Origin of the sequence: Wolbachia endosymbiont of Spodoptera picta, assembly GCF_018141665.1 — a bacterium.
GTDB lineage: Bacteria > Pseudomonadota > Alphaproteobacteria > Rickettsiales > Anaplasmataceae > Wolbachia.
The window spans coordinates 288,358-403,700 of sequence record NZ_CP067976.1 but is presented as its reverse complement, the minus strand read 5'-3'; the positions used below and the strand labels follow the sequence as shown (position 1 = coordinate 403,700).

At 33.5% G+C, this 115,343-nt stretch carries 85 protein-coding genes, 2 tRNA genes and 10 pseudogenes (1 of these 97 running past the window's edge); 40 read left to right on the top strand and 57 right to left on the bottom strand.

All coding sequences use genetic code 11. The annotated features are described in order from the left end of the window. Nucleotides 1–109: 109 nt before the first annotated feature. Nucleotides 110–1,126 carry a coiled-coil domain-containing protein gene (locus JKF54_RS06295; RefSeq protein ID WP_246433225.1) on the bottom strand — a complete coding sequence of 339 codons (1,017 nt, stop codon included), beginning with the start codon at nt 1,124–1,126 and terminating at the stop codon, nt 110–112. 684 nt (nt 1,127–1,810) lie between these two features. Between JKF54_RS06295 and JKF54_RS01650 the strand changes: the two genes are divergently transcribed. Both JKF54_RS01650 and JKF54_RS01645 read left to right on the top strand, forming a co-directional pair. After that, entirely contained in the window at nt 1,811–3,910 is a 2,100-nt protein-coding gene (locus JKF54_RS01650) for a TomO hydrophobic C-terminal domain-containing protein (protein WP_211908386.1), read from the top strand. 264 nt (nt 3,911–4,174) lie between these two features. Further along, nucleotides 4,175–9,325, top strand: a complete 5,151-nt coding sequence (locus tag JKF54_RS01645) for a hypothetical protein (RefSeq protein ID WP_211908384.1) — start codon at nt 4,175–4,177, stop codon at nt 9,323–9,325. Here JKF54_RS01645 and JKF54_RS01640 read toward each other — a convergent pair. Then, nucleotides 9,307–10,239 (bottom strand): Rpn family recombination-promoting nuclease/putative transposase, encoded by a 933-nt coding sequence (locus tag JKF54_RS01640; protein WP_211908382.1) that lies wholly within the window; start codon nt 10,237–10,239, stop codon nt 9,307–9,309. The genes JKF54_RS01645 and JKF54_RS01640 overlap by 19 nt on opposite strands. Nucleotides 10,240–10,359: 120 nt before the next feature. On the opposite strand from JKF54_RS01640, the pseudogene wmk (JKF54_RS01635) reads away from it, so the two are divergent. The 6 genes and pseudogenes from wmk (JKF54_RS01635) (at nt 10,360) to JKF54_RS01610 (ending at nt 15,938) form a co-directional block, all read left to right on the top strand. Beyond that, a pseudogene (gene wmk, locus JKF54_RS01635) lies at nt 10,360–11,254 on the top strand (WO male-killing family protein Wmk). 169 nt (nt 11,255–11,423) lie between these two features. Continuing rightward, entirely contained in the window at nt 11,424–12,080 is a 657-nt protein-coding gene (locus JKF54_RS01630; protein WP_211908248.1) for a JAB domain-containing protein, read from the top strand. 106 nt (nt 12,081–12,186) lie between these two features. Continuing rightward, a complete protein-coding gene (locus JKF54_RS01625) occupies nt 12,187–13,308 on the top strand; it encodes a hypothetical protein (RefSeq protein WP_019236553.1) in 1,122 nt (373 codons plus the stop codon). A gap of 79 nt (nt 13,309–13,387) precedes the next feature. Next, nucleotides 13,388–14,285 (top strand): annotated as a pseudogene (gene wmk, locus JKF54_RS01620) (WO male-killing family protein Wmk). A gap of 49 nt (nt 14,286–14,334) precedes the next feature. Next, nucleotides 14,335–15,207, top strand: coding sequence for a WO male-killing family protein Wmk (wmk, locus tag JKF54_RS01615; protein WP_211908380.1), 873 nt, complete (start codon nt 14,335–14,337; stop codon nt 15,205–15,207). Continuing rightward, nucleotides 15,129–15,938: an Rpn family recombination-promoting nuclease/putative transposase gene (locus tag JKF54_RS01610; RefSeq protein ID WP_246433258.1), complete on the top strand. Its 810-nt coding sequence runs from the start codon at nt 15,129–15,131 to the stop codon at nt 15,936–15,938. Before wmk (JKF54_RS01615) ends, JKF54_RS01610 begins: the two co-directional genes overlap by 79 nt. A gap of 338 nt (nt 15,939–16,276) precedes the next feature. On the opposite strand, the gene JKF54_RS01605 is transcribed toward JKF54_RS01610, so the two are convergent. Both JKF54_RS01605 and JKF54_RS01600 read right to left on the bottom strand, forming a co-directional pair. Then, the gene (locus tag JKF54_RS01605; RefSeq protein ID WP_211908378.1) at nt 16,277–28,111 is read right to left on the bottom strand and encodes an ankyrin repeat domain-containing protein; all 11,835 of its coding nucleotides are present in this window, start codon (nt 28,109–28,111) and stop codon (nt 16,277–16,279) included. Between the two features lie 202 nt (nt 28,112–28,313). Continuing rightward, the gene (locus tag JKF54_RS01600; RefSeq protein WP_211908376.1) at nt 28,314–29,561 is read right to left on the bottom strand and encodes a hypothetical protein; all 1,248 of its coding nucleotides are present in this window, start codon (nt 29,559–29,561) and stop codon (nt 28,314–28,316) included. Nucleotides 29,562–30,505: 944 nt separating this feature from the next. Here JKF54_RS01600 and JKF54_RS01595 point away from each other — a divergent pair. Continuing rightward, nucleotides 30,506–33,421 (top strand): ankyrin repeat domain-containing protein, encoded by a 2,916-nt coding sequence (locus JKF54_RS01595; protein WP_246433224.1) that lies wholly within the window; start codon nt 30,506–30,508, stop codon nt 33,419–33,421. Between the two features lie 471 nt (nt 33,422–33,892). Here the strand turns inward: JKF54_RS01595 and JKF54_RS01590 are convergent, their stop codons facing one another. The 9 genes and pseudogenes from JKF54_RS01590 to odhB all read right to left on the bottom strand — a co-directional run bounded on the left by JKF54_RS01590 (nt 33,893) and on the right by odhB (nt 42,154). Then, nucleotides 33,893–35,374, bottom strand: coding sequence for a recombinase family protein (locus JKF54_RS01590; RefSeq protein ID WP_211908374.1), 1,482 nt, complete (start codon nt 35,372–35,374; stop codon nt 33,893–33,895). A gap of 2 nt (nt 35,375–35,376) precedes the next feature. Continuing rightward, on the bottom strand, nt 35,377–35,808 hold the full coding sequence (locus JKF54_RS01585) for a DUF2924 domain-containing protein (RefSeq protein WP_211908372.1): 432 nt from the start codon (nt 35,806–35,808) through the stop codon (nt 35,377–35,379). A 4-nt stretch (nt 35,809–35,812) separates the two neighbouring features. Next, nucleotides 35,813–36,283: an ankyrin repeat domain-containing protein gene (locus JKF54_RS01580; RefSeq protein WP_211908370.1), complete on the bottom strand. Its 471-nt coding sequence runs from the start codon at nt 36,281–36,283 to the stop codon at nt 35,813–35,815. Between the two features lie 38 nt (nt 36,284–36,321). Next, the gene (locus tag JKF54_RS01575) at nt 36,322–37,023 is read right to left on the bottom strand and encodes an ankyrin repeat domain-containing protein (RefSeq protein WP_211908369.1); all 702 of its coding nucleotides are present in this window, start codon (nt 37,021–37,023) and stop codon (nt 36,322–36,324) included. A gap of 167 nt (nt 37,024–37,190) precedes the next feature. Continuing rightward, nucleotides 37,191–38,350, bottom strand: a pseudogene (locus JKF54_RS01570) (phage tail protein). Continuing rightward, nucleotides 38,350–38,436: pseudogene (locus JKF54_RS06290) on the bottom strand (baseplate assembly protein); the annotation flags it as partial. The pseudogenes JKF54_RS06290 and JKF54_RS01570, both read right to left, overlap by 1 nt. Before the next feature lie 108 nt (nt 38,437–38,544). Beyond that, nucleotides 38,545–39,858 (bottom strand): group II intron reverse transcriptase/maturase, encoded by a 1,314-nt coding sequence (gene ltrA / locus JKF54_RS01565; protein WP_211907771.1) that lies wholly within the window; start codon nt 39,856–39,858, stop codon nt 38,545–38,547. Nucleotides 39,859–40,743: 885 nt separating this feature from the next. Beyond that, on the bottom strand, nt 40,744–40,914 hold the full coding sequence (locus JKF54_RS01560; RefSeq protein WP_246433223.1) for a hypothetical protein: 171 nt from the start codon (nt 40,912–40,914) through the stop codon (nt 40,744–40,746). 67 nt (nt 40,915–40,981) lie between these two features. Beyond that, on the bottom strand, nt 40,982–42,154 hold the full coding sequence (odhB, locus tag JKF54_RS01555; protein WP_211908367.1) for a 2-oxoglutarate dehydrogenase complex dihydrolipoyllysine-residue succinyltransferase: 1,173 nt from the start codon (nt 42,152–42,154) through the stop codon (nt 40,982–40,984). A 151-nt stretch (nt 42,155–42,305) separates the two neighbouring features. Here odhB and JKF54_RS01550 point away from each other — a divergent pair, with 151 nt between their 5' ends. The 4 genes from JKF54_RS01550 (at nt 42,306) to JKF54_RS01535 (ending at nt 45,893) form a co-directional block, all read left to right on the top strand. Then, nucleotides 42,306–44,045, top strand: coding sequence for a hypothetical protein (locus tag JKF54_RS01550; protein WP_211908366.1), 1,740 nt, complete (start codon nt 42,306–42,308; stop codon nt 44,043–44,045). A 34-nt stretch (nt 44,046–44,079) separates the two neighbouring features. Beyond that, nucleotides 44,080–44,346, top strand: coding sequence for a hypothetical protein (locus JKF54_RS01545; protein ID WP_211908365.1), 267 nt, complete (start codon nt 44,080–44,082; stop codon nt 44,344–44,346). Nucleotides 44,347–44,581: 235 nt separating this feature from the next. Next, nucleotides 44,582–45,277, top strand: a complete 696-nt coding sequence (gene uppS / locus JKF54_RS01540) for a polyprenyl diphosphate synthase (protein ID WP_211908364.1) — start codon at nt 44,582–44,584, stop codon at nt 45,275–45,277. Continuing rightward, the gene (locus JKF54_RS01535) at nt 45,267–45,893 is read left to right on the top strand and encodes a phosphatidate cytidylyltransferase (protein ID WP_211908362.1); all 627 of its coding nucleotides are present in this window, start codon (nt 45,267–45,269) and stop codon (nt 45,891–45,893) included. Before uppS ends, JKF54_RS01535 begins: the two co-directional genes overlap by 11 nt. Before the next feature lie 14 nt (nt 45,894–45,907). Here the strand turns inward: JKF54_RS01535 and JKF54_RS01530 are convergent, their stop codons facing one another. After that, on the bottom strand, nt 45,908–46,117 hold the full coding sequence (locus tag JKF54_RS01530) for a zinc-finger domain-containing protein (protein WP_211908360.1): 210 nt from the start codon (nt 46,115–46,117) through the stop codon (nt 45,908–45,910). 71 nt (nt 46,118–46,188) lie between these two features. Further along, nucleotides 46,189–46,695 (bottom strand): pantetheine-phosphate adenylyltransferase, encoded by a 507-nt coding sequence (coaD, locus tag JKF54_RS01525; RefSeq protein WP_015587724.1) that lies wholly within the window; start codon nt 46,693–46,695, stop codon nt 46,189–46,191. Nucleotides 46,696–46,769: 74 nt separating this feature from the next. Here coaD and JKF54_RS01520 point away from each other — a divergent pair. The 3 genes and pseudogenes from JKF54_RS01520 to JKF54_RS06855 all read left to right on the top strand — a co-directional run bounded on the left by JKF54_RS01520 (nt 46,770) and on the right by JKF54_RS06855 (nt 48,953). Continuing rightward, nucleotides 46,770–46,842, top strand: a tRNA-Phe gene (locus JKF54_RS01520). Nucleotides 46,843–46,902: 60 nt separating this feature from the next. After that, on the top strand, nt 46,903–47,841 hold the full coding sequence (locus tag JKF54_RS01515) for a gamma-glutamyl-gamma-aminobutyrate hydrolase family protein (RefSeq protein WP_211908358.1): 939 nt from the start codon (nt 46,903–46,905) through the stop codon (nt 47,839–47,841). A gap of 163 nt (nt 47,842–48,004) precedes the next feature. Next, nucleotides 48,005–48,953, top strand: a pseudogene (locus JKF54_RS06855) (IS5 family transposase). A gap of 211 nt (nt 48,954–49,164) precedes the next feature. On the opposite strand, the gene ubiH reads toward JKF54_RS06855, so the two are convergent. Further along, complete coding sequence (gene ubiH, locus JKF54_RS01500) at nt 49,165–50,313, bottom strand: 2-octaprenyl-6-methoxyphenyl hydroxylase (RefSeq protein ID WP_211908356.1); 1,149 nt, start codon at nt 50,311–50,313, stop codon at nt 49,165–49,167. 161 nt (nt 50,314–50,474) lie between these two features. On the opposite strand from ubiH, the gene JKF54_RS01495 reads away from it, so the two are divergent. Then, on the top strand, nt 50,475–51,110 hold the full coding sequence (locus JKF54_RS01495; protein ID WP_211908354.1) for a hypothetical protein: 636 nt from the start codon (nt 50,475–50,477) through the stop codon (nt 51,108–51,110). A gap of 225 nt (nt 51,111–51,335) precedes the next feature. On the opposite strand, the gene JKF54_RS01490 is transcribed toward JKF54_RS01495, so the two are convergent. After that, nucleotides 51,336–52,004: a septal ring lytic transglycosylase RlpA family protein gene (locus JKF54_RS01490; protein WP_012481726.1), complete on the bottom strand. Its 669-nt coding sequence runs from the start codon at nt 52,002–52,004 to the stop codon at nt 51,336–51,338. 26 nt (nt 52,005–52,030) lie between these two features. Here JKF54_RS01490 and JKF54_RS01485 point away from each other — a divergent pair. Beyond that, a pseudogene (locus tag JKF54_RS01485) lies at nt 52,031–52,859 on the top strand (Mur ligase domain-containing protein); the annotation flags it as partial. 440 nt (nt 52,860–53,299) lie between these two features. Here the strand turns inward: JKF54_RS01485 and JKF54_RS01480 are convergent. Next, nucleotides 53,300–54,460, bottom strand: coding sequence for a multidrug effflux MFS transporter (locus JKF54_RS01480; protein ID WP_211908350.1), 1,161 nt, complete (start codon nt 54,458–54,460; stop codon nt 53,300–53,302). A gap of 16 nt (nt 54,461–54,476) precedes the next feature. On the opposite strand from JKF54_RS01480, the gene JKF54_RS01475 reads away from it, so the two are divergent. Continuing rightward, nucleotides 54,477–55,034, top strand: coding sequence for a GNAT family N-acetyltransferase (locus JKF54_RS01475; RefSeq protein ID WP_211908348.1), 558 nt, complete (start codon nt 54,477–54,479; stop codon nt 55,032–55,034). Nucleotides 55,035–55,287: 253 nt separating this feature from the next. Beyond that, nucleotides 55,288–56,217 (top strand): AEC family transporter, encoded by a 930-nt coding sequence (locus JKF54_RS01470; protein ID WP_211908347.1) that lies wholly within the window; start codon nt 55,288–55,290, stop codon nt 56,215–56,217. Nucleotides 56,218–56,580: 363 nt separating this feature from the next. Here the strand turns inward: JKF54_RS01470 and JKF54_RS06285 are convergent, their stop codons facing one another. The 3 genes from JKF54_RS06285 to prfA form a co-directional block, all read right to left on the bottom strand. Then, nucleotides 56,581–56,757 carry a hypothetical protein gene (locus tag JKF54_RS06285; RefSeq protein WP_246433220.1) on the bottom strand — a complete coding sequence of 59 codons (177 nt, stop codon included), beginning with the start codon at nt 56,755–56,757 and terminating at the stop codon, nt 56,581–56,583. Continuing rightward, nucleotides 56,750–57,025 (bottom strand): hypothetical protein, encoded by a 276-nt coding sequence (locus JKF54_RS06280; RefSeq protein WP_246433219.1) that lies wholly within the window; start codon nt 57,023–57,025, stop codon nt 56,750–56,752. Before JKF54_RS06280 ends, JKF54_RS06285 begins: the two co-directional genes overlap by 8 nt. A 118-nt stretch (nt 57,026–57,143) precedes the next feature. After that, complete coding sequence (prfA, locus tag JKF54_RS01460; RefSeq protein WP_211908346.1) at nt 57,144–58,235, bottom strand: peptide chain release factor 1; 1,092 nt, start codon at nt 58,233–58,235, stop codon at nt 57,144–57,146. A 110-nt stretch (nt 58,236–58,345) separates the two neighbouring features. Here prfA and yihA point away from each other — a divergent pair, with 110 nt between their 5' ends. Then, nucleotides 58,346–58,942, top strand: a complete 597-nt coding sequence (gene yihA / locus JKF54_RS01455) for a ribosome biogenesis GTP-binding protein YihA/YsxC (RefSeq protein ID WP_369800778.1) — start codon at nt 58,346–58,348, stop codon at nt 58,940–58,942. Continuing rightward, nucleotides 58,917–59,855, top strand: coding sequence for an acetylglutamate kinase (gene argB, locus JKF54_RS01450; protein ID WP_246433218.1), 939 nt, complete (start codon nt 58,917–58,919; stop codon nt 59,853–59,855). Before yihA ends, argB begins: the two co-directional genes overlap by 26 nt. Before the next feature lie 369 nt (nt 59,856–60,224). Here argB and JKF54_RS01445 read toward each other — a convergent pair whose 3' ends face one another. Next, nucleotides 60,225–61,748, bottom strand: a complete 1,524-nt coding sequence (locus JKF54_RS01445) for a hypothetical protein (RefSeq protein WP_211908345.1) — start codon at nt 61,746–61,748, stop codon at nt 60,225–60,227. A gap of 180 nt (nt 61,749–61,928) precedes the next feature. Here JKF54_RS01445 and JKF54_RS01440 point away from each other — a divergent pair, with 180 nt between their 5' ends. The 4 genes and pseudogenes from JKF54_RS01440 to JKF54_RS01425 all read left to right on the top strand — a co-directional run bounded on the left by JKF54_RS01440 (nt 61,929) and on the right by JKF54_RS01425 (nt 66,388). Continuing rightward, nucleotides 61,929–63,206, top strand: a complete 1,278-nt coding sequence (locus JKF54_RS01440; protein WP_211908344.1) for an adenylosuccinate synthase — start codon at nt 61,929–61,931, stop codon at nt 63,204–63,206. 218 nt (nt 63,207–63,424) lie between these two features. Further along, nucleotides 63,425–65,493: pseudogene (locus tag JKF54_RS06825) on the top strand (hypothetical protein). Between the two features lie 71 nt (nt 65,494–65,564). After that, nucleotides 65,565–65,801: a translation initiation factor IF-1 gene (infA, locus tag JKF54_RS01430; RefSeq protein ID WP_007302820.1), complete on the top strand. Its 237-nt coding sequence runs from the start codon at nt 65,565–65,567 to the stop codon at nt 65,799–65,801. Then, nucleotides 65,798–66,388: a Maf family nucleotide pyrophosphatase gene (locus JKF54_RS01425; RefSeq protein ID WP_211908342.1), complete on the top strand. Its 591-nt coding sequence runs from the start codon at nt 65,798–65,800 to the stop codon at nt 66,386–66,388. Before infA ends, JKF54_RS01425 begins: the two co-directional genes overlap by 4 nt. Here the strand turns inward: JKF54_RS01425 and JKF54_RS01420 are convergent. The 5 genes and pseudogenes from JKF54_RS01420 to JKF54_RS01400 form a co-directional block, all read right to left on the bottom strand. Continuing rightward, nucleotides 66,375–68,615, bottom strand: coding sequence for a hypothetical protein (locus JKF54_RS01420; RefSeq protein ID WP_211908340.1), 2,241 nt, complete (start codon nt 68,613–68,615; stop codon nt 66,375–66,377). The genes JKF54_RS01425 and JKF54_RS01420 overlap by 14 nt on opposite strands. A 392-nt stretch (nt 68,616–69,007) precedes the next feature. Beyond that, nucleotides 69,008–70,333: an alanine/glycine:cation symporter family protein gene (locus tag JKF54_RS01415; protein WP_211908705.1), complete on the bottom strand. Its 1,326-nt coding sequence runs from the start codon at nt 70,331–70,333 to the stop codon at nt 69,008–69,010. Between the two features lie 189 nt (nt 70,334–70,522). Beyond that, nucleotides 70,523–70,945, bottom strand: a pseudogene (locus JKF54_RS01410) (protein-disulfide reductase DsbD domain-containing protein); the annotation flags it as partial. A 286-nt stretch (nt 70,946–71,231) separates the two neighbouring features. After that, a complete protein-coding gene (gene groL, locus JKF54_RS01405; protein WP_007302814.1) occupies nt 71,232–72,890 on the bottom strand; it encodes a chaperonin GroEL in 1,659 nt (552 codons plus the stop codon). A gap of 89 nt (nt 72,891–72,979) precedes the next feature. Next, nucleotides 72,980–73,270, bottom strand: coding sequence for a co-chaperone GroES (locus JKF54_RS01400; protein ID WP_007302813.1), 291 nt, complete (start codon nt 73,268–73,270; stop codon nt 72,980–72,982). A gap of 112 nt (nt 73,271–73,382) precedes the next feature. Here JKF54_RS01400 and ygfZ point away from each other — a divergent pair, with 112 nt between their 5' ends. After that, a complete protein-coding gene (ygfZ, locus tag JKF54_RS01395) occupies nt 73,383–74,180 on the top strand; it encodes a CAF17-like 4Fe-4S cluster assembly/insertion protein YgfZ (protein ID WP_211908338.1) in 798 nt (265 codons plus the stop codon). A gap of 697 nt (nt 74,181–74,877) precedes the next feature. Here ygfZ and JKF54_RS01390 read toward each other — a convergent pair. After that, the gene (locus JKF54_RS01390) at nt 74,878–75,273 is read right to left on the bottom strand and encodes an ankyrin repeat domain-containing protein (protein WP_211908336.1); all 396 of its coding nucleotides are present in this window, start codon (nt 75,271–75,273) and stop codon (nt 74,878–74,880) included. A 131-nt stretch (nt 75,274–75,404) separates the two neighbouring features. After that, nucleotides 75,405–76,394 (bottom strand): ribonucleotide-diphosphate reductase subunit beta, encoded by a 990-nt coding sequence (locus tag JKF54_RS01385; RefSeq protein WP_211908334.1) that lies wholly within the window; start codon nt 76,392–76,394, stop codon nt 75,405–75,407. A 129-nt stretch (nt 76,395–76,523) separates the two neighbouring features. Between JKF54_RS01385 and JKF54_RS01380 the strand changes: the two genes are divergently transcribed. After that, nucleotides 76,524–76,862 (top strand): outer membrane protein assembly factor BamE, encoded by a 339-nt coding sequence (locus JKF54_RS01380; protein ID WP_211908332.1) that lies wholly within the window; start codon nt 76,524–76,526, stop codon nt 76,860–76,862. Nucleotides 76,863–76,918: 56 nt separating this feature from the next. Here JKF54_RS01380 and tnpA read toward each other — a convergent pair. Further along, nucleotides 76,919–77,363, bottom strand: a pseudogene (gene tnpA / locus JKF54_RS01375) (IS200/IS605 family transposase). A 410-nt stretch (nt 77,364–77,773) separates the two neighbouring features. Here tnpA and JKF54_RS06260 point away from each other — a divergent pair. The 4 genes from JKF54_RS06260 to JKF54_RS01360 all read left to right on the top strand — a co-directional run bounded on the left by JKF54_RS06260 (nt 77,774) and on the right by JKF54_RS01360 (nt 78,894). Further along, a complete protein-coding gene (locus JKF54_RS06260; RefSeq protein WP_246433214.1) occupies nt 77,774–77,989 on the top strand; it encodes a hypothetical protein in 216 nt (71 codons plus the stop codon). A 193-nt stretch (nt 77,990–78,182) separates the two neighbouring features. After that, nucleotides 78,183–78,380 carry a hypothetical protein gene (locus JKF54_RS01365; RefSeq protein WP_211908331.1) on the top strand — a complete coding sequence of 66 codons (198 nt, stop codon included), beginning with the start codon at nt 78,183–78,185 and terminating at the stop codon, nt 78,378–78,380. A gap of 1 nt (nt 78,381) precedes the next feature. Continuing rightward, entirely contained in the window at nt 78,382–78,570 is a 189-nt protein-coding gene (locus JKF54_RS06255; protein ID WP_246433213.1) for a hypothetical protein, read from the top strand. Nucleotides 78,571–78,660: 90 nt separating this feature from the next. Beyond that, a complete protein-coding gene (locus tag JKF54_RS01360; protein ID WP_246433212.1) occupies nt 78,661–78,894 on the top strand; it encodes a hypothetical protein in 234 nt (77 codons plus the stop codon). 117 nt (nt 78,895–79,011) lie between these two features. On the opposite strand, the gene metG is transcribed toward JKF54_RS01360, so the two are convergent. The 3 genes from metG to JKF54_RS01345 all read right to left on the bottom strand — a co-directional run bounded on the left by metG (nt 79,012) and on the right by JKF54_RS01345 (nt 83,058). Beyond that, on the bottom strand, nt 79,012–80,541 hold the full coding sequence (metG, locus tag JKF54_RS01355) for a methionine--tRNA ligase (RefSeq protein WP_211908330.1): 1,530 nt from the start codon (nt 80,539–80,541) through the stop codon (nt 79,012–79,014). Nucleotides 80,542–80,664: 123 nt separating this feature from the next. Continuing rightward, nucleotides 80,665–81,573 carry a hypothetical protein gene (locus tag JKF54_RS01350; RefSeq protein ID WP_211908329.1) on the bottom strand — a complete coding sequence of 303 codons (909 nt, stop codon included), beginning with the start codon at nt 81,571–81,573 and terminating at the stop codon, nt 80,665–80,667. A gap of 81 nt (nt 81,574–81,654) precedes the next feature. Beyond that, nucleotides 81,655–83,058, bottom strand: coding sequence for an NAD(P)H-dependent flavin oxidoreductase (locus JKF54_RS01345; protein ID WP_211908328.1), 1,404 nt, complete (start codon nt 83,056–83,058; stop codon nt 81,655–81,657). Between the two features lie 135 nt (nt 83,059–83,193). Between JKF54_RS01345 and coaE the strand changes: the two genes are divergently transcribed. After that, nucleotides 83,194–83,772 carry a dephospho-CoA kinase gene (coaE, locus tag JKF54_RS01340; protein WP_211908327.1) on the top strand — a complete coding sequence of 193 codons (579 nt, stop codon included), beginning with the start codon at nt 83,194–83,196 and terminating at the stop codon, nt 83,770–83,772. Here the strand turns inward: coaE and JKF54_RS01335 are convergent. From JKF54_RS01335 to JKF54_RS01315, 5 genes are all read right to left on the bottom strand, one after another. Then, nucleotides 83,762–84,946 carry a ribonuclease D gene (locus tag JKF54_RS01335; protein ID WP_211908325.1) on the bottom strand — a complete coding sequence of 395 codons (1,185 nt, stop codon included), beginning with the start codon at nt 84,944–84,946 and terminating at the stop codon, nt 83,762–83,764. The genes coaE and JKF54_RS01335 overlap by 11 nt on opposite strands. An 84-nt stretch (nt 84,947–85,030) precedes the next feature. Next, nucleotides 85,031–86,356 carry a dihydroorotase gene (locus JKF54_RS01330; RefSeq protein ID WP_211908323.1) on the bottom strand — a complete coding sequence of 442 codons (1,326 nt, stop codon included), beginning with the start codon at nt 86,354–86,356 and terminating at the stop codon, nt 85,031–85,033. 127 nt (nt 86,357–86,483) lie between these two features. After that, nucleotides 86,484–88,994, bottom strand: a complete 2,511-nt coding sequence (locus JKF54_RS01325; RefSeq protein WP_211908321.1) for a lipase family protein — start codon at nt 88,992–88,994, stop codon at nt 86,484–86,486. A 12-nt stretch (nt 88,995–89,006) separates the two neighbouring features. Beyond that, complete coding sequence (locus tag JKF54_RS01320) at nt 89,007–89,609, bottom strand: RDD family protein (protein ID WP_211908320.1); 603 nt, start codon at nt 89,607–89,609, stop codon at nt 89,007–89,009. A 23-nt stretch (nt 89,610–89,632) separates the two neighbouring features. Next, nucleotides 89,633–89,715 (bottom strand) — tRNA-Leu (locus JKF54_RS01315). A 102-nt stretch (nt 89,716–89,817) separates the two neighbouring features. Here JKF54_RS01315 and JKF54_RS01310 point away from each other — a divergent pair. Further along, nucleotides 89,818–91,260 carry a replicative DNA helicase gene (locus tag JKF54_RS01310; protein WP_211908318.1) on the top strand — a complete coding sequence of 481 codons (1,443 nt, stop codon included), beginning with the start codon at nt 89,818–89,820 and terminating at the stop codon, nt 91,258–91,260. 347 nt (nt 91,261–91,607) lie between these two features. Continuing rightward, the gene (locus JKF54_RS01305) at nt 91,608–93,095 is read left to right on the top strand and encodes a proton-conducting transporter transmembrane domain-containing protein (protein WP_211908316.1); all 1,488 of its coding nucleotides are present in this window, start codon (nt 91,608–91,610) and stop codon (nt 93,093–93,095) included. A 14-nt stretch (nt 93,096–93,109) separates the two neighbouring features. On the opposite strand, the gene JKF54_RS01300 is transcribed toward JKF54_RS01305, so the two are convergent. From JKF54_RS01300 to JKF54_RS01280, 5 genes are all read right to left on the bottom strand, one after another. After that, nucleotides 93,110–93,769: a VirB8/TrbF family protein gene (locus JKF54_RS01300; RefSeq protein ID WP_211908314.1), complete on the bottom strand. Its 660-nt coding sequence runs from the start codon at nt 93,767–93,769 to the stop codon at nt 93,110–93,112. A 44-nt stretch (nt 93,770–93,813) separates the two neighbouring features. After that, nucleotides 93,814–94,608 (bottom strand): hypothetical protein, encoded by a 795-nt coding sequence (locus tag JKF54_RS01295; RefSeq protein WP_010407430.1) that lies wholly within the window; start codon nt 94,606–94,608, stop codon nt 93,814–93,816. Nucleotides 94,609–94,644: 36 nt separating this feature from the next. Further along, complete coding sequence (locus JKF54_RS01290; RefSeq protein WP_211908312.1) at nt 94,645–95,496, bottom strand: DNA polymerase III subunit delta'; 852 nt, start codon at nt 95,494–95,496, stop codon at nt 94,645–94,647. Nucleotides 95,497–95,513: 17 nt separating this feature from the next. Next, on the bottom strand, nt 95,514–96,101 hold the full coding sequence (locus JKF54_RS01285) for an L-threonylcarbamoyladenylate synthase (RefSeq protein WP_006013379.1): 588 nt from the start codon (nt 96,099–96,101) through the stop codon (nt 95,514–95,516). A 147-nt stretch (nt 96,102–96,248) separates the two neighbouring features. Continuing rightward, complete coding sequence (locus tag JKF54_RS01280; RefSeq protein WP_211908310.1) at nt 96,249–96,719, bottom strand: hypothetical protein; 471 nt, start codon at nt 96,717–96,719, stop codon at nt 96,249–96,251. A gap of 75 nt (nt 96,720–96,794) precedes the next feature. On the opposite strand from JKF54_RS01280, the gene miaA reads away from it, so the two are divergent. After that, entirely contained in the window at nt 96,795–97,679 is an 885-nt protein-coding gene (gene miaA, locus JKF54_RS01275; protein ID WP_211908308.1) for a tRNA (adenosine(37)-N6)-dimethylallyltransferase MiaA, read from the top strand. Between the two features lie 367 nt (nt 97,680–98,046). Here miaA and JKF54_RS01270 read toward each other — a convergent pair whose 3' ends face one another. From JKF54_RS01270 to JKF54_RS01250, 5 genes are all read right to left on the bottom strand, one after another. After that, nucleotides 98,047–99,609, bottom strand: a complete 1,563-nt coding sequence (locus JKF54_RS01270) for a Mur ligase family protein (protein WP_211908702.1) — start codon at nt 99,607–99,609, stop codon at nt 98,047–98,049. After that, nucleotides 99,578–100,810 (bottom strand): cystathionine beta-lyase, encoded by a 1,233-nt coding sequence (metC, locus tag JKF54_RS01265; RefSeq protein WP_211908306.1) that lies wholly within the window; start codon nt 100,808–100,810, stop codon nt 99,578–99,580. The genes JKF54_RS01270 and metC overlap by 32 nt, the downstream gene beginning before the upstream one ends. 7 nt (nt 100,811–100,817) lie before the next feature. Further along, entirely contained in the window at nt 100,818–101,102 is a 285-nt protein-coding gene (locus JKF54_RS01260; RefSeq protein ID WP_064085813.1) for a BolA family protein, read from the bottom strand. Nucleotides 101,103–101,174: 72 nt separating this feature from the next. Next, nucleotides 101,175–103,088, bottom strand: a complete 1,914-nt coding sequence (gene dnaK, locus JKF54_RS01255) for a molecular chaperone DnaK (protein ID WP_211908304.1) — start codon at nt 103,086–103,088, stop codon at nt 101,175–101,177. 73 nt (nt 103,089–103,161) lie between these two features. Then, nucleotides 103,162–104,919 carry an Rne/Rng family ribonuclease gene (locus JKF54_RS01250; RefSeq protein WP_211908302.1) on the bottom strand — a complete coding sequence of 586 codons (1,758 nt, stop codon included), beginning with the start codon at nt 104,917–104,919 and terminating at the stop codon, nt 103,162–103,164. A gap of 148 nt (nt 104,920–105,067) precedes the next feature. Here JKF54_RS01250 and rpmG point away from each other — a divergent pair, with 148 nt between their 5' ends. After that, complete coding sequence (gene rpmG, locus JKF54_RS01245) at nt 105,068–105,268, top strand: 50S ribosomal protein L33 (RefSeq protein WP_012481745.1); 201 nt, start codon at nt 105,068–105,070, stop codon at nt 105,266–105,268. 957 nt (nt 105,269–106,225) lie between these two features. Continuing rightward, nucleotides 106,226–106,522, top strand: a complete 297-nt coding sequence (locus JKF54_RS01240) for a hypothetical protein (RefSeq protein ID WP_211908300.1) — start codon at nt 106,226–106,228, stop codon at nt 106,520–106,522. 367 nt (nt 106,523–106,889) lie between these two features. Here the strand turns inward: JKF54_RS01240 and JKF54_RS01235 are convergent, their stop codons facing one another. Further along, on the bottom strand, nt 106,890–107,765 hold the full coding sequence (locus JKF54_RS01235; protein ID WP_211908298.1) for a zinc ABC transporter substrate-binding protein: 876 nt from the start codon (nt 107,763–107,765) through the stop codon (nt 106,890–106,892). Here JKF54_RS01235 and JKF54_RS01230 point away from each other — a divergent pair. Beyond that, nucleotides 107,757–108,488, top strand: a complete 732-nt coding sequence (locus tag JKF54_RS01230; RefSeq protein WP_211908296.1) for a metal ABC transporter ATP-binding protein — start codon at nt 107,757–107,759, stop codon at nt 108,486–108,488. The genes JKF54_RS01235 and JKF54_RS01230 overlap by 9 nt on opposite strands. Then, nucleotides 108,485–109,906 carry a 2-polyprenylphenol 6-hydroxylase gene (gene ubiB, locus JKF54_RS01225; RefSeq protein WP_211908294.1) on the top strand — a complete coding sequence of 474 codons (1,422 nt, stop codon included), beginning with the start codon at nt 108,485–108,487 and terminating at the stop codon, nt 109,904–109,906. Before JKF54_RS01230 ends, ubiB begins: the two co-directional genes overlap by 4 nt. Nucleotides 109,907–110,048: 142 nt before the next feature. Here ubiB and JKF54_RS01220 read toward each other — a convergent pair whose 3' ends face one another. The 8 genes and pseudogenes from JKF54_RS01220 to JKF54_RS01195 form a co-directional block, all read right to left on the bottom strand. Continuing rightward, nucleotides 110,049–111,551 carry an ankyrin repeat domain-containing protein gene (locus JKF54_RS01220; RefSeq protein WP_211908292.1) on the bottom strand — a complete coding sequence of 501 codons (1,503 nt, stop codon included), beginning with the start codon at nt 111,549–111,551 and terminating at the stop codon, nt 110,049–110,051. A 90-nt stretch (nt 111,552–111,641) separates the two neighbouring features. Then, nucleotides 111,642–112,589 (bottom strand): thioredoxin-disulfide reductase, encoded by a 948-nt coding sequence (gene trxB, locus JKF54_RS01215; protein ID WP_211908290.1) that lies wholly within the window; start codon nt 112,587–112,589, stop codon nt 111,642–111,644. Then, nucleotides 112,576–113,175 (bottom strand): peroxiredoxin, encoded by a 600-nt coding sequence (locus JKF54_RS01210; protein WP_010401485.1) that lies wholly within the window; start codon nt 113,173–113,175, stop codon nt 112,576–112,578. Before JKF54_RS01210 ends, trxB begins: the two co-directional genes overlap by 14 nt. Before the next feature lie 157 nt (nt 113,176–113,332). Further along, complete coding sequence (locus JKF54_RS06250) at nt 113,333–113,713, bottom strand: hypothetical protein (protein ID WP_246433210.1); 381 nt, start codon at nt 113,711–113,713, stop codon at nt 113,333–113,335. 81 nt (nt 113,714–113,794) lie between these two features. After that, nucleotides 113,795–114,340, bottom strand: coding sequence for a hypothetical protein (locus JKF54_RS06245; protein ID WP_246433209.1), 546 nt, complete (start codon nt 114,338–114,340; stop codon nt 113,795–113,797). Between the two features lie 323 nt (nt 114,341–114,663). Then, on the bottom strand, nt 114,664–115,029 hold the full coding sequence (locus tag JKF54_RS01200) for a hypothetical protein (protein WP_246433208.1): 366 nt from the start codon (nt 115,027–115,029) through the stop codon (nt 114,664–114,666). A 57-nt stretch (nt 115,030–115,086) separates the two neighbouring features. Then, nucleotides 115,087–115,239, bottom strand: a pseudogene (locus JKF54_RS06725) (IS630-like element ISWpi11 family transposase); the annotation flags it as partial. Between the two features lie 63 nt (nt 115,240–115,302). Beyond that, nucleotides 115,303–115,343 carry the 3' end of a P-loop NTPase family protein gene (locus tag JKF54_RS01195; protein ID WP_211908288.1) on the bottom strand. Its footprint extends 652 nt past the window's final position, so the window shows 41 of its 693 coding nt (coding positions 653–693); the start codon falls outside the window, past its right edge; the stop codon is at nt 115,303–115,305.

Below are 115,343 nucleotides of genomic sequence, written 5' to 3'. Positions count from 1 at the left end.
CTTTCATCATAATCAGGGCAAGGGCTAACATTGTCTTCATCTTCACTATCCGTTCCATTCCATACTTCAATCGGGAAATCGGTATTTTCAAGGTTTTTATCTTCACTTGTTAGACAATTTTCTGTTTTTCCATATAGCCGAGTTGATTTATGATCATCGCTACTTTCATTATCAGCTTCATTCCATACTCCAATCTCGTAGTCAGTATCTTCAGAGTCTTTATCTTCACTTGTTTTATCATATTGATTATTTTCTCCTTCTCTACATAGCAGGTTGGTTCTTGATCATCATTATCTTTAATACACCTGGTTTCTACTTCAGGTATAGACTGAGTTCTCGCTATTTCTTTTCTTACGTTTTCTTTGTTTATTTCATCTGCAAGAGACACTTCATTACTAATATAGAAATTTTTCTGTTTTAAACTCTCGTTTTCCTTCTGCAGACTACTGAATTCTGCAAATAGCTCTTTATACTCTGATAAATAAATACACAATTGATCTCTTATATCATTAAGTTCCTTCTTTTTTTCTAGTATCTGATTTTCATAATTACCTTTCAAATCCTCTATACTGTTTATCAGCACTGTACTTTCTTTTCTTACTCTGTTTAACTCAGCTTCAGTCAAATCCAGTTTTTGCTGTAACTCTTCATTTATTTTGTCTGTTAACTGAATTTCATTCTTTGCCTCTTTTAATTGGTTATTTAAGTTCTTAATTACATCACTTTTGTTCTGAGTTTCTAATAATAATATTTCTACTTTCTGTTTTAGCTGTTCGATGTCTTGATCATTTTCAGTTAAACTTCTTGTACTTTTTTGTAATTTAACTTCAAGCTTTTTAATTTTCCCTTCTAGGGTTTGCATTTCTCTGGTAAGTTCACTTACTTCTTCGTAATACTCTTCTACTCTTTTCTTATAGTGTTTTTGTAACTCTACATTTTTTTTAAGATCAAAATTTTCCTGTTGTAGATTTTCTATTTTGCTTTCTAAACTATCTATTACTTGATTTTCTTCACTGCTAATCTCAAATACCTCTTCAGGAAAATGTGCAAATTTACAAGATGAAATGCCTTCAAGGACGTTACTACCAAATAAATTATATTGTACTACCTGCTTCGAACTAAACATACCTATACCCCCTACTAAAATAAACAAGTAATATATTGTATGCGCTATATATCATAAATACAATCGGTTTGAATATAATCTATTTACTAATTCGTATTGTGAATTTTTATAGAATAGATTTAGGTGTAAAATATTATGATACCATTAAAGTAGATGGATAAAGCACAGTCTTTTTGAGAGGATAAATTTAATGAAAAGACCATACTAATTAGTGTTATAAGGAATTGAATTATTTACTCTTTCCAAAAAACATAAAAAGATCGTATATTTGTGAGAACAATTTAAGCAAAAGCTGCGTTATGAAAATAGAAGCTTGAAATTTTTGCAACAAAGCCAAGTAAATTGGTTCGTATGTAAATATGGCTGAAGTAGGCTAATATAGCTGCTTTTATGATATAGCAGAATTACTATAAAGAAAAGTTCGTACGGTACATTTGGTAGACCAACGCATTCCAAAACGAACAGTTCTCATGCTAGCTGCTTTTTGTTGCTAGAAATGGTTGTATCAATTAAGTTTTTATTGAAAATTACTAGTAAATTAATAGTGATTTCGCAAAAAAGTTAAGGCAATTTTTATGATTAATTTTTTATAAAAAAATGTTGCTTTATAGAAATATTCAAGTAATTATATGTACAGTGGTATTTTATTAGCTTAAGCGATATGACAGTTTAGGAGGACTTACAATGCAATTTAATTCAGGGGGTATTGGTCAGGATTCTTTAACATATCAAAATGTTAAAAATCTTTCACTCAAAGAAAATAGTATACGTAATCCAAAAAAAACAGGTAAGGAAAATCGTGAATCAGCAGCAATTAGTGTTGCTAGAGTCGGTGCAAGTGTTGAAGAAAAAACTGCTGCAAGAAGTTGTCCTTACGCAAGGAAGACTAAAACTCGAATTGAAAATCTTCCACCCAAAAGAAATAGTATACGTAATCTAGATTTAAACAGAATAGGTAAGGAAAATAGTGAATCAGCAGCAATTAGTGTTGCTAGAATCGATGCAAATGCTGAAAAAAAAACTACTGCAAGAAATCATCTTTGCAGGAAGAGGGCTGGAACTCAAGTGGAAGAAGATCTTGTATTTCCTAAAAAAGTGAAGACCTTGTTATTTCGTGTAGAGGGTTCTAATTCAATAATAGGGAATCAAAATGAACTTAAAGTCCGTCAAGTAGAAGCTGAGTTAGATAAAGCAAGTAACTTACTTGAAGAGAAACAAAGTAGCTTTGACAGCCAAGCCGTTCAACCGGAAGAAAGTAAGACAAAAATAGAGGAAGCTCAGAAAGAGATTTCAGATGAACGAGATCAGCTAGAGCGAGAATTGGAGGGAAGTAGCAATGCTGCTATAGAGTTGAATAATAAAGTGAAAGAGTTGGAGGAAAAGAATGATCAAGTTAATGAGCTTAATGAAAAAGTTTTCTCAATCGAGACAGAAAGAAACACCTTGAAAGATCAGATCACAAAGATACAAAATGAGTTAGCAAGAAAGGAAAGTGAAATTGGTAGGCTTAATGATCAGCTCAGTAAAAGCTATCAGCACATTGAGCAGCTTAAACAAGATAAAAATAAAAAAGAGGAAGAGCTTTTAGATCAACAAAATAAAGTTAAGGAGTTGAATGATAAGGTTAATTCAATAACCAATGAAAGAAACTGTTTAAATGGTCAAATAGAAACTCAGTTGCTTGAGAAGAATAAGGAATTTGATGAGTTTAAAAAAGAAAGAGATACCCTAACTAATCAGGTTCAAGAAAAGAAAAATGAACTCAGTGCGAAAGAGGAAGCATTTTCAAAAGTACAAACAAATGCGCAAGATCTAACTTATGAGGTTAATCAGAAGGATCAGCAATTAGAGCAGGTAGTGAGAGAGAAGCAGAGATTAGAAGCAAAGTTTCGGGGTTTAAATGAAAAGTATTCAGAAGTAAAAAACAAAGATAGGGGGTATATTGAAAATTTAACTTGTAAACTAAGACAAGCTAAAAGTGAGTTTATCGATAATGAAAATAAGCTGAGTGACCAAATAGAAAAATTGAAGGAAGAAAAGGAAATTTTACTTGAACAGTTAAGGGCGAAAAGTACAGGTTCAGCATCGTTCAGAAAGCAACAATCAAAAATAGATAGCCTTAAACAACAGATTAAGCAAAAGGAAGAACCGAAGTCTGTCAGAAATCTAGAGCAGTTGCAGAACATATCAGGGCAGAATAAAATTGAAACTACAGTACCTGAAAATAGTGCAGAAAGTGAACTTAATTCTACTCGGTTGACAGAATTTGAAGGAAATAACATACATGTACAAGCTTCTGCTGCACCTGCTGCAACGGTAACTTCAATGAATGTAAAAAATATAGAAAAAGTTCCTGTTATGCTGGAAACTCCATCTGATAAAAGCGGAAGTCAAAAACTTGTTTCTGTTCAACAAGAAATGTCTTCGGTAGCTAACGAAAGCTCTGGACAAGTGAATGGTTCTCAAACCAATGGCATGCAGCCTAATAATTCAAGCAATGGAAGTATTATTGTAACACAAAGCGTACAAAAAAATAAGTGGCCTACCACAGCTACATGGAAATTAGCGATAGCTGGAGTGCTTGCAGGAATTGCTGCATCAGTTGCATATTTTACTTTCAGTGCTAGTTTGCTGGTAACAGGAGTAATAGCAGGTGTTGGAGCTTGTTGTCTGGTTGCTGCTGCAATTGTATATTATTGTAATAAACCTTCAAGTTCACTTGAAAAGAGTAGCATCGATAAAGTTGCAGTCAATGGATATACTGCAGCAGCAAGTTGTGAATAAATACAGTGGTCTATTATTGAATAATTTGCTATAATTATTCGATTATTAATAAATGAAAGCTTGGTAGTCCAATCTATCCCAAAACACAAAACTCTCACGGTAGTTGTTTTTAGTTAAACAAAAAGTAACTATACTATTAATTTAGTGATAAAAAGCATGAAAATACATACCGATTAAAATAATTTTATTAGTCACAAAAAAAAATAACTTTGCTTTGCTAACTTTTTCGACTATCATATATAATGAAAATGATAAGAGGCTTATATGTTAAGTAAAGAAACTTCTACATCGTTGCAAGATATTGAGAATTCCTCACACAAACAAAGTGGTCATTCAAGGAGTCCAGGTAAGGAAAGTCGTAAAACAAGTAGAAAACGTGGACGTTCTGTTACAGACAAAGATGGTACAGTATCAAAGAGGCTGCGCATGGATGTAAATGTTACTAGTAATGAAGATTCAGAGTTTCCTAGTGATTTACAGGATAAACCTGGACAGGATGAATTGGATAATACTTGTCAAACTAAGCAATACATTCCTCATCACTTGATTGGAATTATGTATCGATTAGACTTGTCGGTGCTTTGCTCACTTAGAGAGTCTATGTATAAAAATAAATATCCTTTATTATCATTAGCGTTTGGAGATTCCGAAATTGATAAATTTAATGATATTGTCCTTCGTTATGAAAAGAAGTCTATTCATATAAAAATTGAAAATGTAGACAAGTATTACGTAAATAATGGCATTAGTTATGCTAGATTATTTACTAAAGAAAAACGAAGTTTTTCTATCAATAATTACTTTGATAGTTTTGTTAAACATCTAATCTCTAAATCAGATAGTTTATCAAATAATATAGAATATCTTATTGTATATACTAATTCAGGCTTTGATCTTACAAAAGAAAAGAATTTAAGAGAAGGAAAATTCAAAAATTTTTATCCTTTTAAATTTGATAGCATAAAAATAGAAGAATTTGACCTTTTAAAGGACTTTTTGTTTATAAATGACAATACGCAAGAGAGTGGTTTTTATCGATTTTCGCGAGATAAAACAACAAAAGAAGAACTTTTAAGGCGGTTAGAGTTTTCGTCTGCTATGCAGAAAGTAATAAAAGAAAGAAAAATCTCTCAGGAACTTGAAAAAGAAATAAAAGAAGCATTTTTAGATAAATTAGTGTTTGCAGTTAATCAGCCTAATAGAGAAGAGCTGAACAGTATTATTAAAAATGAAATAGAAAAAAATAGCACAGTTGAAGATGATTATATAGCATTACAGGAAAGAGTGTTACGTGATTTAACAGCTCCAGAAAAGGATAAAAAACTCGAGAATCATGTGTCTAGAATTATATATGAATTCAATCTATTAATGCTCTTCTTGCATGACATGTTTTTGTATAAAAATATATTTTCCATAAATTATAAAGGAAAAACCCATGATATATCTAATAACATTGCCCTTGATTATAAAGATAAAATTACTTACGTAAAGGCTTACAATACAAATGGTAATATTGGTTATAGTCAGTTATTTCCCTATAGACAACAGAGTATGTTTTCTATTAATAAGTATTTTACTCTTTTTGTTGAAGAACTAAGAGAGAGTATAGAATACTTTATTATCTATACTAATGCAAATCTAGATCTTACAGAAGAAAAGAAGTTAAAAGAAGGGCGATCTAAAGATTTTTATCCTTTAAAATTTGATAATGATAAAGCTTTAAGAGATTGTTTGTGTATAAATGGGAATGGTCTTTATCGATTTGTGCAAGAAGAAGCAACAAGAAAAAAGCTTCTAAGTCTATTAAAGCTTCCACCTTCTTTGCAAAAAGAAAAAGAAGAAAGAAGACTTTCTAGTGAGAATGAACAAGAAATAAAAGAGAAATTTTTAGATAAACTAATATTTGCAATTAATCAACCTAATAGGGAAGAATTGAATAATATTGTTAAAGATGAGATAGATACATTCGATGTTCCATATAATTATGAAGAATTACATGAAATAGCATTACGTTGGTCAGAATCTCATGAATTCGGCCCTCTTACAAAAGGAATAATGGAAAAGCTTTTGGGAGATATAAAAAATAATAGATCTAGTTATAAGAAGATTCAAAATAAAAACATTAATGAAGAAATAAAATTTGCTAGAAGTGTGGTTGGTAGAGAGGGAATACCTGCATTTAATCAGTTCTTAAATTTTTTAATTACAGGAGAAGGGATAAAGTGTCTAGAAGTTCTAAAGAGGGAAGGAATAGATCTAGCTCGTATGTCCAGTATTTTGCATGTAGCAGGAGCCAAAGCTGCAAAAGCTTTTAAAGACTTATATGATATTTGGTTCAATGAGCAAGGAAATAAAACACAATGTTTAAAAACTCTAGAAAAAGAAGGAATAAATCTATCTAATATGTCCAGTATTTTAGGTGGAGCAGGATCTAATGCTTCTAGAGCTTTTAAAGACTTACATGACCTTTGGTTTGATGTGGAAGGAAGTAAAACACAATATTTAAAAACCCTAGAAAAAGAAGGAATAGATCTAGCTCGTATGTCCAGTATTTTGAGTGGAGCAGGAGCTAACGCTGCAAAAGCTTTTAAAGATTTATATGATATTTGGTTCAATGAGCAAGGAAATAAAACACAATATTTAAAAACTCTAGAAAAAGAAGGAGTAAATCTATCTAATGTGTCCAGTATTTTAAATGTAGCAGGAGTTAACGCTGCAAAAGTTTTTAAAGACTTATATGACCTTTGGTTTGATGTGGAAGGAAATAAAACACAATATTTAAAAACCCTAGAAAAAGAAGGAATAGATCTAGCTCGTATGTCCAGTATTTTAAGTGGAGCAGGGGCTAACGCTGTAAAAGTCTTGAAAGACTTATATGATATTTGGTTTGATGGAGAAGGAAGTAAAAAACAATACTTAAAAACTCTAGAAAAAGAAGGAATAGATCTAGCTCGTATGTCCAGTATTTTAAGTGGAGCAGGAGTCAATGCTGCAAAAGCTTTTAAAGACTTATATGATATTTGGTTTGATGCAAAAGGAAGTAAAAAACAGCATTTAAAACATTTTATTGAGGACAAAGATAGGAAAAAAAGTTTTACACTGCATAACTTATCTGGTATATTAAGTAGAGCAGGAGCTAATGCTAAAGATGCTTTTGAAAAGTTTCATAGTGTTTGTTTTAGTGACAAAGGAAAAAGAACAGAACTTTTAGATGATTTTTATAAGGCAGGTTTTACGCCAAGTAACTTATCCTCTACGTTATGTGGAGCAGGAACTCGTGCTTCTTTTATTTTAAAAAGGTTTCATAGTACTTGTTTTAATGAGAAAAGAGAAAAAACAAAATTTTTAGATGATTTCTATAAGGCAGGTTTTAAACCGCGTGATTTATGTGGTGTGTTGAGTTCAGCAGCAAATAGTTTAAAAAAGTTTCATGATTTTTGTTTTACGGAAGAAACAAAAAAGTATTTGAATCATTTCTTAATTGAGAAAGAAGGTTTTATACCAAAAAATTTATCTAAGATATTGCATGGAGCAGGAGCTAATATTTGTTCTGCTTTAAAAGATTTTCATGATGTTTGTTTTGATGAAACAGGAAACAAAACACAGCTTTTAGATGATTTTTATGAGGCAGGTTTTAGGCCAGGTGATTTATCTAATATATTATCCATGGCAGGAAATAATGCCGCTTCTATTTTAAGAAATTTTCATAAATCTTGTTTTAATAAAGAAAATTATTTAGATCGCTTCTTATACGGGAAAAAACTTTTTACACCGAAAGATTTATCTAAAATATTATATGGAGTAGGAATTAATATTTGTCCTACTTTTAAAAAATTGCATGATCTTTGTTTTGATAAAGTAGGAAACATAACAAAATATTTAAACAATCTTATCAAAAATAACCCGCCAAATAAGATGCTTAATATATTATATGAAGAAGTTAGAAAATCTCCTTCTGCTTTCTTGGATGAACAGAATGTTAGTGAAGGAGACAGAACAACTAGTGTAGGCCTCAAGCCGAGTAGTTTACCCGGTAAAACAAAGCAAAAACAAGATTTAGATGGTTTACAACAAGGTGATTCTAAAGCTAAGAGAAAACCCAGGAAGGGTATCACTAACCGAAGTAAGAACGGACAAGATGATAAAGTTTTAGACACAGTAGCAGGTAGATCAAGAGATTTATCCCAGAGACGAGGAACAAGGGAAAAACAAATACAGTCAGTGTACCATAATAAGAAGGGACAGTTGCGCTTATCAAAATTTGTATCATTCATTGAGCCAGTAGAACAAGGGCTTTATTTACCTTCATTTGAAGAGCGTGGAGTTAAGACTGATGGTAAATGTGTAACAATTACACGTGGCTTATCTCAAGCTTTATTTTTACAGAGTGACAAATCGTTTTTAAGTAATTTAGAAACTTCAGTTGAAATTTATGAGCGCATAGCTCAAGGTAAGCAGATATCTGAAGGGGAGGAAAGAGAAGTTTTTGCTTTAAGTAAATTACTTGATAATTTCGAACGACAACTAGATTCTGTTACGAATAGTTTACCTTCAAGCTCAATTCATACTAAGGGCTACAAAACATCTGATGATTTATCAAATTACATAGCTGGAGTTAAGGGTGATTTTGCTATTCATTTAGTAACAAGTAATCACGTAGTTGCCATTTATAGAACTGGTGATAACTATGCTTATTTTGATAGTAATGCAGCGTTTATTTCTGAGTTAAAAACTGTTGATCAGCTTATGAAGATTGTAGAAAAAGCAGTGAAGTTTGCTGGTTATAAAATAGAAGAAAAAGGTTTTCTTGCTGAGCACTTTGATGTTGGTAAAGCTAATAACCTATTATCTAGTGAAGATAAACAAATTTTAGCAAAAGAAATTAAAACAGAGCATCAACTTCTAGCAGAGCAAGATAAGGAACTTGGTCTTATTAAGATTAATGGTCAGGAATTATCTAGAGTGCAGTTATATGACTTTGGAACAAAGATTAATGTGGAAGGTAGTGTACCGTTGCTTATCAATTCTGATATGAATTTAAGTAGCGAAAAACTTCAAGACCATCTAAATAAAAAAGAAGTAATTATGACAGCTAGAGAATATCTTGATAGCTTGAGAAATAGCAAGAACATAGAAGAAGTAGTACAAGCAACCAAAGTAATTCCTTTTATAGGTTCAAAACGTGAAATTGAAGAAGCAGAGCAAACACGTAAGCCGAAACGATCTTTATTAGAACAACTAGCTAAAGGAGCAGTTAATTTTATGGCTAGTAATCTTACTACTGCTTTTTTTACTAATGTTAGTCGATTAGAAAGCCAACTGCCAGTAAAAACAGACAATGAACCTCAAGCTTATTTAAATGATCCAACTGTGGAAAAGCAACTACAAAGATCATATCAGACAATTTCTTCCTGAAGTTGTTTAATGTCATTCACAGAAAGGCCAGTGATTTCAGCGATCACATCTATAGGGACACCGGCCTTGAGTGAGTTTTTGGCTACTTCAATATCCCTTTCTTTGCGACCTTCCGCTCTGCCTTTTTCATGGCCGATTTGGATGCCTTCTAGTCTACCTTCTAGTCTACCTTTTTGAGTAGCATCATCAAGTTTTTGAGCAAGGACAGCCTGTTCATCACGAATACGCTTGATCTCTTGTTCATAGGCAATAAATTCTTTTTCAGACCAGTTGAACCTATTTAGTTCTTCATATGCTCTTTTAATTATTAGGTCACTTCCTATGATTCTCTCTAGCTCTTGTTCACTAGTTTCATCTGCATATCTAAAGAAGTAGACCCATTTTTCAACTATACTTGAAAGCTGATCTTCTTTGGTTTTTGGAAATTTAGGCAACTCAATAAATATAAAGTAAAAATCTTTTAGATCATGCTCATTAGTATCTTCATCGCGAATAGTGTGCTTTGATTTGTACTCAGACTTATCAGGAAATAAAATACAGTCTGCTATAGCAATAAAGATAATTTCCTTAAGGTCATGGTATTGATCACCTTTATCAGACTGTCTTGAGTAAGCTTTAGCAGCATAGTATTGTGCACGTTTTTCAAAGCCCTTAGTTTTAGCGACCTGCATTTCAACTATGACTTGCAGCCCATTTTCATCTCTACAAAGAACATCAACAATGCTTTGTTTTTTAGAAGCAATATCAGGGTCTTGAATAGTACTTAAGAACTCTATATCCTGTATTGTACTTTTGCCAGTGAAGCCAAGGATATCATTAAGGAAGTGAATAAGAATGTCCTTATTTTTTTCAGTACCAAAGATGCGCTTGAACGATATATCATTCTTGGGATCGAGAAACTTCGAAAGAGCCATAGGAAATCCACTTAAAAAGCATTAATAATTATACATAATTGTGAAGAAATATTCAACTAAAATGCAAACATAGAAGTTTTTGTATATCTTTGTTTGGTAGTATTAACATGTATAATATTTATGGCAAACATCTCAATAAGGTATCAGATAGCACAAAAAGTAAGGAACTGGAGGTTAAAGCGAGGATATACTCAAAAAGATTTAGCGAAGAAAGTCAGTGTAACGTATCAAGTAGTACTACAATATGAAAAAGGAACACGAAAAATTTCGATTGAAAAGTTGTATGCTATAGCAGAGATATTGTCGATTGGTATTGTAGACCTAATTCCTGTATCAAATGAAAAAATCTGTCTTGAAGATGAGGGAGAAGAAATATTAAATCTAGTAAGAGAATATAAAAAGATTAATGATCAGGAATTACGTAAGATGTTTTGTTTGCTAACCAAATTTGTCCAAGTCAGTGAAAGAAGTAGTAGGAAAGCAGAGAAAGTAAAAATTGCAAAGGGTCTGGTTAAAGCAGGAGTTTCTGTTGATACTGTTTCAAAAACAATTGGTCTATCTGCTGATGAATGTGTTGAAGAAAAAACGGGTTCTATCTACTACCAAATAGGCAAAAAGATAAAGGAATGGAAGAGAGTATACTCAAAAGGATTTGGCTGAGAAAATGGATACAACACGTGATAAAATAAGCAACTATGAGCAAGGACGTGTGGCCATTCCACTGGAAAAATTATATGCAATAGCAGAAACATTATCAATTAGCATTACAGATCTGCTCATAGAGGAAGATGAGATAGTAGAAAGTGAGCTACCTGATTTAATAAAAGAATACAAAAAAATTGAGAGTCAAGAATTACGCTATGCGCTAATAAAATCTCTGTTTGAAAGCATACAAATTTGCGAGGAAAAAGTGAAAAGAGCAGAAAAGATAAAGGATTTAGTGAAAGGAGGAATTTCTATCAATATTATTTTAAAAACAATAGGCCTCTCTTTAGGCGAAATTCAACAGATTTAAAATAAAAAATCAGTATATATTAATATCTTTACTCTTAGATGAAAAAATAAGTAAAAAAGATTGAGAAATTGATTTGACTTCACTCGAAAGCTATGGCTTTATGCCAATGCTGATAAAAAACAGCAGTAAATATCTAAAAAAAGTTTGTTGTTAGTGAAGGGTAAATTATATGAATAAAAGTAAAGAAGAAATCGAATTCAGAATATTAGAAAGCAAAGGCAAAGCACTACTTGATCGTGAAATAATGGAAACATTTTTAAGTGCAGTACATGAAAGGCCACAAGCTCAAGAAATTGCTAAAAATCTGGTGAATACTTATGCAGGAGTAGGAAGGATTTTAGGTCGAGAAATGGATGACCTGAAAGTCATAGAAGGAGTAACTGATTCTGCAGTAGCAATGATTATGTGCGTTAAGGAAACACTAGAAAGGGTACTGAGAGAAAAGCTCAAAAGTGAGCCAATAATGGACTTACAAGGGCTAGTAGAGTACTTAAACGTAAGTATAGGCCACTCAGAAAGGGAATGTGTAAAAATACTGTACTTGAATAAAAGGCGTCAACTAATTGGAGAAGAATCCTATATTGGTGAAATGGAAAAAGCACCAGTATACATAAAGGAAATTACAAGAAAAGCATTAATAAAGAATGCAACATTAGTAATAATGTCACACAACCACCCTGGGGGAAGTTTAGAACCTTCAGAAGAAGATCAAGAAGTAACAAAGAGCTTAGCAGCAGCATGTAGTACTGTAAGCGTTAGATTATTTGATCATATTATCATTACAAGTGGGGGTTATTTTAGCTTTAGAGAAAACGGATTGTTATAGCAGAAAGTATTTACAAATCTACTCATATTAATTTATAATGAGTAATATAATGTATAATAACAAAGTTTATTGTACACTTAAAAAGTATTTTTAATATGAGGTTTATATGACTAGTAAAGATCAGAATAAAAAGACTAATGTTAATCACAAGAAAATATTTGGTGCTCTTGAAAGCGTTGATATAGAGCAGTCTAAATTTGTGAGTAAAATTAATAGCCAGAAGGAGATAAAACTGGAAGATACAATGCCTTTCCCTAGCAGAAACGTTCAAATCAACTATGGAAAAGGACTTGATTATATATATGGCACAAAACCTGTAAGTGATCAAGAAGATAAAAATCCATTTGCCTCAGCTTTGCAAAAAATAAAGCCAAATACAGAGAAGCTGAGCTGGTTTAAGAGTTCTATAGTAGAGGCAAAAAACGTAAATGAATTGCACAAAGTTATAGACAAAGTACTAGCTTCTGGAGCAAGGCTAAATGCATGTAATGATGGAGAATGGAGCTTCGCGGAATATGTGATACTGGGCACACATTTTCATAAATTTGATAAGGCTGATCGTAAAAAGCTAATACGTAAATTAATGCTAAGTGGTGCAGAGTTTCATGATACTCTACTGCAGAATAAACTGATAGGTGAAATCTATAATGAGCTACAGCCAGAAGTTCAGCCACAGATAGATAAGCAACTAGAAGAGCTAGAGGAAGCTGGCGAAAATGCTGTGCAAGAAGGAGAATTAATAGATGTTGAGATAGATAATACAACATCGTATATAGAATTTTCTGGGAATAGTAAGGTAGAGGTAGCCAAAATACTGGAAGCAAACAGAAAGTTAGGAAGTAATATCTTAAAAATTGGTAATGATGCAGTTGAAGTTAAAAGTGAGAAGGGAGGTATAAGAAACTATACCGATATTTCAGATGGCAGCTCTATCATGTTAGAATTTCCTACAAGCATTGGTAAGCTAAATATTATATTGTACCAAGAGGCAGATCAGGTGCAAGTGAGAGTAGAAAATAAGGAAATGTGGGCTGAGTTACAAAAAAGAGGCGAAGAAATAGGAAAAAACTGTCTCTTTGGAGGAGTGAAACTTAAAGAAGCGGTAGAAAGAGGTAGTTTCACTAGATGTGGCATATGGAGTGAAAAGCAGAAGGAAGTAAGTGAAAAATTGTTTTCATGGGCAGACAAAGTACGTGAAAATAGTAAAGAAACTTGTAGGGCACTTTAATTTAAAGGTTCCAGAGTCTGGCTATTATATCTGGAGCCTTTGAGCTATAATAGAAAATATTATATGCAAGGTTCTTTTTGTGGAAAAAAGTCTAGATTATAAAGTGGGAGAAAAATTAAAAAGCTGGAGGTTAGAGCGAGGGTACACTCAGAAAGATTTAGCAGAGAAAATTGGTGTAAAATACTGGGTGATATTGCAATATGAGAAAGGGAATCGTAGAGTTCCAATTGAAAGGTTGTATGCTATAACTGAGGCACTATCAATCAGTATTACGGATCTTATTCCTGTATCAAAAAGCTGTCTTGAAGATGAAGAAGAAATATTAAATCTAGTAAGAGAATATAAAAAGATTAACGATCAGGAGTTACGTAAGATGTTTTGTTTGCTAACCAAATTTGTCCAAGTTAGTGAGAAAAGTAGTAGAAAATCGGAAAAAATAAAAATTGCAAAGAGTCTGGTTAAAGCAGGAGTTTCTGTTGATATTGTTGCAAAAACAATTGGTCTGTCTGCTGATGAATGTGTTGAAGAAAAAGTTGGTTCTATCTACTACCAAATAGGCAAAAAGATAAAGGAATGGAAGAGAGTATACTCAAAAGGATTTAGCGGAGAAAATGAGTACAACACGTGACGAAATAAGCAACTATGAACAAGGACGCGTAGCTACTCCACTGGGAAAATTATATGAGATAGCAGAAACATTATCGATTAGTATTACAGATCTACTAACAGAGGAAGATGAAGGTAGTAAAGTGGAAAATGAGCTACCGAATTTGATTAAAGAATACAAAGAAATTGAGAGCCAAGAACTACGTCATGCACTAATAAAATCTTTGTTTGAAGGGATACGTATTTGTGAGGAGAAAGTGAGAGAGATAGAAAGGATTAAAGTTGCAAAGGATCTAGTAAAAGGGGGAATTTCTATTGATACTATTTTGCAAGCGGTAGGTTTATCTATTGATATGGTTTTAGATGGATAGCTCGTAAAAAAATTATAGCAATAAAGTTTTTTTCTTAAATGGAGGATAAATGTTTGTTTCTGCAAGCAATGTTAGTTACGGAATAGGGCAAAGAATAGAAAATTGTAGGTTAATGCGAGGGCATACTCAAATAGGATTAGCAAGTCAAATAGGTTTAACATACCAAGAAGTAAACAGCTATGAAGATGGGTATATTCCTATTCCAATTGAAGTACTATATATAATAGCAAGAGTATTATCAGTTGACGTTATAGATTTATTACCTGAACCAGTAATAGTAAGGGAAGACAGCTATGAAGACGAGGAAATACTCTATCTAACGAAAATATACGAGAATCAAAAGTTAGGCAAAATAGTACCTTCATTAGTCAGGTTTGTTCATATTAGCGAAAAAATTAATCAAGAAGAGGCAAGGTTGGAAATAGCAAAAAATCTAGTGAAAGAAGGGGTTTCAGTTGACATAATTTCCCAAGCAACCGGCTTATCTATTTACGAGTATGATAATACAGAGAAAGGAGTCTGCACTGATTCTATATACTACAGAATAGGGCAAAGAATAAGAGAATGGAGATTGATAAAAAGGTATACTCAGAAAGATTTAGCAAACAAAGTTGGTTTAACACTCAAGGAAATACACGAGTATGAAATAGGATACACTGCCATATCATTTGACAAATTATATCAAATAGCAGAAGGATTATCAGTGAATATTAAAGTTCTGCTGCCTAAAACAAATGAAGATAGTGAACTACTTAATTTACTAAGAAAAACTGAAGAGCAAGAATTAGTGAAGAAATTTTTATCTAGGGATATGAAGAATAGCAAAGAGAAAGTTAAAATACTATTCAAGACCCTGATATTGCCTCTAAAAAACAAAGCATTGTCGATGTTCTTTGTAGAGATGAAAATGGGCTGCAAGTGATAGTTGAAATGCAGGTCGCTAAAACCAAAGGCTTTGAAAAACGAGCTCAGTACTATGCTGCTAAAGCCTATTCAAGACAAGCTGACAAGGGTGATCAATACCATGATCTTAAGGAAGTTATTTTTATTGCCATAGCAGATTGTATTTTATTTCCTGATAAGTCTGAGTACAAATCAAAGCATACTATTCGCGATGAAGATACTAATGAGCATGATCTAAAAGATTTTTACTTTATATTTATTGAGTTACCTAAATTTCCAAAAACCAAAGAAGATCAGCTTTCAAGTATAGTTGAAAAATGGGTCTACTTCTTTAGATATGCAGATGAAACTAGTGAAGAAGAGCTAGAGAGAATAATAGGAAGTGATCTAATAATTGAAAGAGCATATGAAGAACTAAATAGGTTCAACTGGTCAGAAAAAGAATTTATAGCCTACGAACAAGAGATCAAACGTATTCGTGATGAACAGGCTGTCCTTGCTCAAAAGCTCGATGATGCTAAACATGAAGGCATCCAAATTGGAGAAGAGAAGGGCAAGAAAGAAGGCATCCAAATCGGCCATGAAAAAGGTAGAGCTGAAGGTAAGGAAGAGGGTATAGCAGAGGGTGAACAACAGGCTAAAATAGCTGTGGCCAAAAACTCACTCAAGGCCGGTGTCTCTATAGATGTTATAGCTCAAATCACCGGTCTCTCTCATTCTGAAATTTCACAACTCAAAGAAAAAACATAATGTTCCTACTTATCCACCTCAACATTGATGAAAATCTTTCCTAAGTTAGACATACCCCTTAATTAAGAGTCTAATGAACTGTCTAAAACAGCTATAAAGATTGCACAAAGAATTATATAAATTACTATCATAACGTTACTCAAACTTCTATATCAAAGCTATGTACTGTAAGTTCAATATGGAAAACACATTAACCACTTAGCATTATTACCTGTAACATCTATTTCATTCATTTTAGTATTAAGACCATCAAACTTGGTCTGGTATCCCTAATTATTTTGGCTACCTTCACTTTAAATTTTCCACTACTTGGCATATTATACCTTCCATATTCTCATCTACTTACTCAAAGTATTTCCAAGCTCGGTTACTCCTACATCAGAAAGACAAGTTGATACTTTTGAATGGCTGTGAACTGAAGCATTACTTAAATAACTTTGAGGCTCTAAACTCATTTGCTTTGTATCATCAACTTCTAATCTACCATCTCTGTTGTGTAATATCTGCTCTATTGATTGATTTAGTACAACATTTAGTCTGCTATTAAATTCTAACATAAACTTGTCAAACTTCTTCGGACTTAATTTACCAGCTTCTTCATCAGGACACGCTTTCTCTACATAAGATTTTAAAATCCCTGAAATTTCATTAAATTTACCACTCATGACTTTTCTAGTAATCTCTTTCTGCATTCCCATATAATCAATATTTAACCGGTGCATTGATATGCCACTTTTTAATCCAGCTTGCTCTACTACTTTCTCAAATCCCTTTGTAATACTGAGTGCATAGCCCTTTGCTTCTAGTGGAGATATAGACTGATCTACTGTAGAAATATACTTTTGACCCGTTACCTTTCTAACAAGCACATCAAGTAACATTATCGTACCATTTACATCTATTGGCGCATCAACTTGTAAAATTGAACTTGTAGTACTTGATGTTTCCTCAGGTAAAACAGCTCTAAACCCACCTACAGAACTTTTCACCCAACTAAACAAATCATTTATCCATGAAGATGGTCTTGTGCTACTACTTGCTGCTATTCCAGGTTGATTACTTGAATCTACAGAAAGGAATTTATGTGATGAGTGATTATGATTGCGATTGTGATCCCCGTGGTGATGACGGCGTCTGCGTTGCACAGGTTTTTCTCCTTTTTCATTGAGTTTTTTCTCTAAATATTCTGCAATACTACTATCTCTAGCAATATCTAGCGGTGCCTTGCCGTAATCACCTCTAGCATCAAGATTAGCATGAGCATCGACAAGAACTTTTACTATATCAAGACTGTTGGTATCAGCAGCATAATGTAAAGGTGTCCAATTGTCTTTGTCTTCAGCGTTAACGTTTGCACCACGATTAAGAAGCAATTTGACCACATTTAGTCTTTCATTTAACACAGCTCCATGCAAAGGAGTTGCTTGATATTCCCCATTTTTAGTTTCAATATTAGCACCATTATCAAGAAGGAATTTTATTCTATCTAAATCACCGATTTCAGCAGCTGAATACAGTAGTGTACTGCCATCTTTGTCTTTGGTATCAATATTAGCACCTTGAGCAATAAGACCTCTAACTTTATTAAAATCACTATTTCCTATTGCGCTTAATAACTGTTTATCTAGGATTAATTGTGTTTGTTGTAAGTACTGTACAAGATTATTATGTCCCTTATCTCTAGCAATATCTAGTGGTGTGTTGCCACTACTATCTTTAGTACTAATATTAGCTCCATTATTTATAAGATGCTGCAATGTATCTAAATGACCACCCCAAGAAGCCAAGTGTAGTGGCGTCTCACCATTTTTATCAGCCTCATTAATACTTGCTCCTCTCATGAGAAAAAGTTGTATAACCTCTTCATCACTGCTCTCAGCAGTAGTGTATGTAGAACCTCTACCATATACATCTTGAATATCCTTGTGATTATTCATAACAGCAAAGTGAATAGGAGTCCTGCCAAGTATATCCTTAGCATTCACATTAGCTTCCTTATCAACTAAAAACTTAGCAATATCTGAATGACCTTTCAATGCAGCCCAGTGTAGTAATGTGCAGCCATATTTATCAGTCGCATTAACACTCACATCTTTACTAACAAGAAACTCTACTGTACCTAAATTACCACTCCAAGTATAATAAAACCCACCATGCGTTCTGTCGTCAATATCTTTCGCAATAAGATCACTAATTGTCTTTAGATCTTTTTCATTTTTTACAGTAAGTAACAATTCTTTATCTAAGTGTGCTTGCATAAAAACTTGCCTCATTGTATCAGAATTAGTATAACGTTCCTCATCTTCAGGAGTTCTACCACTGTTATCTTTAACATCAATATCAGCACCTTTACTTATAAGATACTTCACCATACCTAAATGATGAACAGAACATGAAGCATAATGTAGAGGGGTTTTACCATCTTTATCTTTAGCATTAACGTTAGCACCTCGATTTACAAGGCCTTGAACTTCATTAAAATCACTATCTTTTACTGCAGCCAGTAATTGCTCATTTAATTGAGCTTGTTTTAAGTATTTTACGATGCTATCATGCTTTCGGTCGATGGCGATATCTAGCGGTGTCTTACCATCCTTATCTTTAGCTTTGATATCTGCTCCCTTACTTGCAAGATACCCCACTACATCCAGATGGCCGCCACCAGAAGCCATGTGCAATGCTGTCTGCCCATCACTATCTTTTAGATTAACATCAACTTCCCCTTCATCTACAAAATACTTTACCACATCTAGCTTACCATTGTAAGCAGCATAGTGCAGGGGAACTCTACCGCCATTATCTTTAATTTCTAAGCTATTTTTTGCATCTGCTACAAAATATTTTACTATATCCAGATTACCACCATAAGCAGCAGAATGCATAACAGTCATCCCATTACTATACTTAGCATTCAAGCTAGCCCCTTGACTTACAAGATCTCTAACATCATCAAAATTACCATATTGTGCTGCAATAAGTAATTCTTGATTTAGCTGCACTTGTTTTAAATAGTCTACAACATCGCTGCGCTCTTGATGAGTAGCAATATCTAGTAATGTTTTACCACCTTTGTCTTGAGTATAAACGTCAGCTCCCTTTTCTACAAGGTACTTTACTACACCCAAGTGACCATTCCAAGAAGCACAGTATAGTGGTGTTCGACCATATCTATCAACATCATCGATGCTCATTCCCTTGCTGAGAAAAAATTCTATAATGTTTGTATTATTATTTTCAGCAGCAACATGTATAGGTTTCCTGCCAAAAATGTTCTCAACGTTAATATTAGCACCCTTTTCTATTAAAAAGTTAGCGACTTCTAAGTAGCCTCTCCATGCAGCAAAATGTAGCGGTGTCCAACCATTATTATCAGACTCATTAATATCAACGCCTTTCCCAATAAGGTACTTTAGTATATCCAAATTACCACTATAAGAAGCATCACATATAGAGGGGCGACAACGATGATCTTTACCCTCTAAACTAACGCCATTTTCAACAAGGTATTTAAATATACCAAAGTGACCTTTTAATACAGCATTGCGTGCAGGGGTATTACCATCTCTGTCTTCAGTATTAACATTAGCTCCTCGATTGACAGAATCTCTTACTTTGCTCATATCTCCAACTTTTACAGCATCTAGCAATTCTTGATCTAATTCTCCCTTAGCATTACTAACAATATCTCTAACTTTTCTTACATTAGACCCACAATCTTCTATCTTCCATACACCTTGCATAACCTTGCCCCCTGGAATCCAAGTAAATACTCTTCTCCTATCTTTGTCATATTTAGCATAATCAGCAGCATACAAATACTCATTATGCTTAACATTCCTTATATTACATTTATCACCGTTAGGCTCAATCTTCCACACACCTTGTGTAACCTGTTCACCTGGAATCCAAGTAAATGCCATTCGTCTATCATTATCATAATTAAAATAGTTACTAGCAGCATACAAAGTTTCATTAAATGCAACATTCACTATATAAAAGTTGTCACCATCAGGTTTAATATTCCACCTAAACTTATCATTTTTTTCATTCTTTGGAGTCCAAGTAAATGCCATTCGTCTGTCGGTATCATAATTGAAACATTTGTTAGCAGCATATAAATATTCACCTTGATAAATATTCTTAATACATACTTTCGATGAAAATACTGCATTCCTTACTGATTCTGGCAATCTGCTTTTTAGTTTCTCAAGGTTAGATCTTTCTTCTTGATGAACATCAGGATAGTTCTTCATCTCGATTGCTTCTTTAACATAGTAAGCTAACTTAAATACTGCACTATTATTTAAATCATTATTTCTTTGCATTGCGTTAAATACAGCCACATAACCCAATATACGCTGACTAACATCATTATGGCTTTCTACACAACTTAATATTTTTTTCGTATCTACTTTCCTATATACGTCATTTATAACTCCCTTAATTGTATTATTAAACAACCTTTGATCGAAATTATAAATGTCATTAGCAAGTGTATTAACCGAACCATAACGATCATGTAACATACCATCCTTTAGCTTCTCTTTTACTACATTTTTTATTGAATATTTTAACTTTTCTACAAAAAACTCTGCCCATCTTTTTACGTTAGGCACGGTTTCTGCTTGATTAATAATCTCCTTCTTTAAAACCTTAACCGTTTCCATCATCTTATATGGATCGTTGTTTCTATCCTCAATACTTGTTGCATCCTTACTAAGGAAGAATTTGACCACATCTAAATTACCATTGCAACCAGCTATACGAAGAGGTGTTCTACTATCTTTATCTTCAGCTTTATCTTTAATATCATAACCTTTATCGATAAGGAACTCAGCTATATTTAATTTACCCTCCTGAGCAGCTAAGTGCAGAGGAAGGGCGTCCTTATTTTCAACACTAAAATCCTTTCTATCAAAAAGAACTTTTACTACATCCAACCTACCTCCTTGAATAGCCATATTTAAAGGTGTTAATTCATGCTCATTTCCAATATCTATACTTTTAATCTTTTTTATCAAATCCTCAGCTTTACTATTATTTCTTTGCAATGTTGCATTAAATACCTGCTCTTTTAATAAATCTACTTTTTCCTTATAAAAATCCTCTATAATATCTTCTGAATTACAAGTAGAGACTATGCATTTCAAATTAGAAACCATCGTATCATTAAAAGCAAACATCATTTCCCTTGCTGGTTGATAGGTATTCCAATTTTCTACTTTTGCTAAGGTATTATTCTTATGTGATAACACTAAACTATCATCAGCAATCTCTGTATCAAAATCCAATATAGACTTATCTCTAAAGTCAACTAAACCAACATCATTCTTATTAGTAGGTTGATTATGATAAATTTGTAATCCTTGTTCCTCTGGTTGATAGTATCTGAAAGAGCTAGGATTGATCTCTAGATGCTCAAGCCTTAAGTTTGTACTATCAATTTTATAAAGCTCATTGTTTATTCGTAATACAATTTGTTGATTCTCTGGATTTTGAAAATAATCAACTAAACCAATGGATAAAGACCATTTAGTACCTACACTATCAAATATTGTAATATCTTGTATCTTTAAACTATCCTCTGTAAGGTCAGAGATTGATTTGCCATAACATTCATTTATATAATCCCTTTTACCTTCTTCTATGCTTATACCATCAACATCTGTTACACTTAACTCAGCAAAATCAATGATACTATAAGGTATGTTTTGATAAGACACCACTTTGTTTTTTATTTTTAAATTGAGCCTTATTGGCGACAATGAAGTTTTGCTATTTAATGTATCTGGTAGTTTGATAATATACTGGTGTTGCCCTTTCTCTCCTTCTATTGTAATGTCCTGATAGTAATTACACAGCATCAGATAGTCATCATAACCATAGTTCCGTCCACCATTAAGGTATTTCTGATAACTACTTGTAACGTCAGAGCTACTATAGCTAAAATCAACAATGACTTGACCTGAGTACATGCCAGCAATTATCACTTTTTCACTAGGTACTCCCATATGGTTTTTAATAACTTCTACTTGAGATACTGGTATGTCAAAATTATTGTTATTGACAATATCTTTTGCAATTTGGTAAGTATCAAGTAATTGTTGGTCTAGAATACTTGCTTGTATAAATGCTTTTAACTTTTTTGCACTATTTTGTATTACCTCTCTACTAATATCACTTCCTGAACTTTTCAGCTCTTGATATCTAATATCTTCTATTGTATCAGACAAAGACTTATCTTGTATTGCAACAGACTCTGTTATTCCATTGCTATTTACTTGAATTACTAGATTTTTAAAATCATTGATTTTAGTACTTGAAACAATACTTTGTGTATTATTAGCTAAAACATCTAAGCTATAGCCGACCTTTTCTATATCTTCACTTATTCCCCACTGTGTGATATTAGCAACTTGAACCTTTATTATGTCAATATTTCCTTTTATTTTTCCTGTACTGCCCAAATCACTTACTATCTTAGCATTATCACTATCTTCATTAACAACAAATATTGTTTGTTTTAATCCCCTGTTATGCACATTTTCTTTGTTAACTACTCTAACTTCATAATCTTTGTCTGTGCAGTTAAATGAATTCTGCCAGACTTCTGCATTTTTTACATTAATCAATCTTGTTTTACAGTGAGTAGTAATATTTTGCTTGCTGTCAGAATTAGACACATAGTTATATGTGTTAACCAATCTTATGTTATTACTATTACCATAACGTATAGTTCTACCATGCAAATTTGCAACGACATTATTAGCCTTAACATTCATTACTAGAGTATTTTCTTTTCCTGGTCCACCTTCAAGAGTACCAGACGTATAGTCATTAATAATAAAAATAGTTTCATTATTTTTTGAGCCAACATAACGTATATTACTACCCTCTGGAATATGCATTACTGCTGGATAATTTGCTGCTGCTGTTAATGTTTTAGGTCCTGAAATATATAATACTGATCCTCTAGGAAATGTTTGCTTTTTTGTATTACTATGCTCTTTTCTTGTTGGATTAGTAAAGATAAAAGGTCCGCCTGAGAGAGTAAAGCTCTCTTGACAATTTCTATAAATTTTGCCACTGTTACATGGAGCGAACGCATCGTCACCTGTGTGCTTTGTATTGATTGTTTTGCTGCATTGAGATTTTTGTATCGGATTTGTTAATGGTGCATCTACAATTCTTAAGCCAAGATTTTCATACTCGTATTTTGTTAGATGAGGGATATGTTTTGCATCCGTATTAACAACATAAACTTTCTTTTCTTCAATCTCTTGATAGCATTGAGGACTATTCTTTATACCACAGATAAACCTTTCCCAACCTTCACTCATAACCAAAGTATAAGGTGTCATAGTCAATATCTTAGAGATATCAATAGAAGACAAATCTCTTTTTACACTAGAGGCTATATTGATCTTGTCAAAAGAGATATCTTTATATTTTTTTTCTAAATCACATGTCCACTTCATCTGCGTCGCACACTCAGGACCATACGGTGATGGCATAATACATATAGCCTGTGCACCCATATTTTTAATCACCTCACTATATTTCTCTTCAATGGAGATTACGTATTGTACAACCGCATCTATGTCATAATTGTCATTTAACAGTTTAATAGCTGCTTCTTTTACGTAAGTTAAATAACCTTTTATTCTAATTGTGTCTTCATATTCTTTTTCTACATCTCTTCCTGTAAAAAACTTGATTACCCCTGCAAAAAATACTTCCGCTTGTTCACCACCAGGTAATAGAGGTACTTGTTCTGCTATTGCTTTTGTATACTCTATTCTCTCATGAACTTCTACACCAATTGTTATTAATACATCAGCAACCATAGTAACTACTGCTACCCTACCTAAAACTTTACCTGCAGCAGATAACCCTCTTAAAATCTTAGTAGTAGCACTTACACTTTTTACTGTAAAGCTAACACTTGCACTTATAGGACTTATGCTCATACTTGCTAGTTTTACACCACTACTAGCTGTCCAATAATAATTTAATGGATGATGATTACCTTGAGCTATTTCATTTATACTATACCCAAATTGATAAGCAATAGTTGCAAATGTAATACTTTGAACTATGGGGTTACTGATAATCTTAACAAACGTTTGACGTACAGGTTGTGGTACTTTACTAATCAATTTTCCTACTTTACTATTAGAAGAAATACTTACACTCGTCCTAACATCATCCATAGCATCTAGTATACCATTGATACCAAATACTTGCTTTAAAGCATTATTATCATGTCGTCCAAGTGTTGCTGTATCACCTATACTATCAAGCAAGTCATATATAGCCATCATGGAAAAAAACTTTCCACCTTTTGCTCCTTTTATTTTCGCTGAATCAAATTTATCACGATCAAATGCAATTCCTTTTTCTTGAAGGCTGCTTTCTACATTACTAATATAATCTGCAAAAACTTTTTCACCAAGATCATCAAAATGATTTTTAAACGTATCAAAAGTATCTTCCCTAACACCTTTTGCTAGCAAGTTCTGTTTAATTTCCTCTACAATATTAGAGTAATCTTGATTAGTTTGAACATCACCTATATCTTCAATGTATTTTTTATTCTCTAACAACTGCTTATCATTTGATAGTTGATGTAATTTATTATGAATTTTCTCTCTTTCTGCATCTGTAGTAAAATTTTTAATTATATCATCGAATTTTACTTCATAGCCATCGATGCTTAAATAATACTCAATATTTTGTCCTTTTATTTTTTCTTTTATAACGCGATCCTTATCTCTGCCTACTTTTACTAAGATCTCAATACCATCACTATAATCATCTACAAAATATCTTTCTGCATTCTTCATTTCTATAATATCACCTATTATCAATTTTTTATCATTACCATTGTTATCTTTTACTTTTACATCAGTCCTATCAGCATTGCCTATCATATCAAACACTTGCTCACGACCTATATCTACAATTTCATTAGTTAAATCCTTAGCATTATCAATATCAAATAGCTCTTTAACACGTTGCTTTTTTTCTTCCTTTGTAATCTTTTCTTCATCAAACGAATCTATGCAGGCCATACTTACACTTCTTTCTCTTCTTGGCTTTTTACTTGGTGGATACTCCGGCGATGAAGATTTTCTTTTAGAACACTGCCCTACAGTAGGCAACATATGATGTGAACTATGAACTACTCCAACAGGAATAAATCCTTCCTCGGCTGTCCTACTTGTTAAAATAAGTTTATTCGGATTATTAGATCCTTTATCGAAAACAACACCGATAAATTTTACCTCATCACCATCTGTAAGTGTTTTATAGGTAACACCTTCTTTGTACTCTTCATTTATTTGATCATTTGCTTCCCTCAATAAAGCTTGAGCCCTTTTACCCTGCCTTGATGCCTTAAGTTCTAACCCTATTGGAGTGTACTCCTCAGCATTTCCACCTTGAGCCACAAACTTAATACCATGAACTAGCATGTCAATACGTTCCCCTCTACCAGTTTGAAACTCAGTTAAAACTAATGCTCTAGTTTCTGGTGATTCCTGTAATTTTAAGTCACTATAATAACTAAACACTCCATTCAATATTCCCTGGAAATGAGCTTCTTTATTAACGAGACTCTTAAAAGGAAAGATTCCTTCTCCAATTTTTTCTAATAATCTACTATATCCTCTTATTGATAAGGATTGGATATCTAGTGCTTTATCAAATGTTTCTTTTAACTCATTAGGATAAGTAACTTCTTTAAAAGTACCTTGAAATCTATTATCTCCGTTGTTGTACTCTTGTAAAGAATTGTATTTTTCAGTCCAAATAGTAAGATATCTTTTAAAATCTGACTTGTACCTAGTATCAAAATTAAGATTTAATTCGATTATTTCCCTATTCCCTATTTCTCTATTTAATCTATCAAGAGGGAGCACTTCATCCAGCCCGTTCAGAACATCCTTTCTGTTAGCTTCAACAATATTTATTACATAAACCAACTTCTCTGTATTTTCTGGAATGAGCACCATTGTCACAACTGCATGACTCGCATCAAGATTAGCTGACAATCTCTCCCTGGCTCTTTCAGCTGCTAAACGTCCAGACCCACGAAGATTAGGACGTACCTCGGTAGGTATATTGTCTCCATAGATAAAAATGTATTTTTTAAAACCAGTTTTTAAATCTTCAACTCTATTTAGCAATAGTGATTGCCCTAGTAAAAATCTACTAAAATAATGTTTATCTCCCTTCTCAGGTGTACCAGGAAACGTATGATAAATACGTTCTAGATTATCTTTCACCTGTCCCTTTAATTCTATTGTTCCAATCCTTTGCGTATCCCAGTCATCAGCAGATTTTAGCATATCTTGAAAAAGAGGAATTATTTCTTCCCCACGATTTGATACTTTAATATCAGAGATAGGAGATGGATTATCAAGATTGACACCAACACATAAAATGTCATCTGCAGTGGTTAGAACTCGCTGAATATTTGGTTGAAAGCCTTGTGCATACTTTTCTGCTTGCTGCAAAGCCTTATCTGGAGTAGCATTAGAACCTGCTCCCGCTTTTAATTCAATAATAATGGGAATAGAATCCAATGCACGATCAGGACCACGAGCCAGCAAGATAATATCTGCATAACCCCTTCCTGCAAATTGCTCTGGGTAGACTCTAAAATTATACCTGTAGTGGAAATTCATGAAAACGCCTACCGCAAACCCATGATGTGCTGCTTCACGTGCTCTGCTAGCATAGATTAGTGAGTCTGCATATTCGGAGTGAATTGTGTAAATCTTATCAAGAATTCTCCTTAAAGATGCTTTAACTGTTCGCTGATTGGAAATAGCTAGCTTCGCTATATCGACTTCGGGATCCCTCCATAACCCTTTTCTCACTTTTTTAAATTGAACTTCAGAATTATGTTCTATGTCTACTCCTTTATCTTTCACATCAACAACTATTTCTCCCTGATGACCGGCATCTTTAATGATTTTTATTGATTTAACTTTAATTTTATCTAGGTTATTTTCAATAAGAGAGTAAAGCTTGCCTAATACCTCCTTCAATTCACCTTGATCAAACTCTTGAGTGTAAGAATGAGAACCACTTTCTGATATAACAAATAATTTTACTTTATCGATCACATCTTTTTGACTCTTCATTTCACCATTTTTTATAATAGCTACCTTCAAAGTCTTTGCACCGTCAAAGCTAAAATAAATCTCCTTGATGTCTAGCTTTTTTGCCATCTCTGTATCCAACAAAGTAGAAAAACTACCTAGGAAGAAGTGTGTAAAAAACCCTGCTTTTTCTACAGAGTGTAAATAAGATGGAATCTGATCCACAAATGACTGAAATCTCGGTTCAAAAGATTTAAAATCCTCATCTTGCCGGCTTATACCAACTTCTTTATCTGCTTCCTCTATCAATAACTGTATTAACTCAAAGTCTTGTGGTCTTACTTTACCCATGACTCTTTTTAAGCCTTTTGCAAGCTCTTTATCATTATCAATAATATTCCTTTCAAGACCAAAATTATAATGGTTTCGTTTACCTGGTGCACCAACATGAAATAATTGTATTTGAATATCCCCATTACCATATTGAGTCTCAACTTCACCAGAAACACTAATCGTTGCGCTAAGCATTCCACTCATTGCTCTTATTTCAGGTTCACCTCCCCAAGTATCAGGGTTCCTCATGTTTTCCAAGTAACGCTCAAAATCACCTTCAACAAAATCTCTGAACTCATTTCTATAAGAACTTATGTGATCAACTACTCGATTACGAAATAAGTTTCTTACTAAATTTGCAAATGTATCATCATAATTCGCAGCACCTAAATTCCGAACCAAACCTCTAATATGATCTAAATTTTGGGTTACAGTTCCATCATTTCCAAATAGTACTTCATACCTTTGTCGAAATAAAGCATCGTCGTTTCTGACGGGTATTAAGTAAGCCATAGTAACAGACCAAAACAAGCAACTACCGTCTCCTGGAACATCGATTCTCTTAATCTGACTTCCACTTTCGGAATCAACATCAGATCTCCGATAACGCTTAAGTTGAGAAAATTCTCTAGCTTGCTCTATATATTGCACTTCATCCGATAATTCAGTAATCTTTGAATTAACATCTTCTTTTTTTAGATGATCTGTTGGATATTGTATCTTGAACACAAACCCCCTTCATTATATTATACTAAACCCACTATACCAAGCTTATTGTATAACCATCAGAGATATCAATAATAAAAGCTATTTTTGCCTACATGCTGACTTGTGTATATAACATTTGTATTACAATGCAACATCTTTTTGACAGAAGCTAAAGTAGTAACAAGAAACCACCACCTACTTTATAGAATTGCCTTATAATACCTTAATTGCCTAACCCTAATTGCTCACATGCTTTGCTTAATTCAACTTCAGTTAAGCTAGTGAACTCTTCATCTGTAGACTTTCTATATGCTAGAAACTTATTCAATGAATCAGCATCTCTTTTTTCCAATATAGATCGTATGTAGCCTGCCTGTTTAGAACACATAAACTCTTTAACCTGATCAGAATTAGCTTTATTTAATAACGCCCATACTGGTTCCATACAGCCCTTTTCTACTAAAGGTGTTAATAAAACTGTACAGAAAAGAGGTGATTTATCCTCTAGTTCCTCTCTTATCACTAAAGCACGATGGCTATCAAATCCTTCCTTCATCCACATATGCATAAAAAGCTTTACACTTTCACTTACATAAGGCTCTGAATGTTTTTTGATTTCCATGTCTAACCAGATATTATAATCATCTTCTGGAACATCATTTGGCTTTAAACAATCAAATAATTCCTGAAATTTATCAAAGCGAAGTGCACCCTGTAGTGTATTCAAACTACCATAATAACCATTTTCAGCTAAGTCTCTTTTTAGAAGTTCTGGATATTTATCAGGACTTATTTGACTAAAACAAAACTCGAATATTTCAGGATAACTATTACAACGGTTCCCTGCTACATATACTGCTGTCTTCATCAAGATTTCATCCTTTTTCTGTTCACTCATCTCACTTTCAGGTAATGATTTTATTTTATTCCAAAAGAATTCCACTGCCTGCTCCTGCTTAAGGCTCATAGCACACTTAAGTCCATATTCATATGGATGACAGCCATCTAAATTTAATTTAGAGATATAACCGCTAATAAAATGTGACCAAAACTGCGCTAAAAGACCCGACCCGCAACACCTAACTAAGTGCTCATACTCCAATAGACTACTCTTACCTTGAGCTGATAATTCCTCTTTTCTTTCCTCAAACAAAGCAATAATATCTTCTTCTAGACAGCAACTACAGGCAATGGCATACTTATCAAAGAGATTACCTGAATCTGGCGCAATTAACTTTTTGCCTACGACTTGCCTATCAAGCTTAACTCCATGTAAATTGTCTACTTTTTTCCAACAATCCTCACTAGACAATACCTGTGCAAGAAAATTACGTCCTTTTTTGCCACTTTTTTGGTGCAGACGCCAATTTGCATAGCACCAGCGTTCAATTTGAAAAAGCTTAGATGCTCTATAAGGAGCATCCTCTTTAATAGACGAAAATAAAACTTTTGGAATATCTGAACGTAGCATGATCACCTCTTTATGAATGGAAAAAAATGGAAACTGTTACGTCTAACATACACTATAGTAACTTGATACCATTTCAAGTAAGATATCCCGTTTTTAGGTTTTGTCAATCCTCAATTTGAAAATTTTTTTAGACTTGAATAACTCTCAACAAAAGCCTCTTAATATGAGAGATACATGACGTTTTGTTTATTTTAAATTCTGTTTTTTATAAGTCTACCTTAGTGATTATTCTAAAATAAACTAGTATTAATTTAACAAAATATATTATTAAGATCTCAAGTAAAATAACCACTTCCAGCGTTCAAAATCAAAGTTGGTGAGAAGTGTTTTTCTTGGGATGGCATGGTCTACCATGTGTACCGTACGAACTTTTTTATACGGTAATTTTATTATACGCTAAAACTAACCACATTAGCCCATTTCACCCACATCTACATACGAACTATTTTGCCTAACTTTATTGCAAAGATTTCAAACTTCTATTTTTATAACCTTATTTTTAAGCTGCTTGTTCTCACAAAGATACGCCCTTTTTTGAAGGAGTAAACAATTGAATTTTTTATAACACTAACTAGCATGGTACTTTCACTAAAATATGTTTTGAAAAAGTTAGTTGACCTGTAAATAGTTCTCTACTAATATTGGCATGTATTTGTTTATTCTGCTGAAGTTGCTCTATACAGGTTTGCTGTAAAAACTTCAGCAGTTTCCGTACTCCTTTAAAGCATCATATTCCTATATATTCAATATAGCTGGTGTTCTCAATTTTGTTGATCTATAGTAAAATTGGCTAAAACTTCCAGTAATAAACAACTTTTAACCTAGCAGTACTCACCATAAAAACTTAACAAAAATATGAGTAGTAAAAAGATTATGTTGAAATTAGCTTGACACATACTACACATTCTATATAATATATCCTATATCTAGAGCTAGCAGGTAATATGGGTACAGGGCCAGTAAAATATATTGCAGAACCTATCAGTGAACAAAGCAAACACACTGATGAGCAAAAACTGAAGTGTGACCTAAGTGCTGGACAAGAGTGTTCAGAAATAGGTAGCCCAAAAACAGAAGCAACTGAATTACCAGTAGATAGTTATTATGAATTCATTAAGCGAGATTTATTTTGGGCTGATAGAAGTTTGATAGATGATAAAAAATACTTAGAGGATTTAATAGATGAGTGGCTTATTCATGCACCTAACTTAAAACTGGAAGAGAGTCAAAAAAAGTTAAATCAAAAATTACTCAATAGTATTATAAAAGATTTTAATATGGGGAATTATGACTCATTTTCAAATCTTAAGCAGTTTTTAGAAAGTAACGAGAAAAATAAAGACCTGAAGTACGTTCTTAATCTAAAAAGAGGACATCTAGGAACAACAGTATTGAATGTGTTTGTCGCACACGATGAAGCCATTCATCCTCTTCTCAAAGCTGGTGCTGATTTAAATATGCAGGATAATAAAGGTAAAACACTTTTGCATGATACTGCTATTTATTCCAGTGAGTATGAAGGTCTAAAGTATCTCTTAGATGCAAAAACTGATCCAAATATACAAGATAAAAAAGGTAATACACCTTTACACTATTATGCTGCTAATTGTAATGATTATAGCAGAAAGGTTATGGATTTACTCATAAGCAAAGGAGCTGATTTAAACATAAAAAATAACAATGGAAAAACCCCACTGCAAATTGCAATTGATAGCAACAATATTATAGAGTGTTTTTTAACTGACAACCAAAAAAAGTTAAGAGACCAACTACGTAAAATGGTTAAAGCTACAGATTCTGATGAAGATTGCGATAATCCTTATGGTCCAGGTGTTGAAGATCTGAAAAAATTTTTAGATAAACATAAAAATAACCAAGATTTAAAGATAGTTTTAAATGTTAAGGGTGATAGTTCAATTTGGCCGTTTTGTCAATTTCCTGATGTAAAAGCTTTACTCTTAAAAGCAGGAGCAACTGACTTTGTAGGTAATAAGCAAGATAATTGTGAAAAATGTGATAGTCTCTTGTCAGAGATGTATCAAACAAATCAACTTGCTAAGCTAAATAAGTTTTTGAGTAAGGTAGTAAAAGCTAAAAGCATGATTGAACTACAGGAAGTTGTAAATGAGATTATAGCTTCTGGAATGAGATTAAATTTTGCTAAAGACAAAGATTATTACTTTGCAGATCACGTACTAGAAAAAATTGCTAAGTTAGAAGGAAGCTATGGAATTGCCAGTGATATAGTATGTGCATTAATATCGAGAGGAGCAAAGTTAAAAAACTCAGATAGTTTAAAAGTCATTGATACAATAGAACGAGAGTTTAAAGATCATAAAGCTAATGTAATCAAGGCTCATGTAGAGTACATTAATTATGCTGAAGAATTTTTTAGAGTTGCAAGGGATGCTACCAGTGGTCAACTGTGTGATGGAAAAATCGATAACAGTGTATCTTACTTAGAATACTCAGAGGATAGTATAATAGATGTTGCAAAAATCACAGATAGAACAAGGAATTTAGGAATACCTCAAGGAGAAAAAGGATATGGAAGGAGTGTAATAAAAATTGGCAAAAGTGAGGTGGAAATTATAACCCAAGATGGCATAAGGAATTACACAGATCTTACAGAAGGCAGCGATATAGTATTAACTTTCTATACCAGTTTGGGAAATATAGACGTTAGACTGTATCCTGACGTACAAGATAAAAGCAAAATTATAGTAGAAGTGAGTAATAGAGAGGAAGTATTGGAAAAATTCAAAGGTCATGAAGAAGAATTAGGCGAGGATTGTGCACTTGGTGATTATGATGTCTACTATGCTATTGAACAGGGATATTTTGAAAGGTCTGGAAAATTAATGCATCCTGAAGTAATAAGCGAGTCTAACAACAAATGGACAGAACGTGAAGAGTTAAGAAGGGATTCTATGGAGGAAATTGCTAGAAGGCATAAGTTATTACAAGATTTACGCAATATTGAGTCTAATATTGTAAAAAAGGAGAAGAATTTTGACGTAAAAACTTACCTGATAGATATCTTTAAAATTTTATCTAGGTTCTATGAAGAAAAAGGGGATATTTCTAAAACAGACTTAGCTAAAGCAGCAGAAAAGGAAAGTAAAAAATTGGGGTTAGAAGGTAAATACAACTGGAGTAAGATTTTTGGTTTAGAGGAAGAAATTATTGAAAAGGCAGAAAAACAAGGTGATAAAGAGCAAAAATCAAACATACCTGATGACTTCTATTTAGGGCACGCAATCAATAATGGAAGCTGTTTTTTTGATTCATTCAGGCAAAGTCTGGAACAACAGAAGGGAATCAAAGTTACTGTAGAGCAGTTAAGGAATGAGTGTAAGAGATTTGCGCAAGACAATCCTCCAGAGTGGTTTATAAGTAAAATTGGCAATGACTTTGATGAGGTTGAAGGTGAGTTCGTAAATCGTGGAATTACGTGTAACCAATATATCAATAGCATTGGAAAGAATGAATTTTGGGGACGTTCCGATATCGAGGGCAGAATACTTTGTGATAAGTATGGTGTGAAATTGCATGTTGCAGAAAGTAACCCATTGCACACTATTGATAAGCAACAAGATCCGTTCTTGCATCAGTTAATAGATAGCTCAGGATCAAAAGCAGGTAAGATAGATTATAGTCACAATAGTGTCTTACATATGGTAAATGGAGGCCATGATCATTTTCAACCCCTACTTTATAGAAATAAGGCCTTGGCAAAACAAACGCAAGAACAAAAAGATTCCTTATGCTATTCAAGCTTGCCAAGCTGTAGTATGGATGAGTTAAAGATAGAAAAAGCATCTCATCAACAGAAGGCACTGCTTGTAAGTAGACCATAGCTTTGTATATGATTTGTTACACAGCAATGATGGGAGAAGTTTATTTAGTAAGTTGAAAAAGAAACTATTTTATTTAAAAAGTTTACTTAATGTTTATGGATTTTCAAGTACACTCTCAGATTCAAAAGGGGCTATAGATTGCTCGACATGTACTATTTCCTGGAGTTGTGTGCTGAAGTTTAGAGTATTGCCTTTTTTGATGTTTAAAGAATTTTCCTCTAAATCTACTATTAAAATATGCAGCTAAAATTGGATACATCTTCTACCATTGTTGCACCTAATATGCTAAAATCTTCATCACTTATATTGATTTTCTACATAATTGATTTTGTAACATTTATTTGCTCTTCTATATCAATTTCAACATCTTTTTGTGTGGCCCTTTGTAGTAGCTCCTTTTGCAATAACCTTTTTTAATTTTCTGGCACATACTTTTTTCGATGTTTTTTCATATTGTTGTTTTTATAAACGTTACGATGCTGAGCCGTAAAATTTCTTCAATTGCTCACCCCAAAGCATCGGTATTTCCCTTAATTCAGCTAACCTCAAATCTCTTAGCTGCCTCCCATTTACTATGTCTTCTTTAATCTTTGGTGCTAAATAATTCAGCCTCAAAATTTGCTGTATACGTCTTGTACCTATATTAATTTTGGCACTCAGCTCTTTCACACTTCCATATTTTCCTGCCTCCAGTTGACGTTTCCACGAATGAGCTCTTACCACTGCTTTCAGTAGCACATTATTTGTTTTACCTTCTGGCTCTACTATCCTGCATTTATTTCCTTTCTTCTTTATTGGTACAAATTCTACCTTACCCTCTAAACGCACTTCTATTCCATCTTCTTTTACCATCACTCCCTTTATTAACTTTTTCACTACTTCTTTCTGCTTTCCAAAACTCCACTCTTCCGCTTTTTCTTCCCATTTTTCATATAAATCTTCTGCTCTCTTCATTACTTCTTTTTCTACTTCTCCTGCTATTACATTTCGGCTTCCTGATTCACAACCCTTTCCCCTTAAATGATTGTTGCATACGTAATATCGATATCTCTTATTCTCTTTTTTTGAGTATGTCAGCGTCATATTTACATCACAGCTCTTACATTTAATTATTCCCTTTAGTAGCGCTTCCTCATATTTTACTCCTCGATACGGTTGATTACTTATCAATTCTTGTGCTTTTTTCCACTTTTCCTCTTCTATTATTGCTTCATGCTTTCCCTCATACTGTTTGTCATAATGTCTTATCTTTCCCACATATATTGGATTTGTTATTATTCTTCTCACCGTTGCTTTTTTAAAGATATCCGTTTTTGCTTTTGTTCGGTATCCTTCCCTGTTTAACTCTCTTGCCAACTCTGCCATTGACTTCAGCTCCAAATATCTTTCAAATATATGCTGCACTGTTTTTGCTTCTTTTTCATTTATTATTAATTCCTTATCTTTTACATCATACCCAAGCGGTAAAGTTCCTCCCATCCATAAACCTTGTTCTTTTGATGTTGCTATTTTATTTTTTACTCTCTCTACTATCATCTCTCTTTCTAGTTGTGCTGCTCCTGATAATACTGTCTGTACGAATTTTCCCATTGGCGTATTATTGTCAAATATCTGTGTTACTGCTACAAAATTTACTCGGTGCCTTCTAAAAAATGACGTTACTTCTATGCTGTCTTTTGTTTCTCTTGATAACCTATCTAGTGTATATACTACTACACAGTCTATCTCTCCTCCTCTGACATCTTCAAATAATTCCTTTATCGCTGGTCTTTCTAAATTTTTTCCTGAATATCCTCCATCATCGTACTTTTTTGCCAATGCTACCCAGCCTTCTTTGCTCTTTATATACTTTTCACATGCTACTCGTTGCGCATCAAGACTGTTAAACTTTTGTTCTAGTCCATCCTCATTTGACTTTCTCGTATATATTGCACATCTTACTTCTTTTAGCATTTTCAACTTCCATTTTTTTCACGCATTCCAAATAATAAAGGGCCGTTGTAACTCATTCCCATTATTTTTCCGGCTACTGCTGACAATGACGTAAAAAATTCTTCTCTGTAGATTAAACCCTTATCTGTTACCATTACCGCATGCATCTCTTCTCCTCTCTCTAATATTAGCTCTGTTCCTGCTACTGGAAGTTTGTCACTACTTATTCTTTTTCCCTTCTCTAGTTGATCTGCTAGATACTCTAGTCTTTTTGCTCCTTTTCTTGACATTTTTCCATAAGCTTCCTCCTGCATTCTATACGCTAATCTAGGCATCAGATATTTCTTTGAGTGTTTAGGTGCCTCTTCCCCAAATACCTTCTTCCACGTTTTTCTCAGCTCACCCAAAGGTTTTCTCTCTAAATTCATTACTTTCTTTTCTGTTTCTCTTTCCATATTTTCAGCCTCTCATAGAAGGTTCTATTTGTTCAAATAACTTTTCAATTCTGTCCGTTTCTTTCTTCAATATCTCGGTTATCTCTTTGCTATTTTTCGCATAATCCATTGCTGTCATTCCAAATTTATCTGCTTGCTCTATTTCAGCCCCTGCTTTTACTAGCTCCTCCACTATTTCCACTTTCCCCACCATACATGCAAGGTGCAATGGAGTGCATTTATTTTCATATTCTTCCGCATTTACATTCGCTCCTGATTTTATCAATTCTCTCACGGTTTCTAGACGTTTCTCCGTTACCGCTAGATGCAGTGCTGTATATCCTTCCGCATCTGCTACATTCACATTCGCTCCTTTTTCAACTAATAACTTCACTGTTTTTGCGTCTACCGCGTAATGCAGAGCTATTCTGTCTCTTGCATAAATATTTTTAAATGAGTTCTCTAATAGTGACTCCTCTTTTCCTTTTTTACTCATGACCTACCTCACCTTTTCTCTGAATTTAAACCCCTTCTTTAAGCCCTCCTTTTCACCACCTCATCTATCATTTCACTTACTTGGCTCATTATTTTGCTTGCTAAATTTTCACATTCTTCCTTTATTAGTGATTTATCTTTCTTCCTTATTTCTCCTATCTCTATTATTTTTAGCTCCGGCATATAGCTCCCATTCAACATGTCTGCTATTTCTCCCACTAGCCTCTCTATTCCATAGCACGTCAGTTCTCTGCTTTTTGTTATTCCACCTTTTTCTCTCAGAAATTTGCTCGCCTTTTCACTTTCTTTACTATCACACAGAGAATACTTTTCACTTTCCCAAATGTAATACATTGGTGTTGCACCATATTTATTCAGTTGATTAACCTCAGCTCCTGCTTTTACTAGCTCTTTTATTATTTCAACTCCTGCTCCTCCTATTTTGCACGCAGAGTGTAGTGGCGTACATCCAGTGACATATTGAGTGGCATTTACTTCTGCTCCCGACCTTAGCAGCACTTTTACATTTTCTAAGCTTTTCGCAAATACTGCACAGTGTAGTGGTGTATAACCCTTTTTATCTCTTGCATTTACCTCTGATCCTTTTTTTATTAATAATCTCACTGTTTTGTAATCAGAGATTTCTACTGCTTGATGCAAGATCGTCTCTCCTTCTTCATTTCTTTTATTAATGTTTTTACTTGATACTTCTTTAAAAAACTTACTCTTGCTAAACTTCATACTTACCTCACAAAATTAGCTTTTCTAGCGCCAGACAAATTTCTTATATTTACCTGCCGCTATTCAAGTCATGTCCTTTTTAGCATGAGAAAGCAAGTCCTTTTCTTTTTATTTCATACATTTTAACCTATTATTAATATAATATATGAGGATCTAAATATAAGTACTTAACTTATTAGAGATATTACTTGACTATTTTTCCAACTTCTGTGCAAATGTCGATGTTCATGCCACTTCAGTACTCCTGGGTAAAACACTAAAATGTAATTTTCTAATTCGTGTATTGAATCTTCTTTTCCTGAACTTCTATCATTTTGCAACTAACGTGATATTCCGTTAAATTAGCTTTCGCAACCTTTTGATCAGTAAGATTCTTTGCTTCATATTCATAGCTGATATTAAATCTTTCCAAAATTGGTGTGTATTCCAAGTTCCATAGCTGATCAGAAAGTTTATCATTACCAAGGAAAAGTGTGCCTCCTATCTCTTCTTGATAACAAAGAGGAAAACAGCTATTTATTTCTCCTAATTTCCAGCTATCTGACAGTACAATCTGTGCTTTCGCAAACTTAATTTCTGGTAATAAACTTTGTGGTAATGGATATAGTGCTTTTACGTTATACCACTGATGACTTCTTTCATAAATGCCTTTGTAATCCTTTGTGTGAGGCTCTGTTTCTCCAAGTACTGCTACATCTAATCGATATATGTCATTACTAAATGTTTGTTCATAATGCTCTCTTAAATAGTTGTCTACAATCTCTACTAACGGACCTCTAGAACTGAAAAAATTTATTCTTCCAAACGATAACACTGGCCCATTTTTTTCAACTTTTATACCAGAGTAGTCTGATAACAAACTTCCAAATAAACTTTCATCTAAAATAAACCTATCAACGTTATAGTGATCATTGAAAATCCTCATTAGCCGCGATCTTGCTGGTAACGATAGTTTTGCAAGTTCTACTACTGCATCTACAAAAAAGTCATTTGGAACATCTTTTATTCCTATTTGTAATTCAAAGAAGTGTTTACCAGGTGGTTCTTCGATGATTGTAATATCTTCTATATTTGCCCATTTTAGTGCTACTTTTAGTGATGCTGGAGTTCCTCTCAGTCTTTGAAATTTTACTCCTTCTATTACGGCTTTTCTTCTATCTTTTACCCAGCGCAGTATTTCTTCTAAACCATATTCTTCTATTATCCACGGCAGTATTTCATCTTTAAGACTAAACTTAAATCCTCTGATATAGCTCGGATCAACCTTATAATCTGTTGCATCAACCAGTGCTTGCTCTTGCTTTGTTGCGTTTGGGGGTAATAACATTAATTCAACTCAATCTTTAAATTTTTCAAATTTGCAGATTCATTTCCCAGAACCACAACATCCTCTCTTGGCTCGATCAATTCCGTCTGGTAGAGACTTATGACCTTGAAATCAGCGATTTGGTCTCATAACCATAGTCTCCCCAAAAGAACCGTGCTTGCGGATTTCCCGCACACGGCTCCACAATACAGCGTTCACACTAGTGCTCCTGTGTATAAAGAAACATATACCTTTGGTTTTGGTAATGGATTTACTTTTAAATAGTGTATAAATTGTTCCCAATCGATACTTTTCTTTTGACTACGTCGGTTTATCCACTTAAATGCTAACTTTGTTGCCAGTCGATTGAATTGAATCAAACACCGATAATTTCCGCTAACTCCGAAGTAGCTATAGTGTCCTGTTAGTTTGGCTTTAAGTTTCTGCCACCAATCTTTGAGGCAGATACGACTTCGTACCATCTTCAACCACTCTTTGATTTCTTTAATCTTTCTAGCTAGGCTTATTTTTGAAGTTTTCTGCTTCATCATAAGTTTACCATTACGACTTTTTCCACAATAATGTGTAAATCCTAGAAAGTTGAAGCTAGCCGTCCTACGTTTCTCTCTTTCTGCTTGATACCATTCTTTCTTACCAAACTTTACTATTTTTGTTTTATTTTCAGCTATTTCCAATCCAAATTTACTTAGTCTTTGTTTCAGTAATTCTAGAAATTCTTTTGCGTCTTCTTCCCTCTCGCAGCCAACTACAAAATCGTCGCAAAACCTTATTAGCTGTATATATCCTCTGGCTTTTGGCTTAAATTTCTTTTCAAACCATAAGTCCAGCACATAGTGTAAGTATATATTAGCTAATACAGGGCTTACTATACCACCTTGTGGTGTGCCTTGATCGGTTGCTTTATAACATCCAACTTCGACTATTCCTGCCTTTAGAAATCGTTTTATTAACCACAATAAATTTGGGTCAGCTATTCGTTCCCTTAGACAATTCATTAGCCATTTATGTTGAACATTATCAAAGAACTTCTTGATATCCACTTCTACAATATAGTTAATTGGTTTGTGCATAACTGCTTTATCTAGAACGTTTATCGCCTGATGACAATTTCTTCCTGGTCGAAATCCATACGAGCTGTCCATAAAGTTTGCTTCATAAATATTTTCTAATATCTTCTTTAGCATTACCTGTACCAACTTTTCTTCTGTTGATGGTATTCCGAGACCGCGTTTTTCCTTGCTTCCAATTTTGGGTATGTATACCCTTTTCACTGGTTGCGGTCGGTATTGCTTTCTCTTCATACTATCCACTAGCATTCTAAGTTTCTCTTCTAGATTTTCTCCATAAGCTTCCACTGTCACACGATCTATACCGCAAGCCTTGTTGCGTTTTAGTTCCTTGTAACACTCTGCAAGATTCTCTTCATTAATCAAATGAACTAGCGATGTAAATTTTACTCGCTTATCTTGCTTAGCCCTTACTGCTATCTGGTTTAGTTTTCCTTGCATACTCCTCCAATCTCTGTTGTATTGGTATAGCAATCCCTATACCAGTCACTATATTGCTAACCGCTTCCCCTTGTATGTGGCTTTCCCACACTCCGAGTACTATCAGTTAGTCCGACTTCCTTTGCATCTTCCTCCAGTCCTTGCCTTTATTGACTTGTTCCAGAGTACCCTTACAGGAATACAAAGGATCTCCCAAGTTCACGTAAGGTCCATCTCAACACATGACGCGGCCTTCGATCCCGATGGGGTGAGTAATATCTTTCCTTAGCGTTATTACCCATGTTGCCTTCCACCAAATGTAAAGTGTCGGCCCCCATGACGCGTGAATTACGGGACTCAATACCTTCACTTTCGTTGCACCCTATGTTGTCCATTCCATTAGCTTTACTACGCTCGTTACCTTACGCAGCATAATGGTTTGTTCCAGGTTGCTGGCTAAGCTTTACCCGTGTTGGATTTTCACCAACTGTTCCTTACGTACTTCTTGGCGCACACATTATATACCCCCTTATTCTATAAATAGCCTTACCTTAGAATGTTTTTAACATATGTCAAATAAAAATTTTGACATATTTGGCACAAAAGCGTTTTAAATAATAAGAGCAAAATGGACAAATCTATTTCGTGAGTAACCAAAAACCGTTTTGTATTCATTCAGACAAGGAAAAATAGCAGATAGTGTCATGCAAGTAGCTGACACCCTTTTGGTGGACCACACACACAACTTTACAAACATTGCAATATGGCACATAGTAAATGATGTCATTCCAGTGCTTGACACTGGAATCCAGTTTTTCATTTTATCTCATCAAATTTAGCATAAGCTTAGTTTGCTTGTAAATTTTTCTGGATTCCAGTGTCAAGCACTGGAATGACATCACCATTCTATAACGCAAGACCTATACTCACCCAACCTAATGCATTACTTGCAATTTGGATCCCAGTGTCAGCTACTTGGATAACACCAAATGGGCTACTCGCATTTTTTAGGCCTAAATCACAATGCTCGTACAGTAAGCACTGACCATTTTTTGTATAAGTTACCTTTATAAACAAATGTTTGCACAGCTGTAACACCCACCTTGAAAACTTCAGAAAAACTTACCTGCCGTTTTTAACTTGTTTAAACTTCCAAAACCAATCTATTTGGATCTTCTATGTAATTTTTTATTTTAACAAGGAAAGTAACTGCTCCTTTACCATCAACTATTCTGTGGTCGTAAGAGAGGGCAATGTACATCATAGGTCTGATTTCAATTGAGCTACTCACAGCAACTGGTCTATTTTGTATTGAGTGCATGCCAAGTATTCCAGATTGCGGAGGGTTTATTATCGGAGTAGAAAGAAGTGAACCATACACACCACCGTTTGAGATAGTAAATGTTGCACCTTCCATTTCCGATACTTGCAGCTTACCTTCTCGTGCTTTTTTGCCAAGAGCAACTAAAGTTAGTTCAATTTCAGCAAATGACATTTGATCAGCATCACGAATAACTGGTACAACAAGACCTTTGTCAGTGCCAACAGCAACACCTATGTCATAGTAATTTTTATATACAATTTCATCACCTGAAATCTCAGCGTTAATCTCACGAATTTCTTTTAGTGCTTGCACTGCTGCCTTTATAAAAAACGACATGAAACCCAGTTTTATTCCATATTTCTTTTCAAAAGTTTCTTTATACTTTGCCCTCAGATCCATGACGTTTTTCATGTCAATTTCATTGAACGTGGTCAGTATTGCAGCAGTATTTTGCGATGCTTTCAAACGAGCAGCTATTACTTGCCTTATTTTGCTCATTTTCACTCGCTCTTCTCTTCTCTCTCCACTTACTACACTTTTTGGCGATTCATATTGTTTTACCGGAGGTTGTTCAGCTTTACTCATATGGTCTATCACATCCGCTTTAGTTATTCTGCCTCCCATGCCAGTTCCTTTTACATTTTCTGCACTAATTGCATTTTCTTCCATAATTTTACGAGCTGAAGGGGCATCTTTTTTATCAGCGCTTTCGCCTTTATCTTCTTTTTTCACTTCTTCTTTTACTTCTCCTACAGCAAGTTTTGCCAGTAATTGATCAGAGCTAATTACATCATCCTCTTTCACAAAAAATTCAGTTATTTGTCCTGAAGCTTCTGCAGTTAGTTCTAGCGCCGTTTTATCAGTTTCAATTTCAAAGATCAAGTCATCTACTTTTACTGCTTCGCCGATATTTTTCTTTATTTTTACTATACCTTCCGTAACTGATTCACCACCAAGAGTTTTTGGCGCTCTGATTTCTATAATTTTGCTCATAAAATAACTTCTACATAAAACTTTCTATAAATTTATACATGAAAAGAAACATAAATAAACTAATAAATTCATTAGGCCTTTTATCATAATGCTTGATTATTTCCTCCTAATACATGCAAAATTAAAATACTAAGTAAATTGAAATAAGATTATGGATTTTGATAAGGCAGGCAATGCAGAAGACTTATATAACGAAAAACTTCAACTGATATGTAAGACTTATAACAGAGAATTACTATCAAATCAAAGAGTTGTTGATGGCATCAATTCAATGGATTACAGTAAGCTTAAAATCTTATGCAAGTATCATAATAAGTTTAGTCACAAAGGTATTGAAGAATTACTATTAGATGAGAGCATTGTTAATCACATCAACGATTATGATGATGAAATGTTTAGGTCCATGCTAAATGATGCACCTGCGGAGCACAATATTCTAGAAATACTAAAAGGTGGGAAGGTTTGCAATATCAACAATGAATTCGAAAGTAGTGATAGTGAGGAGAATGAAGAAGATTATGGATATTATGATAATTATTATTACGAGGAAGATGAAAAAAATGATCCGAATAACTTCGCGAAAGAAGCATTAGGAGATAAAGGAACTAATGAAAAACGTGTTGATGATGTTCAGTTTTATCTTAATGAAGAAATACTAAAATGTATATTTGAAAGTGGTAAGCTTAGTGATGAAGATGTTACAAAATTATTAGAAAACAAGGAAATTCTTGAACGCATCAATTCGGTTGCTCCTGAAAGATTTCAACTCATACTTAATAGTGGTAAGTTTAATGGTACCAGTATTATAGGATTACTAGAAAGTCAAAATGCTGCTAGGAACATCGATCTTATTGATAAAGAAACGTTGAAATATATAATTGAGAATGATAAATTTAGTCTTAAAGATATCATAAAATTACTGGAAGATCAGGAAATTCTTGAACGCATCAATTCGATTGCTCCTGAAAGATTTCAACTCATACTTAATAGTGGTAAGTTTGATGATATTAATATTATTGTAGAATTACTAAAAAATAAGAAAGTTGCTAAGAACATCAATATTATTAGTGAAGAACTGCTTAAATACATAGTTAAAAGTGATAGGTTTAATAGTGAATATATTATAAAAGTACTAAAAGACCGAGAATTTGTTAAGCTTATCGATTTGATTGATCCTAGAAAATCTAAATCCGTATTTAGGAAATTTGATTATACCATTATTATAGAATTACTAAAAAATCAGGAAGTTGTTGAACGCATCAATTCGATGAATCGTAAAATATTTGACTTAATATTTAAGTATTCTGATCAAGGATATATTATGAATTTACTGAAAGATCAGAGTTTATTTGATCAAATCAATTCTCTTGATGAAAGTAAAGTGAGTATCATGAAAAGTGATTATTTTTTTACAGATAAAGAGATTGTAGCAATACTAAAGACTTCATTACCTCAACTCCATTCTATTGATGGTGATAGATTAAAAATTATATGCAAAAGCATTAAGTTTGATTCTACAGATGTTAGAGAAATACTAAAAGATCAGAGTCTATTCGTTCGAGTCAATTCTATCGATCTTGAAAAACTTGAACTTATATCTAGTAGTAGTAAATTTGATCGCTCCATGGTTATGGATTTACTAAAAAGTCGGAATTTTATCGATTCTATTGATACTGAAAAATTTCGACTTCTACTTGATAATGCAAGCTTGAATGACAAAAGGATTATAACACTACTAAAAGATCAAAATGCTGTTGAGAAGATCAATTCTGTTACCACTAAAGAGCTAAAAGTAATAACAGATAATGTTACTGGTAAGGTATTTGTCAATATATTTAAAAATTTTAAACCTAGCGTAAAGTCGACTGAGGCTTGCTATACTCCTGCGTAAAGCTGGTAAAATTACAGATATTAATATCGATTATTTGAACAACAAGGAACGTATTTACGAAGATATAATTAAATATGTTCCCCAAGAGCTGAGCATATATACTCAATATCCTTTCCCAGGGATTTTCTTAGGCGGTAAAGATCTTCCTCAAGAGCAGGACATAAATATAAATTCACTTGTACCATTCCTTACATTTGAAAGATATATTGAATGCAAAGAACCTGTGTCAAAATTATATAATTTATCTTTAGAGCAGGTTATTGAGAATATCAATCCACATAAAAGAGCTAGGTATTTCTAATAACACCAAATTCATTTATTTATAATAATTTTACTATATCGTAAAACCATCTATATCAGACTATTTTTACTATATTTTCTTGGTAAAATCACTGGCAGCTGACACCGAGGTTGAGAAAATTTTTGTAATATAGACTATCAATGATTTTTCAGTAATAATATAGTTTTAGGTGGATATAGTGAACGTTTCATACAGAGATATAGAAATCAAGCTAATTAGAACAGGTTGAATTCAAATGTTGAATCTAGAATCTCTGCCAAAACATCTAGCAATTATTATGGATGGTAATGGTAGGTGGGCAAACAATCAAGGAAGGGTAAAAATTGATGGCTATAGAAAAGGCAGTGAGGTTGCATTTGATATTGCTAAGCATTGCACAGTCCTGGCCATACCTTACTTAACTTTGTATGCATTTTCCATGGAAAATTGGCTCAGGTCTGAAAACGAAACAGACTACCTATTTAATTTATTTTACTCCACTTTAACTAATGAAGATAAAATGAAATTCATTTACAATTGTAACATTAAGTTAAATTTTATTGGCAATTTAAGTCTATTGCCCAGTAAAATATTCGATCAAATCAAAAAAGCAGAAGAAGTGACACATAAGAACGATGGTCTATTACTCACTGTTGCAGTTAGTTATGGAGCAAAGCAGGAAATTATACATGCTATCAACAACGTCATAAAAGGAAATATTGATTGCGTATTGGAAGAGGAATTTGAAAAATTTCTGTATACTAAAGATTTACCAAAACTGGATTTATTAATTCGCACTGGTGGCGAGAAAAGGTTAAGCAATTTTTTACTATGGCAAGCAGCTTATGCTGAATTGTATTTTTGTGATACTTTGTGGCCTGATTTTTCTTGTCAAGATTTGAGTAAAGCATTAGCAGATTATACAAAGAGAGAGAAAAAATATGGTAGATAATAATTTTATGGTGAGAACACTGTCTTCAATAGTAATATTACTGATATTTTCTTTTGCTACATATTTCAGTGATTTATCATTTTATCTACTAATTTTTTCAATTGCGGTTCTATCTTCTTTTGAATGGTATAACCTAACTAAAGGCAATAGAATCTTATACATTTTTGCATTACTACTCATTGCACTACCAAATGCATCGCTGATATACTTATATAATCTACCACAGGGAAAATATGAATTAATATGGCTTATCTTAACCATTTGGAGCATCGATATTACCGCTTACCTATTTGGTAAAAACTTTGGTGGTGCTAAAATTTGCCCAATTATTAGTCCTGGAAAGACTTGGTCAGGGCTTTTAGGTGCAGTTTTAGCTGGAGTATTTTGTACAATTTTTGGCTCAATATTTTTGAGTTTATTTCCAATTTTCTATTCCCCAATAATTGGCTTTACAATTGCTATTCTAGCCCAACTTGGAGACTTTACTGAATCACTCATAAAAAGAGTTCACAATGTTAAAGATAGTGGAGGTATAATACCTGGCCATGGAGGAGTACTTGACCGTATGGACAGTTTCATCTTTACTGCCCCCTTTATTGCTATTTACATAAGCTAAAGAATGAAGTGCTATTAACCTTTGGTCCTTTCCTTTTTATTCAATGCTTTCACCTCAACAGATTGAAATTCTTCGGAGTTTACTATTTCACTCATGGGCTTACTGCAATAAGGACAATACATTTCTCCTTCTTTATGTAAATATACTACTGGATGACCAGAACCATCATCATTCTCATCACCACGGCAGCAAACTATTAGATTATTATCCCTCACTTCTGACATTTCGCTCCTTTAATTTATAGTATTTTATACATCGAACATACTCGTTTGGGAATAAAAAAGACAATAAATACTTATTCTCCATTTTTTACCCTATTTAGATTAATCAATTCGGTTTGGACATTTTGTGATACAAAGCTGCTAACATCTTCTCCTAATCTCGCTATTTCTTTCACAAAACTTGATGAGATAAATTGAGTATCTTCAGATGCAGGAAGAAATATGGTTTCGATTTCATGGGAGAGCTTATAATTTACCCAACTCATTTGAAATTCATAATCAAAATCTGATACTGCCCTCAGTCCTCTGATAATAACAGAGGCATTTTGCTCTTTGGCAAACTTCACGAGCAACCCATTAAAAGATATAACATCTGCATTAATTTCTGCTCCTTTAACTTCATTTTCAGCCATGCTTGTGCGTAGCTTTATGTTAAAGGTAGTATGTTTGTTAACATTTTCTGCAACACCAACTATCAACTTATCGACTAGCTTACATGCTCTTTTTATTATGTCAAGGTGCCCAAAAGTTATAGGATCAAACGTACCAGGATAAATTCCTATTTTGTTATTAATGTTCATTTTTTGTTTCTATACTTCAAAAACTTTTGATGGACATAATAACGTTTTTTGTCTAAAAATAAAAGTACGTAGTTGGCCTGATAGCTCAGTTGGTAGAGCAAAGGACTGAAAATCCTTGTGTCGCTGGTTCGATTCCTGCTCAGGCCACATTCTTTTTCTTAATGTTCTATAATATATTATAATATTAATACAATTATTTAGGAAATAATGTCTAAATGTTATAATAGAATATTTAATATACTGTTAATTACATTTCTACTATTAAGTAATATCGCTTATAGTGAAAAAGTAAACAAAGAATTATCTGCTTTGACAGCGGAAAATGCAGTAAATTACAATATAATTGTTGGTTTATTGCAAACAGATGAATCTCAAAATATCTATGAGATATTCAATAATTTTGGGGTTAAAACTATATTTATTGACTACGACAAAATAATTAATCTAAAAGAAATCCAAGAAGAGTTCGCAAAACAAGATGAAATATTGGCAAAAAAGCTGATACTAGATCGAATAAAGGTTGAAGTTGCAAAATTTATCAAAGAGCAAAAGATAAACAGAATATTTATTTCAGATAACTTTCATTCAGCTCTTAAACCTTACCGCCAGCTTGTGAATGAAGCAATTGTAAAAATAGTAGATGACAATCCTACAATTCATTTGCTTACCATATGCGGTGGTTTACAAGACATTATGCATGCAAAAGAAATTGAAATAACAAATGTTGTTAATGATGAGAAGAATCATTTAAAATCAGCATCCTATCCACAAAAAGAGAATATACCTCTTCAGCAGATAAAAATTGTTCCAGGTAGTAGTTTGGAAAAAGTGGTAGCTAGATTTTTACTACCTAATCAAAATGGCTGGTTTTCAACTTATTTTCCGAATGCTCATTCAGGTACAGTAAGTAATACTACAGAGAATAGAAGAAGGCTAGAGCTACTTGGATATAAAATTGCAGCATTTGCCAATGACGGGTTAATAGAAGCTATCGAAGATAAGCATAGTAATATTTACTTTCAAAGTCATCTAGAAGCCCTTGTTGTCAAATCAGATAAAAACTCTCGTTTGTCAAGCCAAAAGGTACGTCAGGTTTCAACACTAGTTGCTATAGCGATTATAAATGATTTTCTTCATCGCGTTTAATGCTAAAATAAGGAAAATCATTTAATGTCATGCCAGTACTCTTTTTCTTGTCATTCCAGTGCGTGATGCTGGAATGGCTTTGTTGCATAGGTCAAATAAAAAGAACTGGCAGTTACTGACAAAATTCACTATAAGACAAGCATTTAACCTACTAAAGAAAAATATGCCACAAAAAATGAGAGTCAGTAACTGCCATGAATATAACAAATTTCTCCAAGAGAGGGGAAATATTTTTTATTACGTCAATGATGCCATAGAAAATTGGTACGAAAAAGGTCCAAAAATGGCTGGTGGCAACTATATTTATAGCGATAAGGTCGTGATTCTGGTTCACATAATAACTTATTTATTTAGAATAGATCTGAGACAAACAGCGGGATTTATAGCAGGGTACCTTGAGCAAGTAAGGAAAAACTTGCAAGTTATTAGCTATTCCCAGGCCTCAAGAAGGCTTAAAAAACTTAACATCAAAATTAATGATCGAAGACATGATAAAAATAATACAGAAGATATTGAGATTGCCATAGATAGTACTGATCTACAATAATATTCCAGGTCATAGCAAGGCAAATGGTACAGATAGAAAGTATCGCTGCTATGAGCAAACAAGAAAACTGCATGTAATGCTAGAGATAGGTAGCAAAAAAGTTATAGCAGCAAAATACAGTGGCGGAGTTTATTCTGACCACTATGGAGCATGTGATCTTATTGCAAGGATTGATGTTAAATATAATATAAGCACACTATATGCAGACAGGGCATATAATCGAAAGAAGTTATACAAACTGTGCGATGAGCTTGACATAAAGACAAGGATTCCTCCGCAAAATAATGCAATAGAGCATCCAAAGTTGGATTATATGGATGAGAGAAATTCTACAATCAAGCTCATAAAGTCATATGATGAAGATGGTATGAAGAGGTGGAAAAAAGAGATAAATTATGGGAAGAGATCTTATATAGAAAGTTTTTTCTCGCGACTGAAGCAAACATTTGGGTTTAGTTTTAGAAACAAATCTGAGGTTAATCGTGAGAGAGAACTGCTACTCAAGTGTTATTTGCTTAACAAATTTACTGATATAGGCATGGCTAAATTTGAGATAGCTTCATGAATTTATTCCACGTTACCTATTATCCGAAGAGTGATGCAACAAAGCCTGCTGGAATCCAGTTTTTCATTTCATCAAATTTAGCATAAGCTCAAGTTTGCTTATAAATTTTTCTGGATGCCAGTGTCTGGGCACTGGCATGACATTATGGAATTTGGGCTCCAGTGTCAACTACTCTAATGACACCTGATTATGATGAAAGAAATCTAATGATTTATATAAACCCCATAGCGTGGCGAATGAAGCGTTTTTTAAGAAAATTTGAATTTTCAACTATCATTAAACCAAATGCTCTAGCGCAAAATATTCTGTTGGAAAATATCCTATTTAGTCCATCAGTTGCAAGTGCCATAGTAAAATTATCAAAGTATCTGTCACGTGAAATTTTCTTCAATAGATAATTACTGCCAACATCAATGCCAGACGCTTTTGCAGTTGTTATTTGTCTAATAACACTCTCTACATCTCTCATTCCAAGATTAAGTCCTTGACCTGCAACTGGATGGATTGAATGTGCTGCATCGCCAATAAGCAAAATTCTGCTTTTATGCAGCTTTCTCGCAAAAGTAAAACTCAAAGGATAAAGTCTTCTTTCACCCTCTAATTCAATTTCTCCAAAATAAGAACCAAATCTTTTTTTGAGTTCTGTGACAAATTCCTCTTCGGATAAGCTCATCAGCATTTTTGAAATTTCGCATTTTTCTGTCCAAACTATTGAAGAAGTATAGCCACCTTTCATTGGCAAAATTGCAAATGGACCACCAGGAAAAAACCGCTCTACAGCTAAGTTTTGGTGATGTAGTTCATGTTTTACATTAAATACCATGCTATTTTGTTTATAACCAAATTTTATCATTGGTATAGAAAACAGCTCTGGCAGCTTAGAGTTTTTACCTTCAGCGCAGATAAATAGCGATGATATCAATTTTTGATCATTATCAAGAGTAACTTCCACGTATCCTTCGTCACAAGAAATTGTTTTATAGGAACGTGGAGAATATATATTGAGTTTATGCAAAAAATTATTATTGATTGCATTCCATATAATAGCGCTCTTGATTACATAGCCCATTGGCTCTTCACCGACCATTTTATGGTCATAATGCACAGTAAATGGACTATCTCCATCTAATATGCATATATCAAGTATTGGTTCAGCTTCGCCTTCTAAGAGTCCCCAAATCCCTAATTTTTCTAGTATTTTTTTTGATCCTTGAGAAATAGCGAATGCTCGATTATCATCAATTGCACGTGGTAAACTATTTTTCTCAATTACGGCTACAGATACAGAGTCATTACTCAGGCCAATAGCAGTAATAAGACCAATTAGCCCACTACCTGAAATGATTACATCGTAATTCATTTTATTAACCTAAAATTACATTCTACCCATTTTTAAAATAGTTTAAACGAACTTTGTAGATACTGAACTTCTCATCACTATCTTAGTTATAACCAAAATAGTAATAAAATATTAATTATTTTACACTAGATTAGGTCTAATTTTATTAAAGGAGCTAGATTATGACTACAGATTGCAAAAAAGAATTACTAAATTGCATTAACAAGTACAGAGAAGAACTTGCAGAAAATAAAGCAGCAATTAGACAAACTTTAACTAGCGATAAAATTAATATAAGCGATTACTTTTATCAGGGTGATAAAATCTGTAACAAAGAGCTGTTTAACATAGGAAGTGAGTGTCAGGATACAAAATATGGTAGTCGACAAGAATATACGTATGATGAGTGGAAGGAAAAAATTGAAAAACCTCATGCTAAAGATTTGCTAAAGATGTTACAAAATGAAGTAAAAGGTAAAATATTAAAAAGTTTTGAAGATTATGAAAAATATCATAAAAATGCTACTGAAGCTATAAAAAGAGAATTAGACATAGATTCAAAATTAAAGGCAATACTCAAAGAAAAGCAACAACCAGAAACTGATGTAACTCGAGCATATTATGATGTTATACGAGGTTTATATGAAAATGGAGACATGCACTCTCAACTAAAGTGCAATGATCTTGATTGTTTTAATAGAACAATAGAAGATAATCTATCTCAAAAACAATCCGAGCTAGCTGCTATAAAGGATGACTTTTTGGATAATACGCAAAATATTTTTCAACATATTCAAGTTGAAGATAGTATTTTTTAGAGAAATAAGATTATGCTATTTTTTTTAATGAAATTTCTTAAGTGGTAGATTATTTTTTACAGCTATAGCTGAGGTAGCTGTCACTACCTGAAATGTAACAAATAAAATACCAATCTTAAATATTGCTATATTTCACGATAGTTTCTCAACTTGACGCACATGCTTTTGGAACATTCTCATTTGTCAAATAGTTTCTGGCATGCTACACAATCTGTAATGCAGGTTTTAACTTACTTTTACGCAATATTGATCATTCTTGAAAAGCAATCTAACATTTTCTATTCCTTGATTACGAAGCTTTGATGCAGCTGATTTAGCTACCTGAGCGTTTACAAAAAATGCTACATATCCCTTACTTTCTGCATTGTTTTGTTTTGGGTGACGTTTCTGCATTTCTTTTTCATATTGCCTTTTGTAATGAGGAGTATTTTGTATCAATTGTTCTGACCTCTTTCTTAAGTACTCGACTTTTACCTTAGCAAGCCCAGACTTATGAAGTCCTAAAACTTGTGCTGCTTTTTCTGACAAGTCTATTATTCTACCTTCAACAAATGGCCCTCTATCATTAACTCTTATAACAAGCTTCCTTCCATTTTCTAAATTAGTAACACGAACAAAGCAGGGTAGGGGCAAGGTCTTATGTGCTGCAGAAATCAAGTGACGATTAAACACTTCACCGTTAGCTGTAATTGTGCCATGATCTTCTATTCCATACCACGATGCTATTCCTACTTCCTCATAACAGCTACAGTATTTTGGGTGGTAGGTGATACCATTTATTGTATAGCTATTGCCAATTTTATAATGACCTGCGGTGTGATTACACCTATTGCTAAAACTACAACTACTCATCAAAACGAATATTAGACATAGAAAGGCTAGTTTTTTTATCATTGTACTTTGTGAAATGGTTCGATACCATGAGGATCTTAAATTATACTATAATAAATTTAGTAATAAGTAAACGTCTACTGCCAAATATGCACAGCACTAAAAAAGAAGTAATACATATAATCGGTATAGGTGGAATTGGAATGAGCGCAATTGCTGAAATTCTTCATAATTCCAGTTATAAAGTTCAAGGCAGTGATACGCGATCAAACGACAATATAGACAGGTTACAAAAATTAGGTATAGAGGTCTATATTGGTCACAATGCAAGTAGTATTAGACAAGCTCAAATAGTTGTACATTCTTCCGCAATAAAACCTGATAATGTGGAGCTAGTTGCAGCAAGAAATAGCAATAAAACCGTTTTGCATAGGTCAGACATGCTGGTTAAAATTATGAAAGGTAAATATGTGATAGCAGTTTCAGGTTCAAGTGGCAAGACGACGACGACAGCTATGATTGCTTCCATTTTTGATCATTCTGGTGATGACGCCACTGTAATTGTTGGAGGAATATTAAATTCCTATCAGAGTAATGCAAAACTTGGCAAAAGTGACATTTTCTTAATTGAGGCTGATGAGTCTGATGGAACTATGTTAAAAATTCCTGCAGATATTGCTGTTGTAACAAGTATTAATGACGACCATATAGACCATTACGGTACATTTAACGACATCAAAAATGCGTTTTCTAGATTTGTAAACAACGCGAATTTTGCTATTTTGCCTGATTCTGCAGACATCAATCATGATGCGAGTAATTCTATAAAGTTTTGGTTTGGAAATGGTAAAATTAGAGCTAGCAACATCAAACAACACAATAATAGCATAGAATTTGACGTGCTGATTAGTATAAACGAAAGTAATCGTATTCCATTGTCCACTACTCGAGTAGTTGAGAGGGATGGAATAAAAGCAGCCCTTTCTTCATCACCTCAATGCTTGAAACTGGATTCTCGTTTCAATGTTAAACAAGATACTATAGAATTTAAGAGGACAATCCCTAGAAAATCTCTACATTCAAAAAAAGTAAATCGTACTAATGCTATTTGAACAAGCTAGCGTAAAAGTAAGCTAAATTTTTTAAGGTACAAAAATAGCAAGAAACAGTTGTTTGAAAAAAATTGGAATTTGATTGGATTGCTGAAATTTGGCTCTCAAACTTTAGATGCATGAGCAAGATAATACTCTTTAACTAATATAGATTAGGTGATTTGGAAGAGATACATCTAGAGCAGCTGGCAAAGTTACAATACATATTACCGCAATAACTAGAAATGAGAAGGATCTATATGGTGATTATAGATTTTTCCAGATCTTGAAAACAATAAATAGACAGTAAATTAGAACTACTGCAAAAAAAACAAGAATAGCTACACTGGTTGCTTGACCATCGTAAACGTAGCTTGTTAAGCCGATAAAAATAGCCATGATAGAAGCTCTAATAAATGAAATTGCAGAAGAAGTTGTGCCTTTCATTTCAGGGAAAATATTTAATGATGCATTGAAAATGACTGCTTGACAAATTCCACAGCCAATACAAAAAATAGCCATAGACAGCGTTACTAAGTAGTAAGCACTGGGCATGATTATACTGAATATTAAAAGTGATAGGGATCCAATAGCAATTACGCCTGTACCGGAAATTACACACCAAATTGCTCCAAGTTTCTTTAAGATCTTACTGGAAAACAGGCTAATTAGTGAGAAAGATCCAACCATTGCACCTTGATGTAGCGCATAAATAGTGCTGGATAAACCAAAAGTTTCCATATACAAAAAAGGGCCACAAGTAATGAATGACATATAAGCCGCAGAAAAAAGGCTCTGTGCCAAAGACAACACCATAAATTTTGAACTTGATAATAATTTTTTATAGTCTTTCATCATTTTTTTTAGACTAAAAATATCACGGTCCTTTTTTGTTTCTGGTAACAGAAAAAGCAGCAAAACCCAAGAGATGAAACAAAGTATTGCAACACTTGCATAGTTGCCACGCCACCCAACAATTTTGTTGATGAAACTGCCTAATACTGGTGCAATTGCTATGAGAACTGTGAGAATAGAATTCATGATTCCAATAAATTTTACTGCTTCGTTGCCTTTATAGCTGTCTGCAATAATTGCAAACACAACTACAGATGTGCTAACACCAATGCCTTGAATAAAGCGAGAGATTAAAAGCCAAGAAACTGACAGCGCAAAAATACAGCCAACAGCACCGATGAGTAGCAAAGTGTTGCCTATGATCATCATCCTTCTTCTTCCATAGCATTCAGACAATGGACCAAAAAATAACCCTCCTATGCAAACGCCTAAAAAATTATAAGCAATAGTTAATTGAATTGTGCCTTCCGGTATGTTAAAATAGCGTACTATATCAGGAAAACTAGGTACAGAAATATCAATTTCAATGAACTTAGCAATTAGAGATAGAATTAATAAAAACGGTAGTAACACTTAAAATCTTTAATTAATGAATAAAAATATCACATTTAAAGCGTTGAAAGAAGAACATTTTTCACTATTATTAAAATGGGTAGAAACACACCATATAAAGAAGTGGTGGGATGCGGATATAAATTGGACACCAGAGTTAATTGAGAAAAAATATAGCAACTACGTTAAAGGATTCAAACGTTTGAAATCTAAGACACAAATTATTGAAAAACCAATGCACGCATTCATTATTAATTGTGATGGAGTTGATATTGGTTATATTCAATATTACAACAAACATGATTTCCCACCTGAACAGGTCTATAACACTTTAGAACTTCCAGAAAGTTGTGCTGCTATAGACTGGTATATCGGAGAGCTGAATTATGTAGGTAAAGGAGTTGGTTCACAAGCTTTGAATATATTTTTAAACAAATTTGTCTTTAAAGTTTATGAGAATGCCTTTGTCGACCCAGGTATAGCAAATGTTTGTGCAATCCGTGTTTACGAAAAAGTTGGCTTTAAAAAAATTATGGAAAGTGATAGTGCGATTTTAATGATTAAGGCAAGAATTCCTGAGAATCATTCAAGATGAGTGTTTTTTCAACAATCTACCTAAATTACTACAAGTGGTTTATAACAATATACAAGGAGCTTTATACAAACTTAACATAATTTAATCATAAAAATATCATTATTAAGTCCTATATAAGAACAAATTTTGGCACTCAGTGAATCTTTTTTAACTAACTATGAACTTGATTAATTGGAAAATAAATTTTACTTACTTTTATAATACCTTAAAATCTAATATCACTTTATCAGCAAAGATATCACAATAGGCTAGTATGTTCTTTACTCTTTTCCTCAAAATATTACCTATTTACATTACAATACTTATTGGTTACTTAGCAGGAAGATATCTTAAAATTGATAGAAATACTATATCTCAAATACTCTTTTATATAGCTAATCCAATAGTGATTTTATACGGAGTATCTCATACAGAAGTTAATTTAAAAGTAATTTCTCTGCCGATTTTGATATGGTTTATAGGTAGTACTATGTCTTTATCAGTGTATTATCTTTCTTCTTTTTTATTTAAGGACAACACGAGAAACATATTAGCGTTTAGCTCGGGCAGCACAAGTATGGGTTATTTTGGTCTACCGATTGCCATTGCTTTATTTGATGAAGATTCAGTGTCTGTGTATGTTGTCTGTTACATAGGAATGGCACTATTTGAAAATAGCTTGGGATTTTATATAGCTGCAAATGGTATCTATACTGCAAAAGAATGCGTATTAAAGTTACTCAAACTTCCCTCATTATATGCAATGATTCTAGGTTTCTTTTTAAGTATATATGATATACAAATACCCACTTTTTTGACAGATGTTATGATAAATATCAGAAGTACATTTATCACATTAGGAATGGTGCTGCTTGGAGTAAGTATTGCACAAATTACAAATTTTAAAGTAGATTGGAAGCTTGCCTTGACCACTATTGTAGCAAAGTACATATTCTGGCCGTTATTTGTTTTGGGAATTGTCTTGCTAGACAAGCATGTTACAGGTATATACGATGAAAGCATCTATAAAGCACTGATGTTACTAGCTATTATTCCGATTTCTGGATCCAGTATAATACTTGCTAATATTTTAAATTACCAACCAGATAAAGCTACTTTATTGCTCCTAATTAGTACTGCAGTGGGACTATTTTATGTTCCACTTATAATATCATTATTTTTTACTAAACTTGTCCCTTTTTGATCAAAAATTTAAGCGCTAGGCCTATTCACAAAACTTGAATTTAGAATAGACTTCTTGGATAATCATAAAAGAAACTAATCCTTTTTTCCTCTCCTTTCTTATTTTTTTACACAGAATAGGAAGTTATCAATTGATGGAATTTTCGCAATAATGTCAATAGCAGTAAGATTTCCTACACCTTTTAGCAGGTCTATAGTTGAATTTGAATGTTCTATGAGCAGCAACAAATAAATGTAACTTGCCTTTTTCTATATGATGCTATTAACCGAATAGGTATTCGCTTGACATTTCCATATCTTTGTTATCATTAGTAATACTAAAGGGAAAACTAAACTTAATAAGATTTGGAAGCATATTGTTGTTCTATGATTCACGTAATGCTGCTATGCCTTCTTTGCAAACGTTATCATAAAGTAAATTAAATTCTTTAATATTTGAAAAACTACCACCCCTTAGCGCACTCATTAATATTATTCTACTTTCAACATCAATATCATTAGAAATTAAATCAAGTTTAACAAGATTTGGAAAGTTACCCATTCTTTAACAATTTAGTGATTGCTATTGAGCCTTCTGCGCCAATAATGCTAGAAGTTAATTTACACTCAGTAATATTTGGAAGATTAATATTCTCTAATGCTTCATTTAAAACTTCTCCGCACTGAGCATCAATATAACAATTAGATAAAGTCAAGCTTGTAATATTTTGCTTTTTCTGTAAAAAGTTTACTAGCTTTTCCATATATACATATAGATTATTTAACTCTAAGGTGTTACTATTAACATATTGATTCAATTCAACTTCCATGGTTTCTGTAAGTTATAGAGCTGCTAATTACAGCATAAATTTAAATAATTGTCAACCTTATGAACAACTAACTTTACTTCTTTTTAACCTGATACCTATGCTTTGTTTCAAATTTCCATCAAAAAGTAACATTACCCCCTCCAGTCAACCTTTCTGCTTCATTTCGTGAAATCAATGCCTCAATAAATTCATCTAGTTCACCTTCTTTTATAATCTGTTCTAGTCGATGTGAAGTGAGATTAATTCTATGATCTGTTATTCTTGATTGTGGAAAGTTATAAGTTCTTATACGTTCAGAGCGATCTCCAGAACCAATTTGGCTTTTCCTCATTGTTGACCTTTCCATTTCTTTTTTTTGTCTTTCAATTTCGTATAGCCTTGCTCTCAACACTTTGAGCGCTTTAGCCTTATTTTTGTGCTGCGATTTTTCATCTTGCTGTATTACAACTATCCCTGTTGGCAAGTGGGTGACCCTTACTGCGCTGTCAGTTGTATTCACTGATTGCCCTCCAGGACCACTGGATCTATAAACATCTATGCGTAAATCTTTTTCTTCTATTTGAAAGTCAACCTCTTCTACTTCAGGTAATATTGCAACAGTAGCTGCGGAAGTGTGCAATCTTCCTGAGGATTCAGTTTCTGGCACTCTTTGTACTCTGTGCACCCCTGACTCAAATTTCAGTCTTGCAAAAACTTCTGTTCCATTAATGAGTGCAGAAGCTTCCTTATAGCCACCTATACCTGTATTAGAAATACTTATTGGCTCAAACTTCCAATTTCTTCTTTCTGCATATTTTTGATACATACGAAATAACATCGCTGCAAATAATGCTGCTTCTTCTCCGCCTGTGCCTGCTCTAATTTCTAATATTGCATTTCTTGAGTCATCTTCATCTTTGGGTAATAATGCCAACTTTAGTTTTGCTTTTACTTTTGGTAATAGTATCTTTTGCTTCTCAAGAAGTTCTTCTTTTGCTAACTCTTTTATATCACCATCGCTGTTCTCATCTTTCATGATTTCTTCTAAATCTGAAATTTCCTCTTTTAATATATTATATTCATCGATTATCTCGATAATTGGTCTGAGTTCAGAGTATTCCTTTGAAAAACTAACGAATTCTTTTTGACTCAAATTGGTAGGGTTTTCCAGATTTCTCTCTACATCAGAAAACTTTTTTTTTAAGTCTTGTAAATTATTCTCTATATCCATATAGTACAGGCCTAGTTTTCAGCTGTTTAAGTAAGTAATATATACTGAAATAAAAAATTTCTTATATCAAGCAATAACACTATAATTGTCTCGAATATTTCTACCTAAGTATAATGGCAAAACAGATAACATCAATCTGCAGCTTCATATTTGGAGCTTCAGACAAAAAATCATTACCAGATGAGTCGGCTCCAGAGATTGCATTTGCTGGTAGATCAAACGTAGGAAAATCAAGTTTAATCAACCTGCTGATAAACAGCAAAAAAGCTGCAAGAGTTTCTTCTAAACCTGGATGCACTAGACAAATAAATTTTTACTCTATGTACAATGATAAGTTTAGGATTGTCGACCTACCGGGTTATGGCTATTCTTGTGCAAGCAAGGAAGAAGCAGTACAATACTTAAACCTAATTGAGTACTATCTAATTCACAGGAGAAATCTAAAAAGAGTCTTTGTGCTTATAGATAGCAAGGTAGGATTAAAAGAAATAGACAAAGACTTTGTTTATTGGTTAATATGTAATAATATTAACTTTAATATTGTGCTAACAAAAATAGATAAAGTGAATCAGGAAAGTCTAGATGCTATTCTAGAAAATACTCAAAAGTGGGTTAATAATGAACATGTATCAATTCATCAAATAAGCATTCGTGTTAAGCATAAAATCACCAAGGTAAGAGATGAGTTTTTCAAATTTACAAGATAAAAAAATGAAAAGTGATGAATCTTTAAATGGTAAGATGCCATTGAAGGAAAAAACAGAAATATTATTTGAAGTTCTGTCTAACATACCTAAATTTGTAGGCGAAACTTTTATCATCAAATGCAGCAGTGTAATAATCTCAGATGAAACGCTGCTTAGTGCTTTTGCGCATAATGTTGTTCTGTTGAAACAGCTTGGTATAAATCCGGTGGTAGTTCATGACGGAGAATATGAAATTAACTTAGTGTTAAAAATGCTAGGTATGAATGATAAGTTTATAAATGGTGTCAGACTTACAGACAAAAGCACTATGAAAATCATTGAAATGGCACTGTGTGGTTCAATTAATAAAAAAATTGTTCAGCATATAAATGCTGCTGGTGGTTCAGCTATTGGACTATGTGGAAAAGATGGCAACCTCATAAAAGCTGAAAAGATAAGCACTACGCTTAGGGAAAATAGATTAAATAATATTGAAAAAATACTAGACATGGGATTTATCGGTAGACCAACTGAAATCAATCCTGATATATTATTCTTTATTGAAGAATCAGATTCTATACCAGTTATTGCACCTATCGGTTATGGAAAAAATGGAGAAACATATCATATTGATACTGATAGCACTGCAAGTGCAATTGCACTTGCAGTTTACGCATCTAAAATGATAATCTTGACTGATACAGATGAAGAAATAAACAAAGTTGGCAATAGAAGAGTCTTGATTAAAAATTTAAAAGAATCGATTGATTGTGGAAAAATTAAAGGAGAAAAATTTGTTGAAAGGCTTATGTCATATACTAAAATGGTAGAAGAATGTGCAGGGGTTGTTCACATAGTTGATGGTAGAGTACCTAACATTATACTTGATTTATTTACTGAGAATAATTCAGGTATATCAATAATGGATGATTAATAGCTGTACTGCTTATAACCATATGAACATTGAAAATTTGGGAATAGCTTATGTCAAATTCCTATTCTCTTTTCCAGTTTTTTAGTTTTTTTTCTTGCAAGCATAATAGTTTCGTATACATAATGAAACCAAATGGTATTTTTAGCTTGATAACAGAGGAAAATAAAGAGGGCTTGGGTGTAACACTCAAATAATGATTTACCTTATGGATACCGCTAGAAAAGTTGACTAAGGTATACAATTCTCTCTGCGTCAAGTTACTCAAGATATCGAATCTACAAACGCTTTGGATTGAGTGTGTTTGGTCAATTTGAGTGCTTTAAATGAAAGGCGAAAATTGAGCATACTACGCCTCTGTACACAGTATCTTTAATGCAAATGCCCATGTGATTCCATAGATAATCTCTGTTTTTTTATTTTATCTGTCCATTTATCATTTTCTATATCTTGTTTGTTGGTTGCTCTTTTTTCTTGCTCAACAATTGCCTTATCTATCTTCTGATGAATTGCATTAATTGCATTTTTTTCTTTGTATACTTCGCTTTTTCCTTCAACAATTAAATTGGTAAAAATATTTACAACAAACTGCACTTGATTATGATTAACCTGACCTTTTATCGAAGAAGGTAAAGAGTTTAATTCCATCAATACTTCTGATGCTGTTTTATCTTGAGTGGAAAGCCCTAAATTATCTGCTACTTCACTTATTAATAACTCTCTGTTTTCTTTATTATCTTCCAATTTAGTATAATCACGCAGTAGATCCATAACTGTAGATACTCTGACTTCAATAATATCATCAACATCTTCATCTCCTAGAGCAACTCCTGATCCCAATAACCTCTCTCTGAGATTTTTCTTTAAAAGATTGGTAAATTTTTCATTTGCATCCGATCCTGTAGTAGATATTGTACCATCTAAATAGTTGTTTACTTTGATTTGAGTACCTAAGCTATGCTCTATTTGTATTTTTGCCTCAGGTTTAAATCCTAATTTTGCACGGAATTTCTGAAAATATTCTTTAATAGTGTCAAACAAGGTCTTGCCATTGTCTTTATAGTTTTTCAACTCTTCAGGAATAGTAAGTGATAATTTACCATCTCCATATTTTACAAGGTCTTCACCATATTGAGACTCAAGTGTAAATTCTAATGAGCTGGATAGGTCGCATATTTTCTCTTTCGGATTGTTAAGCGTGGTTATAGGCATTGCCATATCAGACTTCACTTTTATGTGGTTGTGATCAGTGCAGTAAATGTTTAGCGCTTTTTTAGGACTATGTGGAATCAAGCTACAACTACTGAGTGCTGCATGAGATTCATTAAATATACCAGCTTCATACCCTGCTTGATTACAATTGGTGACTAGCTCTTCTAAAATAGCATTACTTGGAACTTCTGCTCCAGCATACCTGAACATTTCCTTGAAAATTTCCTTTGCTAATGCACGGTAATCTTTTTTGGAGAATAGATGATAAGAGCTTCTCCCTGCGTTATAAAATCTCTCAAATTCCTTTCTATATTCATCAATTTTTTTCTCATCAGCAATTGTAGGGCTATTACAATGATTTTCCCAAACTTCAGATAGTCTATCTTGATCAAGCTCCTTAAGTACTGGTTCCATAAAAGCTTTACCTTCTTCGGAGAGGTTATCAAAATTATCACGGTTAAAAATCTCATTTTTATAATCTTTATCTCCTTCCTTAAATGCAATAATAAAATTTTTATCTATTTCTTTTTTATTAATAATAAAATTCATCCTTTGAAAATCCAAGAACATTGTTTCACCAGAATTTGCTAATTTATTATCTTGATCTGCTCTTAATTTACCAAAATTGAACTCTTTAGCTGTGGCCTTTAATCTAACTACTGGACTCTCCTTTGCCTCTTTCATAATTAACACCTTACTATAAATATACTGTAAGTTGTATCATATAATGATGAATAATTTGATAACATATAAAAAAAGTCGATAGTATATTTCTTTATTTAATAGGTGTAGGAAAGGCGTAGATTTCTCTTTTCATTTGTAGCATGCTGCATTAATATTTACGTATTAATCTAGAAAATAGTGATGAATAATATTGTAATTGTTGGTCTGCAATGGGGTGACGAAGGCAAGGGTAAAATAGTAGATTATCTTTCTGAGAATGCAGATGTAGTTGTGAGATTTCAGGGAGGAAATAATGCAGGGCACACTATAGTAATAGATGATGAGGTTTATAAATTAAATTTACTGCCCTCTGCTGTTTTGAGGCCAGGAAAAATATCTATCATAGGAAATGGCGTTGCTCTTGATTCACAAGCTCTAATATCAGAAATAGAATCATTGAAAGTTAAAGGAGTGGACGTAAACTATAACAACTTGATGGTATCCGAGAGCTGTCCATTAATACTTAGCGTACATAAGGACAAGGAAAAGCTATTTGAAGATTTAAACGGAAATTGCAAAATTGGCACAACAAACAAAGGAATAGGGCCATGTTATGAAGATAAAGTTGGAAGGAGAGCTATACGCATTTGTGACTTAGAAAACGCAGATGAGCTCAATCAAAGAGTGGATGCTCTCCTGAGTTACCATAATTCTATCAGAAAAGGCCTTAACTACCAGGTGGTTGAAAAAGAAGAAATATTAAAGGAAATTCGACAGATTTCAGAAAAAATTCTTTCATATAAAAAACCTGTGTGGAAGATACTAAATGATTTTATGAAAGAAGGTAAGAAAATAATATTTGAAGGCGCTCAAGGCGCATTTTTAGATATCGACCACGGAACTTACCCTTTTGTTACTTCAAGTAATACCGTAGCATCGCAAGCGATAACAGGCTCAGGATTATCCTACAATGCTCACATTATTGGTGTAGCAAAAGCGTATACAACAAGAGTGGGTAATGGTCCATTTCCTACTGAACAAAATAACGAGATTGGAGACAGCTTATTTTCTATAGGTAAGGAACTTGGAACAGTAAGCAATAGAAGAAGGCGCTGCGGATGGTTTGACGCAGTTTTAGTGCGCCAGGCCGTACAACTCTCTGGAGTTTCAAGCATTGTATTAACCAAATTAGATATTCTTGATTCTTTTGATACTATTAAAATAGGCACTGGTTATAAGTATGGCGGAAAAATGTATGATTATTTACCCGCATCACATTCAATACAAAAAGAATTAGAGCCAATATATGAAGAATTTCCTGGTTGGAAAGAGAAAACTCAAGGCAAAAGGTCAGTTAAGGAATTACCTGCAAATTTGATGAAATATGTGAGAAAAATAGAAGAATTAATAGGCGTATCAATTCATCTAATTTCAACTAGTCCCAATAGAGAGGATGTTATTAAGCTTAAAAATCTATGAAAACGTCTTATTAACTTTTATCTAATAAAAAACGATACTTGTGTGACTTCAAGCAATCTATTATGTAAAGTAGCAGCGTAAACGTACAGTGAGTAGTGTGATTTTTCTTAAATACATGTTGATTGTTATAATATAAACATAGTTAAAGTAGGCGTATTATGATTGCAGGTTTGACTAAGGGAGACAAAGCAATAAAAGCGGAAAAAACAAGTGATTAGCTGAGAGAATTGTCAGTTGCAGAATATGTAGTTAAGTCAATACATGACTTGCAAAAATTGCATAATATTATGTTCATCACAGGGCAACAATTGTGTTAATGATAGAGAGAAGTTTGTCCAAGATAGTGATGGGCTTGGTATATTTCAATTTCTCAAAAGCTATATTAATGATGTAGAAAAAAATGAGCCTTCCATTAAGAACCTTACTATAATGAAATTTCTTTGCTCAATTATAGAAGATAGAGAACTGTATAAAAAGTTATGCAGTTTCGATGATTTTCTCGATTGTGAGTTAGAAAATTTGAGAGATAAGATAAGCTTATTAGCGCTTTTGAGAGAAAAGATGGACTTTACTGATATACAAAAAGCTTATGGTAATTGGCGTTTTAGTAATCTAATAGGTGATAATGATTTTAAGCGAATGTATGTGGATGAAGCAGTAAAAGTAAAGAGAAAAGCCTGTTAATGAGGACTTTGAGAAAAATATAGGTAAATACATAGAGTTAGTAAAGGAAGGAAAAGAAGTTGCAAGTAGGTATTTTGGAAAATGGAAAGAGGACTTTCAAGTTTACTGTGAAGAAATTGACAATAATAATAAAGTTTTGAATATTAACCTTACTCATTACGACAATAGTGAGCCAACAAAGATTAGTGACGTTTTACAGCAAGAGAAAGATATTAAAGAACTGAATATCTATTGCAATAAAAAACATGAAATACACGCTCATAAAAAAGATAAGAAAAGATATTATGAATTTAAAGAAGGTGCATATTATGAAATGACAAGCACTTGGGCTGCAAAAGATGGATCAAGAATGTGTACCATGATTATGAATGTGAGTAGCGATGGCATAACTGAAATACTAAAATTTAATGGTGAAGATTTTGTTTCATCGAAGTAGATTCTAGAATTAATAAAGCAAAACGATGAATTATATATTCAAGGTCTCTCCTTATATGATGCTGTAATGGAATCACTAGAAGAGAATAGGGCTACTCCTATTAATCTTTACAATGAATCTATGGTGGCTTATCAAGGTAAGGAACCAGAGGGGAAGTTAGATCATAAAGTTGATGCTGATAATAGCCTTCCTTCTTCTCCTTCTATTAATAGCAATGCATTGGAAGCCAATTTACAGCACACTGAAACTCAACCAGAAATTGCTTCACAACAAATAACTGATTTACAAAACAGTTTTGGAAAAGAAGAGCGAAAAAACACGGAATTGCAAACTGAACTGGCACAAAAGGATGAAAAGTTAGCAAGCGTATTAGCAGAGTTACAAGAGAAAGCACAAGAACTTAAAAATGTATGTGAAGCAAAAGGAAAGCTAGAGGGTAAGCTAAAAGGTGTTAATACAGAAAAGAAGGAGTTAGAAGACAAATTAAAAGAAGCAGCACACATAATGAAGGAAAAGGAGCAGTATATAAGCAATTTAAAACTTCAAGTGCAAGAGTTGAAAGATGAGCATAAAGCACAACTGGAATCTTATGAACAAGGGATATGCAAACTAGCATGGGAAGTTGAAGAGTTAAGAAGCAAGCTAGAGTGTGAGAATGAATGGGATGATAAAGTTGTAGAAATAGCTGATGGACTGGGAGAAAAAATTCATGCTGATGAACAAAGAAGCCTCAATAATCAATTTTATACTCCAACAAGAAATATTTTTAATGAGACTAATAATGAGTCTTGTGTTCCACTGGAAGAAAAGATGACGTTACTCAGATCTTCAAGCTCTGATGGAGGATATGGTAGTGATAATGGTTTATCTTCTAACATGAGTTCTATTGAACAAAGAAGCTTCAATCATCAATTTTATACTCTAGCAGGAAACGTTTTTAGTGAACCTGATAGTGCCTCACAAAAGAAGACAGAGTTATCCAGATCTTCAAGTTTTGATAGTGGACTTGATAGCGATGAGGAAAATTGTGATAATGATTTATCTTCTAATATAAGTTCTATTGAGAAGGTAGTAGAGAGTAGAAGCGTAGGTAGCTCGCTTTCCTCTTGCATTGTTAAGGAGATGATTGGAGTTAAGTTGCAAGAGCAATACTCAAGTAGAGTATAAAAATCTCCTGTATTGATAATAATTTAAAATCTATAGTAGACTGAAAAAGATTATTAAATTATAATACGACAATGATAAAAGAAGACAAATCAAAAACAATTTTTGAAGTGGAAGGGGCAGTAACTGCTTTACTACCTGCAGCAGAATTTAGAGTGAAGCTGGACAATGAACATGAGATTATCTGTCATGTATCAGGAAGAGTGAGAAGAAGTAAAATACGTATCATTATAGGCGATAGAGTGTTAGTTGAGATGAGTATTTATGATAGGAATGCAAGAAAGGGTAGGATAATAAAAAGGCTCAAGTGATAGAACAATCTCTAGATAATCTTATTCTTGCTTCATCATCAGAAAGGCGAGTAGCCTTACTAAAACAAATAAATATTAAGCCAGGTTTAGTTTTGCCAGCAGATACAGATGAATCGCCTTTGAAGAAAGAGCTGCCAAAAGATTACTCAATCCGTATGGCAAAAAGTAAAGCCGAGAAAATACAAAGTGCAAATCTAAATTACTTTGTGCTTGGTGTTGATACAGTTGTTGCTTGTGGTAGAAGGATACTGCTCAAAGCTGAAAACGTTGAGCAAGCAGAAAAATGCGTTCGCTTGTTATCAGGAAGAAGGCATAGAGTATACACCAGTGTGTGTTTATTAACTCCTGATCAATCTAAACAGCATATTAGGACTGTAGTTACAATAGTGAAATTTAAGCGTCTCAGCGAACAAGAAATTAAATATTATTTAGCATCAGAAGAGTGGAAAAACAGGGCAGGGGGGTGCAACATACAAGGTCTTGCAGGAATGTTTGTATTATTTTTACGTGGCTCATACTCTTCTGTAATAGGGTTACCATTACATGAAACCCATTGCTTGCTAAGTAATTACTTTAACCTATACTAATACCATTGTCCTTTTTTTGTTTTTCTTCAGCAATAAGTTTAGCCCATATTCTATTTCTATTTGCTAATGCAATTCTATTGCGATCAGGACTATCATTGCGTTCTGTTAAAGTATCTTTTCTTTCCTCTTCTACTATTCCAGCTTTCAGTTGTGCTGCATCTTTTTCTAGCAATTTATATAGTTCGCTATTTTTGTCTATAGTCAGATTAGTATTATCATTTTCTTGTTCTGCTTCTTGTTCTGCCACTTTTCTTTCTAATAACTTACGTACAGGGTCATATTTTTTACCTTCTTTTATTTCTTTCAACATACTTTCTGAGAATAAATCTTTAGTAGCCTGGTGTGAAGGTTCTCTCAATCCTTTATTCAATTTTTCCAATGTATCTTTTGGCTCAATGGTTTCTAATCTCTTCTCTAATTGCTCAGAATTGACCTGAAAATTATAGTGGCTAGTGTAAGTTGGAGATGAGTAACCTGAGTCGTTTATTTCTTTCTCCGCTGCATTGTCTTTTAGCAATCCAGCTGCTAATAAATGTTCTTTTGTTTGCCCACTCATTTTCTTTTGATTTACTGGTTTTAGCAGGAATTTCTGAGTTTCTTTATCCAACTTACTGGTAAATTCCGTAAGTAGGGTATCATCTCTTTGTTCAACATTCATTAGGCTCGCTTTTAACTGTCCAGAATTTACTCGAGATTTTTCATGATTAGAGTGAGTTGGAGATGAATAGCCCGAATCGTTTGTTTTTATGTCTGTTGAGCTATATTCTAGAGATTCATTTTCTTGTAATTTATCTTCGGTTTCTTTTTGTTTATCGTTTCCTCTTTCTTCGTTTTCCTTAGTGCTAAGATAATCTTTTTCTTGTTTATAATCTGATTGAGGATTTGAAAGCGTTATATACTCATCTTCGTTATCGCTCCAACCATCTTCGAAGTCAGAAAATTCTTCATCATACTCACTTTCACTACGTAATAACTCATTTTTTGCTTTCCATGCAAGAATCGAAGCTACATTATTTAGTGGTTGCTTATTTCCAGTATTGCGTGATTCTTTAACTTTTTTGAATGCAACGTCTTGTGCTGGTGCAGCGCTTTCAGTAGCTGTAGGATCAAAAATTGCACCTTTTTGCCGGTTATTAGATATTTGCTCACTTTCATCTGATTTTCGGCTTCCAGGTACAGCATATCCAAATGTAGCAAATGTAGGATTGTCATACCGTTCATCCTCTTGTGTATTATCTTGATTGTAGATTACAGACTTGGTGAAAATAGTACTGCTTGAAGAAGCATCAGAATATGGAGAATTGTAGTTATTTCTACTATTAATCCGTATTGGCTGATACTCATCTTTTTTCTGATTATTAGGTAATGAACTAGCTCTAGGTGGCAGTGACGGTGGAATCTTTTTAGCAGATGCGTTATTAGAATTTGTAGTGCTAGTCGTTGCATGCTTAAACTCAACTTCTTGATCTTGAGTAGCTTGAACGCCAACACCTTTACTGATATCACTTTCTATGAAAGTTTCAGATGATTGTTGATTCTCTTGTTCTTGTCCTTTCTCCTTGAATTGTATTTGATATAGGAATAAGCCACCTATTTTTACATCTGTGTTTGCTTTTAATTGTTCCTCAGCAACACCATTACGTTCAGTAAGATCTACACCATCTTTATCAATCTTGATTTTGATAGTACATTTTTTTCCATTTTTGTCATGCCAATTCAAAGTCATTTCATATGAACCATCGGTTACAACATAATGCCTTATTCTTTTCTCTCCTTCTTCGGCAACAAAACCGTGCATTCCGCTCTTTCCATCACTATGCAGCGTTGAAAATCCCGAAATTCCTTTCTTCTGACAAAAGTCACTATTTAAAAACTCGCTGATTTTAAACTCTTTTTTGTCATCTCCCAGTGTAATACTTGCGTGATCGCCATATATTGAAACTCCTGCGATATCATCAACATACTCTTTTAACCTTGCTTTAACTTCACTTTCAAGCTTTTGTTCGGCTTTCTTTATCTTGTTCTGCTCTGGAAGAATAACTTCATAAGCTTTATTTTTGTCTTCATCTGTCTCCAAATTCCAGATGGAGTGCTTTATTAGAAACTTTACTGCATTAAAACCAACTCTGGAATTATAAATTGGGTCGTCTTCCTTTTTTATTTCATCGAATAAAGTAAAAAATCCTCGAATGAATTCATGATATTGTTGTGTGCTTTGAGTATTCATATTTTCCCTCACTAATAACCCTCTGCCTTTTAGCCTTAGCTAGTACAATTATTACGGGAATTGATTTAGTTTTTATTAAAGAAGTTGTATTGCTAACGTGATGACATGAGCTATTTTATGTTCACATCAAGCAATTTAAGTTGTCATTCCAGTCTGGAATCTAGATTTTTCTAGACTTGATCCTATAGTCAAATTCATAACTACAAACGTTGTAATATAAGAGTAATTTTCACCAAAAAATATGTCATTTGAGTAGCTGACACTGGGATCCAGTGGCACTCAGTTAGTGAGCATAAAAGTATTATGTTAAAACATAACATTTTTGATGAAGTTCATGAAAGGCTGGATTCCAGACTGGGATGATAACTTAAAATATTGCTTTAGCTCTGTTTTTACAACTTCAAGTATTTGCTACTCATAGTAAATACTTCTGGATCTTGAGAAGTGAGCTTGAGTATAGCAAGTATGTTTATGAGCAGCAAAGCAGCAATTGAAATATCAGCGATATCCCAGAGTAACTTAACTCCACCGATTGCACCAAATGGAATGACTAAGGTAAAAACTACAGTCCAGATTTTAGTGTATTTATTATCCATAGATACATAGCGTATTGTTTGTTTTGAACAAAAAAACCAAGTAAAGATAGTAGTAAAGGCAAAACAAAACATTATAGCCATAATTAAATAGTCAGTATAGGGCCAATTCATAGCTTTTCTAAAAGCAAAAATGCACATGTTAGTGCTCTCTAAATCAGTAATCCAAGAATCTGTGACAAGCAGTACCATTGCTGTAATGAACACTATGAGTGCAACTATAAAAGGAGATATTATTGTGATTAGACTCTGTTCAATGATAAATTTATTGTTATTTTTTTTAGGAGTAATTGAGGAGTGTACAATTCCTTCGAGGCCAAGTCCTATATCTGTTGCAAAAATACCTCGCAGAGTTCCTACTTGAATAATAGTCAACATTTCTAAAATTAAACCTAAAGATAAGCCAGAGTTAAAGCTACTAGTTGTAAAAAAATTGCTTGTTATTAGTTTTAGAGAAGGAAGAATATTTTCACTAAACTTAAATAATATGATACCGCAAAGTGTGAGGTAACTTACCGTCATTATCGGTATCATAGCCGATATAAAAATTTTAATTTTTTTTAAGCTGAGAGCTGCAACAACAAAAAATATTATGGCCATTACAATGCCGCCAATGACTACAGGTATATCTACCATGCTGAGTGGTATTGATAGAGAATTTACCTGAACAAGGTTACCAACTGTTATTGAAACCATCATCATAATAACTAGAAACACAACTGTAGCTTTTCTAGAATTAAATGCATCAGTCATGTAGGCTACAGGTCCACCTATAAACCGTCCATTTTTTTCTTTTCTGGTTTTTATACTTAGGTAACAAGTAACATATTTTATCACAGAAGTAACAACAATAATTATTGCCATCCATAGAATGGATCCTGGTCCTCCGGTTTTTAGAGCAACAGCAGTGCCTGAAACGTTTCCTACTCCTAAATTTCCTCCTAAGATTGTAAACAGGGCGGCTATAGAAGAAAATTTATTTTCTCCTCTTTTAGCTCCAATAAGTGAAACGGCATACGGTAGTCTAAACACCTGTAACCATTTTAGTTTAACCGATAGGTAAACACCAGCAACTACTATGAGTAGTATTGTTGGCAGTAATAAAACAAACTTTACTGTATCCATCTGTAAAAGAGAGATTTTTACTTGAGTATATAGCAAAAATTGAAAAATACCTAACTTATTGTTTATGAGAAGTAACACTATAAAAGCTATAGTAAGCCTGCTAAAATCCTGTTTTTCATACCACTCATTTATGAGTTTATTGATATCGGAATCCATAAAATCCTTTAGTGGTTGACTGGTTTTTATCTCGGCATTTTTAGGGATACACCTATCTTTACATATTGCGTACTTTATATGAAAGTTAATATCAGCGTATTTCTGATTTGGAATGATATTAGTTTTAAAGGGAAATAACACCATATCTTCATATATGTTACTAACAAATGTAACTTCCCCAACTTTATCTTCATGTTCCTTGGGAGTAGGCCAATGAATATCTATATTTGATATGTTACCCTGACAGTCAAAGGAAGTAGGAAGGCCGAAATCTCCAGGGTCTTTGTAATATATATGCCAACCTGGTTTTATTGTAACCTTTATTGCGCCTTCAATGGTGAGGTTTGCTTTATTTACCTTACCAATGAGCAGATCAAATTTTGCAACTTCTTCTTCAGCACACAATTGAGTGCAAGCAAAAAGTAAAAGTAGGATTGAGTATATACGTATTTTCATAAATACTCTATTTATGAAGAAAATAATTTAAGTTCTATCTATTATAATAAAAATATTATATAAATCATTTGTTAATATAATATTCTACTAATAGAAATATACTAGCAATTATAACTTTCATATATTATTTTTTTATTTTTAAGCAGTTATAATGTTAAAAAGACGTAACAAATATAAATAGTAGTGGCTTTGCATAGAAAATCACAAATTTATTTCCTTTATAAATGTAAGACTTTTTAGAACTAGAAAGATACCTTGGAGAAATTGCTCCAAGGCTCTTGTTTACTTAGAATCCACCCATTCCACCCATTGCTCCTGCACCCATAGGTGATGAAGCATTTTCTTCTTTGTTTGGTAGATCAACTATCATAGATTCAGTAGTAATAAGTGCGCTTGCTACAGACACTGCCGTTTCAAAAGCAATACGAACTACTTTTGCCGGATCAATTACACCAGCTGTTGATGCATTAGCGTAGTTCATAGCCTCAACGTTGTATATAAGCTCTTTATCATTCTGCTTAATCAAATAGTCAATTATAACAGCAGATTCAAGACCAGCATTTTTAACCAATCTTTTGATTGGGGCACTGAGAACTTTTTTGACAATGTTGATACCTATTTGCTCTTCATCGCTTGAAGCTTTTAGCTTGTCAAGAGCAGATGCAGCGTAAAGAAGTGCAACTCCTCCACCTGGAACTATCCCTTCTTCAATTGCAGCTCTTGTTGCATGAAGTGCATCTTCAACTCTATCTCTGCGTTCTTTTACTTCTACTTCGGTTGCTCCACCAACTTTGAGCACAGCAACGCCGCCTGATAATTTCGCTAAACGCTCTCTCAGCTTTTCTTTATCATAATCAGAGGTTGAAGTTTCAATCTGAGATTTAATCTGGTTAATTCTAGCATTTACTCTGTTTTGTTTATCACAGTCGCTGTCTTCACTAACAATTGTGGTATTGTCTTTAGTGATTTTAACATTTTTAGCAGTACCAAGATCTTCAAGAGTCAAATCTTCCATCTTGATTCCAAGCTCATCTTTTATGACATACTTAGCACCTGTTAAAGCTGCTATGTCTTCGAGCATCTCCTTTCTCCTATCACCAAAACCTGGAGCTTTTACTGCAGCAACTTTTAGACCACGTAATTTGTTGATCACTAAAGTGCTTAATGCTTCACCTTCAACATCTTCTGCAATGATAAACAAAGGTTTACCAGACTTAAAAATAGCCTCAAGAATAGGAAGTAAAGGTTGAATAATATTAAGTTTTTTTTCTGTAATCAGCAAATATGGATCATCAAGCTCCACGCTCATCTTTTCATTATTTGTAACAAAGTATGGAGAGAGATAACCACGGTCAAACTGCATACCAGTTGTAAGTTCAACTTCTAATTCTTTTGAACCCTTACTCTCTTCAACAGTGATGACGCCTTCTTTTCCAACCTTTTTAACAGCATCAGCAATGCTATTACCAATATCTTTATCACCATTTGCAGAAATTATTGCAACTTGTGCAACTTCATCCATTTTCTCTAAAGAAATTGTGCGAGACATTGATGTAATTTCCTTTAATATCACATCTTTTGCCTTCTGTATTCCATTTTTGATACAAATACGATCATTTCCAGCTGCAATTGACTTTGAAGCTTCCATTATCATATTGCTAGTCAGTATTGAGCATGTTGTGGTACCATCACCAACTTTGTCATTACACTGAGAAGCACTTTGAGCAATGGTGCTTACTATCGCAGAGTGTAATGGTTTTTCAGGCTTTATACCTTTCATTACCTTATAGCCATCCTTTGTGACCTCTGGTCCACCATATGGCTTGCTAATTCCTATTGTATTTCCCCTAGGCCCTGCAGTTGCTCCCACCGTTGAGTCAACCATTGCTGCAACTTCACGAAAGGCTTCTTGCAACTGTTCGCCTGATACTACTATGTTAGCCATTTTTATCACTCCTTAAATTAATAAAAAATTTAGAATATTAAAATACATAATGCACTATATAGCGCATTAGTTTAGTAAAATAGGGATACCTACTTGATAACAGCAAGTAGGTCTGACTCCTTCATCACGACATACTTTTCATTATCATGCTCTACTTCTGTTCCAGCCCACTGCCTGTAGAAAACCTTATCACCAGTTTTTACAGTTAAAGCTATACGCTCTCCGCTTGAGTTGCGTGAACCACTACCAATTGCTATAACTTCACCTTTAGTAGGCTTCTTTTCAGCACTTGATGGTAGTACAATTCCACCTTGTTTTTCTTCAGTAATAGGCTTTATTAGCACGTTATCATCTAATACATTCAAATTTACACTTGACATTTATGTTTCCTCATTAATAGATTAACCTATAATTCTATGTAGTCATCTAAAGGTTACATTTCAAGGGTTGGAGTTAGTAAAAGTGTATAATTAAGGTTTGAACAGAAGTTTTATGGGTTACATACCGCTAGCAAACCGTAGTCTAATATCTTTATACGGACTAGATACGAGAGATTTTCTTCAGGGTGTTATAACAAATGATATTAATAAACTAAGTAGCCAGCAGGCAATTTACTCTTTATTACTCAACCCTCAGGGAAAATATCTGTACGATTTTTTCCTCATTGAGCATGATAAATATATTTATTTGGAGTGTGAAAATGCCCATCTACAGCAAATAATTGAAAAATTAGACTTGCTCAAAACTTACCTTAGAGTGAGGATTAAAGACATTAGTTCACTATATAAGGTTGGAGTTTTGTTTGATGCTAAGTTGACGGAGTGTAGTAGTAAGTCACAAGTTATTTTTCAAGATCCAAGGCACAAGCTGCTAGGAATGAGGATCATACATGAAGATGAAATAAAAGAACCGGTTGGAGATTTTATTCAGTATGAAAAAGTTAGAATTAAAAACCTTGTCCCAGATGGAGCAAAAGATATGGTGCAAAATTCATCATTTCCGCTGCAATATTTAATCGATAAGATAAATGGTATAAGCTTTAATAAAGGGTGCTATATAGGTCAGGAAGTTGTAAATCGAATGAGCAGACAAGAAAAATTCAGAAGGAAACTTTACCTTGTTGAGGGAAAAAATGCACTTCCAAATATTGGCACTAAAGTAATCAGTGAACATAATGAAGAAGTAGGAGAACTACGCTCTAGTGTCGACAATATTGGACTTGCATTGCTTAATACTGGAAAAAGCCACGCAAATTTATATGTCGGTGGAGTTAGTATTAAGACGTTATAAAATATCTATTCGAGTAAAAGCCCCTTTTTCTTGTTTAAGTGTTTGTGATAGTTATCCACAGTATTGTGAATAACTCAGTTGATAACCCAGAGAAATACATATTTTACGCATTATGAGTACTTCGGAGATTCATAATAAAGTGGACAACTCTAAAAAATTATATCAACTTTAATCTTTTTTAGTTGTGATTTTGATATTTTTCTAATAAGAGCTAATAAGGGAGTAAGGAATGGTCTTTAAGTGAAGATTTTAAATACTCTTAAAATAATACTTGAGTGTTTTTGGATGCTAATCTGGGAGTTCAACAGGAACTTTTTTATGCTGTTTTAGAAGAGCAAAAATTGCATTTTCTCTTGCTGAAAGCTTGTGTTTCTTATATTTTCCATAATACACATTATGTAATTTTCAATACTAACAAAAACATTTCCCAATCTTTTAAACAACAACCTGTTGAACCTCCGGATTAGTACTTAAAAGGAACTATTAAAGTACCTCTTTAAGATTAAATTGCTACTTTAAAAACACTTAAAATTTCAACCTTTAGCTCCAATACGACCCTCTATTTGTCTTTTCTTAAAAAACGTTAAGATATTTATCAATTGAGTAAGTTTTTCTGTAAATATTTCAATCTAATCATACTCTTTTTGATGTCTTTTTTGATCTTTTTCAGAGTTATCCACAGTTTTTTTATTCTCAATTATATATATAAAGCTGCGCCAATAAAAGCCGATATTAGTAATGAAAGACCAGCAGCAGCAAAAAGTCCACTACCAACTCCCATTCCAGCCGTAATACCAACAATAGCACCAAATTTCATTGTTTTATGCTTGTATTTATCTTCTGCCTTTTTTAAAAGCTGCTCTGATTCATCACGGGCATGTTTTCTTGCAGTCATTCCATAATGATCCTTTATAAAAAGATTAGCACCTGCATCTAGTAAAATTTGTGTTACCTCTTTGTCATGACTATTGTGCAAAGAAGTTTTTCCAAAAGAATCTCGTGCATTAACATTAGCACCTTTGTCTAATAAATATCGTATTAACTTCTTCTTCTCCTCCTCTAAGCAATCAAAATCTCCAACTATTACATGCAATAATGTAACCTTATATCTATACTCTCTTTTCTCTAGGCTAAATAGATGATTTATATCAAATTCTTCCTCCTTCCACCTTTGATATGTATCGCAAGCTTCCGTTGAAACGATAAAAAAGGGTGAAGTTACTGCTATTCACTTTTTGTATCGTTTTTAGCAAAAGCTTCCTCCCAAGTGCCTTGAGTTGCTGCACGGCTATACTCTGTTACTCTATTTTCAAAGAAATTTGTATGTTCCACGCCATTTAGTATTTCATCAAGCCACGGAATAGGGTTATCTTTAACATTATATATAGATTTAAGACCTAATTGCGTTAACCTTCTGTTTGCTATGTAACGTATATAATTGCGCACTTCCCCTGCAGATAGCCCTTCAATATCTCCTAAATCAAAAGCAAGACTTATAAATTCATCTTCAAGTTCAACAATAGTGCGACATGCAGAATATAATTCTTTTTTGAACTCGTCATTCCAAATTTCATTATTCTCTTTAATAAACGTATTGAACAAATTGATAATTGAATTGGTGTGCAAGGTTTCGTCACGTGCTGACCAAGCAATTATTTGCCCCATACCTTTCATTTTTCCAAACCGTTGAAAATTGAGCAAAATTGCAAATGATGCAAATAACTGCAATCCTTCAGTGAAGGCACCAAATACTGCTAAAGTTTTAGCAACATGTTTTTTATCGTGCTTTTTACTTTCCTCAAATTCTAACATGTATTCATACTTCTTTCTCATAGCATCATATTTTAAGAATGCTTGATATTCACTTTCTGGCATGCCAATCGTATCTAGAAGGTATGAATAGGCTGCAATGTGTATAGTCTCCATATTGGAAAAGCTTGCAAGCATCATACATATTTCTGTTGGCTTAAATATATTTGAATAATGCCTCATATAGCAGTTATTTACTTCAATATCTGCTTGAGTAAAAAACCTAAAAATCTGGGTCAATAAATTTTTCTCTACATTCGAAAGTTTAGTTTTCCAATCTTTCACATCATCAGCAAGCGGAACTTCTTCAGGTATCCAGTGTATCCTTTGTTGCTGCAACCATGCATCATATGCCCAAGGATAATTAAAAGGCTTGTATATTGGATCTGCTTCTAGCAATGACATAAGGTACCTAATTATTTTGAAGTAAATATTATATTAAATGATATTGAGAGTCAGTCAATTTAACTTTTTTGAAATTTGACGACAGATAGTTTATCAGTGTATTATGATTTCAAATAATTAATTGACGAAATGCGAGTATTAATATCTTTTATTTTATTATTTACAGTGAGCTGCACTCACACTATTCACAATCACGGAGTTCCTGGCATTAATGTTGAACTGTGGAGCAAAATAAAAGTAGGTGATGATAGAGAAAAAGTGGTTCATACTTTAGGATCGCCAACATTAGTATCAAAGTTCGACGAAAATGTTTGGTACTATGTCTCATATAAAATTAAACAAGCTAACTTCTTGGGAAAAAGGAAGTACAGTAGTAAGTCTCTGCAAATTTCGTTTAATCAGAATGACGAAGTTACAGATATAAGAGAAATCAACGTTGCAGAAAAGTCTTTAGCTGTTGTTGATTGAAAATTTGCTGATCTATTTTTCATCACAAGTAACTAATTTAGGTAACGTAAATTCACCTATTTAGATTCAACCACTATGGATTGAAATCCAAAGATTGAGAGAGAGCATATAATGCTAACTTTTGACTTACCAAATTTATCTTCTTTTTCAGAGTAATTTTCAATATAATTTTTTATCATTTCGTCAGTTACATTTCCGCTAGTCCTGACAAATGTCCATAACCCAGTATCTTTTTTTCAGCTCTGGAAAGTTTTGCTGGATTTTTTTCTGGAACTTTTTCCTTTTATTAACTGCACTAACTTACTAATACTTAAGTATGGGGGTACAGAAACGTATACATGTTGACGCAACTCTACCTCTCTAATTGATTATTTGCACATACTTCTTGTACAACTTCTTTAGCTTTCTGTCCAATATCTCCAACTAATACTGGATATCGATATTTTGTTATCCACACTATGTGATATATACAGAGTGACCGCTTTTTCTATAATATTCCATATTCTTTGAGATTTTTCACCTTAAAATTATATTCTTAAAAGGATGGTCCAGGGTTTTTCTCCCAAATTTGGAACAATAAAAATTTTCTAAGTTCATACAAAACAAGAAAAAGCAGATTCTCTACAAAAGAGAAAACTTATATTAAAATATTAATTTGTTTTAAAACTAAATTAATGTTAAGATATAAAGTATATAGCTTAATTTTTTTTACAAAAAGCAATGAATATCAATGATTTTAACATAAAGAACTTAACAACAATTTCTATAGTACAAGAAATAAAGAATGGCGTTAGGCTTGTTCCAGACATAATCAAACCTGGAATACAGGGTATATTTTACGCTGCAGGAGGAGCATTATTTACATACGCTTATGGTTTTTTTGCACAACAAAAAATTATGAAGATGGTTATATGGATGGCTACAAAAAAGGCCACAGTGAAGGATTTAACCAAGGTTATAACAAAGACTTTAATCAAATTGCCTTAATTGCTGGAGCTGCTTGTGTTGGAGCTGCTATTGGAGCTGCATCTATTATGTATTGTACTAAATGTAAACAACAAGATACTCATATTGCTAACGCTCAAATAAACCAGGTAATTTCTAATAACTTAGCTTTAGTTGAGTAAAACCAAGCTAAAAAGCAATCTCATAATCATTATGCTGAGAAAAAATTCATTGTGTAACCAGAAAAAATAGAGATAATGTTTTCTGATATGTTGTAGTGGATTAGGTTCAGGTCCCAGTAGGAGCGAGTTTAAATACTACATAGACTTGTAGCTTTTTTTGCTACCTTTACTGTAAAAAAAAGGGGTAGTAACTTTGTTAGCATCAGGAGTGTTTGCTGCAGCTCCTTATGTTAGTTTCTTAGCTCCAGTTGCAGCGTTAAGTGTTGGCCTTCCATTTATTATTAGTGGTACTGTATTTTCTGCTCTAGTTTTTGCGCTTTCAGCTGCACTGCAAAGAGCTAACAATTACTTCTTCTTGTTTAGATGCTCAAAATGTCAAAGAAAAAGCTAAAATGCAAAAACAACTAGATAAAAAGGTAGAATACATTATTAATTCTGATGAAGATGCTAAGAAAATGCATCAAGAGCGTAAAAAAAGAAATCAAGAAGAAGTTTTAGATTCTGAAGCTCTTAGCAATTTATTTAAAGAAGAAGGTAATCAACCAAAATTGCATGCAGTAGCAAAAGAAACAGGTGATTAACCGAAACTAAAAGATAGAACAACTCAGATTGTAAAATTTAGTAGTATTGCAACGTACGCATCAGTTATAGTAGCAGCTTTAGCATCAAAGTTGTTTCCAACTCTCGTATGTACTTTAGATCCTGCTTCTGGATTATCTGAGCAGCAGGCACATCTAGGCCAAGCTGATGGTAATTCTACTGTAAATTTACCATCAGCTCACCATGTACCTACTCCACAGACTATGTTGAAAAGTAAAGTTGATGAGTCTCACGAAATGTTAAATTCTTCTTTTAAGAGTGCTAAAAATAATTTCGGTGCATCTCAATCATTTCTTCCAAAGTAGATAACGGTATAGATACATCAAAACGCCAAGGCACTTTTTTTGACTCTGTTGAATTAAAAAGGCTAACTACAGAACGGCCAACTCAGTCTGGTCTTGTAACGGCTTACTAAGGATTTTTTAAATATCGATCCTCAAAAAAATCGGCGTAGGTTTAGGCAGTGTAATGTCTAAACCTACGTATGCGTTGCACAGAGATTTTAAATCACGTTGTTCTTTTGGAATTTGCAACTGATCGAGTATCATTTTTGCTGACTTTGGAGCAATTGGCTGCAGCAAAATGCCAATTATCCTTATAAATTCCAGTAATTTGTAGATTACTAAATCCATGAGCTTTCTATCGGTTTTTCTTAACGTCCAGGGTGCACTTTTATCTATGTAAGCATTGGCCTTGGAAGAGATATTGATAATCAGGAGTATAATCTGGTTCAATTCATACTTTGATAGATGATCCATTACTTGATCAATTATGGCTTTGCAATTTGGTAAACTCTCATCATCTTTAAGCAAATTGCGATCGACCACTGGTACAACTCCAAAGCATTGCTTGTGCAGAAATGAAATTGTTCTTTGCACTAAATTGCCTATATTGTTTGCCAGCTCTGAGTTTATGCGGCTGATCATGTTCTTCTTACTGAAATTACCATCTTGACCGAAACTTGCTTCCCGAAGGAGAAAATAGCGTAGTTGATCAACACCAAACTCTTCTGCCAGACCAATTGGATCTATAACGTTACCAAGGGATTTGGATATTTTTTCCCCCTCGTTCAGCCACCAACCATGAACTGCAATTTGCTTTGGCAGTGATAAATCTGCTGCAAGAAGAATAGCTGGCCAGTATACAGCATGAAAACGCAATATGTCTTTACCGATCACATGAACGTTGAAGGAGTTTGTCCAAAACTTCTTATATTCCTCATCTTCTATATTAGGAAAGCCTATTGATGTGAGATAGTTAGTGAGCGCATCTATCCAAACATAAATTACGTGCTTGTCATTCCCTGGTACTTTTATTCCCCAATTAAAACTAGTACGAGAAATCGAAAGGTCAGTAAGTCCTGATTTTACAAACGATACCACTTCATTTTTTCTGCTCTCAGGAAAGATGAAATTCGGCTGATTTTCATATAACTCTAGCAATTTGTTTTGCCAATTTGACAAGCGAAAAAAATAGCTCTCTTCTTTTATCCACTGAACTTCAGCACCTGTTGGTGCTCTGCCATCTATCAACTCTGATTCCTGATAAAACGCTTCATCACGAACTGAATACCAACCTGAGTAAGAATCCAGATATATTTGCCCTCTCTCTTCAAGCCTATTCCATAGAACTATGACTGCTTTTTCATGACGTTCTTCTGTGGTGCGAATAAAATCATCATAATCAAAGTTCATTAGCTCAGCTAATTTTTTGAATGTAACATTTATTTCATCTGTAAATTCTTTTGGCTCTATTCCCTTTACCTTAGCCGCTTTTTCAATTTTCTGTCCATGTTCATCTGTACCAGTAGTAAATTTGACGTTCTTTCCAGCTAATTTCATAAATCTAGCTGTAACATCACAGATAAGGGAAGTATATGCGTGGCCGATATGTGGCTTGTCGTTTACGTAATATATTGGCGTAGTGACGTAAAAGCTCTCAAATTGCTCCATTTTGTACTGTTTAAAGCTTTATCGTATCTGCACTAGTAATAAAAATCAATATATATCCTATCGTATAAGCAATCTGAAAAGCCATTATACCGCTGCGTTTTGCAGCGGTATCCTGTAAGTGATTTACGCTTTAGAGTAAGCAGTTTGCTGTCCATAACCTCCAAAATGTTGTTCTGGATAAGAATTATCAAATGCACCTTTAGGAGGAACAGTTGGAGCAGTACTATGCTCTTCAAAAGGGTAAGGAGGTGGTGCAACACCATGAGAATAATTTCCATAACCATACCCTTGTCTAGGATAGCTACCTACCGCCTCTTTAGCTTTCTCAATATTTTCTGACTCTTTCTCATGCTTCATATGAAAAGCCACACCACCAGCAAGACACACAAGAGAATTAATGCCAAGAATGACTAAACCCCAAACTGGTAAGACTGGGTTAATAGCACAACCTATCAAAGCTGCTAAAGAAATTGCACCAACTGCAAATTCTATATTTCTGAACATTTTAAGTTTATTATCCAGGTAATCTACCTTTTCTGATTTTCTAGCCGTTTTTTCGCTACTGTTGTACCAAACACACATTAAAGCATGGAAAGCAACACACACAACTACAGCTGCTATACCTAAAGCTAATAATTTCCTGTTGTCTTCTGAGTCTTTTTTCTTATCTTCTCTACTTAGCTGGCCACCACTAATGAAACCAGGATTGTTTATAACTGTAGTACGACCACTAAACAGGTTGCTAAGTAGTAAATAATCCCAAAAATCTAAACCTCTGTTATTGTGTACATATACGTGTGTAGCCTGAGGGCTTGTAGGTTGTTGCCTACTATCACGTCGATCACTTCCTATATTGTGTTCATTAGTTGGGTTATAGCGCCTAAATTCCTTATACGCATTTTCAAAATTTTTATCACTCCAGTCCTCAATATTTTGCATACCACGAGAACGTAAAAATTCTTGAACACCATTGTCACTGCCAGTTTCTTTTATATAGGCAAGTGCATACCTTTTTAAAACACTATCACGCATAAAAGTTACCCCTAAATTAAGATTAAATTAATAAACATTTATTATAGCAAAGTAAAGTTTAATTGTCAATTCAACCATAACCTAATACCCAGTTAATATCCTTTCCACCAGTTCTGTTACTGTCGGTATGTAGCCATTCTCATAAAATGGGTCTTGCTTAAATTTGTACACATTGTGTCCAGAAAACATAAGTTCATTTTCAACATTGCCGTCATGTACAATGTTTTGCAGTGTCTTTTGTATACAGAAACTCCGTGGATCTGGCTTTTGCCCTGTTGAATGGTCACCATGATCTTTCCAATTGCTAAACAGACAATGGCTCAAACATCCCATGCAATTAATTTGATCTTGTCTTATCTCCGCAAATTTGTCTGGTGTCACAAAAATAACAGTTGCATCTGGAGTTTTCATTACCTCTATATACCCTGCTTTAATCCATGCATTTGCTAGCTCTTTGTCTTTTGCAGTGAGGTAAATCTTTCTACCTCTGCTACCTATTACAAATTCATTATTAAACTCTCCACTCGCACTTTCTGAAAATTTTATTTGACGTGAATTTCGTTCCTGTAGCTCATGTATGAAGCTATTTCTTACTGCAGATGAGTAAAATCCTGTCGGACTAAATTTGTTTAAAAATACGTCACCTTCTTCTAAAGTGAGTAATTTCTTTTTCCACTCCGTAGAAATCGGACTTTCTTTTGTTAAAAGTGGACGAGTGCCAAACTGAAAAGCTATTGGTCCAATTTGTAAATTGTCAAACCAATGTTCCCAATCCTTCAAATTCCACACTCCCCCCGCCATAACAATTGGCGTTTCAGAAAGACCGACTTCATTCATGAAAGATCTAAGCTCTGCAACTCTTTCAAATGGAGCCTGTGATAATTCTGGATCTTCACTATTACTGAGTCCATTGTGACCACCAGCAAGCCACGGATCCTCATATACTACTCCACCAAGTAAAAAAGAAGATATTTTTTGGTAAGCACGTTTCCACAACGCTTTAAAAGCGCGCGCCGATGAGATAATAGGGTAGTAATAAACTTGATATTTAGCTGCAATTTCTCCAAGCCTGTAAGGCATACCAGCACCGCAAGTGATGCCATGAACTAAGCCTTTTGCTTTTTCTAATATGCCATGAAGGACTTGCTCTGCTGCTCCCATTTCCCAAAGCACATTCATATGTATTCTTCCACGGCCTTTTGATATTTCATTCGCTATTTTTGCTTGACTAACTCCAGCCTCGATACTATACTCAATTAACTCCTTGTGTTTGTCATTTCTTGTTTTACCTTTATAAATTAGTGGCACTAACTCGCCGTTATTATCGATAAGTTTAGCATTTGCACCAGAAAATGTACCAACAGCATCTGCTGCAGCAAATGCTCCACTTGATCTTCCGTCACTAATTGCAATGCCTTTGCCACCTTCGATAATCGGCCACACTTCTTTTCCTGAAATCACTATCTTTTTTATCTTATTTTTCAAAATTTCCTCTTAATCTTTCACTCTATTTTACTTAATTACTAAAAAAATAATAGCTTTTCTTTTTTATACCTATGCATTCAGTTTTAAATAGGCATAGGAGATGCTATAAATATAGTTTTATAAGAAATTTGCTATATGATCATAGGTTTAACAGGTGGGATTGCAGTTGGAAAGAGCTTTGTAGCCAATTGCTTTAAAGAATTTGGTGCCGCTTTGTTTGATGCCGACTCTGTCGTGCACCAGCTTTATAAAGTAAACAAAAACATAATAAGTTACGCAGAAGAAAAATTTCCTGGAGTGATAGTAAATGGAAAAATAGATAGAACAGTATTATCTAAATATTTTTTAGCTTATGATGAAAATTGGAAGCAATTTCAGTCTTTAGTGCATTCCGCTGTGCGAAATGAATTAGAAATTTTTATTGCTCAGGAGAAAGAAAATGACGGAAAGTTTCTAGTTCTAGACATTCCACTCCTGCTGGAAACTAGATTCCGTTTATATTGCGATTTTATTGTCTTTATCCATGCAGATAGCGCTGTACAAGCTCAAAGGATCAGTGAGCGTAATATGGATAAAAAAAAGCTGGATCTAATGTCTAGTATTCAGCTACCTATTGAAGAAAAAAAGCAAATGAGCGACTTTATCATCGATACCAGTGCAAATGTTCTTTCTCAAGTGAAAGATATAATAAACTCGTTAGACCTCAACACGTGATACGGTTATTCTCCACAAGATTACTCCGAATTTTAGCTATACTATCAGCAGATTTTACCATTAAAATTTCAAACCTTGAGCCTGCATTCAAAAACGATTCTACTGATCTGCCGAAAAAATCATATCTCCATCCCTTGAATAGTTTATCTATCTGCCCAGATATTGAGCCAGCTAACTCATCTTTTGATGAAATTAACTTTCTTGATATGTTATTTTCCTTACATTTGCTCTCCAAAATAATCGAGAGTATATCAAATACAGATTTATCATAATTATCTGACAGAGTATAATTTTGCTGCACAAATTCCTTCTCATTCTCATTGAAAATATCTATAAATTCTAATAAATCTTCCTCTTTTATATTTTTTGTGTTTCTCTTAAGGTCATCTAAAATGTCATCAATATGTTCCACGTTTTTTTCAATTAAACCAGTTATTACGGCATTATTGACTACCTTATTACGATTTATATTGTAACGCTGTGCTAAGATCTCTTGCCACTCACTAACTGCTTTAACAGTTAACATCAACTTTGGATTTGCTTCATAATTAAATTTAATCCTCTTCCATGCATCTTTTGGATTATGCAAATACTTATTAACATCAACTATTGATTCCATCTCTTCTTGAAACCAGCCTATCCTATTATTTTCTTCAAGTTTATTGCACAATATTTGGTGTAGGTCATATAGGTGTATCACGTCATTTACTGCATAATCTAATTGATCCTCAGATAATGGCCGTTTTAACCAATCTGAATTTTTAGCTTTAATTTTATCCAGCGCTACCCCCTGATATTGCTCTACTACTTTTGAATAACCAATAAAGTCGTGATAATAATGACAAAACATAGCAGCAACTTGGGTATCAAAAATGGGAGTAGGAACACATTTAAGCACGGTGAGTAAGGATTCTATGTCTTGCCGACAACTATGAAAAACTTTGGTTATTTCTCGATTCAGCATTATTTTCTTAATAAGCGATAAGTCAATTCCCGGTACTAACACATCTACAATAAAACTCTTCTCTCCGTAAGAAATTTGAATTAGTGATAATCTAGGATAGTAGGTTAAATTGTTTCTAATGAACTCTGTGTCCACTGCTATAAATTTTGGATCTTTTGCCATCAATTCTTCACATGCATTCTCCAGCTCCGATGTCGTACTAATTAGCATATATTTTTCATTCAGTGGCTATATTTTACCACTTATATTGAATATTTACAATTGATTGAAATTGAGAACGCAACTGTATGATAACTAATCCTTCTGTAAATATACAGTTTTGCCAGACACAACGGTACGTATTACGCGCCCTTTCACTTTGCGTCCATCGAAAGGGGAATTTTTTGATTTACTAGCAAAGTTGTCAACTTTAATTTTCCATTCATGATCCAAATCAACTAAAATTAAGTCCGCTGCAAGGTTTTTCTGTATGCGGCCACGTGGCACATGTATGATATCTGCAGGCTTATATGTCAATTTTGCAAGCACATCAAGTAGAACCATTTGTCCACTGTGATATAGTTCAAGTGAAATGGGCAGCATTGTTTCAAGGCCAACAATACCAAATGCAGCATTTTCAAGTGGCAAATCTTTAGAACTAAGATCATGCGGAGCATGATCGGTTGCAATACAATCAATCACACCTGTCTTTAAACCTTCAATCATAGCTAAACGATCTTCCTCTGTACGAAGTGGCGGATTCATTTTTGCGATTGCTCCATGTTGCTTTACTATATCTTCAGTTAAAGTAAAGTGATGAGGAGTTACTTCACATGTAACATTTAACCCCAAATCTTTTGCTCGTTTAATAGCATCAAGTGAATCTTTTGAAGAGACATGCAAAATATGGTAGTGTACATTTTCTATGTCCTTCATTAGTAGTATATCACGAGTTACCATAACCGATTCTGATGCACTCAAGATTCCTTTTACTCCCAATTCTTCAGAAATCTTACCCTCATTAATTGCGCCACCAGCAGATAGATTTAAATCTTCTGCATGTTGAGCAATAGGAACATCAAGCATACTTGAATAAAGCAGTGCCTGTCTCATAATCATTGGATTCATAACTGGCATACCATCATCGGTGAACCCAACCGCACCTGCTTCCTTTAAAAGCGCCATTTCAGTTAATTTTTCTTTCGAAGTGGTAATTTTGGCGTAAAATTCAACATTCACATGTGAAGTTTCAAGTGCTCTATATTTCAAATATTTAGCCAAGACAACACTATCAATCGCTGGAACAGTGTTTGGCTGGCAAACTACAGTTGTAACGCCTCCTACAGCTGCAGATTTGCTACCCGTATGTATAGTTTCTTTATGCTCTTGACCTGGTTCACGAAAATGCACGTGAATATCAATAAGTCCTGGCATTAGAACAAGCCCTTTACAGTCTATTGTTTCATCAACTCCACTTGTTGAAAGTAATGATTCGCTAAAATCAACAATTTTATCCCCTTCAGTTAACAATGAACCTTTTATATCAAATTTAGTTTCCGGGTCAATAATACGAGCATTGATATACGCAATTTTATAGCCTTCCTTTTGGCCTTTCTGCAATAAATTCCAAGATTGTGTCATTATATTTAAGTATCAATTACAAAATAAATCTAAAGTTTTTTTAGTAAAACACAACCAAATTAAAGTGATGTTACAATAACTAGCAATAAAGAATATTTAAATTAATACTCAAGCAGCTACTCTACAACTAAACTAAAGAATGACTAAGATCATTCCCGATTTGACTAACTTCAACATTATTAAGTGCGGTATTTGCGTTATAAGAACAGTAACATCCTACTGCAAGAAAAGTTAATGCAGCTACAGCAAGCGAAACACACATTGCTAAATGAACCATTGTTAAACTTGTACCAACAGCAAATGCTCCAGATAATACAAAAGAAACAGAAGCATAATTACCTTGCCTTTTACTGTAAGTTCTTGCTTTCAAGAATTTTTCACTTAGCTCTTCATTCTTGCTTTCAAATTGCTTCTGTAGACTCTTCTCTAGTACTTCACTTTTGTTTTCAATTTCTTGCAGCTTTGTCTTTAAGTCGTTATTTTCATTTTCGCGTTGCATTATTTGATCAGCGAACGATTGTCTTGCATCATCCAGCTGCCCTTCCAACTGATCATTTTGTGTAGTCAATTGAGCTACCCGACCATTTAGCGTATCAGCAACCTGTGTTAATCGGGTTACTTCATCAGTTTTATCAGTTAGACCTTGCTTTGCATCATCCAGCTGCCCTTCCAATTGATTGTTTTGTATAGTCATTTGATCTACTTGATCTTTTAGCTTTCCAATCTCTTTTTTCTTCTTTTCAAGCTGAGCTCTTGCTTCATTAGATTCTTTGCTAAGTTGCATGACTTTACTAGTTTCTTCAGCTAGTTTTTGCTCTGATTCTACAAGTTGAACTTCTGTTTGCCCACATTTCCCTTCAAGCTCCCTTGCTTGACTAGACAAATTACTATTTTCCTGTTCAAGTTGAGCTTTTACTTCCCTTAGCCCTCTCTCACTCTCTCTGAATTGAGCTTTAGCATCCCTCAGCTCTTTTTCTGCAAATTCTACCTTTTCTTCTAGCTTAGTTTTTGCTTCCTCAAGTTTCTCCAGTCGATTAGCCAGATTACTATTCTTTCTTTCTAATTCAGCATTTGTTTCCTTAAGTTCCTTTATAGTATCATTAAGCTTGGTTACTGTTCTAGTTTGTTCATCCAGCTCTGCTTTCTTTTCTGCAAGCTGATCTTTTGTCCCTTTAAATTCTGCAGTAAGTTTATCTATTTGATCATTGAGTTGATTAGTCTTCTGTTGTTCTTGTGTTAATTTTCCTTTTTCATCATCTAGCTCTTTAGTTTTTCCAACCAAACTTTGTTGTATACTCTTTAACCTTCCCTCTAATTGAGTTTTGTCATTAGTAGGCTTAGCTACTTCTTGTTCTAGTAGTTTAATTTTCTCTTCTAATTTTGGAGCATATTGAATTGGTATCTCAGAAAGCTTAATGTCTTTATTTTCTTCCTCAACTTTTTTAAAGAACTCCTTATCATTCACATCGACATATGACAAAACTGCATGGTAAAATAGGCCAAAAATATAAGCAATATGACGATACTTAGATGGATTGTTATCTGATTTAAAATTTTCCTGCTCTACTTCCCGAACAAGGTTATAATAGATATTAATTCTATGATAGTGCAGTTCTAAGTACTCCAGAGTTTTACCTGTTTCTAATTTTAATGATTTACCTACATGTTTATAGTGCATACCAGCATTACCATGTGGCAAACATGGTACCGGATCTGATTGACAAGCTACTCTAATAGTCTTATTTCCAAGACACTGATTGTAAACTTCAGCGGCACCATTGTAGAAAACTCTTGGAGAGCCAAAAGTTGCAACATGAACATCTTCGGCATCTTCTGTTTTATTAAGACATAAAGCAGCGATATTAGCAAGAGCACCTCCCATGCTATGACCTGTAACATTAATTTTCAAATCTTTGATTGCTAATCCTTTATCATTAGCATGCCCTTTTAATATCTTATGCACACTGGGCCAAGAGCGTTTGAATAAAGAGTAAAAACCAGAGTGTACACGATGATCTTCAGGTAAAAATGACAATTTAGCTAAAGATGCACGAAGATCTTCCTTTACATCATTTAAATCACGAGTACCATGGTAAGCTATAGTTACTTCCTGACCTTTAATAAAAACATAACCAGCATCTCGATTATATGAATTGCTACTCATTAAAGCATAACCGACATCTTGTTGCTCTAATTTATAGTCAGTATCCGAGCAATATTTGTCTTCAATGAGTTCATTGTCGTAAAATTTTATAATTTGATAACCTTCTTCTTCAAATTGCCTTTTAGTTTTGTACTCATCTTGCTTTAATTTTCTGTCCACATTACCGTAGGAAATCTTGCTAAAAGTACACATTTCTTGTAATTTTTCTTTATTAAATCCTGCAATTTGCCCTTTTATCAGATCAGCAAGGTCAAAAGCATCCTTTAATCCAGCACCTTTAAAATCTTCTATCTTCTTCCATGCTTTAATTAGGTCAGAAGTTCCTAGCCCATTAAGGTCAAAACTTTGAGCTTCTAATTCGTTCTTAAATGGTTCTAGCGCTTCAATTGCGCATTCTTTTATTTCATTACCACCAATATGTACAATACTATCGCTAATAGAATCCATACTTTGACCATGAGTAATACTTGGCATATTTTTTACCTACTATTTCATTTTATCAGGCTTAAGACTCTTATTTGTGACAACCACCGTATTTGCAATCTTATCATGCCAAGTTTGGCAACGTTTGTCGAAGCTTGCCCATATGAAACCTAAGAATAGTGGTGCAGTTGACAATATAAAGGAAAAAAACCTCTTTATTGCTTGTTTTAGAGTCAATTTTTCAAAAGTTTGTGCATTTACAACTCTGAGTCCAAGTAATAACTTTCCAGGTGTAGCACCAAATCTTATCCACATATATGCTACATAACTAAAAAGCATAATAAATTGAACTATCTGATTTAGAACTAGTAACTTGATTAGCTTACTCTGCATTGCTGTTTCCTCTGCAGATAGTGGTACCTGCATTTGATATTTTGCAGCAATTTGGCCTAATATTTTACTGCTCTCTGAGCTCATGAAGAGTTGATTTAAGGTCTGACCGCAAAACTGTAAAAATAAAACGATGATGATTAAATCAAGCAGCACTGACAAATAGCGTCTAAGTCCCGTTACATAGCATATTCCATTATCATCCTTTTTCACTTTTTGAATAGCATTTATAGAAGAAAGAATGGAAAATAAACGATTAAAAATTTTATGTAACATATATGCATTTTCCAATGTTTGAGTGCCCCTGGCCGGACTTGAACCAGCATGCTTTTGCAAGCAACAGATTTTGAGTCTGCCGTGTCTACCATTCCACCACAGGGGCCTACTTTAATGCTATAAGCAACACAAGATTAGTCAAATTTTTTATCTTTTAAGTAAGGACTGAATATTCTACAATAATCAATCATTACTCTGAAAACTTAAAATGAATGAATTAGCTAATCTTATTGATTCAAGAGAAGAAATATGTAAATTGCCACACAATTTAGAAGCAGAGCAAATGCTCATTGGTGCAATGATTCGTGATAATAGAATTTGTGATGCAGTTGAAGATATAATTGCAGCAGACAATTTCTATGATCCACTACATCAAAGCATTTTTACCCAGATATCTAAAACCAGAAAACACGGCATAGTTGCCAATGAACTAAGCCTTAAGATGTTTTTTGAAAATGATAAAGCATTTGCCGAATGTGGTGGAGTTGAGTACCTAGCAAAACTTGCAGCAAAGGCAAGCATTGCGCTTGATATCTATAGCTTGACCAGAATAATCCGTGATACTTATTTAAGGAGATGCTTAATCAAGCTCGGGCAGGAGATAGTTGACGATAGTTACAACTACAACATTGAAAATCCTGCACAGGTACAAATTGAGCAGGCAATGACAAAGTTGTTCAACTTAGTAGTAAAAAAGCAAGGTGATAAGACATATATAAAGCTTGCAAGTTCAATTAAAGATGTGGTTGAGAAGATCAGCAAGCTGAAGAATAACCCAGAGGCTCTAGGTATTACAACCGGACTTCAAGACCTAAACCAGCTCCTTGGTGGTTTGCAGAAATCTGATCTGTTAATTATAGCTGCAAGGCCCTCAATGGGAAAGACAGCATTGGCGCTGAACATCGCACTTAATGCTTGTAAGATTTTGCAAAAAAGAACAGATAAACAACACTACGTAGCGTTTTTCTCACTTGAAATGTCAGCAGAGCAATTGACTGCAAGATTGATTACTATAGATTCAGGCATTGGTTATTATAAGGCACTGACTGGGAGAATTAGTGATTTTGAATTACACGAATTCATTAATGCTAGTACAGATCTATCCGAATTACCTTTCATCATAGATGACACTCCTGCATTATCAATTAGTGCTCTTCGTACCAGAATACGTCTTCTCTATCAACTATATAATGTAGAGGTGGTCTTTATCGATTATCTGCAGTTAATTCGAGGAACAACAAAAAGGAGTAGTGAAAATAGAGTGCAAGAAATCTCAGAAGTGACGCAGGGTTTAAAAGCAATTGCAAAGGAACTAAATATTCCCATTGTTGCACTATCACAGCTCTCTCGTTCTGTTGAGCAAAGGGATGATAAAAAACCACAACTTTCTGATTTACGTGATTCAGGAAGCATAGAGCAGGATGCGGATATAGTAATGTTCCTCTATAGAGAAGAATATTATGAATTAAGAAAGCAACCAAATGAAGGAAGTAATAAACATCGAGAGTGGCAAGAGAAAATGGAGAAAATTAGAAATATTGCAGAGCTGATCATTGCAAAACAAAGAAACGGGCCTATTGGCAGTGTGAAGCTACATTTTGACTCCAATAGAGGTGCATTTAAAGATTATACAGAAAGATATAGTCTGTAGCGGTTTTGAGTAATTCTGGAAGTGTTTAACAAACCATACGTGCCAAATTAAGAAGCTATCGTGAAACATAGCAATATTTAAGATTAGCATTTTATTTGTTACATTTATTTTTTTAGGAAATTCTTATCTAGGATAAGATAATTTTTTAGAAAGATCTATAAATTACTAACTTTATTATTTAATATATAAAATAGTTTTTTCCTATTTCCTTTCTTCCTTACGCCACTTTTTCTTAACTTGATGCGTATGGTTTATTTAACACTTCCGATATACAACTAAAAAATAGCAAATTCTCTATAACTTGAATATAATTTTAGCTTTACCTAAACAGAAAGATGAATTACTTAATGGATTTTGTTTTAATATCTCTTTCCTTGCCACTTTTTATTACTGAGAATTATTTGTTAATTACTGCGTTGATTCCACTTTTAAGTGCATTAGCTATTTCTTTTACTAGTAAATGGCCCAGATTGAACAATAGCATTACTGTTGTTTCTTCTATGCTTCTATTTGCGTATACATCTCTATGCACTTTATATTTGGTGTATGGTGATCATTCTCAATTTATTCTCATGGACTTTGGTAATAATTTGCATATTAGTTTAAAGTTAGAGTCTAGTGGGGCAATATTCAGTTTATTAATATCATTTTTGTGGGTACTAACCAGTATGTATGCAATATGTTATATGCGAAATAACTATGCTGATAGTAACTACTCGAGTTTTCTATGCTTTTTTTCAATAGCGATTAGCTGTGCAATGTTTATTGCTTTTTCTGGAGATTTGCTCACTACATTTGTCTTTTACGAGCTTCTAACTATTAGTACATACCCTCTGATTACTTACAACTCAACAAATGAATCAGTAATTGCAGGACGCTATTACTTTGGTTTACTATTTTTCTCTTCTTTAGTGTTACTTTTTCCTGCAATAGGCCTCTTATATAATGAATTCCATACTTTAGACTTTGTAAGAGGTGGAATATTCAAGTTTGATACTTCGTTCATAACTTTTATTGCAGTGTGTTTTGCTATGCTGATTTATGGAATAGGAAAAGCTGCATTAATGCCAATGCATTTTTGGTTGCCAAAAGCAATGGTTGCACCAACTCCTGTAAGCGCACTACTACATGCTGTTGCTGTTGTGAAATCAGGAGTGTTCATCATCATCAAAGTTATATTATACACTTTTGGCATCGATAATATGCAACGTTTTGCACAGCAAAGTTGGTTTGCTGGAGGATGGCTTCCGTACGCTGCTGGATTTACTATTATTACTGCATCGTTAATTGCATTAAAGCAAAAGGAATTAAAGAAATTGCTTGCTTATTCTACCATCTCTCAGTTGTCATATATTATATTGCTTGCTTCAATTTTTAGTGAATTCAGCATGAGGGTTGCAATTTTTCAATTAGTTTGCCACGCATTTGCAAAAATCACTTTGTTTTTCACTGCTGGAGCAATAATAACGAAAACAGGTGAGAAATACATAGATAGAATTCACGGTATAGGACGTAGTATGCCAATTAGTATGATAGCATTTACTATAGGTGCATTGTCCATGATAGGGGTACCACCTGCTCCGACTTTTTGGAGCAAATTTTTCATTTTTCAAGCTGTTTTTAACTCTAGTAATGTAACACTTTCTGTATTTGTAGCTCTGGTGTTAATTGTCAGTACTATACTCAACGCTCTATACTTCTTACCGATAATTTACAATGCCTTTTTCTTAAAACCTTCTAGAAATTATTTTATTAAAAAGACACCAATGCTTCTAATTTTACCTCCAGTTGTTACTGCTGTATGCACTTTAGTTATTTTTTTAGCTACCAAGTAATTTTTTAAATGTAATCACCTGTATTTATAGCCGTTAACAATAAATTTAAATGGTATTATACCAGTTAGAGTTGCTTTCATGTTTGATAAAGTAAATCTAACCTCCACAGCATAGTCTTTCATTTTCTTATTTTGCTCAGCTGCAAAAACTACAGTGGCATTTCCAGCAAATGTAACTAAGTCCTTGATCGATCGGTCAATAGATAGTGTTGTTACGTTTGTGTTGGTAATTTTTCTTGTGGATGAAACAGCTTCATTGTTTACTTTTTCCTGAAAGTCTTGATAGATTTTATATATAGAATTGTTTTTTATAAAATTTTCTTGATACTTTGGCTCAACAGTCCGAGAGGACTCATATGTTTCAATATATTTACTTATTAAATACCTTGCTATGGAAATGTACTCATCTTCTTTTTTACTAAAACTAAGTTTATGTATTGCAGAGAACTCATCTTCTGTGTGGTTCATATACTTCACAAAATTTAAATCTTTTTTAACAGGAAGTAATAGGTATATGTTTAGTAGTGATAAAAATAAACATACTAAGAGAAGTAACGCTATTAACGCCATCCAAGATCTTTCTACAACGCAGAACAGGTATCTGTGGCAATACCATTCAACTGCTTTCCTGAAGTAACTTTTGTTTTTTACTGATTCAAGTAATTTATCTTCCATAATACAAACCCAATTATATAATATACTGGATACTCTAAAAAACTTTAAAATATGTCTAAATTTTCCAAAATAGGATGAATTATTATATCACCTTGTTCTGCAATAAGGTGAAATTTATCAATTTTGCTCACATCTAAATTTATCATTTTTACACTGAAGCTTTCAGGATCATAAGTATTACTTTCTGCACTTTTGTGATAATTATAGTAGTGTAATTTATTTTGATCATCAAAATAACCAAATTCATCAGCAAGAGTTCCCACTTTTTTGCCTTTACCGTCTCTGACTAGCTCAAATAGATCAATTACATGGTTTTCAGATCCAGGCTCAATAGATCCTTCTACAGCAAAAAATTTAGGTGCATGACCAACATACTCCTTAAGTTTTAGATTATTAGTCTTTTTTATACTACCAAAATCCATGAGTTTATATTCATCTGAAAGACCAGAATATTGTGGATCATACTTTTTATATTCAAAAAACTCATTACCTAAAAAATTACAAAACGTTAATTTACAATCATCGTGATTGGATTTAACAACTTTAAAGTAATGAAAATCTCTAGGGATCTTTACTTCCTCTTTCGTAATATGATTACGTACAACAAGTTCATCATTAATCATATGATAGCCAATTCTTGGCAAAGTAGCTATATTGATTGCCTTGTTTAGCTTAAAATTTGCCTCATAGATGCCACTTGATAGCTCCTTCCCTTTTTCTAAAGTGACGTCTTGATCTAAAGATGTATTCTTGATTAAACTCAATTCTTTCTGCATGTTCAGTATAGTGTTTGTTAAAACTTCTATTGATTGCCATACAGTTAATTTATTATCATTCAAGTTATATACTTTCAGTATTAAATTAGCAGAATTTTATCATAAATTTATGTTAAAAGTATTACATTTTTGTGTCATGATGTTAACTACATTAGCTAAAACATGCTTTTTATCTAAGCGAAATTGCTTTGCAGCAACGAAAAGTTCATCTATTTCTTTCCATTGACTTAGTAGAATTTCAACATTATTTACTTCTTTCTTTATACTTTCTAAAATGGAGGTTTGAATTATATGTGATGCTAGTTCTAGCTCAATCTCACTATTAATTATTTTATTAACTATATCAGAATTATTTAGATTACGGAAAAATGTATAAAAATGCTTATGTGACTCATAAGCACCACTGTTTATTGCATTTATTATTACTCCCGGAGTTCCAGGAAACAAAGTAATGATCTCACTAAATATTTTATCGTCGAATTTACACTGAGATGAAACAACCTGCTTTGTTTCATCGTAAGTTAATGGAAGTAAATTCAGCTGAAAACACCTACACCGGATGGTGGTTTGTACATCATATGGCTTATGGCTAATTACAAATATTTTAGAATTTTGTGGCGGCTCCTCTAATATTTTTAATATTGCATTTTTAGCATTATTAGTCATTGACTCTAAGCTATCTATTATAGCTATTTTATATTCTGATTGAATGGGGCTTAAGTGCAAAAAGTTTTTCATTTCTCTCACCTTTTCCACTCCTATTGTATCACCTTCAACAATGTGTAAGTCTAATGCTACTTCATCGTAATTTTTTATAAGAAACCAATTAGAAAAGGATTTTGCGAATGTTGCTTTTCCTATACCTTTTTTACCACAGATCAGCCAAGATTGAACAGACAAGTTGTTCATTATCTTTTTTTTTGCTTGGTTGTGGCCTATCACCTTTTTCATTCTTTCTCCTATAGATCTTAGTTTGAAAATTCGTTATTTATTGTTTGTAATGAAATTTTACCTTTTCTTAAAACCTTAATCTTGTCTCCAGTTAAGTCAATAATAGTAGATTCTATACCAGAAACTAATTCATCATCTTCAATTACTGCAGATAAGTGTTGCTTAATAGACTGAGGTATATCTCTTGCTTTGCATATACTTTTTTCTCCTGAAATGTTAATACTAGTTGCAACTACTGGAGTTTTCAGTTCATTTAATATTGAAATCGCAATAGGATGATCAGGAATTCTTATGCCTATACTATCTTTAAAGAACTCATTTGGTAATATACTGTTATCTTGAAGTGGTAAAATATAGGTCATTGGTCCAGGAGAAAAATAGTTTATTAAATCGATATACTCTTCCTTTACCTTTGCTATATTTATCAAACTATCAATATTACTAACAAATACAGAGAGCGGCTTGTTTTGAGAACGCTTTTTTATTCGATATATTTTTTCTATAGATTCGTTACCTAGCGCATTACAAGAAAGAGCATATACTGTCTCTGTTGGAAAGCATGCTAACAAATTATTTTTTATTGCATTTATTACTTCAAATACCATATAGCTAAAACTTATGTCTACAATAGCTCTGGGTTTACCGTTATCTCCCTATATGGTAGCAATTAAGATACCGAAATGGCTAGCACGCATCTGTTGTATACTTACAGTAAATTTTATTAGCAACTGCTCGTTTTTACAACAGATTTACTACAATCCGAACTCCTCATTGATTTTATCGACTATCGTCTGTGGTGGATCATCTCCCCATCCTGAATATAAAATCTCTCCATAATCTGCAACATCTATAGAGCCAGTTCTACTTTTTGCCAGAAACATTTCTCTTTTATCTTTATCAATTAATACACAGTGCCAAGCTGATCTTCCTCGATCTTTACCACGAACTAGATATATGAGATCTGATCTACTTCTTCTTGTTGCATCAGCAAAGGATCTTTCGTTGATAGTTCTGCTTTTACTCTTTATGCCGCCACTTTCAGAAAAAGCTTCCTTGGCTTCAGCTTTTTTGTTTGCCAATTCAGAAATTTTTCCTTTTGCTCCTAGTGCATGTTCTTTGGTATTTTGAGATGAATACTTACTGGAAAAACCTCCTCTTGTCTCATTAGAGGTCCTATTTGTAAAACGCTTAGTAAACGAGTTATCGTTATCATTTTCTGCCATAAAAGTCTCCAAATTTTAGATTGTAGAATCCAAATTTTTACTACACCCTATCATAGGTTAGTTATATTAATATGAATGAAGGATAATATAGTAATTATTACAGGAATTACAGCCTCAGGTAAATCAGAATTATGCGATAACTTGATAAAAAAGTATAAAAACATTAGCATAATAAACTGTGACTCAAAGCAGGTATACAAAGAGATTCCCGTAATTACTGCTCAACCACCAAAGCAGAAAGAATTTTATAGGCTATACGGTTATGTTTCAGCAAGAGAAAATTATTCCGTAGGTTTATGGCTAGAGGATTTAAAGAGGGAAGTTAACAACGCGCTGAAAAATTCACGAATACCCATCATCACTGGAGGAAGTGGGCTTTACATTAGCAGCTTAATCAAGGGATTATCATCGATTCCACAAATAAGCCAGGAAGTGAGAGAAAACGTAAATGAACTTAGGAAAAATTTAAGTAAAGAGGAATTCTACAAATTAGTGCTAAGCAAAGATCCAAGGATTCAAGGTAAAATATTTATTAATGACTCACATCGCCTCTCAAGAGCACTTGAAGTTATCACTGAAACTGGCAAGACAATCTTTGTATGGCAAGAAAATAGACAGCCTCTTTTGTTCAATAATTTTAAGGTATATACAATTCTACCTAAACGTGAGGATATATACCGAAAAATAAATTCTCGTTTTATTGAAATGGTTGAAAATGGAGCAACTGATGAAGTAAAAAACCTACTTAGCATGAACCCATCTCCACATTTGCCAGCTATGAAAGCACATGGAGTACCAGAAATTATAAGATACTTAAAAGGGGAGATTACTTTAGACGAAGCAATACAGATTGCTCAAACAAACACAAGGCATTATGCAAAACGCCAGTACACTTGGTTTAAAAATCAATTTCCGAATTCTCAAGTGATTGACTGTGCAAATAAATTGACAGAATTTTAGATATTTTAATTATTATGTATTATATTGCTATGCCTATGCAAACTTTTCTTGATAGTATTAAACTTTTTTCTTAAAGAACTTTCATCATTGCCTAAATTGTGATTATTAAATTCTTTGTAAAAATATTCTTACTTATGAAGCGCTACTATACCTGTAAGAGCCTTTATCACTAAATGAACTATATCACGCAATATTTCATCCTCAATTTTTCTATATTCTCTCACTAATCTTGTAACCACAATCTCCACTTTCATATCCTTGTATAGCTCTTCTCATAATAGTAGGAACAAGATAAGATAGTGATTTAGTGTAACAAGAAGGTAAAAATGCCAGCAGCGTACAGTTATGACTTAAGGAAAAAAGCCATTCAGGCGTTGGATGAAGGAGAGAGCAAAACAGCAGTAGCAAATTTTTGGCCCTCTCTAATAACTTCAACATCACTAAATTCAAGGGATTGGCCTTCTATTATTTGGAATCTTTCATGTCCTTTTCCTGCAACTAGCAGAATCATATTTTCATCATGTGCTATATTTATACCTTTCTCTATAGCTTTTTTTCTATCTCCTATCTCCAGTGCATCAGGGCAATGTAACAAAATATCGTGACGAATTTTCCCCGGATCTTCATCACGCGGATTGTCATCTGTGACTATAACTTTACCTGCAAGCATTTGTGCTATTTTACCCATCTCTGCACGTTTTGTTTGATCACGATTCCCGCCACAACCAAACACTAGAACTATCTTTTTATTGAAGTGCCATTTTAAAGACAACAGAGCTTGTTTGAGTGCACTTGGAGTATGAGCGTAATCGACAAATGCAAAAGTGTTCACTTTTTCCATTCTTCCAGATGGATAAGCGAGTTTATCTATACACATTCTTTGATAGTCCATACCAGATGAAATAACTATACCGATTGCACACAACAAATTATATGCTTGAAATTGCCCAAAAATCGGAAAAAATGCGTTATAAATTTCATCACCGATTTGAATTGTCAGGTATTGACCATTGGCAGTGGGTATCTGCTTTAATAAAGTAATGTCAGAGTTTTTTTTTCCATAGGTTATAACTTTGTTGCCACGCTTTTCAGCTATGTTGAGCAACTCTCCATATTCGCCTATATCTGCATTTAAAATCGCTGTTTTTTCTTTTGGCAATACCTCATCAAACAACCTTTTCTTGGCCTCAAAATACTCATCAATACTTTTGTGATAGTCCAAATGATCTTGAGAGAAATTAGTAAAAGCTGCAGCATTGAGCCTGAGTCCATGGATTCTGTATTGATCGATTCCATGGCTTGAAGCTTCTAATGCTAAGTGTTCTACGTTCTTATTATTTATGTCACGCAATGTGGAATAAAGATCATCTGCACTTGGCGTTGTAAGGCTATTATCTTTTCTATTATTATTGACACATGTTCCCAGTGTTCCTATAGACGCTGCATTATCTTGCCAAATCTGGCGACAAAATTCCACCACTGAAGTTTTACCATTCGTACCAGTTACAGCAGCAACATATTTAGGTTGTTTGAATTGATAAAACCTGCTGACTATTTCACTGTATATTCCTTGAGGGTCCGAATGGTAAAGCACTGCAAAACTTGGAGTACTTGTCATTCCAGTGCTTGACACTGGAATCCAGTTTTCATTATACAATTGTCTAGTATGCTTGTTTACAATCAAATTTTCTGGATCCCAGTGCCTGAGCACTGGGATGACATCTTTCTTGGCCCCTTGTATTACAACGTCTACACAGTTGTATACACATCCATTAGGAAGACATGTTACGTGTTCTTTACTCCTTTCTGACACACAAACAAAAAGGTAACCTTCTTTAACTGTCTTAGGATTACATGTGACGCCTTTGATTTCAATATCAAAGTCAGTATTTACAATGTTATGCAGTAGCTCTTTCAGTCTCACAATCATCTTTAACACTTGAACATGGCAGTCTTATTAATGCAGTATTCAAGTCAAAAATCAAATCTTCAGGATCTTCTAGTCCGCAAAATATTCGCACAAAACTTCCACCATAATCTGAATTCATGACAGATCTCGACATAGATTTATGACCTATTGGTAGTATCAAACTGTCACATCCTCCCCAAGAAGCACCGATGCCGAAAACTTTCATGTGATCAACCATACAGCCTAGTTCTTCACATGAATATTCTCTATCGAGTACTATACTAAATACGCTACTTGCCCCTTTGAAATAACTTTTCCATAAATCATGCTGAGAATAGGAAAAAAGTGCGGGGTATAAGACTTTTTTGATTTTTGGATGTTTTTCCAGCCACTTTGCCACTTGCATTGCTGTACTTTGATGCTTCCTCATGCGTGTTTGCAGTGTTCTAAGTCCCCTGTGTGCAAGGTAACAGTCATGCGATTGAATGGTGACTCCATAATTTTTATAGCTCTCATAAAGCAATTTAAAAATTTTACTTTCAGCAACCATAGCTCCCATCACTAGATCTGAGTGACCGGCTAGATACTTTGTCACCGCGTATAGTGCAACATCAATTCCATAATCAAGCGGCTTAAACAACAAAGGAGTGGCCCATGAATTGTCACAAACGGTTACGATTCCACGTGCTTTAGCAACTTTTACTATATGCTCTATATTTGAAATCTCAAACGTTATAGAACCAGGAGTCTCAATCATGATGAGTGAAGTATTACTCTGAACTAAATCAGTTATATCCTGTGTCGGATTATAAAAAGTTACTTCTACTCCTCTTTTTGGTAGTTCATTTTCGGCAAATCTCTTTAGCCTATAATAACTATTATCTTGTATCAGGACATGTGAACCTGCTTTAGTGAAAGTCAAAATAGCAAAAGTAAGTGCAAATAATCCAGAAGGGTAGATGAGTGCTTGTCCCCTACCCTCAATTTCAGCCAGTGCATTTGAAAAATAATGAACAGTAGGCGTACCAACATTACTGTAACTGTAATCCCTTGCAACACCATCATTGATTACATCGTATATACTTTCTCCATTTGCTGCATTTAAGTAGTCCTTGTAAGTAGGAAATAATATAGTAGAAGAATGATAAACTGGTGGGTTCATCGACCCTTTATAATCATTAAATTTTCTTCCTGCTTTAACTAATAAAGACTCTTCGTTCATATTTTTATTATTTATTTTTTAGATTGTATTCGCTTTGCGTATACAAGTGAAGAGAAATCGCATGTAATCGCTCTATTTCACTCTTTAATAATTCATAGATCAATTTATGCCTCTTTAAAGAGCTCATTCCAGAAAAGTCGTTAGATATTAATACTAATTTGATATGTGAAGGTAGTGTCGAAGAAGAAGCAAAATAATGATCTACATGCTTTGCTGATTCATCGATAATATTAATATCAATTACACCTATTGAATCGCGTAATTTTTCTTCTATTGTCTTAATAATATCCACAATAGTTCCTTTAAGCAACAATACGCTCCTCTTGTCATCCCACAGTATCTGGGCACTGGGATGACAATCAAATTACTTATTCTCTTCTTTATTATCCATGTCTTGATAATCAGAATCTACTACTTTTTCTTCCTCATTATTTGTTGTGGATGAGCTTTCTCCACCTTGTTGTTGTTGAGATTCCTTATACATAGCTTCTCCAAGTTTCATAGATAACTGAGAGAGGTTAGTAACTTTCTGTTGTATTGAATCAGCATCATCAATGTTGTCAGATTTACTCACTTCCTTTAACTCATTAACTGCATTTTCAATAGCAGATTTATCTTCTGGAGAAATTTTATCACCATATTCTGTTAGAGATTTTTCTGTAGAATGAACTAAACTATCCGCTTGATTCTTCACTTCAATAAATTTCTTACGCTTTTCATCTTCTTGTGCTTTTTCCTCAGCTTCTCTCACCATCCGATTTATTTCATCCTCCGATAAACCACCTGAAGACTTAATACGTATTTTTTGCTCTTTTCCAGTAGCTTTATCCTTTGCAGAAACATGCGCTATTCCATTTGCATCTATATCAAATGTCACCTCAATTTGAGGAACCCCGCGAGGAGCAGGTGGTATTCCTTCTAAACTAAACTGACCAAGCAGTTTATTATCAATCGCCAATTTTCTTTCACCTTGATGTACCTTAATTGTAACGGCTGTTTGGTTATCTTCTGCAGTTGAAAACACCTGAGATTTTTTTGTGGGAATAGTAGTATTACGTTCAATAAGTGGAGTGAACACTCCCCCTAGAGTTTCAATACCAAGAGAAAGTGGAGTTACGTCAAGTAGTAACACATCTCTTACATCACCTTGAATAATTCCTGCTTGTATTGCAGCCCCAATTGCTACAACTTCATCAGGGTTAACTCCTCTATGTGGATCTTTGCCAAAGAATTCTTTAACTTTCTCTATGACTTTTGGCATACGAGTCATGCCACCAACAAGAACTACTTCACCAATTTGACTAGCAGACAAACCAGCATCTTCAAGAGCTTTTTTGCAAGGAATTATAGTCCTTTCAATTAAATCATTCACTAAACTTTCAAGCTTTGCTCTTGTTAGCTTCATATTTAAGTGTTTTGGGCCACTTGCATCAGCTGTAACAAACGGTAGATTTACTTCTGTTTCCATTGCACTTGACAATTCTACCTTTGCTTTTTCTGCAGCTTCTTTGATTCTTTGCATAGCCATTGGATCGTTTTTCAAATCAATGCCATTACTTTTCTTGAATTCACCCAGTAAATAATTTACTACTGCATTATCGAAGTCTTCCCCTCCAAGGTGAGTATCACCATTTGTAGCCTTTACTTCAAAAACTCCGTCACCTATTTCAAGAACTGAAACATCAAATGTACCACCACCAAGATCATACACTACTATTGTGTGTCCGTGCTTTTTATCAAGACCATAAGCAAGTGCTGCAGCAGTTGGTTCGTTAATTATTCTGAGGACATTTAATCCAGCAATTTTTCCTGCATCTTTTGTTGCTTGACGTTGAGAATCATTGAAGTACGCCGGCACTGTTATCACAGCATCCTTTACTTCTTCCCCAAGATAAGCCTCAGCTGCTTCTTTCAGGTTTTGTAGTATAAATGCACCAATTTGACTAGGAGAGTATTCTTTACTATCAGTTGTTTTAACCCATGCATCACCATTTTTTGCTGCAAATACCTTATACGGTACACCTAGATTCTTCATTTCAGGATCGCTATATTGGCGACCTATCAATCTCTTAGTTGCAAAAAAAGTATTATTTGCATTGGTAGTTGCTTGCCTTTTTGCTGGAGCACCAATCAACCTTTCTCTAGACGAAGTAAATGCAACTATAGACGGAGTAGTTCTTGCTCCTTCTTTATTCTCGATTACTTTTGCATCCTTGCCTTGCATTATTGCAACACAAGAATTTGTTGTTCCAAGATCTATACCTATTGCTCTTCCCATAATGAATACTCCCTTTTAAATATTATCTGATGTAAAATATATAAGTATAAAACTCGTTAATTACAAGTCCCGTTTAGTTGTTAGAGCCCAAAAGGCGCGAAAGCCATTTAGTTAACCAAAAGTTGCCCGGTAGTTTATCTGAACTACCAGCTTCTTTATCCCTGCTATTCACAATTTGACATCCAGAATTCTGCAATGGCTTATAATCATTAAAATTAATATGGTCTCCTTGCTTTAAAATAAATGTATCTGCATCTAAACTATTATCAATACTAACATTTAATGTAATATTGAACTCTTTTTCGATTGTAGAAACCATATCACGCTTATTATTAAAAATGTGCGCTATAACTGCACTGCGTGCTATTAAATCAAAGGACTTATTTTGATTTTTATTAGCAATATGTTGCAAATCCCTTAGTATCGATGCAACAACCACTTCGTTTGATTTCACTCTTCCAATACCTTTACAGCGTAAGCACTCTGTAGTATTAATTTCCTGTATATTTGGTTTAATTCTTTGTCTTGAAAAGACCATTAAACCAAAGTCATTGATAAAGCTAAATTGAACTTTAGCTCTATCATCTTTAAACGCCTGCTTGATAGCAAATTCAACATTTTTGCAATACTCAAGTTTCAACATGTCAATAAAATCAACAACTATTAACCCTGATAAGCCCCTGAGATTCGCTTGCCTTGATATTTCAGATAATGCCTCCATATTAGTTCTATAAGCTGTTTTTTCTATGTTATCTTCTCCTGTCATTTTCCCTGAATTTACGTCTATTGAAACAAATGCCTCAGTTAAGGTTATCACCAAAGACCCACCAGATGGTAATTCTACTCTATTGCTATATAATTCAGAAATTTGATCTTCGACTCGATAGTAAGTAAAGATTGGAACAGAACCTCTATATAATCTAGGACGTAATTTTCCTTGTAACACATTTTTAGTGTATTTTCTTACCGCTTCACAAACTTCTCTATCAGATACTATAATTTCTGTATCATTACTACAAAAGTCACGTACAGATCTCATAACTACATCTGCTTCGTTGTAAATTAATGATGGAACATTTAAAGAAGAGAAGTTTTGCTGGATATCTTGCCATAATAAGGTCAAATTATCGTAATCTTGCTCAATTTCTTTCTTACTTTTTCCTGCACCAACAGTTCTTACTATTAAACCTGAGCCTTTTGGTAAATTTATTGAATTTAATATATCCTTTAACTGTTTTCTAACGTTGGTATCTTCAATTCTGCGAGATACTCCACCCCTACTTATGGAATTGGGCATGAAAACACAGTATCTACCAACCAAAGTTACGTATGTTGTAAATGAAGCTCCTTTATTTCCTCGTTCTTCTTTAGTTAATTGAACCAATAACTTTTGATTTACTGAAATCACATCTTGTAACTTATATTTTCTATGTAAAGGTACCTCCCTCACAAAACCACTGCTGGATTCATTACTAGCTGTAGAATCTAGGCCTTCTTCTGTGCAATTATCATTTGAACAGTCCACATCGCTCGAATAGCCTGCGTCAGGGAAAATTTCCTTCTCTTTTTCTGGAATATTAAAGTAATTTAGAGATATCTCAGAAAAAGACAAAAAACCTTGCTTATTTTTTCCATACTCAATGAACACGGCCTGCAAAGCAGGCTCTATACGCTTTACATAAGCAACGTATATATTACCTCTTAATTGTCTTTTTTCCTTGAATTCTTGTTCAAACTCTACAACCCTACCATTAACTAGTAGGGCAACCCTTACCTCGTTAGAACAGGTAGTACTTTCTATCAATAATAACCTTTTGCCATCACTTGCCACTTATTTACCGTCTGCTTTTCATTCTGAAATGTTCTTATACTACTTAATATATTATTGATTGTCAAGAATTTTGCGACCTGCATTATTGGGTTGACTTTCAGTGTTTTGCGTTCTAAACTTGCATAGAATTTATTATATCACTACAATTATGGCGAAAAAAAATGCTTCTTTGCTTGTCAAGCTAGTTAGCACCGCAACCAAAACAACAAAAACTGGAGAAGAGAAACTAACAGGCTATTTTTGTGTAAAAAAACGTAATCCTAAGAACCTTCCCAAGAAGCTCGAGTTTAGAAAGTATGACCCAGTGGTCAGAAGACACGTATTATTTAAAGAAGAAAAATTAAAGTAAGTATATTATCATGCAAAGCTTACAGCTAAAAGGAGTGTAGCTTATTGCTCACTAGTTATACTGTTTTGCATTAGAGAAAGTCTATTTGAGGTTTTGAAAGATTACGGTAACTTGTATAAGTTATGGGGATTGAGCCACCTGAATAAGGGCTGAAAATGGTAGCGTTTTTGTCCTGATCTGGCCTTTTTATTGCTTAAATGGAAAAAAGTCATTAGAAAGCTTGGCAAGTGTAGAAGTTTTAGTATAAATTTACTGTTTTTAATGTACACTAAAGGTACTAGATAGGCTACTTCTTTTTATTTTAAAAAATTACCCACAGTATTATGTATAAATGCACATAATTATAGTTCTTATAGTATGTTCTTACTAAAGAAGTCGAAAGTGTCCCTATAAAAATTAAAGGTCAGTTATCAACAACTTAGTTCTTCAATTTATTAAATAAGACTTGATCTGACACTTTAAATGATCCAGATAGTCTATATACCATCACACTCTGTGACCATACACTTAGAGGTTGTTCACAAACTTTTGAATTCTTTTGTTAAACTTTTACAGAAAAAAATTGCTTGCGCATATTTTAAATCTGACTATAATCATATTCAAAGATATTTTAAGAGCTCAAAATCTATCTTTATCTGCAGACTTTTTTCATTAAACAATCAAACTCATTAAAAAATGTGGCGTATCTTCTTCAGCGTACGTGGGTGCACACACATACTTAATCTCTGTCGTATGTGCGCCGCACTTTTTTTCTAATCTTTTTTACACAGGAGGATTTTATGTCCAGTATGCCAGATACTTGATCTTTACTTTAGCTAAAAACCAATAGGCGCCTATGGTTTTTATAAAGAAAGTTTAGAAAATAACCAAAAACCACTTGCCATAAAAAGTAACTATATGAGTATAATATTCACATTTATATGTTAATATAGATATAATAAGATTAAGGAGTATATTATGGTAAAATTTACACAAGATTCTGCTTCATTGACAGTGCATGGTGTTGATTTACTTAATTTGTGCCACAGACAGTGTGAAAATAAATACGAGGGTAATGATTTCTTGACAAAAATTAATAGATCTTGGTGTAAGGCTGACTGTAATAGAAAATTAAAAGCTCCTGAACACCATTCACCAGAAAAAGTAACACTTAGTGAACAGTTAACAGATATTGCAAGTAATCTCCGTTTTGAGAGCATAAAATTATCGCTTATATCAGATGAAATAGACAATTACAATTCAATGTCTTTTTAATTAGAGTAAAAGAAGATATTGGTTATCTTCTTTTTTTTATACGATTATTTCTATAATTAACTACTTGAAATTAAGTTCGTTCAGGCAAGATAATTATGAGTAAAAATAGCAGATGCAAGTAGCTGGCACACAGCTGTACGAGCATTCATTTTTGAGGGCATAGCAAATGGTGTCATTCAAGTAGCTGACATTGGCTTGCCCTAGTCTCATCAAGAACGTTGTGCTTTAACATAATATTTTTATGCTTACCAACTTAACTGAATCCCAGACTGGGATGATATACTTCTGGTAGATAATGTCGGTATAGTTGTGATTGGAATAGAAAGCACTAAGTTTGCAATGCTATCTGAATAGATAAAAGAACTCATTACTCAGTGAAACAAGACTTGAAATTTTGTGCAATGCTGCTGATTATATCTAGATATGCATCCTTTCCAGGCTCTACATCTGATCCAATAGGATCAAGAATCACCATTTTTACGTCACTAGAAAAGACATTAGGCTTTATGCTATCCTCTCGTGAATGAGAAACAATACATTTAACGTTTTCCTCTTTCATTACCTTTTTTAATTTCATTAAACTCTTCATACCTATGTAAGAATCCTCTTCTATAGAAAGAACGGCGCTTGGGTAACTTAAATCAAAATATTTTTCGAAATATTGATAAGCATCGTGAGTAACTATGTATTTTTGATTTTTTAACTCATCCAATTCTTTCGTAATTTTTTCTACTTCTTGGTCTATCTTTCTTATAGCCTCCTCTGCGTTAGTATTGTATCGATAGGCATTTTCTTTATCTATATTAGATAATGTTGCACTGATAGAAAGTATCATACTTTTTGCATTTTCAGGACTCAGCCAAATATGCAAATCTTTTTCATCTTGAATGTGACTAGAAAATGAATGTGGTCGAGCAGGAAGTAGATCGATTGCACTTGATAGCGGTATTAACTTCTTATTTTCTTTAGCGAAAGTTTTAATGAATGTTTCCAAAGAATCATCGATATAAAATATAATATTACTAGATTCTAATTTACTTGCGTCTGAAGGCCTGAGCATGTAGTTATGTTCAGACACTACTTCGTACATTAGTAGTTCTGGCTTTGAAATTCCATCTGTAACAGAAGCTACAAGTGAGTGTATAGGTTTGATTGTAGCTACAATTTTTAAATTGGACGAAAAGGCACTATTGTAGTATAATGTAAATAAAAGTAATAGAAAAAAAAACAGTAAATGTCTCATATAAATGTTGAGAAGAAGTCAATTTTTGCCAAAAAATTAAGTGGTGTCAATAACTGCATTCTAAAAATAGAAAACCTTACTCTTTCATACGGTAATAAAAAAGTTCTTGATAATATCAACATATCAGTACAAAGAGGAGATATAGTTACAATACTTGGTCCAAATGGCGGAGGTAAAACCTCTTTAGTGAAAGCAGTTGCTGGTATAAATAAAGGTTTTATTGGAAGTATTGTATTCGCTGACAATATAAAAATTAGCTATATGCCACAAAATTTTAGTATTGGTAATTTGATGCCAATAACAGTTGAGTCTTTCCTTTTCAATAGCTCCTCGAAGAAATTGAAGAAAAATCAACCCATTGTTACAGAAGCAATAGAATTGGTTGGTATCGGTAACATCCTAAAAAATCAAGTATTAGAAATCTCTGCAGGACAAACACAATTACTGCTGCTTGCACGCTGTTTAATTTCAGAATCTGATTTGATCATTTTAGATGAGCCAGTCAGTGCAATGGATATTAACGCACGAGCTAAATTTTATGATATTATAAATAAAATCGCAAAAGAACGATCAGTATCGATTCTCATGACTTCTCATGACCTTAACTCTGCTCTACCATCCTCAGATTACATAATTTGCATAAATAATACTATCTATTATCAAGGTAAACCTGATGAAATTATGGAGATAAATGAAATATTTGGCAGTTACGCAGCGAAATGATTCAAAATATTCTACGTCTTCTGCAAATAACTACAGTGCTAACACGCTACAATGTGTTACCTTATTTACTTCCACCATCAAAAAAATCAATAAATAAAATACAAGGTCATAAACTAAAGCGTGCTCTTGAAAGATTAGGTCCGGTGTTCATTAAATTTGGGCAATCCATTTCATCACGCACTGATATTTTAAATGAGGACATAACAAATAACTTGCTATTGATATGTGATAGATTGCCATCATTTTCGTATAAAATAGCACTTAAAACTATAGAAAGTGAGTTTAATTGTAAATTAAGCGACATTTTTTCAAGTTTTTCTGAAAAGCCAATTGCAGCAGCATCAATTTCTCAGGTGCATAGAGCAGTTACAATTGAGGGTAAGGAAGTTGCTGTAAAGGTTTTGAGGCCAAATATTGAGAAAACATTCTCAAGGGATATAAAAATGCTTTCTTGGCTTGCAGAAATTGCAGAAAAATTTAGCGAACAATCAAAAAGGCTGAAGCCAGTTGAATTAGTCAAAACTTTTGCTGAAATTTGCCGATTAGAGTTAGATCTACGTTTTGAGGCTGCCCACTCTTCGGAACTGAAGGAAAATACTAAACATGACAGAGGTTTCTACGTACCTGAAATAGATTGGAGTAGAACTTCAAAAAAGGTTTTAACATTAGAATGGATGGAAGCTATACCAATATACGAAGTTGAAAAGCTGAATAACCGAAAGCAAATAGCTATCAATCTTATAGAATCTTTTTGTAATCAGGTATATAGGGATTATTTTTTTCATGCTGATATGCATCCTGGAAATTTAATGATCGATAGTAATAACAATATTATTGCCCTGGATTGTGGAATCATGGGTAGAATAGATCGTGAGACATGCTATTACGTTATAGAGATACTCAAAGGCTTTTTAAATAGGGATTATGATCACGTTGCAAAAATGCACTTTAGAGCCGGTTATGTTCCATCACAGCATAGAAATTTTGTTACAGCTTGCAGAGCAATAGGTGAGCCCATTGTTGGACAGCCTATACAGAAGATTTCATTTGCTCGATTACTTACTCAGCTATTAAAAATAACTGGTGATTTTGATATGAAAGTTCAAACACAATTGTTATTGCTGCAGAAAACTATGATTTTATTAGAAGGAACATGTAGGAAAGTCTATCCAGAAATCAATATGTGGAAAGTAGTTGAAACATGGATAAACAGTCAACATGAAAGTAAAATAGGGTATAGGGAAAAAATTAAAAGCTCTTATCCCATCAAAACAATCCAAGGAATATTTAGCCTTATAGAAAAATTAAACCTAATAGCTGACAAAAAATTACAGGTGAAAAATAAATCAAATGGAAAAGCCTACTTTTTACTTTGGTCTATAATTATAATTCTCATCGTTAAACTTTTAATTTCTTGAACTCAAAGATAATAAAAGCAAGTTTACAACAACTATTTAAGTCTTGAAACCACTCAGGTTCACATTCACTCGAATTATCAAGGTATTTTCAGGATGTATAAAACTTTCAGTAGAGTTTAGAGAAGAAGTAAAAACCTTAACTCTATCTTAAACTGATAACATTACCAAATTCAGTGCTTGTCACATCACTCAGTACTGTACTTGCTTTATATGAACAGTAGCACCCAATTGCAATGAAAACAGATGCAGCTACAGCAAGTGAAATACATATTTCTAGATTCGATATTGTTAAACATGTACCAACAGCAAACGCTCCAGATAACACAAAAGAAGCAGAGGCATAGTTACTTTGCCTTCTATTATAAATGTTTGCTTCTGAAAGTTTTCTGTTTTTGTTCTTTAAGTCTTGATTTTGAGCTTGAAGTTCTAATCTCTCTTGCCTAAAATCCCTTTCTAACTGTGAAATTTTGTTAGTGTCTCTTGTTCTTTCACTTACGGCCTTATTCAGCTCTTGCTCTTTTTTTCTAAGTTGAGTTTTTGTTCTTTCAAACTCATCTCTAAGGTTTTCAAGTTGACTTTTTTCTCTAGTAAGTCGAGCCTTTGTTCTTTCAAGTTCATTTCTAAGGTTTTCGAGCTGCTGCAACTCTCGAGCAATAAACTCATCGTTTATTGCTGGTTGAACATTATGTGTATTTGCTACAGGTTGCTCTGCACTTGTAGGGAATTTTTCATTTAGATATTCTCTGACAGGATTAAAACTTTTAAGCACCTCAATAACAATTTGATCATTCATAAAGCAATTATTTTCTATTAATTCTTTTACATCATCCAAATCTTTTCTATTAATAGCATCAGTTAATCGCTCCTTCATAACTTGCTCAATGATTTGCTTCAATCGTGAATTTTGCTCTATAGCTGGTATTGGCTTTATTTGACTAAAATCTAGCTCCTTATGTTTTAAAAGTTTAGTCAATACTTCTTCATTTTCTTGTGTTATTCCTTGTAAACATGATTTGATAATCAGACTAAGTGGTGTTTCTATTTCTCCATTTGAATTTCTTTTCCAACAATTAGGGTTGAGTTCTTGATTCAATAGTCTTTTTGCTTGGTCAATATTTCTGTTAGAAAGAGCATTTAATAATTCTTTTCCTGTTTTTGCTTTTTGTATTTCTATTATCAAATACTTAGCACAACTTGTTCTAACAAATTGCTCAGGATTTTGAAAACTTTTATTTTGTAGATAAATACTTATTCTCGGATGACTTAGTAAGAGTTGTAACACTTTCTTTTGAAGAAAACACATTGCTAGATGCAAAGCTGTATTGCCATCACGTTTTTCATGAATATTAACATCTATGCTTTGGTGAAGTAGAAGTAACCTAATCATACTCTGATATTCTTTCTCTGCTCCAGAGCCTGAAGATAAATTACTAATTATAGATATCAAAGGTGTCATGCCTTCTTCATTAAACGTATTAACATTCGCACCTTCTTCCAGAGCTCGCTCAAAATCTCCTAGATTTTCATCATAAATAGCTTCAAATAATTTTGTTGTTGATTGTCCTGAAGTTGTTTGATTTTGAGCTCGTAATCCTACATCACTAACAACCCTTCTTCCAAAATCTACATTACTTCTCGAAAGCATACTAAATTCTCCCCAACCTATAATTTATTGACATAATTATAAAAAAACAAAGAAAATTGCAAGTAATTTAGTTAAAAATTTTAGAATTAATTATGATTCCAAAAACTTTTCCGCATCAAGTGCAGCCATGCACCCTGTTCCTGCGGCAACTACTGCCTGGCGATATACCTTATCTTGAACATCACCAGCAGCAAACACCCCTGCCCTACTGGTTAGAGTTGTTCCAGGTTTCGTAATTATATAACCTTGCTGATCCATTTCAACAAAGCCCTTAAAAATACCTGTATTTGGTGCATGCCCAATTGCAATGAACACTCCATCTACTTTCAATTCCTGGGTTTTATTGATGTCTGTTGATTTAATTGTAATGCCAGTAACTTTTTTAGGATTTTCTTCTCCAAGAATCTGCTCTACGGTATGATTCCATATTACCTTTATCTTATCATTTTTAAAGAGCCTGTCTTGCATTACTTTCTCTGCTCTTAACTTATCACGCCTGTGTATCAGTATAACTTTCTTAGCAAATCGAGTTAAAAATATTGCTTCTTCAACAGCAGTATTTCCACCACCAACCACAGCTACAACTTTATTTCTAAAAAATGCACCATCACAAGTTGCGCATGCCGAAACTCCGTAACCTTGAAATTTCTTTTCACTCTCCAGGCCAAGCCACTTCGCTTGCGCACCAGCTGCGATTATAATTGCATTCGAATAGTAGTCACTAGCATTACCACAAGATCTAAATCTATACTTATTAGAATCCTCAAGTTGTTCAACGCTTTTTATTTCGTCATCTATTATCCTTGCCCCCACCTTCTCTGCATGCAACCTCTTTTGTTCCATGAGTTCTGGACCTTGTATAGAAATAAAACCTGGATAGTTTTCAACATCCGTAGTAATTGTAAGCTGACCACCAGGTTGCATTCCTGTTACTACAATTGGCTCTAAATTTGCACGTGCTGCATATATAGCAGCAGCATAACCCGCTGCTCCAGATCCAATAATAAGAACTTTTGTACTCAATTTATAATTCTGCACTGTGTGAGTTTAGATAATCAGCCACTCCTTCATCGCTTGCCTGCATTGCTGGCTTACCTTTTTTCCACCCTGCTGGACATACTTCACCATGCTCTTCATTATGTTTTATTGCATCAATAATTCTAATAAACTCATCGATATTACGCCCTAAAGGAAAATCATTTATCGATTGATGACGTACAACAAACTTATCATCAATAACAAAAGTTGCTCTTAGTGCAATTGAGTCATCATATAAGACCCCATAGTCTCTTGATATAGACTTTTTGATATCAGACACTAAATTGTAGCTAACCTCTCCAATACCACCATCATTAACTGGAGTGTTTCGCCATTTATAGTGTGAAAATTTTGAATCTATACTTATTCCTATCACTTCAACATTACGTTTTGAAAAATCTTCTATTTTGTTGCTAAATGATATCAACTCAGTTGGACAGACAAAAGTAAAATCAAGTGGATAGAAAAAAAGGACAGCATACTTATCCTTTATATGTTTACTTAAACAGAAATCATCAACTATTTTTCCACTAGCAAGAACAGCCGAAGCAGTAAAATCGATAGCGGATTTTGTTACAAGATTCATAACTAACCTATTCATTCTTAATATTTATAATTTTATACCTTGATACATTTACATGCAAGTTTTCTTTAGCCCCAATCCTATAAAAACTTCCTCTTATGGCTGTAAAAATGTTATGATAAGAGCTAATTTTTATGAGTAGGGAAATACCCAAATATTACTATCTTTCACCTTTTCTCCCTTCAAATTTTTTAACCATTTCTTTTACACTTACATTCGTGGAAGGTAAATTTTTGCTGGCAAGATGGTTGATCGAAGATTTTTTATTCCCTACTGGAAATGAACGAGATTGTTTTCTCTTCACACTGATATCCGTTTGTGTTACTGAAGCAGTTTTGTTTTCAGCAGGCAACACGTTCTTTACTTGATTTCGCTCAAATCTTTCTTTTAATGCCTTTACTTTACTACTCTCGCGAGTCACTTCTTTTTTCATAGCAACTACTAGTACTTTTGGTCCATCAGCTTTTTTTGCTGATTCTTTACCATCTTGATTTTCAGATTTTAGTGGTAGTGTAGGGCTACTCTCAGCTGATTTTTCCACTACTATTTTTTGCTCTGTGCTTACTTTTTCGCCTAAATCTTTGGGCTTTGGTGGTACTGCAGGTTTATCTTTTTTCGGTTCTTATCTAATTTTTTGATTGATAGTAAACATTTTCTCTGGTACTTGTGGTACTCTTGGTGGTTTTGGTGGTGCAAGAGATTGAAGTTGTTGTTTCTTCCTATGTTCTCTTTTTGCTTCTATATGTTCTTTAGAGATTGTTGCATAAATCGGCTCTTCTTTAATTGATTGTAGATTACGCAAATCTTTTGTTAAAGATTTACTTTTTTCCTCTTGATAATTTGATATTTCTTCATACTCAGGATCTTCGTTTAATGAACCTCCATAACCTGAATCTTCTCGCTCATATAAGAGATTTTTCTTTTGCTGTCTATTTTCTAAATTTATTCCATATGACCTATATTTATCTTGACTTCTTTCTATTCGCTCTAAATCTGAAATTTTTTGAATAACATCTGTATATTCGATTGCTGTTCTAGCAGTTGAAGGAGGCAATTTATCTTTTATAAAATTACTTATATTCCTAATCGAAACATCTCTTCCTAATATTCTATTGAATATCCTAAGAATTAATGGCTTTTTATTTGCCTTCTTTATACAATTATTCAAGTCATCACGTATAACAAGCTTAGCTACATCTTCTGCCTTATCTGTAAAACCCTCTAAAGCATGAGATAAATCTGTTACTGTTTTATCATATTGTTTCTCTGAATTTCCTAGCTTTATAGCTTTGATCAGAGAATCAAGATTTTTTTATAATCCTCACTTTTAAATGGATCATGCATACTAATTGTAATATTTTATTGAAATATAGATCTAAAATATTAAGATCTAGTGAGTATTACTTTTTTAGTTCATATATAGCTATAGTTACACGGCGATAATGCGTAGCAGAATAACGATTTTGTCATTCTAGTGTCTGCTGTTATCCCTTATCTAGGTGTGTAAAAGTGAAATCTAGTTTCGCTATATAACACAGTCTCATACAAGTAGCTTCTCGATTGAGAGTTGTCTTCTGCATTGAGCTCAACATTATTTACTACTTTTTCAGTAATAATTTCGGCAAACTCAGGAGAAAGTTCTTTTGCAGAAAATGCAGCATGTACATCATTTTTAACAAAGAAACACGTAGCAAGTGCAAATACTGCTGTTGGTACACAGCACCAAGGAGAAGCTATACTAAAAAAAGTTGTAGAAGCTACTAAAGTAAATATTGCTTGAAGCATAATATACTGTTTATCAATGCCAACATATTCAGCCATCAATTTTCTAATTTTGTTATTGCTGCCGTATGGCAAAAAAATATCTTAATAAAAGCTGTTACACTATTACTAGCAAGATATCAATCACGCTCTATTGGATCTATATTTTGATTTAAAATCGCCTATTTTCTTGCACCTTTTTGCCATTCATAGAATGTTAACTTTAAACCTCTTGGCTACAAATGCTCTACTTTCCCCTACATCCAATGCTTTTTTCCTTAAATCATAACTATATGCTGCTGGCATTCACATCTCCTCGCTACTTTACCTATTCCATCATGTTCCGACTATTAGGATTTGATTGGTTTCTTATTTCTCTAAAGTTTTAATGTATTCCGTTAAAACCCTGA

Bases quoted from the DNA above. Each gene is read 5' to 3' on its own strand.
- JKF54_RS06295 (WP_246433225.1), bottom strand. From the start codon at position 1,126: ATGTTTAGTTCGAAGCAGGTAGTACAATATAATTTATTTGGTAGTAAC.
- JKF54_RS01650 (WP_211908386.1), top strand. From the start codon at position 1,811: ATGCAATTTAATTCAGGGGGTATTGGTCAGGATTCTTTAACATATCAA.
- JKF54_RS01645 (WP_211908384.1), top strand. From the start codon at position 4,175: ATGTTAAGTAAAGAAACTTCTACATCGTTGCAAGATATTGAGAATTCC.
- JKF54_RS01640 (WP_211908382.1), bottom strand. From the start codon at position 10,239: ATGGCTCTTTCGAAGTTTCTCGATCCCAAGAATGATATATCGTTCAAG.
- JKF54_RS01630 (WP_211908248.1), top strand. From the start codon at position 11,424: ATGAATAAAAGTAAAGAAGAAATCGAATTCAGAATATTAGAAAGCAAA.
- JKF54_RS01625 (WP_019236553.1), top strand. From the start codon at position 12,187: ATGACTAGTAAAGATCAGAATAAAAAGACTAATGTTAATCACAAGAAA.
- wmk (WP_211908380.1), top strand. From the start codon at position 14,335: ATGTTTGTTTCTGCAAGCAATGTTAGTTACGGAATAGGGCAAAGAATA.
- JKF54_RS01600 (WP_211908376.1), bottom strand. From the start codon at position 29,561: ATGCTACGTTCAGATATTCCAAAAGTTTTATTTTCGTCTATTAAAGAG.
- JKF54_RS01595 (WP_246433224.1), top strand. From the start codon at position 30,506: ATGGGTACAGGGCCAGTAAAATATATTGCAGAACCTATCAGTGAACAA.
- JKF54_RS01590 (WP_211908374.1), bottom strand. From the start codon at position 35,374: ATGCTAAAAGAAGTAAGATGTGCAATATATACGAGAAAGTCAAATGAG.
- JKF54_RS01585 (WP_211908372.1), bottom strand. From the start codon at position 35,808: ATGGAAAGAGAAACAGAAAAGAAAGTAATGAATTTAGAGAGAAAACCT.
- JKF54_RS01580 (WP_211908370.1), bottom strand. From the start codon at position 36,283: ATGAGTAAAAAAGGAAAAGAGGAGTCACTATTAGAGAACTCATTTAAA.
- JKF54_RS01575 (WP_211908369.1), bottom strand. From the start codon at position 37,023: ATGAAGTTTAGCAAGAGTAAGTTTTTTAAAGAAGTATCAAGTAAAAAC.
- ltrA (WP_211907771.1), bottom strand. From the start codon at position 39,858: ATGCAAGGAAAACTAAACCAGATAGCAGTAAGGGCTAAGCAAGATAAG.
- odhB (WP_211908367.1), bottom strand. From the start codon at position 42,154: ATGAGCAAAATTATAGAAATCAGAGCGCCAAAAACTCTTGGTGGTGAA.
- JKF54_RS01550 (WP_211908366.1), top strand. From the start codon at position 42,306: ATGGATTTTGATAAGGCAGGCAATGCAGAAGACTTATATAACGAAAAA.
- uppS (WP_211908364.1), top strand. From the start codon at position 44,582: ATGTTGAATCTAGAATCTCTGCCAAAACATCTAGCAATTATTATGGAT.
- JKF54_RS01535 (WP_211908362.1), top strand. From the start codon at position 45,267: ATGGTAGATAATAATTTTATGGTGAGAACACTGTCTTCAATAGTAATA.
- JKF54_RS01530 (WP_211908360.1), bottom strand. From the start codon at position 46,117: ATGTCAGAAGTGAGGGATAATAATCTAATAGTTTGCTGCCGTGGTGAT.
- coaD (WP_015587724.1), bottom strand. From the start codon at position 46,695: ATGAACATTAATAACAAAATAGGAATTTATCCTGGTACGTTTGATCCT.
- JKF54_RS01515 (WP_211908358.1), top strand. From the start codon at position 46,903: ATGTCTAAATGTTATAATAGAATATTTAATATACTGTTAATTACATTT.
- ubiH (WP_211908356.1), bottom strand. From the start codon at position 50,313: ATGAATTACGATGTAATCATTTCAGGTAGTGGGCTAATTGGTCTTATT.
- JKF54_RS01495 (WP_211908354.1), top strand. From the start codon at position 50,475: ATGACTACAGATTGCAAAAAAGAATTACTAAATTGCATTAACAAGTAC.
- JKF54_RS01490 (WP_012481726.1), bottom strand. From the start codon at position 52,004: ATGATAAAAAAACTAGCCTTTCTATGTCTAATATTCGTTTTGATGAGT.
- JKF54_RS01475 (WP_211908348.1), top strand. From the start codon at position 54,477: ATGAATAAAAATATCACATTTAAAGCGTTGAAAGAAGAACATTTTTCA.
- JKF54_RS01470 (WP_211908347.1), top strand. From the start codon at position 55,288: ATGTTCTTTACTCTTTTCCTCAAAATATTACCTATTTACATTACAATA.
- JKF54_RS06285 (WP_246433220.1), bottom strand. From the start codon at position 56,757: ATGGGTAACTTTCCAAATCTTGTTAAACTTGATTTAATTTCTAATGAT.
- JKF54_RS06280 (WP_246433219.1), bottom strand. From the start codon at position 57,025: ATGGAAGTTGAATTGAATCAATATGTTAATAGTAACACCTTAGAGTTA.
- prfA (WP_211908346.1), bottom strand. From the start codon at position 58,235: ATGGATATAGAGAATAATTTACAAGACTTAAAAAAAAAGTTTTCTGAT.
- argB (WP_246433218.1), top strand. From the start codon at position 58,917: ATGAGTTTTTCAAATTTACAAGATAAAAAAATGAAAAGTGATGAATCT.
- JKF54_RS01445 (WP_211908345.1), bottom strand. From the start codon at position 61,748: ATGAAAGAGGCAAAGGAGAGTCCAGTAGTTAGATTAAAGGCCACAGCT.
- JKF54_RS01440 (WP_211908344.1), top strand. From the start codon at position 61,929: ATGAATAATATTGTAATTGTTGGTCTGCAATGGGGTGACGAAGGCAAG.
- infA (WP_007302820.1), top strand. From the start codon at position 65,565: ATGATAAAAGAAGACAAATCAAAAACAATTTTTGAAGTGGAAGGGGCA.
- JKF54_RS01420 (WP_211908340.1), bottom strand. From the start codon at position 68,615: ATGAATACTCAAAGCACACAACAATATCATGAATTCATTCGAGGATTT.
- JKF54_RS01415 (WP_211908705.1), bottom strand. From the start codon at position 70,333: ATGGATACAGTAAAGTTTGTTTTATTACTGCCAACAATACTACTCATA.
- groL (WP_007302814.1), bottom strand. From the start codon at position 72,890: ATGGCTAACATAGTAGTATCAGGCGAACAGTTGCAAGAAGCCTTTCGT.
- JKF54_RS01400 (WP_007302813.1), bottom strand. From the start codon at position 73,270: ATGTCAAGTGTAAATTTGAATGTATTAGATGATAACGTGCTAATAAAG.
- ygfZ (WP_211908338.1), top strand. From the start codon at position 73,383: ATGGGTTACATACCGCTAGCAAACCGTAGTCTAATATCTTTATACGGA.
- JKF54_RS01385 (WP_211908334.1), bottom strand. From the start codon at position 76,394: ATGTCATTGCTAGAAGCAGATCCAATATACAAGCCTTTTAATTATCCT.
- JKF54_RS01380 (WP_211908332.1), top strand. From the start codon at position 76,524: ATGCGAGTATTAATATCTTTTATTTTATTATTTACAGTGAGCTGCACT.
- JKF54_RS06260 (WP_246433214.1), top strand. From the start codon at position 77,774: ATGGATGGCTACAAAAAAGGCCACAGTGAAGGATTTAACCAAGGTTAT.
- JKF54_RS06255 (WP_246433213.1), top strand. From the start codon at position 78,382: ATGCAAAAACAACTAGATAAAAAGGTAGAATACATTATTAATTCTGAT.
- metG (WP_211908330.1), bottom strand. From the start codon at position 80,541: ATGGAGCAATTTGAGAGCTTTTACGTCACTACGCCAATATATTACGTA.
- JKF54_RS01350 (WP_211908329.1), bottom strand. From the start codon at position 81,573: ATGCGTGATAGTGTTTTAAAAAGGTATGCACTTGCCTATATAAAAGAA.
- coaE (WP_211908327.1), top strand. From the start codon at position 83,194: ATGATCATAGGTTTAACAGGTGGGATTGCAGTTGGAAAGAGCTTTGTA.
- JKF54_RS01335 (WP_211908325.1), bottom strand. From the start codon at position 84,946: ATGCTAATTAGTACGACATCGGAGCTGGAGAATGCATGTGAAGAATTG.
- JKF54_RS01330 (WP_211908323.1), bottom strand. From the start codon at position 86,356: ATGACACAATCTTGGAATTTATTGCAGAAAGGCCAAAAGGAAGGCTAT.
- JKF54_RS01325 (WP_211908321.1), bottom strand. From the start codon at position 88,994: ATGCCAAGTATTACTCATGGTCAAAGTATGGATTCTATTAGCGATAGT.
- JKF54_RS01320 (WP_211908320.1), bottom strand. From the start codon at position 89,609: ATGTTACATAAAATTTTTAATCGTTTATTTTCCATTCTTTCTTCTATA.
- JKF54_RS01310 (WP_211908318.1), top strand. From the start codon at position 89,818: ATGAATGAATTAGCTAATCTTATTGATTCAAGAGAAGAAATATGTAAA.
- JKF54_RS01305 (WP_211908316.1), top strand. From the start codon at position 91,608: ATGGATTTTGTTTTAATATCTCTTTCCTTGCCACTTTTTATTACTGAG.
- JKF54_RS01300 (WP_211908314.1), bottom strand. From the start codon at position 93,769: ATGGAAGATAAATTACTTGAATCAGTAAAAAACAAAAGTTACTTCAGG.
- JKF54_RS01290 (WP_211908312.1), bottom strand. From the start codon at position 95,496: ATGAAAAAGGTGATAGGCCACAACCAAGCAAAAAAAAAGATAATGAAC.
- JKF54_RS01285 (WP_006013379.1), bottom strand. From the start codon at position 96,101: ATGGTATTTGAAGTAATAAATGCAATAAAAAATAATTTGTTAGCATGC.
- JKF54_RS01280 (WP_211908310.1), bottom strand. From the start codon at position 96,719: ATGGCAGAAAATGATAACGATAACTCGTTTACTAAGCGTTTTACAAAT.
- miaA (WP_211908308.1), top strand. From the start codon at position 96,795: ATGAAGGATAATATAGTAATTATTACAGGAATTACAGCCTCAGGTAAA.
- JKF54_RS01270 (WP_211908702.1), bottom strand. From the start codon at position 99,609: ATGATTGTGAGACTGAAAGAGCTACTGCATAACATTGTAAATACTGAC.
- metC (WP_211908306.1), bottom strand. From the start codon at position 100,810: ATGAACGAAGAGTCTTTATTAGTTAAAGCAGGAAGAAAATTTAATGAT.
- dnaK (WP_211908304.1), bottom strand. From the start codon at position 103,088: ATGGGAAGAGCAATAGGTATAGATCTTGGAACAACAAATTCTTGTGTT.
- rpmG (WP_012481745.1), top strand. From the start codon at position 105,068: ATGGCGAAAAAAAATGCTTCTTTGCTTGTCAAGCTAGTTAGCACCGCA.
- JKF54_RS01240 (WP_211908300.1), top strand. From the start codon at position 106,226: ATGGTAAAATTTACACAAGATTCTGCTTCATTGACAGTGCATGGTGTT.
- JKF54_RS01230 (WP_211908296.1), top strand. From the start codon at position 107,757: ATGTCTCATATAAATGTTGAGAAGAAGTCAATTTTTGCCAAAAAATTA.
- JKF54_RS01235 (WP_211908298.1), bottom strand. From the start codon at position 107,765: ATGAGACATTTACTGTTTTTTTTTCTATTACTTTTATTTACATTATAC.
- ubiB (WP_211908294.1), top strand. From the start codon at position 108,485: ATGATTCAAAATATTCTACGTCTTCTGCAAATAACTACAGTGCTAACA.
- JKF54_RS01220 (WP_211908292.1), bottom strand. From the start codon at position 111,551: ATGCTTTCGAGAAGTAATGTAGATTTTGGAAGAAGGGTTGTTAGTGAT.
- JKF54_RS01210 (WP_010401485.1), bottom strand. From the start codon at position 113,175: ATGAATCTTGTAACAAAATCCGCTATCGATTTTACTGCTTCGGCTGTT.